This is a genomic window from Salinicola lusitanus (genome assembly GCF_003206045.1).
GTDB classification, from domain to species: domain Bacteria; phylum Pseudomonadota; class Gammaproteobacteria; order Pseudomonadales; family Halomonadaceae; genus Salinicola; species Salinicola lusitanus.
Window position 1 is genome coordinate 399,063 of sequence record NZ_PZJM01000004.1, and the last position, 107,371, is coordinate 506,433.

Consider the following 107,371-nt stretch of genomic DNA (forward strand, 5'->3'; position numbering starts at 1 on the left):
AGGTCGTGGTCAGCGGCTACGTCTTCGACGACTTGAAGGTAAGCTATGGCGTCGGCATATTCTCTCCCATCGCCGAGCTGACCCTGCGTTACCGCCTGATCCAGAATCTGTATCTGCAGGCCGTTTCCGGGGCGGCGCAGGCCGTCGATCTGATCTACACCTTTAGCCTGGGTCGCGCCAACAGCCGCTGACCCGCTCAATCGACAAGTCCGGCGTGCGCCCTCAGCGCACGTCGGCCTCGATCATCCGGAGGCAAGCCATGTTTCAACGACGTTCCGATTCACTGCCGACCGCGGAGACGGCGCTGCCGGGCCGCGACACCCCCCTCGAGATCCGTGGAGAACATCTGCTCACTGGCGTCTCGATGCTGCCGCCTTTCCCGGCCGGCACCGAACAGATCGTGCTGGGACTCGGGTGCTTCTGGGGCGCCGAGCGGCTGTTCTGGGAGTTGGATGGCGTGACCGTCACGGCGGTGGGTTATGCCGGCGGGATCACGCCCAATCCGACCTACGAAGAGACCTGTACCGGGAAGACCGGGCATGCCGAGGTCGTGATGGTCGTCTACGACCCGGCACGGATCACCCTCGAGTCGCTGCTGGGCACGTTCTGGGAAGCCCATGATCCGACCCAGGGGATGCGTCAGGGCAACGATCTCGGCACCCAGTACCGTTCGGCGATCTACACCACCAACGAGTCGCAGCGAGCGACGGCGGAGCAGAGCCGAGACGAGTACCAGGCAGCGCTGCGGTCGCAGGGGCTCGGAACGATCACCACCGAGATCCGCCCGCTGGAGACGTTCTATTATGCCGAGGAGTATCATCAGCAGTATCTGGCCAAGAATCCCAACGGCTATTGTGGCTTGAAGGGAACTGGCGTCACCTGCCCGATCCCGGCTTGACCGGGAGCCGGGCGCCATCCTCCAACAGCCGCCCTCCGGCGCCGCTGTCCACCGGCTCTACGGATGGGGCAGGTGAGAAGGCGTCGCTCGCTCGAGTTGGCGTGGCGCCCACTGTCGCAGCTGTTGCTCGATGCGGCGCGTCAGCCAGGAGCGAAGGCGTCCACCGCGTCGCTCCACGTAACCGACATGCCCGCCATGACGGGCGATCTCGACCCGGACCGATGGCGAGGGTGGCGGCAGCCGCGAGAACAGATCCCCCGGCATGAATGGGTCGTCTGCCGCATGCAGGATCAATGTCGGCAGCTCGATCTCACCCAGCAGCGGGCCAGCCGATGCCCGACGATAGTAGTCGCTCGCGGAACGGAATCCATGCAGCGGGGCGGTAACGTCATTGTCGTAGGCCCAGAAACTGTTCAGCCGACGAATCTGGCCCGCGTTGATCTTGAGCGGCAGCGGCGTCGTCTGTAGCCGGGTCAGCACCTTGTGCTTGAGCTGGCGCAGCAGATAGCGTTGATAGACGCGGGAGATGCCGCGGTTGAGGGTGTCCGCGCTCGCCGCCAGATCCAGCGGCGCATTGATCGCGATGGCCCCCGCCAGCGGCAGGCTGTCGCCCCCCTGTTCGGCAACCAGTTTCAACAACATGTTGGCACCCAGCGAAACGCCGGCGGCCACCATCAGCGCCTGGGGATAGCGCTGTGCCAGTTGCCCCACGATCCAGTACGCATCGGCGGTATCACCTGAATGGTAGGCCCGCGGCAGTCGATTGGGCGTCTGTCCGCAGCCGCGAAAATGCATCAGCACGGCGCGCCATCCCATTGCCGCCGCCGCGTGGAGAAGCTCGCGGGCATAGGGGGAGTCGAAGGATCCCTCCAGGCCGTGAAACAGCAGGAATATCGGCGCATCGGCTCGCGACGGGGCCGGCCGGGCCCAGGCCAGCTCCACGAAATCGCCATCCGGCAGATCGACGATTTCGGTCTCTCGCGCCAGCTTCCGCCCGGGCAGGAGCCGGGGCAGCAGCGTCTGAACGTGGGCGTTGCGCAATCCCGCCGGCGCCCGGAAGTCGGCCGCTACGATCGTGCTTGCCATGGCGAGCTCAGCCCTCGACGACGGATGTGCCCTGGGTCAGGTTGTCGTGACCATCGGTAGTGATGATCACGTTGTCCTCGATACGGATGCCGCCATGATCTTGCAGGCGATCGATGGCCGCCCAGTCGACCGCGTCGCGCTGGGCGCCGTGCCGGAACGGCTCCAGCAGCATCGGGATCACGTAGAGTCCGGGCTCGATGGTCACGACCATGCCGGCATCGAGCGTTCGTGTCAGGCGCAGGGCTGGGTCCTCCGCCGGCGGTGGTAGCGGCGTTCCCCGGTCATCGCGCTGGCGCCCAGCCACGTCGTGAACCTGAATTCCCAGGCTGTGCCCCAGCCCATGGGGGCAGAACGCCCGGGTCAGGCCGCACGCTACCGCGGCCTCGGCGCTGAGCTTAACCAGCCGAGTCTCCACCAGCAGCTCGGCCAGATGGCGGTGCATTTCCCGATGCAGATCGACGAACGACAGGCCCGGGGCGAGGCGGGCAATGAGTCGCTGTTGATAGTCGATGACGCCCTCGAGGAGGCGCTCGAATAGCGGGTCGGCGTGGGCGGATGCCCAGGTACGGGTGATGTCCGCCGCGTAACCGGCATGGGCATGTCCTGCGTCGACCAGCAGCGACCGCGGCACCTCGGGCGCTTCCAGGTCGTAGTGCTGATAGTGAAGGGTACCGGCATGGTGATTGATGCCGATGATGTTCTGGTAGGGAACCTGGAATTCGCGCTGACGGGTCGCGGCGAGGTAGGCGAGCTGGATGTCGAGTTCGCCGGCGCCATCGGCGAAGGCGGCGCGGGCCGCCTCGTGGCCCGCCAGGGCCCACTGGTTGGCGACGAACAGGCAATGACGTTCGTGATCGTCCTTGCGCATGCGGAGTTCGTCCAGTGCCGCCAGCAGCCCCGGTGGGTTGAGTTCGGCGCCCAGAGGCATCGCCGAGGCATCCAGGTCGCCGATCACCGCCAGTCGCCGTGCGGAGATCTGGCGCGGCGGCGGCCAGCCGGTGTCACGCAACGGCTCCAGCGTCATCATCTGCGCCAGCACGCCCGTCGGCGCCGGCGTGGGGAGATGCCAGAAGTCCGCCGGGGCGTAGTAATACCAGCGGGGCATGCTGCCCGGCTGGATCAACAACCAGTCATGCTGGTGGTGGCTCGCACCGGTCCAGTGGACGAAGTGTCCATAGCTCCTGAAAGAGGTCTCCTGATCGTCGGCAAAATGAACGCCGGCATGGCCGCTGTAGATGAGCACGGCGTCGAACCCCTGAGTGGCCAGGATGCTGGCATAGGCAGCCTCCAGGCGTTCCAGATGGGCGCGTTGGCGTGTCTCGGCGCTAGCGGTTTGAGAGCTCATGGCGCGTGTCCTGTCGTTGACGTTGTCGTCGAGCCGGTGGCGAGCTGCTGCAGCAGCCCCGGCAGTGAGGGGTGACGGCTATCGTGACGAAAATAGAGGCGCAGCGACAGCGGCACGTCCCAGCGCTGATCGCCGGCCCGGGTCAGTTCGCCGGCTTCGAGCAGGTGGCGAACGGTGCGCCAGGGTAACCATCCGAGCCCATAGCCCTGCTGCACCAGTTCGCGAATGTTGGATGTCTGGATGTTTTCGTTGAGCGTGGCCAGGTGGACTTCCTGACGGGAACGTCCCCAATGGGCGTGTAGCGCCGCCGCGATCAGGCCACTGGGGTGATAGGCGATGTGCGGCACCGGCTCACGCTTGCTGCCCGGCAGCATGAAGCGCGGTTGACCATCGAGATTGGCCAGGCTGACGGGCACCAGGCGCTCTTCGCCGATCTCGAGATAGCGCACGCCCCCGAGGTCGAGTTCCAGCGCCGTGCGACTCTCCGGCCAGTAGCACAGTGCCAGATCCACCTCGCCGCGTTCGAGCGCCTGAAAATACTCCCCGACCAGCCAGCTCGTGGCTCGCAGGTAGGGCTCCACCTGGGCATGAAGGGCGTGGGCCTCCAGCCAGCCCGGGACGAAATGCGTGACCAGGCTCTGTGGCGCAGCGAGCTTGATGCGGCGGGCGTCTTCATGGCCGAGGTTCTTCAGTCGCTCCCGCGTCACTCGCACCCGCTCGGTGATCTGCTGGCACAGGATCAGGAACTCCTCGCCGGCCGGAGTCAGGCTGAGCGGCAGAGTCTGGCGGTTGATCAGCGTGGTCCCCATCGACTCCTCGAGCAGTTTGATGCGTCGCGAGAAGGTCGGCTGGGTGACGTTCTGCTGATCGGCAGCGCGGGAGAAATGACGCGTTTCGGCCAGGACGATGAAATCCTCTAGCCAACGTAGTTCCATGGCTTTCTCTATCGTGGATCCTGCTGTTGCGAGGCACCGGGCGGCGAGTTGGCGTAGCGTGGCGTCGACCCGGGACAGCCTACCCGATGGGCCCGGGGTCGCCTATTGGTGACTGCCATCAGATGCGTCCCTCCTCGACGGCATGGCAGGCGATCCGATGGCCCTCGGCGAGTGTCCGCGGCGATGGACGCTCGCGCTGACAGCGGCTGTTGGCGTGCGGACAGCGGGCGCGAAACACACAACCGCTCGGCGGCTCGATCGGCATCGAGGTCTCACCGTTCAGGCGCATCGTCTGAACCTGGCCATCCCGCAGCCTGGGGCTCGCCGCCAATAGCGCTCGGGAGTAGGGGTGACGAGGATTGGCGAACAGCGTGTCGGCGTCCGCCAGCTCGCAGATCGTGCCCAGGTACATCACCGCGACTCGGGTGGCAAAGTGTTCGACGACCGCCAGATCGTGGGTGATCAACAGATAGGTCAGGCGACGTTCCGCCTGGGCGTCCATGAGCAGGTTCAGGATCTGGGCCTGCACGGAGACGTCCAGGGCGGAGACGGGCTCGTCGGCAATGATGAACTCCGGGTTCACGCTAAGGGCCCGGGCGATGGCGATACGCTGTCGCTGGCCGCCGGAGAACTCGTGCGCAAAGCGCTCGCTCCAGCCGAGGTCGATCCCCACGTCGGCCATCAGCGCATCGGCGCCGTCGCGCACCCGGGCGCGCGACCAGTCGGTATGGTGAAGGCGAATGGGCTCCTCGAGCGTCTGGCGTACCGTCAGACGAGGATTGAGCGAGGCGAAGGGGTTCTGAAAGATCATCTGCAAGCGCCGACGGTAGGGTCGCCACTGATTCGCCGTCAGATGATCGACACGCTGGCCGTCGTAATGCACTTCGCCGCTGCAGGGGGAGAGCAGTCCCGCGATCAGACGCGCCAGGGTCGACTTGCCACATCCCGATTCGCCCACCACGCAGAGCGCATCGCCACGCTGAATCTCCAGATCGACACCGTTGACCGCATGAATTCGCTGACGCCGCCAGGCGCGGGAGCGCTTGTCGAACCGCCACGGCAACAGGCGTTCCGGATGCAGCGCGAAGCGCTTGCTGAGCCCTTCGACCCTGAGCAGCGGCGTCGGCGCATCGGCGGCACGACCCAGCGTCTGCAGCGAATCGGCCGGCGTCATATCGTCTCCTCCTCGATGGGCAGGGTAGCGATCAGTTCCCGCACCCAGTGGCAGGCGACCTGGCTCTCGCCGGAGACGACGGCCTCGGGGACCCGCTCGCTGCAATCCCGGCGAGGCTGGCCCTGGGGCGTGAGGCGGTAGCGACAGCGTGGATGGAAGGCGCATCCCGCCGGCACCTGGGAGAGACTCGGCATGTTGCCGGGGATCTGGGCCAGCGGCTGCCGTGGCAGTGCCATCTGGGGCAGGGCGTTGATCAAGCCCTGGGTGTAGGGGTGCTGGGCGTCGTTGATGATCGCCCGGGTCGGCCCCTGCTCGACGATGCGGCCCGCGTACATCACCAGCAGCCGCTGTGTCAGCCGGCCGATGACCCCCAGGTCATGGGAGATCACGATCAGACCGACGTTGTGCTTCTCGCACAGGTGCTTGAGCAGGGCGATGATCTCCGCCTGGATGGTGACATCGAGCGCGGTGGTGGGTTCGTCGGCAATGATGATGTCGGGGTCGAGCAGCAGGGCGATGGCGATGACGATCCGCTGGCAGAGGCCACCGGACAGCTGGTGCGGATACTGCGCCAGGCGCTGCTCGGGAGACGACACCTGGACCTGGCGCAGCTTTTGCAGGGCCACGCTCCTGGCGCGGCGGGAGGAGATCCGCCGATGCGCCTTCAGGCTCTCGATCATCTGCTGGCCGATGGTCAGCACCGGATTGAGCGTCGTCAGCGGATCCTGGAAGATCATCGCCACCCGGTTGCCCCGGATCCGGCGCAGCTGGCGATCGGACAGCCGGGTCAGTTCATGCCCCTCGAAGCGAACCCGGCCCCGGGCGATGCGGCCCGGGCGGGAGAGCAGCCTCAGCAGACTGAAGGCGAGCACCGACTTGCCGGCGCCGGATTCGCCCACGATCCCCAGCCGCTCGCCGCGATCCAGCGCGAAGCTCACGTCGCGTACCGCGCGAATCTCGCCGTGCCTCAACGGGAAACGCACATCGAGATGCTCCACTTCCAGCAGCGCCATGCCATTAACCCTTGTAGAGACGGGGATTCATCGTATCGCGCAACCAGTCCCCCAGCAGGTTGACGACCAGCACCAGCAGCACCAGAAACAGACCGGGCAGCAGCGTGATCCACCAGGAGCCTGACTGCAGGTAGTCGAACCCGGACTTGATCAGCGACCCCAATGAGGGCTTGGTCTCGGGCATGCCCAGGCCCAGGAACGACAGCGCCGCTTCGGCCATGATGGCGTTGGCGATCTGGACCGTGGAGAGCACCAGGATCGGCGACAGGGTATTGGGCAGAATGTGCCGCCACATGATGCGGTAGCTGGAGAAGCCTAGGACTCGGGCCGCCTCGACGTACTCCTTGCGCTTCTCCGCCAGCACGCTGGCCCTCACCGTGCGGGCATACTGCGGCCACTCGCTCAGGCCGATGATCGTGATCAGGATCGCGACGCCATAGTCGCCGTAGAATGCGCCGCCGAAGGCCGCCTTGACCACGGCACCGACCACGATGGCCATCATCAGGGTCGAGAACGATAGCTGGATATCGGCCAGCCGCATCAGCAAAGCGTCGACGACGCCTCCTCGATAACCGGCGAGCAGCCCCAGCACCGTCCCCAGCAGGGACTGGACGAGCACCGCCCCGAAGCCGATCGCCAGCGAGACGCGAGCGCCGTACAGCATGGTCGACAGCAGATCCCGCCCCTGGGCATCGGTACCCAGCGGGTGGCCAGGCTCGCTGCCGGCGATCCAGAACGGGGGCAGCTCGGAATCGAGCAGGTTGATCTGGGCCAGGTCGTAGGGATTGCTCGGGGCGATCCACGGGGTCAGCAGCAGTCCGATCATCAGCAACCCGAACAGCAGCAGACAGATCTGGGCACGCCGGTCTCGCTGCAGCCGGTAGAGGAAATAGGAGTCGCGAAAGCGGCGCCATGCGGTGGATGGGGAGCCATTCTCGAAACTCATGCCGCCCTCCCGCTCAGCGTTACCCGTGGATTCAGGCCCCGGTAGAGCAGGTCGACGAGGGTATTGGTCACCACGAATATCAGCCCGACCACCATCAGGTAGGCGACGATCAGCGGCATGTCGGCCCGTTCGATGGCATCGAGGAACATCAGACCGGCGCCGGGCCACTGGAACACGGTCTCCGTCAGCAGGGTATAGGCGACCAGCGTACCGATCTGGACCCCGCCGAGGGTTACCACGGGCAAGAGGGTGTTCTTGAGCGCGTGCAGGAAGTAGATCCGTGACGGTCGCAAGCCTCTGGCCCTGGCGTACTTCACGTAATCCGACTCCAGCACCTCCAGCATCTCGGCATGAATGAGACGGACGAACAGCGGCAGCATGACGAACGCCAGGGAGAGGGCGGGAAGCAGCAGATAGAGAAGGCCCTGCCACGAGGCGAAGTTGGTGTACCAGACACCCCAGACGTGGACGGGGTTGCCACGGCCGTAGGCAGGCATCCCGCCCTGGATGGAGAGCAACTGGTTGAGCCACTGCCCCCAGCCGGTGCCGGTGGGGAACAGCGTCACCTGGATGCCGATCGAGAAGAGCTGGATCAGCACCATGGCGCTCAGGAAGACCGGCACCGAGATACCGATCAGCGATAGCCCCATCAGCCCCCGTGACAGCCAGCTGCGAGGCCGGATCGCGCAGAAGATGCCCACCGGCACCGACAGTAGCAGGGTGATCATCGCACTGGCGGCAACCAGCTCCAGCGTGGCCGGGAGGTAGCGTGCGATGACATCGAGCGCAGGCTCATGGAAGAAATAGGAGTCGCCGAAGTTCAACTTCACGGCGTCGCCGGCGAAATCCAGGTACTGCATCCACAGCGGCCGATCCAGGCCGAGCGAGTGCCGCAGCGCCGTGGACTCGGCATCGGTCGCCGTCGGCCCCAGTAGCTGCCGAACGGGATCTCCCAACCCGTCCTGAATGGCGAATCCGATCACGCTGATGACGAACATCACCGCCACGGCCTGCAACAGCCGACGCATCAGGAAGAATATCATCGGGGCTGGACCACCACGTCACCCAGGTAAGGCATGTTCATCACGTTGAGCACCGGGGCGATCTCGACGCGATCGGCCGCCGCCCAGGCGAGATTCTGCCAGTACAGGGGGATAAACGGGGCGTCGTCATGAATCTCCTGCTCGGCCTGCTGCAGTAGCCGGGCTCGCGCCGCCGGCCGCATGGTGAGGTTTGCCCGCTTCACCAGCGCATCGATCCGTGGATTGCAGTATTCGCTGGCATTGTACTGGCCCGCGCCGGTCTCGGCGTCGGGACAGAAGGTCAGGTACTCGAAAAAGTTGGCGGAGTCGCCGGTATCCGAATACCACCCCATCATCATCATGTCGGCCGCGCGGTTGTCGTACTCGGCCCAGTACTGGTTCTTGGGCAGGGTCTCGAACTCGACGGTGACATTGATCTTGGCCAGCATCGCGGCGATCGCCAGCGCCACCTGGGCGGTCTGGGCATCGTTGACGTAGCGGTTGTTGGGCGCCATCAGGGTAACCGAGAATCCATCGCCATAACCGGCTTCGCGCATCAGCTCGCGAGCCCTGGCGAGATCGTGGCGCGGGATCAGCGTCGGAACATGGCCCTCGTATCCCTGGGGTGACATCTGGGCCGCGGGGGTCGCGAACCCCTTCAGCAGGCGCTCGGCAATGGCGGTCTGGTTGACCGCGTAGGCGAAAGCCAGGCGCACGCGCCGGTCGCGGAAGGCCGCTACCCGCTGCTCGTTGAGCTGCAGCATGGTGATGCGGGTGCCGGGCATGGTGACCAGCTTGACCCCTTCGGCGTGACGAAGCCGCTGGACCGCATTGAACGGGACCGGGGAGATGAAATCGACGTCGCCGGAGAGCAAGGCGGCGACGCGGGTGGCGTTCTCGGCGATGGGCGTCATCACCAGGCGCTCGACATTGCCGGGGGAGTCGGTGTCCCAGTAGTTCGGGAACCGCTCGAACTCGATCCTGGCGCCGGGCTGGCGTTTCACGACCTCGAAGGGACCGGTGCCCGAGAGGTGGCCCGAGGCGAATGAATTGCCGTTCTTGACGATATCGCTCTTGTCGAGACCTCCGCCCGAGGTGCCGGAATAGAACTGGCTGTCCATCGGGAAGATATAGGTCGCAAGGTTGAGCAATAGCGGGTAGGGCTGACGCGTTTCCAGGTCCACGGTGAATGCGTCCACGGCTTCTACCCGGCTTATCGGCGCGAAGATGGCCCGGAAGTCCGGGCTCCGCTGCAGCCGGCGCAGCGTCCAGACGACATCCCTGGCGGTGAACGCATTGCCGCTGTGGAAGGTGACGCCGTGGCGTAGATGGAAGCGCATCGTCGTATCGTCGAGCTGCTCCCAGCGGGTGGCGAGGCGAGGCTCGAAATCGAGCTCGCGATTCCAGCGAACCAGCGGGTCGAAGGCCAGGTGCGACAGCTGAAGCATGCCGATGGAGAGCTGTTCGTGGATGTCCAGCGAAACCGGGTCGGTATCGTAGGCGACCCTGAGCGTGATGGGGCTGTCGTCAGCCAGCGCGGCCCCCGTCGAGAGAGGCATCAGCAGCCCCCCGACCATCAGGCCGAGCAGGAACGTTGTGAGACGCATTGCGGGTTCCGCTATTGTTATTGAACGTCGTTACCGGATCGATCGGGCTGAAGCCGAGCCTGCCGATCACCACCTTACTGATGAATGGTCGGCCAGCCCAATCGAAATGTTGTTACGCGCCATTCACTCGATGAATAGCGGCAGTGAACGCCGCGCCGCGCCGGCCTGACGAGGTGCGGTCAGCCCTGTGCGGGAATGGTCGGCTGGATCCGGATGGTCCCGGTCTGATCGGCACGGGATACGGTGCAACCCAGGTCGTTGACGCGGCCATCCTTGAGCCCGTAGACCCAGCCATGCACCGACAACGGCTGCTCTCGCTCCCACGCCCGCTGGATGATCTTGGTGCGGCACAAGTTGGCGACCTGAAGCCGCACGTTGTGCTCGCACAGACGGTCGACCTGCTCGTCCAGCGAGAGCGGTTCCATCTCCGGCCCGAGCTGCTGGTAGAGTTCGCTGACGCTGTTGAGCCAGTAGTCGACGATACCATGCTCGCCACCGGTGATGGCTGCCTTGACGCCGCCACAGCCGTAATGTCCCACGACCATGATGTGCTTGACCTTGAGCACGTCGACGGCGAACTGGATGACCGACAGCGCATTCATGTCATTGTGATAGATCAGGTTGGCGACATTGCGGTGAACGAACACCTCGCCGGGTGGCAGATCCACGATCTGATTGGCGGGGACTCGGCTGTCGGAGCAACCGATCCAGAGATAGTCGGGATTCTGCTGTTGAGAGAGTCGAGCGAAAAAGTTTGGATCGCGCAGCTGAATCCCGTCGGCCCAGTGGCGGTTCTGCTCGAGAAGAGTCTGGATATCGTTCATGACGGTGACCTGATAGTGGGGGTGGACGAACCACTGGTTCGCGATCGAATCAGCGATTCTAGGCCATCCGTCGCCATTTTCGAAGTCACCCGGTCGACCACGCGAACGCCAGCCCCATGGCACCAAAGCATTTTCTATATCACACCGATAGCCTTGGGCTTTTCCGACGTCGACGCCGGGCTGGTATGATCGCCCCAACATTTTCTCCAGGAGTCTCACAGTGGCGAATTACGATTACGACCTTTTCGTGATAGGAGCCGGGTCGGGGGGCGTCCGCGCTGCGCGTACGGCGGCAGCGACCGGCGCCAGGGTTGCCGTTGCCGAGGACCGCTATCTCGGCGGCACCTGTGTCAACGTGGGTTGCGTACCGAAGAAGCTTTACTCCTACGCTGCGCATTTCCACGACGCCTTCGAGGATAGCCACGGTTTCGGCTGGACGATTCCCGCATCACCGCAGTTCGACTGGGCCACGCTGCGCGACAACAAGATCGAAGAAATCAAGCGTCTCAACGGCATCTACGGCCGCTTGCTGGACGGCGCCGGCGTCAAGCTCATCAACGGTCGCGCCAAGGTCGTCGACACCAACGCCGTCGAGGTCAACGGCGAGCGTATCACCGCCGAGAAGATACTGGTCGCGGTCGGCGGCTGGCCGTGGACACCGGAGTTCGAAGGAAGCGAACTCACCGTCAACTCCAACCAGGTGTTCGATCTCGACAGCTTCCCTCGACGCTTCCTGGTATTGGGCGGTGGCTATATCGCCGTCGAGTTCGCCAGTATCTTCAACGGGCTGGGGGCGGACACCCACCTGATCTATCGCGGCGAGCTGTTCCTGCGGGGATTCGACCAGGAGGTGCGCGAATTCACCCGTGACGAGATGGCGAAAAAAGGCGTCAACCTGCACTTCGAGACCAACATCGAACGCATTCGCCAGGTCGAGGGCGGACTCGAAGTGACATTGACCAACGGCGACCGGCTCGAGGTGGATGCGGTGCTGGCCGCCACGGGTCGCCGTCCGCATCTCGAAGGTCTGGGACTGGAAGCGCTCGGTGTCCAGCTCGACACCGACGGCACGCTCAAGGTCAACGAGCGTTTCGAGTCCTCCGTACCCTCGATCCTCGCGCTGGGAGACGTCACCGGAGGTCCCGAGTTGACGCCCGTCGCGCTGGCAGAAGCGATGCACCTGGTTCAACACCATTTCGGTGACAAGACGCCGCCGCCGCTCGACTACGAGAATATCGCGACAGCGGTGTTCTGCCATCCCAACATCGGTACCGTCGGTCTCTCGGAAGAGGAGGCTCGGGCCCGGTTCGATGCGATTCGCGTCTACAGCGCCGATTTTCGCCCGATGAAGCATACGCTCTCCGGCAGTGACGAGCGTTGCCTGATGAAGCTGGTGGTCGATGACGCCAGCGATCGCGTCGTCGGGGCCCATATGGTTGGCGACGAGGCAGGGGAGACCATTCAAGGTATCGCGATTGCCGTGCGCGCCCGCCTGACCAAGGCAGACTTCGATGTCACGGTGGGTATTCACCCGACCGCGGCGGAGGAGTTCGTCACCATGCGAAGCGTCACGCGACGCTGATCGCCTCGAATCGGCTGCCTTTCAATGACCGCCGCTGAGGCGGTCATTGTCGTTTCACGCCAGGACCGTCTGCCGGTCGCTCCCCCAATGGTGGCACCGGAACCCGCTTTTCCGCACCTCTTCTATCGCTCGCGCTCGTACCGTTCTCAGCGAAGGGCCGTCTTTCGGTCGCGCTTCCAGAGTTTCCCGCTTTGCCACACCTTTTTTTCGCTTCTCGTCTAGACTCAATAGCCAGAAGGCTAGAGCCACCCGTATAAATAATATTTATTGATTCAGCGCTGGAAAATAACCTGCCGTTTGAAGCATCTCCGGCACGCTGTTATCCTTGTTCCCACTTTCGCCATAATGATGATGACGATGACCAATCCCAACCCGGCGTTCACCCCATCGGCAGATCTGGCACGACCGACGGTTGCCGATGCCGTCGTGGGCAAGCCAGACATGCCCCTGTTCATTCGCAAACCCACGACGGAAGACGGGTGGGGAATCTATGAACTGGTGAAGGCTTGCCCGCCACTGGATGTCAATTCCGGATACGCCTATCTGCTGCTCGCGACCCAGTTCCGTGACAGCTGTGCCGTCGCCACGACGGAAGAGGGCGAAATCGTTGGGTTCGTTTCCGGCTACGTCAAGGCTGCCGCACCCGACATCTACTTCCTGTGGCAGGTCGCGGTGGGCGAGAAGGCACGCGGGACCGGCCTGGCGCGGCGCCTCGTCGAAGCCGTGCTGACCCGCCCGGAACTCGCCAGCCTGAATCATCTGGAGACCACGATCACCCCCGACAACCAGGCCTCGTGGGGATTGTTCAGGCGTCTTGCGGACCGCTGGCAGGCGCCGCTCATCAGCCGCGAATATTTTTCGACCGATCAACTGGGCGGCGAGCACGATCCGGAGAATCTCGTCCGAATCGGCCCGTTCGACCCGCAACGCATCTAGGGCGGATCGCGATCCACGCCTTATCACTTATCGCCAACCAGGGAGGTTGTATGCAGACCCAGATTCTCGAACGCATGGAATCCGAAGTCCGGACCTATTCTCGCTCCTTTCCCATCGTCTTCACCAAGGCGCAGGGCGCACGGTTGACCGCGGAAGATGGCCGCGAGTACATCGATTTTCTCGCCGGCGCCGGCACGCTGAACTACGGCCACAACCATCCGAAACTCCAGCAAGCGCTGGTCGAGTACATCACGTCGAATGGCATCGTCCACGGCCTCGACATGTGGACCGCAGCCAAACGCGACTATCTGGAAACCCTGGAAGAGGTGATCTTCAAGCCGCGCGGCCTGGACTACAAGGTCCACCTGCCTGGCCCCACGGGTACCAATGCGGTCGAGGCGGCCATCCGACTGGCTCGTGTCGCCAAGGGTCGTCACAACATCGTCACCTTCACCAACGGCTTCCATGGCGTCACCATGGGAGCGCTGGCAACCACGGGAAATCGCAAGTTCCGCGAAGCGACCGGCGGCATCCCGACTCAGGGCGCCAGCTTCATGCCGTTCGACGGCTATCTCGGTGAAGGCACCGACACGCTCGACTATTTCGAGAAACTGCTGGGCGACAAGTCGGGTGGGCTGGACGTGCCCGCTGGCGTGATCATCGAGACGGTCCAGGGCGAGGGCGGCATCAATCCGGCCGGCCTGGACTGGCTGAAACGCCTCGAGAGCATCTGCCGGGCCCACGATATCCTGCTGATCGTCGATGATATCCAGGCGGGATGCGGCCGTACCGGCAAGTTCTTCAGCTTCGAGCATGCCGGCATCGTGCCCGACATCATCACCAACTCGAAATCGCTGTCCGCCTACGGCCTGCCGTTCGCGCACGTGCTGATGCGCCCGGAACTGGACAAGTGGAAGCCAGGTCAATACAACGGCACCTTCCGTGGCTTCAACATGGCGTTCGTGACGGCTGCCGCGGCGCTGCGCCACTTCTGGAGCGACGACAAGTTCGAGCGTGACGTCCAGCGTAAAGGCCGCATCGTCGAGGAGCGGTTTGCCCGAATCGCCGCCTCATTGACCGAGATGGGCTACCCCGCGAGCGAGCGTGGTCGCGGTCTGATGCGCGGTATCGATGTGGGCGATGGCGACATCGCCGACAAGATCACGGCGAAAGCCTTCGAAAATGGTCTGGTCATCGAGACCGCTGGCCAGGACGGGCAGGTCATCAAGTGCCTCTGCCCGCTGGTCATCACCGACGAGGATCTGTTGGAAGGCCTGGACATCCTGGAGCGCAGTGCCAGAGAAGCTTTCGCCTGAGTCTCGATTATCGACGGTCTCGAGCGGCCTGTGGGCCGCTCTCCCATTTTTTCAGCAGCAGTCACTCACCAAGGAGTTGTTATCGATGATCGTACGTAATCTCGAGGAATGCCGGAAAACCGATCGTTTCGTCAAGGCGGAAAACGGTAACTGGGACAGCACTCGGCTGATGCTGGCCGACGACAATTGCGGTTTCTCGTTCAATATCACTCGTATTCATCCGGGTACGGAAACCCACATTCACTACAAGAATCACATCGAGGCGGTGTTCTGCTACGAAGGTGAGGGTGAGGTGGAAACCATTGCCGATGGCAAGATCCACAAGATCAAGGCCGGCGACATGTACCTGCTGGATCAGCACGACGAGCATTGGCTGCGTGGCAAGGAGAAGGGCATGACCGTGGCTTGCGTCTTCAGCCCGGCACTCACCGGCCGCGAAGTCCATCGCGAAGACGGTTCCTACGCGCCGGCCGACGACTGACATCGACAGCAGGTCGGTGCGCCTGCGCACCCGCAGAAGAAAAAAGACCGCCGAGGCGGTCTTTTTTTTGGCTCGAGACTGCCTCGTCAACGCAAGGCGAACGAAACCAGCGACTCGGTCATCGGCACGCGGCTGTCCACGGACATCATCACGCTAAGGGCCGTCACCACCAGGATCGAGATACCGAACACCTTGCGAGCCCAGGCTCCATCATTGGTGGCGCGATATCCCTTGAGGGTAATGCCGAACCAGTACGCCCCGACGGCGACGGCGACGATGGCGTATGCCCAGCCAGTGTAGCCGGATACCGAAAGCATCACCGACGCGACCACGAACAGTGCCGTATAGATCACGATATGTCGCTTGGCCACGGCGATGCCGCATTTCACCGGCAGAACCGGAATCGACGCCGACGCGTAGTCGTCGAAGCGGAAAATGGCGATCGCATAGGAGTGCGGCATCTGCCACATGCTGAAGATGATCAGCAGCAGCAGGGCGCCCAGATCGAACTGCCCCGTCACTGCGCAATAACCGATCACCGGCGGCGAGGCGCCGGAGAGACTTCCGATCAGGGTGCTATAGACCGAGTGTCGTTTGAGATAGAGGCTATACGCACCGACGTAGATGGCGAACCCGAAGGCAGCGAATCCGGTCGCCAAAGGGGTCGTCATCCATGCCAGCAAGCCGAATCCGGCGAAACCCAGCAAGCCTCCGAGCAGCAGGGCAATCGGTATCGATATCTCGCCGGTCACCATGGCGCGGGACTGCGTCCTGGCCATATGCCCGTCGATATCGCGATCGATCACGTTGTTGAAGACGCAACCCGAAGCGACCACGAGCGATGTGCCAAGCACTGCCGCCAGAAACAGCCACGGTTCGAAACGGCCACCGGCGGCCAGAAAGTAGCCGCCGATGACTGTGACGAGATTGCCGAAGATGATGCCGGGCTTGGTAAGCAGCAAATAGGGCTTCAAGGCCATTTGCAGGCTAGCCCAGCATCATGTTGACGTGGATGTTGTGCATGATCCAAAGCGAACCACCAACGATCAGCGTCAAGATGCCGATGGTGAACACGAAGGAAATCACGTTCCAGCCACCTTCGGCCTTGGTGTTCAGGTGCATGAAGAGAATCAGCTGCACCAGCACCTGGATCACGGCGGTGACCACCACCGTCACCATCATGACCGGAAGGCTGAAGCTGCCGGTCATGACGACACCGAACGCAATCAGCGTCAGCACGATCGAGAGAACCAGCCCAATGGTATAGGACTTGTAGCTGCCGTGACTGGCGCCGTCGTGCGAGGTATGAATGTCGCTCATATCACATGGCTCCCATCAGGTAGACGAACGAGAAGACACAGATCCAGACGATGTCCAGAAAGTGCCAGAACAGGCTGAGGCACAGCATGCGTGGCTTGGTCACGCTGTCCAGACCCTGCCTGGAGATCTGGAAGAACATGATCGCGATCCAGATCAGACCGAACGTCACGTGCAGGCCGTGGGTGCCGACCAGCGTGAAGAAGGCCGACAGGAAGGCGCTGCGATCCGGACCGTGGCCCTGGGCGATGAGGTGATGGAACTCGTACACCTCCATCGCGACGAAGCCGAAGCCGAGCAGGAAAGTGACGGCGAGCCACTTGAGTACGGCACCGCGATCGCCGGCGTTCTGAGCCAGGACTGCCAGACCGAAGGTGAAACTACTGATCAACAGCAGGAAGGTTTCGACCAGCACGAAGGGCAGTTCGAAGATTTCCTGGGACGTGGGGCCGCCGGCGGTGGCCGTGGCCAGCACGCCGAAGGTCGCGAACAGGGTGCCGAAGATCACCAGGTCGCTCATCAGGTAGATCCAGAACCCGAAGACCTTCATTGCACCGGCGTCGTGGTGCTCATGCCCGTCGTGGGCATGAGCGTCGTGCTGCTTGAGTGTGTCGGTTGCCATGATTAAGCCTGCATCTCCAACCGTTTGTGGTATTCACGCTCGGTCTTTTCGACCTCGGCAGCGCTGACGTGGTAGTCGGTATCCTTGTTGAAGATACGGAACATGAACGTCACGAACATGCCGATCGCGCCCAGGCCGACCAGCCACCAGATGTGCCAGATCAGCGCGAAGCCGAAGAATAGGCTGAACAGTGACAGGATCGGACCTTCCGCGGTGTTCTTGGGCATGTGAACGTCCTCGAACTTGGTCGCGAGCTCCCGTTTGAAGCCACCCGGCTGCTGCTTCATCTCCCAGTAGCTGTCGATGGAATCGACCTTGGGCAGATAGGCGAAGTTGTAGTTCGGGGGCGGGGAGGAGGTCGACCACTCCAGCGTGCGACCATCCCACGGGTCACCGGTCAGATCGCGATTTTTCTCACGGTCGCGGATACTGACGATCAGCTGGATCACGATGCAGGCGATACCCATGGCGATGACCACGGCGCCGAACCAGGCAACGATCATCAGCGGCTGCCACTCGGTCTGCTCGTAGGACTGCATGCGACGCATGGCACCGAAGAAGCTCAGCGCGTAGAGCGGCATGAAGGCCAGGTAGAAGCCGACCAGCCAGCACCAGAAGGAGCGCTTGCCCCATTTCTCGCTCAGCGTGAAGCCGAACGCTTTCGGGAACCAGTAGGTGAAGCCGGCCATCATGCCGAAGACCACGCCGCCGATGATGACGTTATGGAAGTGGGCGATGACGAACAGGCTGTTGTGCAGCACGAAGTTCGCACCCGGTACCGCCAGCATGACGCCGGTCATGCCACCCAGGGTAAAGGTGATGATGAAGCCGATCGTCCACAGCACCGGTGTGGTGAACTGGATACGACCACGATACATCGTGAACAGCCAGTTGAAGATCTTCACCCCGGTCGGGATGGCGATGATCATCGTCATGATGCCGAAGAAGGCATTGACGTTGGCGCCAGCGCCCATGGTGAAGAAGTGGTGCAGCCAGACGATGAAAGAGAGCACGGTGATCGCGGCGGTCGCCCAGACCATGGTCTTGTAGCCGAACAGGCGCTTCTTGGTGAAGGTCGCGATGACCTCGGAGAAGACGCCGAAAGCCGGCAGGATCAGGATATAGACTTCCGGATGTCCCCAGGCCCAGATGAGGTTGACGTACATCATCTGGCTACCGCCCATGTCATTGGTAAAGAAGTGCATGCCCAGATAGCGATCCAGGGTCAGCATGGCGATGGTGGCGGTCAGGATAGGGAACGACAGGATGATCAGGACGTTGGTGCAAAGCGCCGTCCAGGTAAAGATCGGCATGCGAAACAGCGTCATGCCCTGGGTGCGCATCTTGAGAATGGTGACGAAGAAGTTGATACCCGTCAGCGTCGTCCCGATCCCCGATAGCTGTAACGCCCATATCCAGTAATCGACGCCGACGTCCGGACTGTATTGCAGCTCCGATAGTGGGGCATACGCCAGCCACCCGGTCTTGGCGAATTCGCCGACGACCAGCGACACGTTGACCAGGATCATGCCCGCCGCGAACAGCCAGAAGCTCAGGTTGTTCATGAACGGGAAGGCGACGTCGCGGGCACCGATCTGCAGCGGCACGACCAGGTTCATCAGGCCGATGACCATGGGCATGGCGACGAAGAAGATCATGATCACACCGTGAGCGGTGAAGATCTGATCATAGTGGTGGGGCGGCAGGAACCCTTCGGCACCGCCGGCCGCGAGGGCTTGCTGGGATCGCATCATGATGGCGTCGGCGAAGCCGCGGATCAGCATCACCAGCGCGACCAGGAAGTACATCACACCGATCTTCTTGTGATCGATGGACGTGACCCACTCGGTCCAGAGATAGCCCCACTTGCGATAGTAGGTAATCAGACCGACGACCAGGGCACCAACGATACCAATGACCGCTGCGGTGACCATGATGATCGGCTCATGGTATGGAATCGAATCTAAACTGAGTTTTCCGAACATGACGTTACTCCGCTGCCTGCGCACTCATGGGCATTGAAGACTCCCGTGCTTCGTTGTGCTCGCCATGGCTATCGGGACCGCCGTGACCAGCTTTATAACTTTTGATCAGATCGCCGTAAAAGTCGGGCGAGACCTGCGAGAAGTACTCCACCGGGTTGGCAATGGAGGGTTTGGCAACCTGCTCGTAGTCTTCCGGAAACATCATGGTGTCAGGAGACTGCTTGACCTTGTCGACCCACGCCTGAAAATCCGCATCCGACGTCACGTGGGCGTCGAAGAGCATCTCCGAGAAACCTTCGCCGCTGTAGTGTGTCGAACGACCACGGAAGGTGCCCACTTCGTTGCCTTCCAGATAGACGTCGTTGTCCATGCCGGCCATGGCGTAGATCTGGCTTCCGAGGTTCGGAATCATGAAAGAGTTCATGACCGTACCCGAGGTGACCCGGAAGTGGATCGGAGTGCCCACCGGAATGGCCAGCTCGTTGATCGTGGCGATACCTTCATCGGGATAGATGAACAGCCATTTCCAGTCGAGCGAGATCGCATCGACGGTCATGGTTTCATCTTCGCTGGCGATGGGCTTGTGTGGGTCGAAGGAGTGCGACGTCTGCCATGTCAGGATGGCGAGGAAGAAGATGATGACGCACGGAATTGCCCAGACAAATACCTCGATGATATTCGAGTGTTCCCAGTTCGGCGTGTATTTGGCCGCGAGATTGGTCCCGCGATACTTCCACGCAAACAGGATGGTCATCACGATGACCGGGATTACCACGATCAACATCAAGCCAAAGGCCGTGATGATCAACGACTTCAGACCCTGGCCGATCTGGCCGGATGGATCCATGAGTGCTGATCCACAACCACTCAACAGCAGTGGCGTGGTTAGCCACGTCATCACGCTCAAATACTTGAGGGAGTTCCTTTTTCTCATCTCACGACCCCAGTGGAGGAAAGCTTTTCGGCGCTGCAACAATCGGTTAGCGGCATGCATCATACGCCGCTAGCCAGGGCTGACAACTCTGACACGACGCGCAATGGCGCACTGAGCATCCGACGTCGCCAACGAAGTAGGGATTTCGCGGTCGGCATTGTACCGAAAATTTGGCTTCTGATCAGAGGAAGGCGGGAAACTCTCCGCCTGTGTGGCGATTTGTCGCAGAGCGTCGCGGTCCGTTTTTGACCATCTCGATCAGCGTAGCCCAACTCGATGGCGATCTCAGAGTTTTCGTCGTGCAAGTGCGCGTCATGGCACATTATCCTTATTCGCATAATATATATTATGTTAAATACCCTATCTCGACATGGCGGCGACGACTGCCAAGGCCCTGCCAGCCGGCCTCCCCGGTGGCTCCCCGCCACGCGAGCGCGTAGAATGTGCTGCTGTCGATGATAACGGGAAATTCGATGCTCGATTCGGATGTGCTGCTGAGACAGGCAGATCAACAGTGTCAGGAACGCGGCGTCCGTTTTACGCCGATTCGCCGCCGCGTACTGGAGATGATATCCAGCACGCCGGGAGGCCTGAAAGCCTACGATCTGCTCGACCGACTATCGGACGAGCACGCTTCCGCGCGCCCACCGACCGTCTATCGGGCGCTGGACTTCCTGATCGAGCAAGGCCTGGTTCATCGAATCGAATCGCTCAATGCCTATATCGCCTGCCCGTGTCCCGAACACGTGCATCGCTTCCAGCTGTTGATCTGCCGGCACTGCGGCCGTGTCGAAGAGCTTCATCAGGAAGTCGTCGGCGAGATGCTGTCGCGGACCGCAAGGGAGCGAGGATTCACGATCCAGCGCCAGACCATCGAGCTGCTCGGTGCTTGCGATGCCTGCCTCGAGAGCGATTCAGCCTCGTCTGACTGACTTTCAACCTACGGTGACACCCATGTCCGGCCTTTTTCACGATCTCGAGCGCTCCTCATCTGGCGCTCGCGTCGCTATCGGCGAGCTACTCACGGCAGCCAGGTGGAACGCCGACGGACTGATGCCCGCCATCGCGCAGCAGCACGATAGCGGCGAGGTCCTGATGATGGCGTGGATGAATCGTGCGGCGCTGGAGGAGACACTGGCTACCGGACGCGTCTGTTACTGGTCCCGCTCCCGGCAGGCGTTCTGGCGCAAGGGCGAGACATCGGGCCAGCAACAGCATCTTGTCGAGGCCCGCCTCGACTGCGATGGCGACACCTTACTGCTGAAGGTGGATCAGTCGGGCCCCGCCTGTCATACCGGTCGACGTCACTGCTTCTATCTGCGCCTGACCCCGGAGTTCGGTGAAGTCGACAGCAATCCCCTGATCTCACCGGAAACGCTCTACGGCCAGAAACGCTGAGGCCCATCGTGATCGCCAAGATAGCCACCTGGCTTGTTATCGGGCTGATTCAACTCTACCGCTATGGCATCAGCCCGCTGATCGGACCACGCTGCCGATTCTGGCCGACCTGCTCGAACTACGCGCTGGAGGCCATCAACCTGCATGGACCCTGGCGCGGGATGTGGCTGGCCATTCGCCGCCTGCTCAAATGCCACCCTTTTCATCCCGGTGGCGTCGACCCGGTGCCCGACCCCCATCACCGGAAATGCCCATGTCACCAGGCTGACCACCAGGAGTAGAAATGGGAGCCGGGCCGCCCGATCAGTGAACCGAGCGGCTGCCCCGAGTCTCGCGGGCAATGGCGTAGATGCTTTCGATCATGGCATGCAGACCATTGCTGCGTGTCGGCGACAGGTGCTTGTCCAGTCCCAGCTCTGCCAGAAATCTGGGTTCCTCGTTCAGAATTTCGTCGGGTTCGCGATTGTCGTAGATCCGCATCAGGATCGCGATCAGCCCGCTGACGATGGCGGCATCCGACGTCGCGCGGAATCGCAACCGCCCCGCTTCTTCCGTGGCGCGCAGCCAGACGTTGGACTGACAGCCTTCGATCTTGTAATTCGCCACCTTGTCTTCTTCCGGATACTCCGGCAACTGGCGTCCCATATCGATGATGTACTGATAGCGATCCATCCAGTTGTCGAAGATCGAGAACTCATCCAGCAGCTCGGCCTGGGCCTGCTCAATACTCATTAGCGTCTCCTAGTCTCTGGTTCGCATTATAGGGGTTGCACAATTCGATCCCCAGCGTCTGATTCCTTTCATTACATACAGATTTTTACGTATACACCTTACGTAAATCGCCTATGCTGGATAACAGGAGCCACCAGAAGCTCCGGAATCATTGGCAACGCAAGGGAACCAGACATGGCACGTAATGGCATCCGCTACGATGACGTCTGTCGCGCGATCGATACACTCCAGCAGCGTGGAGAAGCGATCAGCGTCCAGAAGGTCCGGGAATTTCTCGGTACCGGCAGCTACACCACCATCAGCGACCATCTGCGCGAATGGAGACTGCGCCAGAGCGGAGACTCGGTACAGGCCATTCCGCGCAACCTCGAGCGCCCCGAGGGCCTCGATGCCTGGGTCGCCGATATCTGGGACAAGGCGCAGCAGGCCGCCTACGAGAAATTGGCCGTCTACCGCCAGGAAGCCGACGAGCAGATCCGCGAGGCCGACGACGCCAGCCATCAGGCAAGGCGTCAGTGCGAGGATGCCGAACAGCGACTGCAGGCGCTCAACGAGCACATGCTCCGCGTCCAGGAGCGTCTCGAGAACAAGACCACCGAAGCCGCGCATCTCCAGGCGGAACTGCAGTCGCTGCAATCTGCCCAGAGTCAGCAACAGAAGCGTATCGTCCAGCTCGAGCAGACCTGCCAGCGCCATCAGTCCAGTCTGGAGCAAGCGGAACAGCAGCATCGTGACGCCATGGCCAAGCAGCACCAGGCCAACCAGACCAAGCTCGCCCAGGAAGAGAAACGCCACGAGTCCGCCGAATCGCGGTTGATGGGACTGCTGGAGGATGCTCGTCAGGAGCGCTTGAAGCAGGAAAAGCAGTATGAGCAGCGCCTGGCGTCGCTGGATCAACGCTGCGAACGCCTGCAGCAAGATCTTTCCGAGCAGCGCCGTCAGTACGGCCAGCTCCAGGAGTCCCTGCGCGCCGACAAGGTCCACATGGAGCAGGCCGAAAGCGAGAAACGCGTCAGCGACGACCGAGTCAAGTCCATGCAGCAGGAGCGCCAGCGCCTGGAAAGCGAACTCAAGAATCTCCGTGCCGCCAACCGTGAACTGCACGACAGGCTGTCTCGCGCCGCCCTGCCCCCCACTGCCAGTTGATGTCGCCCGCCGGTCAGTGCTCGGCCGGCAACAGCCCCACCTCTTCGTAGTAACGCCGCGCTCCGGGATGCAGGGGCGCGGTCATTCCCTCGCTGACCATTCTGGCCGGTGCCAACCGTGCCAGTGACGGATGCGACCGACGGAGCGTCTCCAGATGCTCGAACACCGCCTTGACCAGTCGATAGACATCGTCGTCATCGGCGTCCGAACGTGTCATCAAAGTCGCCCTGACGCCAAAGGTCGTCGTGTCATCGGGTGTGTTGGCATAGGTGCCGCCCGGGATGACGGTGACACTGTAATAAGGCGCGGCTTCGATCAGATGGGCGACATCGGGTCCGGAGACGTCGACCAGATGAGCACCGCAACGTCGGGTCGCCTCGTCAATGGCCTGCGAGGGATGGCCGACGACGTAGAAAAACGCGTCCAGCTTGCCACTGCACATGACTCGGGTCATGTCCTCGGGTTTCAGTTCACTGGCCAGGGCGAAGGCCCCTTCCGTCTTGCCTTTGATCGCCAGCAAGGCGTTCAGCGTGGCACGGTGGCCGGATCCGGGGTTACCCACGTTGACACGCTTTCCCAGCAGGTCGTCGAACTCGTGGATGTCGGCTGACTCGGCAACGACCGTGAACGCCTCGGCATGCAACGAGAACAGGGTTCTCAAATCGGGGCTCGGGCCGTTGTCGTAGAACTGGGCGATACCCTCGAAGGCCGCGTACTGAATGTCCGACTGGACGATACCGAAATCCAGATCGCCATTACGAACGCTATTGGTGTTGTAGAACGACCCACCGGTCGGCAGGGCCTGGCAGGTAGCGCCGGTCGCTTGCTGATAGAGCTGGCAGATGACGCGCCCGGTCGGGAGATAGACACCGGATATGCCCCCCGTGCCGATCACGATGGACGAGTTCGCCCATGTCGGGACCGACCAGAGCAGCGAAGCCAAGGCCAGACAACCGAACTGAAACCGCTTCGTGGGCATGGGCGCCTCCGCTCTCGTCACCGCCAAACCTGGCCAGCACGGACAGGCTGCTGTCATCCAGGTTATCGGCTACAGCGATAGAAGCTGAAACCCGGTCGTGACCGACGGCTTGCCGGGCGCTCGCCGGAACGCGAAGAGCGCTCTTCGCGGGAGACCGTGGGTCGCAAGCGTGCCGCCTTGCGAGCTCCGGTCGGCCTCAGTAGTAGGCGTTGGTGGTATCGGTGTGGTCGGTGACGTCGCGAATGCCGGCCAGCTCCGGAATTCGCTCCATCAGCGTCTTCTCGACGCCATCCTTGAGGGTGAGATCGACCGCCGCGCAGCCCTGGCAGCCGCCGCCGAACTGCAGCACCGCGACCTGCTCTTCGGTGAGCTGGATCAGGCGGATCTCGCCACCATGGGACGCCAGACCAGGATTGATCTCGCTATAGAGGATGTAGTTGACGCGATCCTCGAGCGGGCTGTCGGCGTTGACCTTGGGCATCTTGGCATTGGGCGCCTTGATGGTTAGCTGGCCGCCCATGCGGTCCGCGTTGAAATCGACCACGGCCTCTTCCAGGAACGGCACGCTGTTCTTGTCGAGATAGACGCTGAACTTCTCCAGCTCCACCCGCTCGTCGCTGGGCTCCTCCTCGCCAGGGCGACAGTAGGCGAGACAAGTCTCCGCATAGGGGGTGCCGGGCTGGGTAATAAAGACGCGCACGGCGATATCGTCGACGTTCTGTTTGGCCAGCAACTCGGCCAGGTACTCCTGGCCGCTTTCGGTGATCTGAATCGGTTGGCTCATGAGACTGAGGACTCTGCTTGAGATGTACCGTTATGGTAGGAAAAAGCGCGCGCCAAGACAATCCCGAGTGATTTAGTCAGGCTTGTCGCCCAAGTCCCGCCATCCGTGCCTTTCTGATACCATGCGGCCCCTCGGTGTCTCGCGAGGGACGCGACCTGTTTACCTGCTGTTGGAGAGTCACCGCCATGACTGCCATTACCGCCTCTGCCTCGTTCGCCACGCTGAAGAAGACGCTGGACGAGCGTATCGTGATCCTCGACGGCGGTATGGGCACCATGCTTCAGGAGTACCGTCTCGACGAGGCCGACTTCCGTGGCGAGCGCTTTGCCGACTGGCCCAGCGAGCTCAAGGGCAACAACGATCTGCTGACGCTGACGCGAGCGGACATCGTCGAATCGATCCACCGCGCCTACCTGGAGGCCGGCGCCGACATCGTCGAGACCAACACCTTCAACAGTACCCGGCTGTCCCAGTCCGATTACGGCATGGAGTCGCTGACCGTCGAGCTCAATCGCGAAGCGGCCAGACTGGCGCGCGAGGTCTGCGATGCCGTCGCCGCGGAGACCGGCGTTCCACGCTATGTCGCTGGCGTGCTGGGTCCGACGTCGCGCACCGCCTCGCTGTCACCGGACGTCAACGATCCGGCCAGGCGCAACGTCACCTTCGACCAGCTGCGTGACAACTATATCGAGGCCGCCACCGCGCTGATCGATGGCGGTGCCGATATCATCCTGATCGAGACGATCTTCGACACGCTCAATGCCAAGGCCGCCATCTACGCCCTGGAGGCCCTGTTCGAATCCCGCGGCGAGCGTCTGCCGGTGATGATCTCCGGCACCATCACCGACGCTTCCGGCCGCACCCTCTCCGGCCAGACGACGGAAGCGTTCTGGAACGCGGTACGTCACGCCCGGCCGCTCTCCGTCGGCTTGAACTGCGCGCTCGGCGCCCAGGAGCTTCGGCCCTATCTCGAGGAGCTTTCGAACAAGGCCGACACCTTCGTCTCCGCCCATCCCAACGCGGGGCTGCCCAACGAATTCGGCGAGTACGACCAGAGCGCCGAGGAGATGGCCGCGATCGTGCGCGAGTTCGCCGAGAGCGGCATGCTCAACGTCATCGGCGGCTGCTGCGGCACCACGCCCGAGCATATCGCCGCGGTCAAGCGCGTCGTCGACGGCGTTGCGCCCCGCGCCGTTCCCGAGCGCCCCGCCGCCTGCCGGCTCTCCGGCCTCGAACCCTTCAACATCGAAGCCGACTCGCTGTTCGTCAACGTCGGCGAGCGCACCAACGTCACCGGTTCGGCGCGCTTCAAGCGGCTGATACAGGAGGAGGACTACACCACCGCCCTGGAAGTGGCGCTGGAGCAGGTCGAGAACGGCGCCCAGGTGATCGACATCAACATGGACGAGGGCATGCTGGAGTCCGAGGAGGCGATGGTGCGCTTCCTCAACCTGATCGCCGGCGAACCCGATATCGCCCGGGTGCCGATCATGGTCGACTCCTCCAAGTGGGGGATCATCGAAGCCGGTCTCAAGTGCATTCAGGGCAAGGCGATCGTCAATTCGATTTCGCTGAAGGAAGGCGAAGCGTCGTTCCGCCATCAGGCCAACGAGTGTCGGCGCCACGGCGCCGCCATCGTGGTCATGGCGTTCGACGAGCAGGGCCAGGCCGATACCTTCGCCCGCAAGACCGAAATCTGCCAGCGCGCCTACCGTCTGCTGGTGGACGACATCGGCTTCCCCGCCGAGGACATCATCTTCGATCCCAATATCTTCGCCATCGCCACCGGGATCGAGGAGCACAACAACTACGCCGTCGATTTCATCGAGGCCACCCAGTGGATCCACCAGAACCTGCCTCATGCGATGATCTCGGGCGGCGTCTCTAACGTCTCGTTCTCGTTTCGCGGCAACAATCCGGTGCGCGAGGCGATTCACTCGGTGTTTCTCTATCACGCGATCAAGGCCGGCATGTCGATGGGCATCGTCAACGCCGGCCAGCTGGCGGTCTACGACGACCTGCCGAGCGAACTGCGCGAGGCGGTCGAGGACGTGGTGCTCAATCGCCGCGACGACGGCACCGAACGGCTGCTGGAGATCGCCGAGCGCTACCGTCAAGACGGAGGTGGGGACGGCAGCGGCGCGGCGAAGAAAGAAGATCTCGAATGGCGAGGGTGGGAAGTCAACAAGCGGATCGAACACGCCCTGGTCAAGGGCATCACCGCCTACATCGAAGCCGACACCGAGGAGGCCCGGGCAGCCGCCGCGCGCCCCATCGAGGTGATCGAGGGCCCGCTGATGGACGGCATGAATGTGGTCGGCGATCTGTTCGGCGCCGGCAAGATGTTTCTGCCCCAGGTGGTCAAGTCCGCGCGGGTGATGAAGCAGGCCGTCGCCTATCTGATCCCCTACATCGAGGCGGAGAAATCCGGCGATGTGCAGTCCAAGGGCAAGATCGTGATGGCCACGGTCAAGGGCGATGTCCACGACATCGGCAAGAACATCGTCGGCGTGGTGCTCCAGTGCAACAACTACGAGGTGATCGATCTCGGCGTGATGGTGCCGACGGAGAAGATCCTCAAGACCGCACGAGACGAGAACGCCGATATCATCGGTCTCTCCGGCCTGATCACGCCATCGCTGGACGAGATGGTCCACGTCGCCAAGGAGATGCAGCGCCAGGGCTTCCAGCTCCCGCTGCTGATCGGTGGCGCCACCACCTCGAAGGCGCACACGGCGGTCAAGATCGCGCCTCAGTACGCCGAGCCAGTGATCTACGTCAGCGATGCCTCCCGCGCCGTCGGCGTCGCCAGCCGGCTGCTCTCGCCGACCCAGAAACCCACCTACTTCGCCGAGATCCGGCAGGAGTACGACCAGGTCCGTGAGCGCAACGCCAAGCGTCGCCCCAAGGCTTCCGATCTGCCCTACAGCTCGGCTCGAGAGCGGCGCTTCAAGGTGGACTGGAACCATTTCGAACCGGTCAAACCGATCCAGCCGGGGATCACCGTGTTCGACGACTACGATCTCGACGAGCTCGTCGAATTCATCGACTGGACGCCCTTCTTCATGACCTGGCAGCTCTCGGGCAAGTATCCGCGGATACTTGAGGACGAGGTGGTCGGCGAAGCGGCGCGCAATCTGTTTCGCGATGCCCAGGCCATGCTGCGCAAGCTGATCGACGAAAAGCATCTGTGCGCCCGCGGCGTGATCGGGCTGTGGCCGGCCAACAGCGTCGACGACGACGTCATCGAGGTCTACGCTGACGACAGTCGCGAAACGGTGATCGAGCGGCTCCATCATATTCGTCAGCAGAGCACCAAGGGCCGCGACGGCATCTGCCACAGCCTGGCCGACTTCATTGCGCCGCGTTATCGAGAGAACGGAGCGTCCAGCGGCAAGCTCGACTGGATCGGCGGTTTCGCCGTCACCACCGGCCATGGCGCGGATGAGCTGGCCAAGCGCTACGAGGCGGCCGGCGACGACTACAACGCCATCCTGGTTCAGGCGCTGGCCGACCGCCTCGCCGAGGCCTTCGCCGAGCGCCTCCACGAGCGCGTACGCAAGGAGTTCTGGGGTTACGTGCCGGAGGAGACGCTGGACAACGACGCCCTGATCGCCGAAAAATATCAGGGGATCCGCCCGGCTCCCGGCTACCCGGCCTGCCCCGATCACACCGAGAAGGCCACTCTGTTCCGGCTGCTTGAGGCCACCGCACGCACCGGCATCTCGCTGACCGACAGCTTTGCCATGTGGCCGGCGGCGGCGGTCTCCGGCTGGTATTTCGCCCACCCTTCAGCGAAATATTTCTCCACCGGCAAGATCGGCCGGGACCAGGTCGAGGCGCTGGCCCGGCGCAAGGCGATGCCGCTGGCGGAACTGGAGCGCTGGTTGTCGCCCGTGCTCTCCTACGACCCGGAGTCGCCGGCGGCCACTGACGGCGAGCGCGACGCCGGCTCCGCGCTGGCCTCATGACGGCGCGGTCGTAATAACGATAAGGCAAGAAATTATGAGTATTTATTCTTTTGTAGAATAAAGCGCACGCGGTAAGGTGCTCTCATTGGCAATCCATGACTAGCAGGATCAGGCCCGATGTATCGCTACGACTCTTATGACCAGACGCTCGTCGACGAGCGCGTTGCGCAGTTTCGCGACCAGATGGATCGCTATCTCGCCGGCAAGCTCGGTGAAGAGGAGTTTCGTCCGGTCAGACTCCAGAATGGCCTCTATATCCAGCGCCATGCGCCGATGCTGCGCATCGCCATCCCCTACGGCATGCTGAGCAGTGACCAGCTGCGCGCGCTGGCAACCATCACCCGGCGCTACGACCGCGGCTACGGCCACTTCACCACCCGCCAGAACCTCCAGCTCAACTGGCCGGCGCAGGAGGACGTGCCCGACATCCTGGCCGACCTGGCCAAGGTCCAGATGCACGCCATCCAGACCAGCGGCAACTGCATTCGCAACACCACCAGCGATCAGTTCGCAGGCATCGCCAAGGATGAAGTGGTCGACCCGCGCCCCTGGTGCGAGCTGATTCGCCAGTGGTCCACCCTGCATCCGGAGTTCGCCTACCTGCCGCGCAAGTTCAAGATCGCTGTCACCGGTGCCACCGAGGATCGCGCCGCGATCCACGTCCATGACATCGGCCTGCGGCTGTTCTTGAACGACGCCGGCGAACTGCGCTTCCGCGTTCTCGCGGGCGGCGGCATGGGGCGTACGCCGATGATCGGCGAGGTGGTGCGCGCGGATCTGCCCTGGCAGCATCTGCTGACCTATCTCGAAGCCATCGTCCGGGTCTACAACCAGTTCGGTCGCCGCGACAACAAGTTCAAGGCCCGGATCAAGATCCTGGTCAAGGCGCTGGGCGTCGAGGAGTTCGCCCGTCGCGTCGAGGCCGAGTGGGCCCATCTCAAGGATGGCCCGCAGACCTTGAACGAAGGGGCGGTGGACGAAGCCAAGACGCACTTCCCGGAGCCGGCGCGTCGCCCGGTCGCCGAATCCGCGATCGTCGCCTACGAGACACTTCGTCAGGAAAATCGCGCCTTTGCCCGGTTCGTGACCAACAATGTCATGGATCACAAGGTGCCTGGCTACAAGGCGGTCACGCTGTCGTTGAAACGTCGCGAGGCGGCCCCGGGCGATATCACCGCCGATCAGATGGACGCGGTGGCGGATCTCGCGGAGACCTTCGGCTTCGGCGAGCTACGCGTTACCCACGAGCAGAACCTGGTGCTGTCGGACGTGCCCGTCGACGAGATCGAGGCGCTGTGGCGGCAGCTCGATGCGCTGGGCATGGCCAACCCCACGGTGGGCACCTTGAACGACATCATCTGCTGCCCGGGCGGTGATTTCTGCTCGCTGGCCAACGCGGTCTCGATCCCGATCGCCCAGGCGATTCAGGAGCGCTTCGAGGACCTCGATTTCCTGTATGACCTGGGTCCGATCGATCTCAATATTTCCGGCTGCATGAACGCCTGCGGGCATCACCATGTCGGCAATATTGGCATCCTCGGCGTCGACAAGAAAGGCGAGGAGTACTATCAGATCTCGCTGGGCGGCAACGCCGACGACGACGTGTCGTTGGGCAAGATCCTAGGCCCCTCCTTCTATCGCGAGGATGTCCCGGACGTCATCGACAAGGTTCTGCAGGTCTACGTCGAAAAGCGCCTCGACGATGAGCGCTTCCTCGACACCTATCGTCGTGTCGGTCACCAGGCTTTCAAGGAGCGGGTCTATGCAGCCTGAACAGGAGTTTCAAGAAGCGCCGGAAGCCGTGGCCGCCACGAGCACGCTGATCAAGCTCGGCAAACCGGTCACCGATACCTGGGGGCTCTCCCGCGACGAGGAGAGCCTGCCCGTGAGCCGTCCTGCCATCGTGCCGCTCGCCTTGTGGCAACGGCACTCGGATCGGGATGATCTGGCGCCCTGGCTACCCAGCGACACCGAGTTGACTCCGGAACTGGCGGCGACACTGGAGAAGGCCGCGTTGGTGGCGATCGACTTCCCTGCCTTCACCGATGGCCGCGGCTACACGCTGGCGCGATTGCTGCGGGAACGTTTCGGTTATGCCGGCGAAGTGCGGGCGATCGGCGATGTCCTGATCGATCAGCTCTACTACATGACGCGCTGCGGCTTCGACGCCCTGGCACTACGCGAGGATCAGGAGCTCGAGTCGGCCCTCAAGGCGCTCGCCGCCTTCACCGTCAGCTACCAGCCCGCCGTGGACCTGAACGAACCGCTGTTCGCCCGCCGCCTGCGGGAGCGCTGATATCGGTTCGGAGCCGGTTTTCCAAGCATTGACCCCAGCCCTGGCTGGGGTCAATGCGTTGGGCCAACGATCTCCAAGGTTTATGTATCCGGCACCAAACGGTCACTTAGCCGCGCCGCTTCTGCTGCCGCTCCCGATTGTGCGATCTGGCGCGCTCCGACTTGCGCAACATCACGAAAGTCGCCCCGATTCCCCCTTGCTGGGCCGGCGCCGAACTGAAGGCCTGGACCTGCTCGAACTGCCGAAGCCAGTGGTCGAGATAGGAGCGCACGACGTTGGGGTGGCCGTCGTCCTCGCGCGAGCGGCCGTGGACGACGAGCACACTGCGCAGGTCGTGTTCATAGGCGTCGCGGAGAAAGCCGAACAGGGCGCGGCGACATTCGATGACCGGCATGCGCATGATGTGCAGCCGCGCCTCGGCGGGATAGCCGCCATGGCGCAACCGTTCGAGCACGCCGACCTGAATGCCGTCGCGACGAAATTCGATCGGATCGTGGGCACCGACCAGGTCGACGAATTGGTCGGACAGGAAGTCCCGTTCGTCGTCGCGGGCCTGCTGGGCACTCTCGCGACGGGCGAGCTGGGCATCGGAGGGTGATCTCTGGGGCCGGGTGACCGCGGCCTTGTCCCGGCCCTTGCCGATCGGCCGTACATCGGGACCCAAGGCTTCGCGGAATGCCTGGAAGTCGTTGGCGGCGTGACTCATGATGGCGCTCCTCCGTCGCTGACATCGTTGACGCTTCGACTTCGAATGCTAGCACGGGGTTCAGGAGACGCCTCAATGGCCTCTGCGGAACCGTGTCTGCATGCGACGTCCGCGCCTGAGGTAAGCTGACAGGCATGTTCCTCGAAATCCATTACGCAGAGCAAGGTTGTCAATGATGCGACGATTCGCCAAGTGGCTGTCGATTCTGCTGGTCGCCGCGGCGATCCTCGCCGGCGGCGGCTTCTGGTACATCTTCATGAGCCCTTATGGTTATCATCCCGCCGAGCCCGCCATCATCGATGAGCGAATTGCCGAGCAGGACGTGTTCGTCTACGGGACACTGCGTCACGACGGCTTGCGCTGGATCATCATGGGGACTCCGGTCGCGACGCGGGAAGGGACGCTGAAGGGCTATCGGAAACAGGATCTCGACATTCACCCGCAGCCGGATGGTGAGGTGCACGGCGAGGTGCTGACCGTCGGCCCTGCCGCACTCAGGGCGCTGGATCGCTACGAGCGACTGGGCGTTCGCTACACGCGGGAGAGCGTCAAGCTGGAAGACGGCACGACGGCCTGGGTCTACAAGCGGCTGCCGGAATAGAGTCGGCGGCGCTTGTCGTCGGCGGCGACGATTGAGGCCTCCGCTGATCAGCCGCTACAATATCGCTTCCGCCCCGTTGCGCCGTCCCGCGTCGATCGACGGCCAGCAAGACCCCGCGCCGCACTGTCATAGAAGGTTCCGCCGCACCGATGTCAACGCTCACGCTCTACCACAATCCGCGCTGCTCCAAGTCACGGGAGGCCCTGGCGCTGCTGGCGTCTCGAGGCATCGAGTTCATCGAACGCCGCTATCTCGATGATCCGCTGTCTCGCGAGCAGCTGGAAGGCCTCGCCAGGCGACTGGGCGACGACGCCGATCAGATGCTGCGCCGCGACGAGCAGGAATGGCGGGCGCGCGGCATCGATGACCCGACCCCGGAGCAGATCATCGACGCCATCGTCGAGCATCCCCGCCTGATGCAGAGACCGATCGCCGACGACGGCGAGTACGCGGTCATTGGGCGCCCGCCGCAGGCCGTCCTGCAACTGATCTGAGCCTTGTACGAAAACCGCCTGCGCGAGGCCATACGGTGTTGAACCCGCTCAACGTACTCTTTTACACCCCGTGAACTGGTACGCCAGTCCGGCCCGGTTGCGCTGACTTTTGCCTTGTCTGGTCATCGCTCGCCCACTTTTTCGTCCAACCCCTGACGAGCGCGCTTGATGCAAGCCGTCCCCTCGAGGAGAAGTCATGACCGATCATACGGCCTCCAGCGGCCCGACCCTGCCCTATGTCCTGGTGCTCTACTACTCGCGCCAGGGGGCAACGAAAACACTGGCTGAACAGCTGGCCAGCGGCGTCGAGAGCGTCTCCGGCGTCGAGGCGCGACTGCGTACCGTGCCGGCGGTCTCGCCGGTATCCGAGGCAACCGCCCCCGAGATCCCCGACCAAGGGGCGATCTATGTCGAGGAAGCGGACCTGCGCCACTGTTCGGGCCTGGCGCTGGGCAGCCCGACCCGGTTCGGCAACATGGCCGCGCCGCTCAAGTATTTCCTCGATACCACCAGCGGGCTCTGGATGAACGGCGCGCTCGTCGACCGGCCGGCTACCGCGTTCACCTCCACGGCCAGCCTGCACGGCGGCCAGGAGAGCACCCTGCTGACCATGCTGATTCCGTTGCTGCATCACGGCATGGTCTATGCGGGCGTGCCCTACAGCGAGACGACGCTGCTGAGCACCCAGAGCGGTGGAACGCCCTATGGCACCAGCCATCTGGCCGGCCCCAACGCCGACCGCGAAGTCGACGCCGACGAGCGCAGACTGGCGGTCGCCCAGGGGCGCCGCCTGGCCGAGCTCGCCCTGGCACTCGCCGCGATGCGGAGCGGGCGGCCATGAACGAACGTCCTTCGCCACGGCAGAACACGGAAGCGCTCGACACTGCCCGGCGCGGCGTGTGGATCGCCTATTCGGCGCTGCTGGCGCTGCTGGTGGTGAGCGGTATCTGGCATTACCTCCAGCAGCACGCGCAGGTCGCTGCGCTACTGGTGAGGATCCTGCCGCTGGTGCTGTTCCTGCCGACACTACTGATGCGACGCCGGCGCGGCCACATCTGGCTGACGGCGCTGGGCGTGCTCTACGTCGTCCAGGGCATCATGATCGTGACCAAGGGTGGCGGTTCGGTGCTGGTCGGCGCCGAGATCCTGGCAGCCGGTGCTCTGGCCTTCACGGCCTATCGCTACGTTCGCCTGCGCGGTCGACTCGACTCACCGGCGGCATGAGACCTTCCAGCGTCCTGATTCTGGCCATGCTGGCTCTCAGTGTGGCCTGCAACCTGTTTGGCTGGCCGATCTGGCCCGCCGCGATACTGGCCTGGCTGGCGACGTTGCGGCTGTTCCGCACCCTGCCCCGCACCTCCCGCCGCCAGGCAGGAACGCTGTTCGCGGCCGGTTCGTTGCTGTGGGCGGCAGCGCTGGTGCGCGGCACGCCCTATTCGCCGTTGAACGCGCTGACCATCAACCAGTCGTTGCTGATGATGTTTGCCGGCGTCAGCTTCCTGACCATGGCCACGCCGCAGGCCAGAGCGGACCATCAGCAGTCGGGCAGTATGCTCGGGACCATGCTGGGGGCGCATCTGTTCGGCGCCGCCATCAATCTCTCCGTGGTCTTCCTGTTCGGCGAGCGAATGCAGCACGAGGGGAGACTCACCCGCTCCCAGGCACTCATCGTCGGCCGGGGATTCACCGCCGCCGCGGCCTGGTCGCCATTCTTCGTCGCGATGGGTGTGGCCCTGACCTACGCGCCGGGCCTCGACTATCTCGGCCTGCTGCCCTGGGGTCTGCTGGCGGCGGCTGCGCTGCTGGCGCTCAACTGGCTCGACATCCGACGGCTGAACGCGCCCTTCGTCGGTTACCCCATCGAAAAGAGCGCGCTGCTGATGCCCTGCACACTGGCGATCGTGGTGATCGGGCTGCACCTGCTCTATCCCGGTCTCTCGATTCCGCTGATCATCGCCATCGTCGCGCCCCTATTCTCCTTTCTGCTGATGCCTCGAGACAACCGGCGCGAGCGCATGCACCACCAGTTCACCCAGGGCCTGCAGCGCCTGGCTCCCCAGTTCGCCCTGTTTCTGGGGGCCGGCGTCATCTCGACGGGGCTGGCGGCGCTACTGGCCAGCCTGCCGGACGGGCTCGACCTGCCCATCGATCACTTCGGTCACTGGCAGGCGTGGTTCGCCCTTGGCATCATCGTGGTCGTCTCCTTCACCGGCATTCACCCCCTGATCGGTATCGCCACGCTGGCACCATTGATCGCGCCGCTCCACCCCGACCCGACCCTGCTCGGCATGCTGTTTCTCATGAGCTGGGCGCTGGGGACCGGCAGCAGCCCGCTCTCCGGCAGCAACCTGGCGATCTGCGTTCGCTATCAGATTGCCGTGCGCGACATGCTGCGCTGGAATCTCCCCTATGCCATTCTCGGCTGGGGCTGCTGCGGCCTGGTGCTGGCGCTTCACGCGGGTGCGGTCTAACCCGGTTCCGTGCCGGGCGCCGGCGAACGTTCAGCGCGCCCCGGCGAGAGCTGGACGCCCATAGGCTAATGACTGAGAGAGGGTTGGCCACCGCACCGGCTTGGCGCGCTACAATGATGGCCATTCATCGCATTCGCATGGAGAACAACTGATGAGCGATCTCGCCGGTATGCGACGGGACTACGAAGGTGACGCCCTGGCGCCCGAGAACACGCCCGACTCGCCACTTCCGCTGTTCGAGGGCTGGCTGGAAAAGGCGATCGAGACCGAGGGACTGGATGCCAACGCCATGACGCTGGCGACGGTCGACAGCGCGGGCCACCCCCACGCCCGCATCGTCCTGCTGAAAGGGTTCGATCAGAGTGGCTTCCGCTTCTATACCAACTACCAGAGCCAGAAAGGCAATGAGCTCGCCCACGTTCCCAACGCCGCCGTGGTGTTCTGGTGGCCGGCGCTGCAGCGCCAGATTCGCGTCGAGGGGAGCGTCTCGAAGGTGGACTCCCGACAGTCCGACGACTACTTTGCCAGCCGACCACGCCAGAGCCAGCTAGCGGCATGGGTCTCCCAGCAGAGCGTCGAGATTCCCAATCGTGACTGGATGAAAGAGCGACTGTCGCGCTTCGAGCAGGTCTATTCGGATCAGGATGTCGAACGGCCGCCGCACTGGGGCGGCTATCTTCTGGCGCCGCTGGCGGTGGAGTTCTGGCAGGGACAACGCAGCCGATTGCACGATCGCGTCCGCTACACCCGCCGCGACGAACACGCCCAGGAGTGGCATCGCACCCGGCTGGCGCCTTGAACAGTCACATCGGCTATTCGCCAGCGGGGTTTTCTCCCATCCAATGCAAAGCGCCCGGTCATTTGACCGGGCGCTTCGCCATGAACCCCAATGAATGTCGTTACTGGGCCGTGCCGTCGGTCCATTCGGCGACGACATCAGGATTCTCCTCGACCCACTTCTTGGCGTTCTCGTACGGATCCGAACCCTCTTCCTGGTTCATGAGCATGACCTCACCCATCTGGTCCGGCGTCCAGTGGAAGTTGTCCAGGATAGCGTACGCCTGCGGCATCTTCTCTTTCAGACCCTTGTGAACGACGGTGTCGATGTGCTCGGCATCACCGTAGGCTTTCTTCGGATCGTCGAGATACTTGAGATCCCAGCGTGCGAACATCCAGTGCGGCGTCCAGCCGGTGACCACGATGTCCGCCTTGTCATCGATGGCACTCGCCAGTGCCGACGTCATGGCAGGACCGCTGCTCGACTGCAGCTGCATGTTGTCGAGGCCGTACTCGTCGATGGCATCTTCGGTCTGTGCCATCAGGCCGGCGCCGGGGTCGATACCCACGATCTTGTCGTCGAACAGGTCGGCGTTAGCGTTGAGATCGGCGATCGAGGAGACCTTCTCGTAGGTATAGACGGGGACGACCAGCCCCAGCTTGGTACCGTTGAGATTGGGCCCGAGGTCCTCGACCTGATCCTTCACCTTGGCCATGTAGTCGCCATGTGTGGTCGGCAGCCAGGCGGCGACCATGGCATCGGCATCACCGGTACCCACCGCCTGCCACATCACCGCGGCGCCCAGCGATTCCATCTCGACGTCGTAGCCCTGCTGCTCGAGCACGGCGCGCACCACGTTGGTGGAGGCGACTTCCGAGGCCCACTCGACATAGGCCAGCTTGACGGTGCCCTTGCTGTCCTGTGCCTGGGCCACGCCGGCGGTCATGCTGAGGCCGGCGGCCATCATCAAGGCACCATAGCGAACGGCTTGCGACATTGCGTTGCGTGTCATCGACTTTCCCCTTCTTGTGGTTTACGTACCGCGAGTCCGGCTGTCGGCGAGAAATTCGACGACAGCGGGCTCCACCCTGCTTCACTTTGTTTTCTTGCTGCCGCTGAGTGACTGTGTCAGGCGGTCGAGCAGCATCGCCATGATGACCACCGCAATGCCGGCCTCGAAGCCCTCGCCGGGACGCAGGCGTTGAATGGCCCGCCAGACCTCGCTGCCCAGGCCGTTGGCACCGATCATCGCCGCGATGACGACCATCGACAGGGCCAGCATGATGGTCTGGTTGATCCCGCCCATCAGGGTCGGCAGCGACAGTGGCAGCTGGACCTTGATCAGCTTCTGACTGCGGGTCGAGCCGTAGGCATCCGCCGCCTCGATCAGATCCTTCGGCACCTGCCGGATGCCCAGCGTGGTGAAGCGGATGGCCGGCGGCATCGAGAAGATCACGGTGGCGAAAATGCCGGAGACCGAGCCGATGCCGAAAAACGGGATTGCCGGGATCAGGTAGACGAACGCCGGCATCGTCTGCATGAAGTCGAGTACCGGCATGATCACCCGATAGAACCGGTCGGATACCGCAGCCAGAATGCCCAGTGGCAACGCGATCACGATCGCTACCAGTGTCGCGATGACCACCAGCGTCAGGGTCTGGATCATCGGATTCCACAGGCCCAGATTCCAGATCAGCGCCAGGCCGGCCAGGCCGCCGATGGCCAGACGCCGGCCGCTGAGCTTCCAGCACAGCAGCACGACCAGCGCAATCAGCGCCCATTCAGGCAACCACATCAACCCGTCGTTGAGCAAATTGATGCCGCTTTGCGTCCCTCGCGAGATCGCTCGGGTGACGCCGGAAAACTCGGTGGTCAGGAAATCGAGCCCGCTCTCGATCCAGTTGCCCAGCGGGATTCTCGGAATATCGAAATCCATTATTGTTCTCCCGTCTGAGCCAGTTGTTCGAGTACGGCACCCTTGACGATCACGCCCAGCAGGCGCTGCTGGTCATCGATGACTGCCACCGGATAACTCTTGCCCTGAAACATGGGATAGAGCGTCGCCAGCGGCTCATCGGGTCCGATGTGGGGAAAGTCCGTGATCAGCAGCTCTTGTATCGAATCCTTGCCGGCCCTCGCCGCCTCATCGACATCATCGACCTCGACGATGCCCAGCAGCTTGCGTTCGCGGTCGACGACGTAGATGGAGTCCAGCGCATTCTCGCTCATCTTGCGCAGTGCGGTTCGCGGGCCGTCGTCGTGATGGGCGGTGGCGCGCACCGGACGCATCACCCGGCGGGAGGTGACGACCCGGGAGCGGTCCACCCCCTCGGTGAAACGGGCGACGTAGTCATCCGCGGGCTGCGTCAATACCTCTTCAGGGGTGCCGATCTGCACGATCTCGCCGTCACGGAGCAGAATGATGCGGTCGCCGATGTGGAGGGCTTCATCGAGATCGTGGGTGATGAAGATCGTGGTCTTTTTCATCCGGTGCTGCAGTTCGATCAACTCCTGCTGCATGTCCCGTCGGATCAGCGGATCGAGGGCGGAGAACGCCTCGTCCATCAGCAGTACGCTGGCGTCGTTGGCCAGCGCGCGAGCCAGCCCGACCCGCTGCTGCATGCCCCCGGAAAGCTGATTGGGATAGGCATGCTCCCACCCCTCCAGCCCGACCTGCTTGAGCGCGTTCTTGGCTTTCTCGGCTCGCTCGGCCTTGTCGACGCCGCGAATCTCGAGACCGTACTCGGCATTCATCTGCACGGTCCGGTGCGGAAACAGCGCGAAGTTCTGGAACACCATCGAGAAGTGTCGGCGCCGGCACTGCAACAACGCCTTGTCACTGAGCTGGGGGATGTTCTCGCCGCCGATGATGATGTCGCCTTCGGTGGGCTCGATCAGGCGGTTGAGGCAGCGGATCAGCGTCGACTTGCCCGAGCCGGAGAGCCCCATGATGACGAGAAGCTCGCCCTCCCGGACATCGAAATTGATGTTGGAGAGACCGAGCGTCTGCCCGGTCTTTTCGAGGATCTGGGCACGATTGAGACCCTCGTCGCGTAGTTTGAGTGCTTTCTTGGCGTCGTCGCCGAACACCTTGCTCAAGTTCCGCACTTGAATCTTGGTTTGCTGTGTGTCGGTCATGTCAGGCCTAGGTTGGCAAAGCAGAAAATGTCCTTCACGCCGTTGTCAGGATGCGTGTCGAACGGTATCTGTTGGTGTTGTTAGGTTTCGTATCATACGGTTTTATCAATATCCCTTCAAACGACAATATCTTATAATTGAATGAGCGTTCAAACGGCTCCAGCCCCCCTCCTTCGTTGGTCAATCCATCGCCGCATCGAGACGATGACGTTGCCAGTCGCTCTGCGGCTCATTCAGTTTCAGCGTGGCTTCAACGGTGCCCTCCTCGACGTTGGTGCGCAGTTCGAACCCGAGCGAGGTCAGCAGCCGGCGCATCGGCAGGTTGTCGCTGAGGATCGTGCCCTCCATGACCAGCGTCCCCACCTGCCGACTGTAGTCGATCATCTTCCGCATCAATCGGCGCCCCAGGCCGCTGCCGTGGAGGTCGTCCCGAACGATGATCGAGAATTCGGTGCGGATGTTGTCGGAGTCGTTCCATACCCTCACTACCCCAAGCATCTCTTCCGAAGGTGAAGCAGTGCCAGCTGCCCCGCTCTGCTGCCCGCCAGCCTGCTCGACGCGCCGGACCGCAATGAACGCCATCTGGCGGTCATAGTTGATCTGGCTCAGCTGTGACAGCTCCCGGGGTGACAGTACGGCCTTGTGGTGGAAGTAGCGGTAACGGATGCTCTGCTCGGATAGGAAGGTATGGAAATGGGTGATCAGCGGGGCATCCTCGCCGCGGATCGGCCGGATCTCGATCTCCATGCCGTTCAATGTCACGGTTTCCCGCAACTGCTCCGGGTAAGGCATGATCGCCTGGGTCGACGCCGGCCCCAGGTCGAGCGCGAAGTCGACCGCCATCATCCCCTCGTGATTGAGCAGCAGCGGGTTGATCTCTAGCCCCTTGAGGCGCGGCAGATCCGAAGCCATCTGGGACAGCTTGACCAGCAGCCGGGCGACCCAGCCGACGGCGCTGTCCGGGTCCTCGCTGTGCTCCCGGATCAGGCGGCCCGCCCGGGTACGGTCCATCAGCTCCTCCGCCAGGCGCATGTTGAGCGGTGGCAGCGCCGTCTGGCGGTCGGCCATGACGTCGACCTTGTAGCCGCCCATGCCGAACACGATGACCGGGCCGAACTCCGCATCCCGCGTGATGCCAGCACAGAGCTGCAGCGACCCCTTGCCGCGCTGCATGGTCTGGAGGCAGTAGCTGTAGATGGGGCTGTTGGGCAGCGCCTCGCCAACACGCGCCTCCAGTCGTACGACGGCGTCCACGACGCTGCCCGGCTGCTCCAGATCCTGGACCAGCGAGGTGGCCTGCCGCCGCGACTCGCCCCAGTAACGAAACGGCTCGCAGTTGTCGCGGTGGACGATCTTGACGGCCCAAGGGCCCTGCAGTCGCTCGGTGGCCCGCTCCGCCTGCTCGAGATCGAACACGTACTCGCTGGGCGCACATTCGATGCCGTAGGCGGCCAGTACCTCACCGGTCTCCTGGTGCGTCAGCCGGTCTCGCCGGCGGTTCAGGGCGTCGTCGATAAGCGCATGGCAACGCTGCCGGCTTCCAGTACTGGAGTCGAACGGCAGCGAGGGAGGCGTCTCCTGCAGTAGATGCTGGACCTGGCGATAGCGCACCAGGTGGAGGAAGGCCCTGACGGCCTTTTCCGGCGACACGTAGCTGGGAATGCCGGCACGATTGCAGGCCGCACGGGCCTCTAGCGCCTCCTTCAGACCCATCCAGCTCACCAGCAGGCGGTGGCGGAAGCGCTGGCGCGCCTCGATCAGCATGTTGGCCGTGGCCAGCGATGGCGCCAGCCGCGTCGGCGCGTGAAGCACCAGAACCGCGTCGACATTGGGATCGCGGGCCACGATCTCCAGTGCACTCAGATAGTCTTCCGGGGTCGCCCTGCCGCCCAGGTCAACCGGGTTGCGCCCCGGTCTGCTGACATCCAGCCGGCGCTCCTTCAAGGCGTCGGCGGCCGTCTCACCGAGCTCTGCCAGCCGGCCCCCGCCATCGATCAACCTGTCGATCGCCAGCAGCGCCGGGCCCACGCCGTTCGAAACGATCGCCAGACGGTCGCCTTTCGGCGGCTTGAGCCGCGACAGCGTCTCCAGGGCATCGAACAGTTCGTCGGAATCACCGACCCGCACCACCCCGGCCCGGGCCAGCGCGGCATCGACGATGGCGTCTCGGCGATCGACCCCCGCAGTCGGCGACACCGGCCTGAGCGTCGCCTCGGCGGTACACCCGCTCTTGATCGCCAGCACCAGCCGGTTGCGCGACGATTCCCGCAGCGCCGTCATGAAGTGCCGTGCATTGCCGAAGGCTTCCAGGTGCAGCAGTAGCGCCCGGCAGCGACCGGACTGGTTCAGATAGTCGATGAGGTCGGGCAACTGCACGTCGAGGCTGTCGCCCAGCGTGACAAGATGGGAAAAACCCACCTCGCGACCGGCGGCCCAGTCGATCATCGCGTTCCCCAGCATCCCCGACTGGCCGAGGTAGGCGACGCTGCCATCGCCTATCGGCTGGCTGGCGTAGGTGGCATTGAGCTTCATGGAAGGCACGGCGACGCCCAGGCACTCCGGTCCGAGCACGCGCATGCCGGAGCGCAATGTCGCCCGTTCCAGTCGCGCGCGCAACGCCTTGCCGTCGCGGGAATCGTCTTCCAGCGACGCGCCACCCGAGACGATCAGCGCGGCCCTGACCTGCCGGCGTCCCAGCCGCTCCAGCACCGCCGGGACCCCGCTCAGCGGAGAGCAGACGATGGCGAGATCGGGGATCTCGGGAAGATCGGCGATGCGCCGGAAGCAGGTCACGCCATGAACCTCCTGGTATCCCCGGGGATTGATCGCCCATACCGGCCCCGCAAAGCCGGCCTGCAGCAGATTCTGCAGGACGATTCCCCCCATCGATTCCGGTTTGGGGGAGGCGCCGATCACCACCAGTGATCTCGGCGCGAAAAAACGGCGCAGGAATTGCGTGGCCACCGTGAACCTCACGACGTCGACAAGGATGCGTTCAACCCTACACGGTCACGTCATCGAGGTTCAGACCCTAGACCAAAGTCGAAGCGAGACAATGTGACTTGTTGCGCCGGCCTCGCCCAGAATGGAGCTACCTCGAACCGGCCGGCGAGTCTCAATGATCACCTCCTATCTCACCCACCCCGATATCGCGCTGCACGACATGGGCTCCCATCACCCGGAGTCTCCCATGCGGCTCGAGGCCATCCGCGCCAGGCTCATGCTCAGCGGGGTTCTGCAGCAGACGATGCAGTCGGAACCCGGCCCGGTATCGACGCTCCAGCTCGAGAGGGTGCACGCCCCAGATTACCTCAGCGCGCTCGATGTCCAGCAACCGCAAAGCGGCCTCCAGCAACTCGATAGCGACACCCGCATGGGGCCTTACTCGCTGGCTGCGGCATCGCTCGCGGCGGGCGCGGCGGTCCGCGGTGTCGATCTGGTCTGCGGCAACCGCGCCGACAACGTGTTCTGTGCCGTTCGGCCACCTGGCCATCACGCCGAGCGCGCGCTGGCGATGGGGTTCTGCTTCTACAACAACGTCGCCGTGGCGGCCGCCCATGCCAGGGCCGCCCATGGCATCGAGCGAATCGCCATCCTCGATTTCGATGTCCATCAGGGCAACGGTACGCTGGATATCTTTCACGACGATCCCGCGATACTGGTCTGCAGCAGTTACCAGGAAGCGTTCTACCCGTGGCGCTATCTGACCGGAGCGTGGCCCAACATCGTCAATACTCCCTTGCCTGCCGGTACCGGCAGCCTGGGGTTCAGGACCGCCGTCGAGCGGAACTGGCTGCCGGCGCTGGAGCGTCACCGGCCTCAACTGGTGCTTCTCTCCAGCGGCTTCGATGCTCACCGTGACGACCCGCTGGGCCAGTTGGCCCTCGGTCACGAGGATTTTCACTGGGTGACCACGCTCGCCATGGATGTCGCTCGCCGTCACGCCGGCGGCAAGCTGGTCTCGGTGCTGGAGGGTGGTTATCACCTCAAGACCTTGCCACTGAGCGTCGAGGCGCACCTGATCGCGCTGCTGGGTCACGCCTATTCGGTCTGAGGTAGCGGAGAGGTCGTTCTCGGCGCAGAGCCGCCGCCTCACGCTGTGATATTCTTGCACTCCGACACGAGACAACGACTCGACACTCCACGCTCCCGACAGAGAGTTTCATGGCCGCCAGTAACGATCAGGATGCCGCACTGCGAATCGCCGCCGGTCGCAAAGCCTTCGTCGAGCCCCTGCGTCTGGGCGAACGGCTCAAGGAGATACGGCTCTCGAACCAGTGGACATTGGGCGACGTCAGCACGCGTACCGGCCTGGCCCGATCGACGCTATCCAAGATCGAGAACGATCAGATCTCGCCGACGTTCACCGCGGTCCAGAAGCTGATTACCGGCTTGGGCATCGATCTCCCCCAACTACTCAAGCCGACCAAACCCAGGCGCCAGTCCAGCGGCCGACGCGATCTCACCCCGCGTGGCGACGGCAAGCGCCACCCCACTCCCACTTATGAGCACGAGCTGCTCTCATGCCAGTTGGCGCAGAAGCGCATGATCCCGTTCAAGACCATCGTGCGAGCGCGTCACTTCGAGGAGTTCCAGGAGTGGGTCCGCCACGACGGCGAAGAGTTTCTGATGATTCTCGAAGGGGAGATTCTGATCTATTCGGAACTCTACGAACCCTTGGCGATGGCAGCCGGCGATTCGCTCTATTTCGACAGCGACATGGGCCACGCCCTGGTCTCCACCAGTCCGAACGATGCCGTGGTGCTCTCGGTCTGCACGCCCGGCGATAACGACTGACCGAGACGGCACGAACGTCCGACCCTGACTGCCACTCATCCTCCACGACAGGAGCTCCTGCTATGCACCACCTCGATGAGCAGACCCGCACCGAACTGGAAGCGGCCGCCTTTCGTCGGCTGCTTCGCCATCTGGACGCGAACAAGGACGTCCAGAACATCGACCTGATGATCCTGGCGGATTTCTGCCGCAACTGTCTCTCCAAGTGGCTGGTCAGCGCGGCCGAGACGCGGGGCGCCGAGCTGGATTATGAAACGGCGCGCGAGTACGTCTATGGCATGCCCTACGCCGAATGGAAGGCGCATCATCAGGCACCGGCGACCGACGAGCAGCTCGCCGCGCTGGAAGCACGTCAGGCACGCAAGGCCGGCGCCGACGGCAGTCGGGAGGAAGCATGAGCGACTCGGCCATGATTCCGCTGTCGATCGCGGTACTGACGATATCGGACACCCGGGACGAAGCCAGCGATCGCTCCGGGCAGACCCTCGTCGGCCGCCTCGAAGCGGCAGGCCATCGCCTTGCCGAGAAACGCATCGTACCTGACGACGTCTATCGGATTCGGGCCGTGGTCGCGGGCTGGATCGCCGATGATGGCGTGCAGGTCGTGCTGACGACCGGCGGCACCGGCTTCACCGGCCGGGACTCCACGCCCGAGGCCGTCGCCCCGCTGCTCGACAAGCGCATCGAAGGCTTCGGTGAGCTGTTCCGGCAGCTCTCGTTCGAGGAGATCGGCAGCTCGACCGTACAGAGCCGCTGCCTGGGCGGGCTATCCAACGCGACCGTGATCTTCTGCCTGCCGGGGTCGACCGGTGCCTGCCGCACCGGCTGGGATCGGATTCTCCAGGAGCAGTTGGATAGCCGTCACCGACCCTGCAACTTCGCCAATCTGGTGATCCCGGGAAGAGGCACGCAGGATCATGGCTGACAGAAATCAGGGTGAACTCCAGAGCGTCGAACGTGCCCTAGAAGCGCTGCTCGAGGGCGTCTCGCGGCTCGAGGGCGAGCGCATCGCCTGCCCGGACGCCGACGGCCGGGTGCTGGTGGACGATGTGCGGGCCGCCATCGATGTACCGCCGGCAGATAACAGTGCCATGGATGGATTCGCGCTGGCCAGCGCGGACAGTGGCAGGCAACTGCCGATCTCCCAACGCATTCCCGCCGGCCAGCCAGCGCAGCCGCTGACGCCCGGCACCTGCGCGCGGATCTTCACCGGCAGCGAGATACCGACCGGGGCCGACTGCGTGGCGATCCAGGAAAATGTCGAAGTGGTCGGGGATACCGCGATCGTTCCGGTGACCCAGGCTGGACAAAACGTGAGACGTCGTGGGCTGGACGTGACCATGGGGCAGCCGCTGCTCGGCGCCGGCACGCGCCTGGGCGCGGCCGCGCTGGGGCTGCTCGCTGGCCAGGGTTGCACGACGGTCGATGTGGTCAGGCGGCCGAGAGTGGCACTGCTGCTCACCGGCGACGAGATCGTCGAGCCCGGCCAGCCCCTGTCACGCGGACAGATCTACAATAGCAACGGCCCGATGCTGGCCACGCTGATCCGACGCTTCGGTGGCGAGCTGGTCAGCCAGGTCCGGGTTGCCGACGATTCCGGCACCACCCTGGCACGCCTGGAGGAAGCCGCGGCCGTTGCCGATGTCATCGTGACCACGGGCGGTGTCAGCGTCGGCGAGGAAGATCACGTCAAGCCGGCGCTGGAACGTCTCGGAACGCTCTCGCTGTGGCGACTGGCGATGCGACCGGGCAAGCCACTGGCGCTGGGGACGATCGGCTCCACGCGCCTTGTAGGGCTGCCCGGCAACCCGGTATCGAGCTATGTCGGCGCCTGGCTCTACCTGCGGCCACTGCTGGGCAGACTCCAGGGCTGCTCCGACCAGGAGTCGCTTCCGGTGATCAGCGCCGAGGCCCAGTTCGAGACCCGTACCCAGGGTCGACGTCACTACATGCGCGCCAATCTCGAGTTTCACGGTGAGCGCATCCTTGCCACGCCCTACCCCGAACAGAGCTCGGCGGTCCTGACCTCCTGCGCCGAGACGAATGCCTTTGCCGTCATCCCGGCCGACAGCCATATTCGTCCCGGTGATCGGGTCGACTGTCTGTGGCTGCAGGGCTAGGGCCGGGTTAATCGCGGAAGCGCTGCTGCATGTCGGGCCAGAGCGCGACGAAAGCGGCCTCGAGACTGGCGTACTCGTCGCGCAACCAGGGCGTCAACGCGGCGAGTTGATTGGGACCGCGCAGCCGCTGGCCGATGCCGGCGATGGCACGGCAAGTGAAGTCGAAGTCGGCGTAGCGCTGCAGCCAGTTGCCATCGATCATCGCCGGCACCAGGCCCTCGAGCCGCGAGGGCGCCGGCCGTGCTCCGAGCACCCGATAGCAGCGCTCGACCAGCCTGGCGTCCGGGTGACGGCTGGCCAGGAAGTGGTCCCAGACCAGGTCCAGCGCAATTCCGGCAAAACGCCGCTGGGCCTGCGGCGCCATTCGCAGCAGGTGCAGTACCTCCGCATGACGATCGATGGCGGCATCCACCTGGCGATGGTGACGGATGCCCGCGGCCACGGCCGGCGGCCATGACGCCAGATGCGCGCCCTTGATCCCGTCGGCAACCAGGTTGCCATAGAGGAAGTCGTCGCTGCCTTGACGTGAGAGCCAGGCGTGGGCAAGAAAGTTCATGGCGGGAATCGTTGGTGATCCTAGAGGCAGTTGGTCGGCTTGGGCAGCCCGGCCAGGCGGGCACCGACCTTGGCCGGGCTGTCGGGGAACAGCCGCATCAGATAGATCGAGTTGCCCTTCTCTTCACCCAGGGCCTGTTTCACCGCCTTGACCAGCGGGCGCATGGCTGGCGCCGCCTCGAAGCGCTGGTAGAAATCACGCAGCACTCCGATGATCTCCCAATGGGCGGGCGTCAGCTCGCGTCCCTCGTCCGCGGCCAACGCTTCGGCGACGCGTTCCGACCAGTCGTCGAGCGAGACCAGGTAGCCCTCGGGATCGAGAGCGACGGGATGCCCCTCCACCATCAAGGTTCTTGCCGTCCTGGTCGCCATCAGAACCAGCTCACGCAGCGTTCGTGGGTCTCCGTCAGCGCCAGGAAGCCGTTCATGTCGACGATTTCGACGGAAGGATCGACCCGCTCGGCCAGCCCTCGGGCAACCAGATCCTCCTGGAGCACGGATACCCGCCCGCCAAAGGGTTCGAGCGCAGCGCCGGCCGAAGGCTGCGCCGCGTAGCAGGCATCCTCGATCAGCAGCAGGTGGTCGTCCGCGCCGAAAGCTTCGCTCAAATCCTGGTAGGTGGCGGTCGATCGAGGGGAGCGGTTGAGCAGATGCAGCATCATGAGCGTCGTTCCGAGCCTAGAAAATCAGGGTATGGGGGTGGCACTGAAGGAGTTCCACCATGGCGCTGGCTTCCAAGGGTACCACCGGCAACATCAGGTCGTCCGTCGAGAGACCGCGCTCGCGCAGCCCCCTGGCGCTGACCCACAGCGTATCGATGTCGTACATCTCCAGCATGGCGAGCTGCGGATGGGTGCCCTTCTGGCCCAGGGCGCCGGCCTGTTGCCCCTTCAACAGCGCGTAGATGCCATCTCCCTGGAACAGCAGACCGACGCGCTGGCCGAACGCCGCCGCAACCAGCGCCACATCCAGACCTTCGCGCAGCCATTGGGTGCCGTGGGGTGGGTGGCGCAGCACCACCAGCAGATCCTGCGGCACGGGGCGGGAGCCAGAAACGTCGATCATGGCGCGAAGGTGATCATTCGATCACTGGTCAGCATGGCATCGACCAGTTGGCCGACCCCCGTCAACTCGAAGGGCGCTTCGAGGCTATGCGACATCGCACCATGGCGGCTGGCTTCGCCGACGTCCAGCAGCCCGCGGCGCAATCCGGCTGCCACGCAGACCAGCAGTTCCGTGCCATGCTCGCGGTGAAGCCGTTTCCAGCCATCGGCCAGGTGGACCTCGTCCTGCGGTGGCGCCATCAGGGCCGAAGCGTTATGGACGCCATCGTGATAGAAAAAGACCGTTTTCATTCGGTGACCGTTCGCCACGACGGTATCGGCGAAGCGTAACGCCGACAACGCCGCCTGATGACTGTAAGGCGCGGCATGTAGCAGTAATGCGTAATTGAGCATGACGACCGATGATTCCGTGCAAGCTGCCGGGAGAAGTCTGGCATGCTCATGGTATCAAACGGCGAGGCCCCACCGTAGTGGGGCCTCGTTTGCGTCGATACCACGCCAAGGAGATCAGTCGCGAGACATGACACCCAGGATCGACAGCAGACTGATGAATAGATTGTAGATCGAGACGTAGAGCGTGACGGTTGCCAGGATATAGTTGGTCTCCCCGGCGCGATTCACGATCTCGCTGGTCTGGTACAGAATCGCCGCCGACGAGAACAGCACGAAACCGGCGGAGACTGCCAGCGCCAGGCCCGGGATGTTGAAGATCAGCGCAGCGACCATGGCCAGTACCAGCACGATGGCGCCCGCCATCATGAAGTTACCCAGGAAGCTGAAGTCCTTGCGCGTGATCAGCGCCACGGCCGACAGCCCCAGGAAGGTGGCCGCGGTCATGCCCAGCGCCGTCATCACCAGCTGCGCGCCGTTGGGAATCGACAGGTAGAGGTCGATGATCGGCCCCAGCGTGAAACCCATGAAACCGGTGAAGGCGAAGATCGCCGCGATGCCGGCACCGGAGTTGGCGGTCTTGTGGACCAGGAACATCAGGCCATAGGCACCGATGAAGAACACGAAGATGTTGAGCTGCGTGACGCCCATCGCCATGGCGACGCCGGCGGTCACGGCGGAGAATAGCAGTGTCATGGCCAGCAACATGTAGGTGTTGCGCAACACCTTGTTGGTGCTGACCGCACTCGATCGGCGATCGGTGATGTCGTGCGACGTTCGATAATCCATTTGTCGTCCCCTCAGTTCTGTTGAAACTCACCCGTAGACCAGAATGCCCTTGCAAAGTTCCCCTGACAAGCGTTATACGCTCACCGCAAAGCGAAATAACTCCTTGAAAGCTAAAGAACCTATTGACGCGCCCCAATAAGCTGGTAGTATTCCCCGCCGTAAGCCGGAGGGATGGCAGAGCGGTTGAATGCACCGGTCTTGAAAACCGGCGTAGGTTAATAGCCTACCCAGGGTTCGAATCCCTGTCCCTCCGCCACCTTACATTCGAAAGCCCCGACAGCCTCATCGCTGCGGGGCTTTTTCGTTTCTGACCGTGTCAAATCGCCCTCTTCTTCCTCCCAATCAGAGACTCGATAGCATGCACCGGTCTTTCGGTGTGACTGGATTGTGATTGGAGTTTGGCGACTGCGTCCCTGGCTCGATGCGGCGCAAGGTGAGCGTACTTCTCGGTCATCGTAATCGTTGAGTGCCCCAGTACGTCCTTCACATCTGCCAACGGCACGCCCTCCGATACCATCCATGATGCCGCGGTGTGTCGTAGATCATGAATCCGGAAATCTCTGATCGGCACCGCCCGGCATGCGGCCTGGAAGATGTTTCGGGGATTCATGTACCGGCTGCCATCTCGCTTACTGAATACCCATGGCGTACCCGGGCAGTGCCTGGCGATCCACGAAGCTCTCCGCTTCAGGCACCTCACGGCGACGTCGTTAAGCGGCACGGTTCGTCGTTTCGCCGACTTGTTGTCCTCTGATTCCAGTGTGATCAGATTGTGATTGAAGTCGACCCGGCGCCACTCCAGCTTGAGCAGCTCGTTCTTCCGGCATCCGGTGTTCAGTGAGAGTTCGATGAAGTCGCGCAAGCGATCTCCCTCCCTCATCTCTACCGCCTTCTGCATCAACCTTGCCGCCTCGGCGCGCGTGATCCAGCGAACGCGCCCTTCTGGCTCCCGAAGCATCCGCCCCCGTACTGGATTGGGCAGCTTCCATTCCAGATGGACAATCGCGTGATTGATCATAGCGGCGAGAATCGACAGCTCGCGGTTGATCGTCGAGTCAGTCACACCGTGGCCGCGCCGCCAGTCGATGAAGCCGCGAACGTCCTTGCCGCAGAGACCATTCATTGAGAAGCCCCCGAAATGGTCATAGAGCTTCCCGACTCGCAGCTTGATGTCCGGAAGCGACCGCTTGTTGGCCGAGGCCAGCAGAAACTCTGCCGCGACCTCCTCAAACGGATGCTCCGGTTCTTCTCCCCATGCAGATTGTCTAAAGAGCTGCGCACGCCACTGCCCTTCCAGGGCGTCGGCCTCGCGCTTATCTACCGTCCGAGTAGAACGTCTAATCGGTTTCCCCCCTGCTGGAGGGGTGATGCTGACCCACCAGTAAGGCGATCCCGGTCGTTTGTATGGCATGTCATCCTTCTCCCTTCTGACACGCCGGGCGCACCGGTATGTTGTGATTCCGGTGCATCGGCGTCAATCTGCTCCCGTAGCTGTCCCAGATGAACCATCCGGCGCGATCCCAGCCATACCCAGGGAATTGATCCGTCATCCATTCGCCGGCTCACTGTGCTTCGATCACAGCCGAGCAGCTTTGCCGCCTGGGTAGCGCTTGCGAGCCATTGCTCCATTTAATCCTCCAGGCACAAAAAAACCGGCAAGCGCCGGCAGGTTGAATATTCAAAGGTGGGTCGTGTTTACTCTCTACTGATCCAAGCTTGTAAGGCCCGCTTCCCATGCGAATCCCGTATCTCTTGCTACTCCCAATCGCGCTTGGCGCATGCTCCGCACAACAGGAAGAGCCCAAGGCAGGAATGCCAAACCCTGCGTCGGCCTACTGTGAAAAACAGGGCGGATCGCTTGAGATTCAGCAGACGGCAGACGGCGCAATCGGCATGTGCACGCTGCCGGATGGCACCCAGGTCGAGGAGTGGGATCTGTACCGACGAGCCCATGCGGGATAAGCCTCACTCCTTCCGCGGTCGCCCGCGCGGCCCAATCGGCTTCTCGGTAGCGATGCGTATCGCGTCGTCGCGGCTATGGCCGGCTTTTTGGAGTAGGTGAACACGGCTCTTGAGCGTGCCCAGCGCCATGCCGTGTCGGTGAGCAATAGCCCGCAGGCTGTTCGGGTTTTGCTCATGGTGCTTCCGGCCGACTGGCCGGTCGTATTTACCGATCTTCATTGCTCCCTCCCCAGCTCTGCCTCCGCCTGGCGCCACGCCTCTTGCACTGCGTGGAAAGCGTCGGCACTTCCGCCGCGATCCGGGTGGGTCTCGCGCAGCTTTCGGCGATACGCTGCCTGCACTTTTGTCAGGTGCTGGCTGTCGGTGTCGAGAACCGTGCGCCAGTGCGGTCGCCCCATCGCCTCCGGGCTTGCCAACTGCGCGAACCCGGTAAACGCCGCGCGCATCAGGCCAGCGTCGTGTCGCTCGATGGTGCGCAGCGACTCGATCACGTCTGCGATGGCCGCCAGGTTGTCGGCGATCCTGGTATAGACGTCGCAAGGGATGCACTGCTGCTGGCCGTCCAGTTCAAAATAGACCGCGGCGCCCGGGTCTTTCGGCTCACGCTGGCCAGAGCGCGGCAATCCGTCATTCCGAAGCGCCAAGTCTGAGCTGATAATGATAGTGTCCGGCGGCACCCGGTAGGGATGGCCTGCCCGGGTGTATCGATCCAGGGCAGAAAGCACGCGGGTTCGGCCCTCGGCCAGTGTCAGCTCCTTGAGGCCCCAGCCGTTCGAATTACGCTTTCCAAAGCGGCCGGGCTTGCGGTCGCTCGGTAGCGTTCGAGGCTTGCCCGGCGGCCAGCAGAGCGGCGAGGCGGTGATGGTCATGAATTGCCTCCCAAGCTATTCAGGATTCGGTCGACTTCTCCAACGGCTATCTGGGCCGCGGCATAGTCAGCAGCGATTGCCTTGTGCATTCCTCCTTCTATCGACCGATTCGCCTTCTGATACAGCCCGGCGTGGCGCATGCAGCCATCGAACAGTTCACCTCTCGATTTACGGAACAGGGCCGCCGAGCTGTCTTCCAACACGCAAACGCCGGCGATGGCCGGCGCGAATTGGTTGGTGTAGGTGGTCGTGGTGGTCATGCGGTCACCTCGCTCGGCTCGGCTACGCGGAACTCGACGACCCAGGCCCAGGGGTTGGCAGCCCAACTGCCGGTGCCGTTGATGGATTCCCAAAGCTCCTTGAATGCGTGGCGAGGGTCTGAGTATCTGACTTGAGCGTCAGGGGCGGAGCGGTATGCCATGTCGTCGAGATAGAATTCAGACACTCGCCAGTCATAGCGCTCTGCGAATAGACCCTCGCGACAAGCATCAACTTTGCTGATCTCCTGCAGCCGTTCGACGCGGACGGTGCTGACATCGAGCAAGATGCGCGATGCATGTCGAGGCATGAACAGTGAGGGGCGTTTGTGCCAAGCTGGCGATACTCCGAACCGAGTGCCGATCGGTACGGGCTGCTTGAACTGGTAGCTCTTGCCGCATTCCAGCGTCATATCGATGAAGTGCCAAGCGTCACGCCCTTTCTTCGCGTCGAATTGGGTTTCCCAGCGCCCCCATGCCCAGTGTGATTCTTTGACGTAGAGCCGGTCGCCGGGCTGGCCGTAGGGGCACGCCATCGCAGCGTTCGGGTCTTCGATGTGCCATTGTTTTCCCGCGCGTTGCACGCGGCCGGCGGCGTTTATCTTCACCGCCCGCCGCGTCTGCGTCTTCCTCCCCTCGAGCAAGGCTCGGACCATATCGCCGCTGAATAGAATCGGTCGTTCTTTCATGGCGTCATCTCCGTCGATGCGTGCGGCTCGGCCTCGCCACCCAGCCACTCGATCAGCATGGCGACCATCTTCGACATTGCGTCACTCCACAGCGCGAAGTCCGTTTCGAGCCGGATGGCGGGATCGTCGCCGTCATCCGCCTGGCTGGCTTCATCCAGCAGCGCGTCGTCGAACTGCAGTCCTTTGATGCTCAGATCGTCGTGAAGCTGGAACCGGGCCAGCCCCTCGATGCCGATGCCCATCTTTGCCGCCAGGCGACCGTTCTCGAGCAGCGACTGCATTTCCTCGCTGTCGAGATCGACCGACTTGGCTCGCAGTACGCCGTCGTCCTCCGCGGCGCGCAGCTCCACCTGATCGCCCAGTAGCAGACTGACCGGCCGGCTGCCCGGATCACTCAGCCATTGCGTCATGCCGCGCGAGGGCGGCGTCTTGGTTGCCAACGGCGTCACTTTCAGCGAGCCCAGCGACTGACGCAGCAGATCCAGGGCTTCTTCTGCCGCTTGCCGGCTGCCGGCATTGATACCGATGATGCGGTTTGCGGTGTTCCACCAGACGTCGATACGCTTGGTGCGGGTGAAGGCCTGGGGTAGCAGCTCTTCCAGCACCTGCTCTTTGAGCAACTGGCGCTCGCGGCGGGACAAGGGCTGGCCCTCGGCGGCTTCACGGGCTTCCGCTCGCTCGGCGACCTCCTCATTGATCACCGCCGCGGGCAGTAGGCGCTCCTGCTTGAGCATCGTGATAAGGATGTGCCGCTGGATCTCATGGGAAAGCGCTTCGCTCCGTTTGCCGGCCGGCGGTGCCCAGCCGACTCGGCGGGCTTCTCGTGGCGACACAGAGCGGAACCGGAATTCGGCGAGTGTCTCATCGAAAGCGACGGTGTCGGGGGTATCCTGGCCGCTGACGAGGTAGAGGTAAAAAGCTTTGGGGAACATGGCAAAACTCCGATCGTTGAAGATGTCGCCATCTCATTGGCGGTTTATGTTGCGGGTCCGTAATATGCGGATATGGAACTAGGAGGACTGTGATGAAGGGCATGGGAAAAAAATTGGTAATAGCTGTCTTTGCCTTAACGGCGTCGAGCTCATCGGTTTTTGCAGCCGGGATGGAATGCAATCGAGCGAATATGGATAAGCAAATAAACGAAAGCTCCGACCTGATAGTCGCCTACATGGAAAATTCTCCAGACGAATATGAAGTCAGGCAGGACATAAAGGCGCTAATGCGGGCCTACGAAGATAGAGATGGCTATGTGGACACGACCGACGAGTTCACTAAATTGCTTGACGATCCCGAGCGGCAGCCCACCCAACTGGCATGTGATCAAGTTGAAGATGTCTACGAGATTTACCAGCAATACATCAAGGCAGAAGGCCAAACTCGTGATATCGAAAAGCTCTTCGAGGGTGATAGTTAAAGACGGCGGTTAAGCGCTTGCAAACATGTTGCGCTGTCGCTGCGCTCTCACAACACGCGGCGAGAGCCAGAGGCATTCGGTTCGACTAACGTTGCCACGCTGGCCAGAAGCTGACACCTCTTTTTGAACCAGCGACCAGCCGGTGAGTATGTCGCGGTAGATCTCGCTGTCGTAGCCGGACAGCATCACGAAACCGCCGAGCATCTGAAGGGTGGCGAGCAGCTCCTTGTGGGCGGTCTCACCCATCTCGTGTCGGTAGACCATCCGATGGCCCTTCTGGCGGGTCGACGTAATGCAGCGCACGGTGCCGGTCATGGTGTCGCATCACGTTTAGCGCCGGACGGTTCTCGATCACTACCCCTACAGTCTGTCGATGTAGTTGGCGATGACTCGGGGAAAGTCGATCCAAGTGCCAGCGATTCAACCCTTGGGCCCATCCTCGCCGGTGTAGGTTCGAAATCCGTTTGAACCTGCAGCCGCCGATGCCGACCCGAACCCGGCGGAGGCTCTGAATAGCGTGCGGCGGGGCGTTCCGCTGGCTCCGCAGTGGGCTGATAGGCCAGCTCGAACTTGGCCCAGGCATAGGGTGTCAGCCGGCAGGCCTTAGCGAGCTGCTGCGCGTGCCAGGAATCTCGCAGCACGCTGAAAACGTTCCCCACGTCCTCGTCGATGTCATTATAAACCTCGTGCTTTGACGCCGGCATTTGCAGCAGCACCCCGGCGACCCGCCGTAGACCTCGAACTCGGGTGCCGGCGGGAACTGCGACATGATCCAGCGCACCATCATCCACTTGCCGCCGTGTTAGCGCATGACTGATGCGTCCATGACATCCGTCCTATTTAATACTAACGATAGGGATACGGCTCAGTTGAGGATGCTGATTCCTAACCTCACCTGAAGTTTGCTTGACTATGAGGGCCAAAAAGACCCATCACTGCTTTATAGTGTTGCTTGGTACAATACCTTCTCGCGAGGTATGATGATAATCTGGCTTTTCTGGTCAGGTTTGTTTTTTAGGAAGCGAGCGGATGAGATTATTAGGTTTTGATTGGACGATTTCAGACATGATTCAGGCCGTTTCAGCGGTTTTGTCTCTTATAACGCTGCTGGCTATTTTTATATCTCTCCGCATAGCCAATGATCAGGCAAAACAGTCTGTTATGCCTCTGCTGTTGCCAGTCAAGCAAAGCTTTACATTGTTTTACTCCAAGAAGTTTCACCCATACATTGGGGTAATGCCATTTGTCGATCGTGAGCCAGATTTCGAAGAAGGGCAAATGCTCCATTTGAGTATGGGGCTTAGTAACTTGGGGGTCGGGGCAGCAACGTCGATTAAGATAGAGTGGGAAAGTCCTGGGTTTCAACTAAAAGAAGCGGCGCAACACTTAAGTAGCGGAGCCGGTTATACAATTGAAGCTGGAAGTACTTTTTTAAGCTTGGAAGGCTTGGGTGGTAATAGATCAGTTTTCCTGTCTCGAACAGGGAGAGAGTACGTGGATGAGTTGACTCCGCAGAATCACTCTGCTTCGCAAGAGCAAAGACATATCAATGTACCTGCCGAGATATTGTTGGTGGCGTTGAGTGATTTTCAGAAAATGCTTGGTGATGAAATTCGAGTTCACAACATACAACCCAGGCGTTATCGCCTCAATATAAGCTGCAAGGATTTGTCAAGCAGGTCTGTTAAAAAACGCTATTTTGTTACGCCAAAGTTTTCTACAGCAAGTCTTAGCTCCGAGAAGAGCATCTTTTGCGGAAGTCTAGAAGTAGAGCCAGCGACAGCTCTATCTCATATTCGTCATTTCATTTCAAAAATTAAGCTGCGCCTTCGTCTCGCTATGCGAACGTAGTTGACACCCGCTTATACGGGCGGTATTTCGTCGTTGCGGGCATGTTACATTTCGCCGGACTGACCCAGTTCCACACTACACCTTTTGTTTGCCCCGTTCACTACGCCACGATCCCCCACGGGCCTAGTGTTGGTGTGTCAGATGCTGCGGGTGTTACACGCCACCGCCCGCTGGGCGTCGATGAATCAGGCGGCGGCGAGCTTGCGGCGGCGCTGCACGCGCTCACCGACGGCGACTCGCATGCGCGTGCCGTTGCGGCGGGCGCGCTCGCGGATGTTGTGGGGCATGGCCGCGATGCGGCGGTAGATCACCGACTTGTGGACGGGGTGTCCAAGCGCGGTGAGCTTTTCGGCTATCTGGCGTGGCGTCATCAACTCGCACTCGAGCATGTCGACGATCTTGCGATCCAGCTTTGACCAGTCTGGCGATCGCCAATGTCGGCGGCACGACGAGACGCCAATTCGCTGTGCGGCGCCTCGGACGCTCTTCACGCTTCTTCCCAGCTCGGCGGCGATGCTGGCGTACTGCCGGTTGTCACGCATGATCGCGACCTCAACCAGGTCGTACTCCGCCCGCGTCCACGGGCGGTAGTTCTCGCGGGGCTTGGCCATGTCACTCTCCCGAGTCGAAAGCGACATGGCGGACAGTGCCGTCGAAGATCGCCTGAACCGCAGTTTCGGCCGACTGCCAATCGAGCCCGGCATCGATGAGATCTGCGCGAGCGGCTTCCCAGTTCGACTGGCTGCCACTCGCCGCCGTGGCAGCCCATTCCTCTTCGTCAGCCCAGGATGTTTCGGCCCCTGTCCGTTCGTCCTGACCGATGGCGGGTTCTTGAGGCCAGGGTGCAGTTGGAGTCGGCTCGGGCGTAGAGTCAGGCTCCTTGCGCGAGGCCTGTGCTTCCCGCTCGGCCTTGAAGCGGCGCAGCTCTTCCAGCTCGGCGCGTTCTGCCTCTTGGCGTGCTTCCGCCTCGCGCAGCCGGCGACGTTCGGCGTCGACGGCAGCCTGCTCGGCGGCGAGCTGCTCGCGCTGCACCGCGGCATCATGCATGGCGCTGATCGCGTCGATGACCCGGGCTCGCTCGTCTTCCGCCTCCTGAGTCACGTCGAAATAGTCGCCGGTGTCGATACCCTGCGCCTGGTCGTAAAGCTCTGCCAGGGCGGAAGAGTCCAGCCCTTGGGCGGTGTCGAGATAGCTGGTGATCTCTCGCGCGATTCGAGCGCGTAGCCGAGCAATGCGCTCTTCCTTCTTGCGCTGCTCGGCTTCGTCGACAGTCTGCTTCGCGTCGCGGTGCGGCTGCTCGAGCTTCTCGATCTCAGCGATGAGCGATTTACCGTAGCTATTCACACGCTCGATGAATTCGCGGTGCGGCTTCGTGATCGCCAGCCGCGCCTTGTCGGTACCAGTGCGGTAGCCGGTCAGCTCCTTGATCGAGGCCTTGCCGGCTTTGTAGCCCTCGGCGGTCGTGTAATCCGGCACGTTGCCATGCTTGGCACGCAGCTCGGCAAGTGCCTTGTCCACGCGCGTCAGCTCGATCAACTCGTTGCCATAGGGCTCCTGCTGTTCCATTTTTTCGGCGGTATCAGCCATGGTTGCTCTCCTGTGGTTGCTGTTCTGTCTGCGCCTGCCTTTCTGCCTGCTTGGCGCTTGTCACGCGCTCGATGCCCTGTTGCATAGCGTCCTGAAGCTGCTTGCGGGCAACGCTGGTGGTCGCATCGTCCAGCCGCGCAATACTGGCCCGGTCGGATAACTGGTTGAGCGCCTTGTCGCCGGCGAGCTGGATGCTGCGGGGGTGCGGCAACTGGTGCTGGAGCATCTTTCGCTGACTCTCGAGCCAGCCCTTGAACTCCTGGCGGAGACGATCAAGCTCGGCGTCGAGGTTGTCGGACTTCGCCAGTCGCTCTTCGGTGCGCCTAGCGGCGACGTAACCCTGGTCGTCGTAGAGGCCGCTGAAGATGTCGGCAGAAAAGCCGAGCAGCGATAGGCACTTCTTCATGGCGTCTGACGTGGATTTCTTCGGCGCTTCGCCGTCAGTCATCCACGTGCCCTTGTTGGTGCGGTAGACGGCGCGGGTGTGGCCATACTGCTCGACCTCGCCGCGCTCGCCGCTGAGCTTGTACCAGAGCTTCATGCGGATCGTGTGCGTCAGCTCATGGCCGATTACCGCGCCCTGCGTGTCGGTGACGGGGGCGCCCTGGTCGAACCTCTCTTCGTCGATGCTGTAGCCCCAGCCGATCCCCATTGGCCCGAATTCCTTCGTGGCCATCTGGATCATGTGGATGGTGTCGATCGACGTGATCTTCTGCCCGCCGACAGTCGCTTCTTTAGTCGCCGACTCGGGCGTCGTCTTCACGCGCTCCCACAGCGCCATGTGGTCGGCGCCTCGCTCGTTGGTATGCGTCACGCTGCTTCCTCCCCGCCGCGTTCAATGACACGCCTGGCATGCTCCCGGCACATCTCAACAATCTCGTCGTACGCCAGCCGCTTGAGTCGGCCGACGAGGCGCTCTTGCTCTTCCCGCTCGAAGTCGTTGCCAACCTCGAGCAGACCGAGGTCGACAACGGCGTAGATCAGCTCCTCAGCGTCTCGCATCCGGCTAGCCGCCTCGCCGCGGTTGCAGTTCATGAATCCGTCGCCGCTGCGCAGCATGTCGATCAGGTCATCTGTCTGCCGGCCTAACGCAAGGTCATACCGCGCTCGGTCGTCCACGCGGCGCTCGTAGTCCGTCAGGTCTCGTTCGACTGTGCTCATGACACCCTCCAAATTTCGAGTAGTGGCTGTTCACCAAAACGTTTGCGCTGCAGGCGGCGCTTGAATCGCGTGAGCCGAGACTCTGGGGCGCGATCTGATAGGCCCAGCCGACGCCGGGCAATGTCTGCGGTTCTGGTCATAGCTGGACCTCTGGAATAAAAAAGCCCGACGGATGCCGGGCAAGGGAGCCGCTGGATCGCGGCACGCAGGGGATTGACGCGGTGACAGACCAACGTTTTATTGGCACCACAGTAATGAGATGGGAAGTTAGAAAACGCCCGGAGAGGCGTTACAACATCACTACGCAGGGGAACAAACATGAAGAAACTATTGCTCGCCATGCTCACCAGCATGGTCATGGCGGTGACGGCTTATGCCGCCGCCCCCGCCGTCGAGACTCAGGAAGCGCGGACATTCACCCAAGAGGTTGCGTTCGAGGGGGAGTGCCCGGCGGTGACCCCTAAGTTTTCAGCGCTGACCGCAGAAGACGGCCAATTGCTGGCCCAGGGATGCTGCAAGGTCTGCCGCAAGGGTAAAGCCTGCGGCAATAGCTGCATCAGCCGGAACTATACGTGCCATCAGCCCGAGGGCTGCGCATGTGACGGATGACCCATCACCCGAGACGGCTCTCTAGGCGATAGCCGTTTCGGGTGCCGCTGTATTCCGGCCCAGCGGCAGGCACTTAGCCGCACTACGCAGCGGACTCTTCTTGCTCATTGCCGAGACTGGAGATGTAGGACATCTTGTCCTCGTAGGTGCCTCCATGAAGAACGACTCGGCCTTCTGGATCGCGTATTATTCGGATGTTCCCGTTTACTGAACGCCTGGGCTTTCTCTCAATCGAATAGCCGAGACGATCCCAATGCCAGTTGGGACTACCTGGTTTTGCTTCCACCGCGTTCTCCTCGCTGCAGCTGTCATTCGTGAAGGGTGGCCGGTACTGAACTCTTCCGGCATAGCTGGCTGTGACCTCCCCAGCTCACGGTATCCACGGCGTGCACACCGCTTCGTTTCCTCCGCTGCGCATCAGCCTGCGCATTCACCCTTCCGAATGCCCACTCATCGAATGGGCAAGCTACCGGTATTTCGACAGCCCCGGTCGGCGTACTCCCCTCGGCCCTCGCGCTCTCCACGCTACGTGCTGTTGGGGCTACCTGGTTTTTAAAGAGCGGGGCCGTCCGGGCCGGTGCTGCTGGTCGCTGTCCGTTGCGTCCATATCTAGGTACATCTCCGTACCTCTTGGAACCTATTAAAGTACCTTTTAGGTACATCGTCAACCGTAAAGAAGAACTTTTTTGGTACATTTTAAACCGAAGATGACTAAGTCCCTGAATGGGCTATCGATTCACCTCGAAAAAACCCACCCAGGGCGGATCGGTAGGAGGGATCAGGGGGCTTGACAAAGAAAAACCCACCGGGTGGCGGGCTTAGTGATGATTGGCTCTGGCTATGCGTTGCCTGTGGCCTGAAGGATGGGAGCCAAATACTGCTGAACCATCCACCACGCGGCACCCACCACAGTACCAATGACTCCGAGAAGACCAAGCGTGATGACAGTCAGTCCTATGAAAGCGGACTTCCAAGTGACGAACGTGTCGAGCTTCGCATCTATCACGTCGAAGCGACTCTCGATGCGAGCCAGCGTTACTTTGATTTCGCTTACATCGCTCTCAAGGTTACCAACACGTCGCTCGATGTCACTCATGGGCGGTTCGCCTCCGGTGCTGGAGCCGCTGCCTGCCGATGAAGATCCATTACCAGCTGTGCCACGGCCCGAAAACTGCAATACATTACTCATTGTTGGCCTCTTTGCGAAGCTTTTCAACCCAACGTATCACCATGTCACCCTGGAACATCCATATATATGAACACCTTGGGCAGCTCGCAGAGAAGAACGCCTTGGACGTTCCGCGCAGATCCGCAGGCGCTAGCGTTGGCATGCTGGAAAGGTGAGCCGCGCCATCTGCTGAGTCAGCCGCCATAACAGGAGGGTCGTCGTAACCGCATATTGGGCAGCGGACATTGAGAACGTGGCTGAGAAAAAATTTACCCAGCTCGCCGCCCGTCACATCGACCTGTGACGAATCCTGTAGTTCGCGTTTGTTAGATTCGACCATGCTTGATCAATTTCTCCCCTACACCGCCCCGCCGCGCCACACGACGTGGCCGACGATCATCCCGCCTTTGGCGTCCGCATCCACATGGTGGCGACCACCACGCCGATGATCTGGCAGTTGCCGTTGATCTTGACCCACTGCTCCGGCCAGCTCGGGTTGCGGGCCTTGAGCATCTTGCCGCCGCCCGGCTCCTCGACGTACTGCTTGAACGTCGCCTCGTTCGACTCGGTCAGCACTGCCACAACGTCATCGCCATCGAAAGGAACCACCTCGGGGTCGACGTAGATTATCAGGTTGGGCTCGTAGCGCGGGGCCATCGACTGCCCTTTAACGCGCAGCGCGAAAGTCCGGTCGGAGCACCCCGGCGGCCGCGGCACCATCTCGTCACTGACAGCCTCGACGTTACAGACTTCAGTCCACGCCCCCGCCTGTACCCAAGAGATGACCGGCACATACCCATCCATGCGCGGCGCGGGCGCAACATTCGACTCAAACTGCGCAGGGTGATGAGCAACGTTCGAGTCGCCGCGGCCGGAATGATCGGTGTCTAGCCAGCCTTTCGGCTTATCGAAGCATTCCTCAATGTGCCTGGCCAGCCGGTCCCCGATGTTCTTGGTCGGGTTTCTGCCCATGAACCGCGATGCCTGGGTCGGCTCACGGTCGATGCGCGAGGCAAAACTACCAGTTCCGCCAACTTGATCAGCTAACGTTCTGGCGTTCTCAAGGCGAATTTCTGAGATCTCTTTCATGAGCTCTATTTGAGCCCACTTGTACTTATTAGGTACAGAACCTTGACGGTACATTTGGAGTGGATGACAATGTACCTCGGAGGTACCTAACGATGCCTGAATCAATGAACGACTCCCTTAAGCAGTACTGGCAATCCATGTCGCCCGAAAAGCGCGACGTAGTGGCGGCCAAGGCCGAAACCACTACTGCCTACCTGCGGCAAGTCTTGGCCTGTGGACGCACACCTGGCGCAGCCATGGCCAAGAGCATCGAGGTTGCTACGGATGGCGAGGTTTCCCGGCGAATGCTGCGCCCGGATCTGTATGCCGACCTGCAGCCCGCCGCCTAACCACGAATCCAGATTACCCAAAGGTCTACACCATGCCCATGTCTGACCTGAGACACCCCAGCCGTGACGCCTTGTTGCGTGATGCCCTGGGCCAACTTCGCGAACAGCGCGGCGTAAGCGTCGAGAAGTTTGCTCGCACGCTGAACGCCATAGCCCATGCCACCTGCCCGGCGAAGACGGCTGACCTGCCATGTCTCGACTCGTTCACGACCATCGACGAGCAGTACGACCACGCGGTCATGAGCTGGAACAAGCGCGTTCAGCGCTGGGCTACCGGCGCCGTCGAGTTCCCTGCGTGGCTTGAGGAGCCATGGGCGACAGCGCTTGAAGAATTGGGTGACGAGGAGACCCGAATCGCCCTTGCCCGCCGCCACGGATTCATGGGCGTCCGCCGCCCAGCCGTTGGCGATGCCCCTGCCTGCGCATTCGCTGCGCTGGGATCGGTAGGCCGAGAGACCGGCGATGTCATGGGCATTGTGAGCGAGATGCTGCAGGACGGCGTGCTTGACGAGCGAGATCGTAAGTACGGCGAGCAGGCGTTGACGGATATCGACGATGCCGTGGCGGCACTGATGAGCATGCGCGCTCTGATCGAGCAGAACGTGATGCGGAAGAAGCCCGACCTGAAAGCGGTCAGTCAATAACGAAAAAGCCCCGGGAGGCGACCAACCAACCCCGGGGCTTTCTTACAACCAGTGGGGATATTATGGCTAGCGAATATGGATTTGTCTACGTGCTCTACAGCCCCTCGATGCCCGGGGTTTACAAGGTAGGCATGACAACGCGCTCTCCGAACCAGAGAGCGCAAGAACTTTCTCGCGCGACTGGCGTGCCTGAAGACTACGAGGTCGTGTTTTATGCAGAGTTCGCCCGCCCCTCTGAGCATGAGTCGCGAGTTCATTGCTCTCTTGGGCAGTATCGAGTCAATCAAGTGCGCGAATTCTTCCGATGCCCATTGAACCTGATCATGCGGGCTATCGAAGGAGACGGTGAGTTCTTGTCGAGCTACGACAGCGATCTAGCAATTGAAGCACGAAACCCTGGAAGCATCTTCCCGCATAGCCCGCTTTCCTTCGAATCCTGTTTGCACTCAGAAGGCCCTGGGAGGTGGATCCAGTGAGCAATCTGGCCCGAATTTCAGACCACGATCGCTTTGAGGCTCGGCCAATACCCGAACTTGAGAGCAAGGGGGCGCAGTTGGAAGACGGATATGTCCGTACTGCCAACGCTATCGTCGAGGCGCTTTGCAAGGCACCCCTGACGAGCAGAGAGGCCCGCATCGTTCGAGCAGTAGAACGAGCCACCTTTGGATGGGATCGCCCTTCTGCGCGCCTCTCTCAAAGCGTACTGGCGAAGATGACCGGCCTGACACCCAAGCGTTGCAGCGAATCAGTGAACGCTCTGCTGGCGAAGAAAGTCCTTCGCCGTGAAGGTGGATCTCAGGTGCCGATTGGTATTAATACCCGTGTCTCGGAGTGGAACTTTGAAGCCCAAAAAGGCCGGGTGTCCCCAAAACGGAATCAAGAGCCAACTTGGGGACGCCGACCCCAAAATGGGGACGAAAAACGTCCCCAAGTTGGGGACACAAATACAGACAGTACAGACAACTTAGAATCTAAAGATTCTAAGAAATCGTCGAAAAAGTCATCCCCGAAAAAATGGGGCGAAGAGGTCGACCACGAACTGGCCGAGCTGATGTTCGCCCGCACTACCGAAGACCTGACCAACCCCAAGCGTCCGAACATGAACGTCTGGGCCAACGATATTCGCCTGCTGCGCACGAAAGACCAGCGCACCGTCGAGCAGATTCGCTACCTGATCAATTGGGTCGCTGACGATAGCTTCTGGAGCTCGAACGTCATGTGCCCGGCCAAGCTGCGCGAAAAATGGGACGCGCTCGAGAAGAAGGTTCGCGCCTACAAGGAGGCTCGCAATGCAAACCGCCAAGGATTTGACCAGCAGCGCAACGAGCGGGATCGCATCGCGCAGCGACTCGCAGACCCGAACGACTCAGGGTGGATCGACGGCCTCTTCGATGAAGAAGAGCCAGTTGGAGGCGCTGGTGAACCGGATCTTCACCCGGCTCGAGGCGATCTTCCCCAGGACATGGCGGACGGCGTTCAGCACGGAAAACATGCTGACTTTGGCGAAGCGCGAGGTTGCTACATCGATGGCGAAGTGGTCGGTACTTCCGACCAATCAGGCCGCGGACATGGCGGTCGAGCGCATCAAGGCCCAGGGCGGCGAGTGGCCCCCGAGCGTGGCGAGCCTCGTCAAGAGCCTGCAGCCGAGACCGGAGGATTTTGGAATGCCTGAGTCCGACGTCGCGTTCATCGAAGCGATCCAGCATGCCCAGCAGCCGGGGCAGCATGAATGGTCACATCCGGCCGTCCGCGTTGCTGGTGCCGCTGCTGGCTGGTTCGACTTGGCCAACGCCACGGGAGAGCGCGCCATCAACGTCATCCGGTCTCGCTTCAGCAAGGAATACCTGGCGATCGTCAACCGCGTGATGGCCGGCGGTGAGGTTGAGCCGCGCACGCTGATTGCACATGACGGGCAACTGACACCGGCGGAGCTGGCCGAGCGCAATGGGCGAGAGCAGATGGCTGCCGAAGCGGCAAAGGAGTTCGGCCGCAGCATGACCGCCGAACAAGGCGTCTCCGCGCTGCGCAACCTACTGGGGAGGAAGAGCGCATGACCATCCTGACATTCCCACAGCACAACCGCGTCGACCTGATGCAGCTAACCCTGGGTGTGCTCGGCAACGGCCCGTCCAGCGCGGAAGACATCAGCGAGATCCTCGCGAAGAAGGGTTACCACGGTTTCAGTGCCGAGGGCGTCGAACAGGCCGTCGATGGTCTGCGCCGGAACGGCTACCCGATCGAGAGCGATGGCCAAGTCTACTGGCTGGGTGACGGAGGTGCGGCGGCATGAGCAAGCAGCACGTCTACACCATCGCAACTATCCGCGATCTGCACGGCGCCATGGCGATGATCACGAACATGGCCGGGCGTGGGCTTGAGGGCGGCACGATTGAGATCGCCATCCGTCGCCCCGGCAAGTCGCGAATCCAAGAGGCCAAGTACCACGCCATGATCGCCGACATTCATCGCCAGTGCTTCCGGGGCTATTCGGTCGATGGCGTCAAAGCCGTGCTGGTCAATCAGTTCGCGCTAGAGCTTGAGGAGCAAGGCACCCCGCTGGCGAACCCTGGGCAAAAGGTGTGGGACTGGAAGAGCCAGGAGGCCGTCTACGTTCGCCCCACCACGACCAAGTTCCGCAAGGCCGAGGCGGCAGCATTCATGGAGTTCCTTTACGCCACCGGTGCGGAGCTCGGGGTGGCCTGGAGCGAGCCAGCGCTCAAGGCCTACAGCGAATTCAAGGAGGCGGCGTAGATGCGCAGATCCGAATTGAAACGGAAAACGCCGCTCGCCACCCGTAAGCCGATGCACCGACAGTCGCCGCGCCGCCGCGAGGCCAGCCCAAAGCCGTGTAAGCCAGACACGCGGTTCCGGTCGCCAGCATACCTGCGCTGGGTGCGATCTATGCCCTGCTGCGTCTGCCTGTGCGACGCCACCGACGCCCACCACGTGATAGGCCTCGGCTGGGGGCTTTCCGGAATGGGCATGAAGGCGCCAGACAGCTATTGCATTCCATGCTGCAGGGAGTGCCACGGCGACATCCATCGCGACCCCGAGCTGCAGCGCCACCAGCCGGATTGGCTGCTGCAGATCATCGACTATGGCCTGCGCGAGTTCCCGCTGGGCGATATTCACACCGCGCTGATCGAAGCGAGGACGTTCGTTTTGAGCAAACGCGAGGGTTCGCAATGATCTTAGGAATAGACCCAGGCCAGAAAGGCGGCGTGGCCAGCATCTCGCCAAGCGGCGATGCGTTCGGGCAGCCGATGCCGCTGGCTGGCAAGGAGATCGACGGCCATGCCGTGGCCACGCTCCTGCGTGCCCAATGGCCATCGCTGGTGATTATCGAGAAGGTCCACTCGATGCCGGCCCAGGGCGTGGCGAGCACCTTCAAATTCGGCATGGGATATGGGCTGGTGATTGGCATCTGTGACGCGCTGGGTCTGCCCTACCGCCTCGTAACGCCGCAGGCGTGGAAGAAGGCGGTCCTGTCCGGTACCGCCAAGGACAAAAGCGCGGCAATCAATTTCGTCCGCCGGGCCTATCCGGGCCTCGAACTATCGCCTGGGCGCCTGCGCGCCCCGCACGACGGCATTGCCGATGCCGTATGCCTGGCGGAGTACGGGCGACGACTGCTTGCCCAGGGTGCGACATGACCTACGGCGTCCGCCCGCCTGGCATGCCGGCCGCGGAGTGGACGCTGGAATGCCAAGCCCGAATGGTCGTGCGCGAGATGCGCGCTGAGCGGGACCGAACAAGACGTGAAGCCGTCTTCAACCGATGGCAAAAGCTGCCCGGCGTGACGCGCGAGCGGGTGCAAAGGATCTGGAAAGACAGGAGCGAGCAATGACGAAGATGATCGACAGCAATCCGCGCGTGGCTTGGGCCCAGGCACTCGAAACCGGCGTCAGGACGCAGGCGATGGTCAGTATGCTCGAGGCGCAGACAGGCGCGCACACGCGCAAGAGCGGCCGGCGCCACACGTATTCTGACATCGCATTGAATGACCGAGGCGAAAATGTCGTGCTGAATTACACCCGGGACCAGGTGTCAGCGGCCGAGACAACCAGCCGCCGCGGTGGCGCAGGTGCTGCCTACGGCGAAGATTCCTTCCCGGTATGGCAGGCGATCCGCGCACTCGAGGAACGCAGTCCGGCGCTGGCTGCAGTCGGGCATTGGCTGTCGCTCAACGATACGGGTGCGGCTAACCAGCATCTCGACGACGTTGCCGACACCGTGCTGGTGCGCTTTCAGATCGCGATCGGCATGGAAGCATGGGCGGGGTATCGCCGCGCGCGTCGCGAGCGCATCGAGGCACTGATCAAGGCCAGAATGATGCAGGACCGCGACAACGTAGACGGCACCAGACCGCCGCTACAGCCACGGGCCATCTGTCAGTCCATCTACGGGCTGTGGGGTGTTCGCATCGTCTCAGACAACTGGCACCGCGACGGCTGGGAGCAGACATGGGAATTGCTCGGCGACGTGATTTCACGGCTCGAATCGGAAGCGATGGACCCCATCATGACAGCAACGCGCGATGCCAATCGAGCAATGCGCAATTTTCTTGCGTCGGCCGCTTGACGAAATGAAGGGCAAAATGTAGCCTTCTCGCTAAGCTGTTCGAGCTACGCGCTTAGCAGCTCCCAAACTTCAAAGGTCGCCCTCGGGCGGCCTTTTTGCGTTCGGCCCGTCAGAACACATTTCGGCTATCCCATTTCGCCTACCGCTGACCGGGCCAACCTATTCGAGCGTCCTGATCCCATCGTTCGATCCTTGCCGCCTCCCCTTCGGCGGCCTTTTATTCTGGAGCACCGCATGCCTCGCATCACCGCAGACAGAGCCGGTGGCGTGAACGTGTGCGCCATGCTCGACACCCTGGCCTTTTCGGAGATCGGCCCCGAGATGCTCGCCGATAGCGACGACGGCTACGACGTCCTGGTCGGCTCCCTCCCAGGCGACGTCAACCGCTTCACCGACTACCACCAGCATCCACTGCCGCCCTCACACGCCATCGAATATCGCCCTGGTATTTGGTCCACGGCAGCCGGCCGCTATCAGATCCTCTCGCGATATTGGCCGCACTACCGCGATCAGTTGGGCCTGCAGGACTTTGGCCCGATCAGCCAGGACCTATATGCGATCCAGCAGTTGCGCGAGCAGCGCGCCCTGCCGCTGATTCAGGCCGGCCGATTCATCGACGCCGTAGCGGCTATCCGCAACATCTGGGCCTCGCTCCCCGGCGCCGGCTACGGCCAGCACGAGCACGAGATCGACGCCCTCGCACGTGCCTACGAAGTCGCGGGCGGCAGATTCTCAGGCAAGAGCCGGGATTGGTACAACGAGGTGGAGAAGCGCCTATGACCACCGAGCTCACACTCGCCACGCTTCAGATCGCCCTGTCCGCTATAGCCGCCGTGCTGTACGGCAGGCAGTTCAAGCGACATGGGCCGGTACCGCTCAGCCGTGAAAGGCTGAAGGAGTGGCTGCGCAGCATCACCTGGTTGTCGATCGCCGCCGTTTCTTGCGGCATGGCCGCCTGGCGAGTCGCCGCGCTGAATCTCGACATACCGCTGGAGTACAGGGCGGCCGGCGGAACGGTCGCCCAGATGCTTTACCAGATCATCGTTCTGATCGCTTACGGCGTACTCAAGGACCCGCGCGACACCGAAAAATAGGGGTCGCCCATGTCCGATCTACTCGCCCAGTTGTGGGCGCTGACGACGATGCCGTTTTCCGATCCGCGCATCGCTGCCGCGGTGCCGGCGTTCATCATCTCGTGGCTCATCGGCAACCGTAACACCGCCCTGGTCTGCGCGATCATCGCTTTCTGCACGATCAAGCTTGTCATCTGGGCGTCTGGCATTCCGCTCGACGGCCAATACCAGATCCCTGTCGAGGGCGCGGCCGGCATCGGTGCCGGCATGGCGTTGATGGGCGTCCACGGTATGCAGGCTCGCGTCCGGCAGGTCGACGTCCCAACGGTCATCAAGGCCATCATCAAAGCGATCAAGGGGAAGCCATGAAGCGCTTGTTTCGAAGCTACCCCGTGCCTATCTGGGTGGTCGCCGTGCTGGTCGCGATCGCTGGGGCGGGATGGGCCGGATGGTCGAGCGAATTAAACAACGCCGATCGGATGGCGAAGATCGCAACGGGATCCATGGCGGCCGTGGCCATCTCGATGCAGGGGCGCCAGTACGAAGCGGCAAAGGCTGGACAGCTCGAGGCGAAGGTCGATGAAGCCAACGGCCGTCTCGGCCCCATGCAGCGAAAGATCAACGACCTGCAGGAGGACTATGACCGCCTGCGGACGAACTGGACGAGTGAGTTGGGGGTAGAGCCATGAACTGGGAAGCGATCGGGAATGCCGTCGCCGGAGCTGCACCCACCCTTGGCTCTATGCTCGCCGGCAAGGGTGGCGAGATCGCCGGCAAGTTCGTCGCCGCTGCCCTGGGCGTCAGCTCAACGCCGGAAGCGGTAAATCAGGCGCTGCAGAGCGATCCCGAATCGCTGGCCAAGGTCCGAGCGGCCGAGTTGAGCCTGGAGCAGGCCCGCGTCGAAGCCGAGACCCGTCGGCAGGAGACGGTCAACGAGACGATGCGCGACGAGCTGCAGGCAGACGGATGGTTCAAGAGCGGCTGGCGCCCCGCTGTCGGATGGGTAATGGCACTGTCGTTCGGCGGCCTAGCCTTCTCTCTCTGCGCCGCGATCCTGCGAGATCCCAGCCAGTTGCCCTCGCTCATGGATGCCGTCATCACCCTGGTGGTGGCGATGGGTACGGTAGTGGGCGTGAACATCAACGCCCGCTCGAACGACAAGCACGTTGCTATCACTGGTCAACGTAAGACATCGCTGATGCGCGAGATCGTCACTAAGGCCAATCCGTGACAGATGGAGCGAAGCTAGGAGATAAATTTTACGGGAGCAGGCCCCTTAGCCAGCTCGGCATAGCCCTAGCTTGCTGCCAAATATCTACACATCGAAGACGGAGCGCCTGCCAGATATTCATTCGCTTTGTCTGAGTCAGCCTTCTCGCTGCTCGCGCCTTCTCAATGTATCGGAAGCAGTAGCTCACATATGCGATGACCAGAACACTGGAAATCAGCACTGCTAAAGCAGAACCGAGTTTGTCCAGTAGGCTCAAGGAGTCAAGGTCACCATATATCCACCGTACTCCAGGGCCTATCAGTAGGAACCAACTCAACGTAGCCAGTACGTAGATGATAATAAGTAATGCCTCCGTCCCCTCGAGTTTCCAGCGTGGCCGTTTATGCCGTATGAAACCGGGATCTTCTCCTACCTTGACCTCCTTGTGGGCCAACACCAACTGTTCGATCGCCTCAGGGTCAGGGTGATCACGCAGCGCAGCCCATACCAAACGCCCTTCTACGGTTTGGCCGGAATAGAGATAGAAGAGGTGCCTCAACTGCTTGTTAGGCGCTTCGTCTAGCGCAGCCCGATCCTGGTGGAGCTGCCAGAAATCGAAGATCCTCAATCTAAGGTTCGTTTTGTTGGTGCTCTGAGTCAGCCGGTGGCTCCGGAGGTGCGTGAAAAACGTCACCGCTGCACCTGTAAGTGGCAGAGTTGAGACAAGTCCTTTGACAATGTCTTCGCCCATGTAGCCCCCTTTTTTGAAATTGAAATCGCTCCCTCTCACACGAGAGCCTCTGGAAAGGAAACGAATATGAAGACTGCCCGCGAGGCTGTCGAGCTGACAGCCCGGCAGTCCTGTTTCGTCGATGAGTACCTCGTTGACATGAATGCCACCCAGGCCGCTATCCGCGCAGGGTTCGCCAAATCGACGGCAGACAAGAAAGCGCCGCTCTGGGTAGGGAAAAGTAGGGATTCCTGCCCGGAGGGCATGAGGCACGTGTGGGACGCTGTGAATGCCGCGCTCAAGGAACGCTCGGCGCGCACCAGGATCACCGCCGACATGGTGCTGGACCGCTGGTGGAGTATCGCCACTGCCGATCCTGGCTCCCTGACCCAGCTTCGCCGCGGCTGCTGCCGCTACTGCCATGGCGATGACCATCTCTTCCAGTGGAAGGACGAGGCAGAGTTCAGCCGAGCGATGGACAACGCCGACGAGGGAAAGGAGCCCAGCGACGAGGGTGGCTACGGCTTTCGCCCGTTCCACACGCCCCACCCTTCCTGCCCGGAGTGCGGCGGCGAGGGCCTGCCTCGCGTCTATGCCGAGGACACCCGCAACCTAGGGCCTGAGGCGAAGATGCTGTTCGCCGGCGTGAAGCAGACCAAGGAAGGCCTCGAGGTCAAGATGCAGGACCAGGCCAAGGCACTGGAGAACGTCGCGCGGCATCTCGGCATGTTCACCGATCGCGTCGATCACGTTTCGAGCGACGGCAGCATGACCCCGAAACCCACGATAATCGAGCTGGTGGCGCCTCATGACGACAGCGAGGATCCAGCTACCACCTAAGCTCATCCCGGTATTCAGCGGAACGGCTCGCTACCGAGGCGCCTACGGCGGCCGAGGCTCGGCCAAGACTCGCTCGTTTGCGCTGATGACAGCCGTCAGAGCCTACATGTTCGCCGAGGCTGGTCAGTCGGGCGTCGTGTTGTGCGGCCGCGAGTACATGAACTCGCTCGAAGACTCGAGCATGGAGGAGGTCAAGCAAGCGATCCGCTCGGTGGACTGGCTGGACGCTTACTTCGACATCGGCGAGAAGTACATCCGCACCCGCAATCGGCGGGTCTGGTACACCTTCGCCGGCATGCGCCACAACCTAGACAGCATCAAGTCCAAGGCACGCATCCTGATCGCCTGGGTGGATGAAGCCGAGACGGTCAGCGAGATCGCCTGGCAGAAGCTGCTGCCCACGGTGCGCGAGCAGAATTCCGAGGTGTGGGTCACATGGAACCCGGAACTCGACGGCAGCCCCACCGATACTCGGTTTCGGAAGAACGCGCCGGCCAACGCCAAGATCGTCGAGCTGAACTACACGGATAACCCGTGGTTCCCGGCTGTTCTCGATGAAGAGCGCCTCAACGACCGCGAAGCGCTCGACGACCAAACCTACGCGTGGATCTGGGACGGCGCCTACCGCGAGAACAGCGAGGCGCAGATCCTGTCCGGCAAGTACCGCGTCGCGGAGTTCGAGCCTGGGCGCGGTTGGGATGGCCCCTACTTCGGTATCGACTGGGGCTTCTCCCAAGACCCGACCGCTGGCATCAAGTGCTGGGTCTATGACCGACGGCTCTGGATCGAATACGAGGCCGGCAAGGTGGCGCTCGAGAACGACGACATCGCCAAGTTCATGATCGCTCGGCTGCCTGGCGTTGAGCGGCACAAGGTCCGCGCCGACTCAGCCCGCCCCGAAACGATCAGCCACGTGAAGTCGAACGGCAACGGCCAGCGCGACAACCTGCCCAGTATCGAGGGCGTGACGAAGTGGCCCGGCAGTGTCGAGGATGGCATCGCGCACCTGCGCAGCTACGCCGAGATCATCATTCACCCGCGCTGCCCCGCAACGCTCAAGGAAGCGCGGCTCTACAGCTACAAGGTGGATCGCCTGAGCCGCGACGTGCTGACCGACATCGTCGATAAGCACAACCACTACATCGACGCTACACGGTACGCCCTGGCGCCGCTGATCAAGCACAAGTCGGGTGGGCTCGTACTCTCCCGGCACCAACGACGATAGAGGTCCCCTATGGGCTTTGTGCCATACCAAAATATGCGCCGGGGCCCCCTATTCGGCGGCGCCTTGCCGACGATGAGCAACGACGCCAAGCGCGCTACGGCGTGGGCAGACTACGGCTACCCCGAGGTCCTGGAGTTCGACAACTTCTACTCGATATTCAAGCGCAACGGCATCGCCCGGGCGGGCGTCATGCGCCACGTCGAGAAGACATGGGAGACGAATCCCTGGATCGTCGAGGGCATGGAGGGCGACAAGCCGCACAAGGAGACAAAGCGCGAGCGTGAAATCGCCCGCGTACTCAAGCAGCTATCGTTCTGGAACCGGATGCAGGCGGCCGACTGGCGCGGCCGCGTCGGCCGCTACTCGGCGCTGTATCTCGTGTTCGATGACGGCGTTCAACCGAGCAAGCCAGTCACGCGACCGGTCATGCTGCTCAAGATGCAGCCGTTGTTTGAAGCGCAACTCGAGCCGCTGGAATTCGAACAGGACCCGGCGTCGCCGGAGTACGGCAACCCGATCAGCTACCAGTTCAATCCCCAGGCGGTTCATGCCGGCTGCGACGAACGCCAGAGCCTCACCATCCACGCCGACCGCGTGCACATCATCGCCGAGGGCGCGGACGACGACACGATCTACGGCATCCCGGCGAACGAAGCCGGCTTCAATGACCTGCTGACCATCGAAAAGATCGTCGGCGCCGGCGGCGAGGGTTTTTGGAAAACGGCGCGAGGGGCTCTTTCCTTGCACTCCACAGGGAGCGAGGGAGTCGATGTCCAGAGTCTGGCGCAGATGTATGGCGTAGATGTTGATCATGTGGCCGACAAGCTAAATGAGACTGCAGCCGACTATGCGGCCGGGCTGGACAAGATGCTGATGACCGGCAACCTAGAGGCAAAGGTTATGGCCTACCAGCTTCCACAACCTGAGCAGTTCGTCGCCGTGGCCATGCAGTCCTACGCCGCCGGCGTCTCGTGCCCAATGCCGGTGCTGCTGGGCCAGCAGATCAGCCAGCGCTCCAGCGACGAGAACAGCCGCGAATGGGCGCAGACGAACATGACTCGGCGCCGCCGGTTCGCGATCCCCGCTGTCGAGAAGCTCGTCTCGAAACTCATGCGGTTCGGCGCCCTGCCGTCGTTCGAGTTCTACATCGGATGGGACGACCTGACCGACGCGACGTTCGAAGAGAAGCTCGGCAACGCGAAGACGATGAGCGAGGTCAACAAGGCGGCCCTGGGCACAGGCGAGCCGCCGGCGTTCACTGTCGAAGAGATCCGCGACGTGGCCGGATACGAAGGATCGCCGGACACCGACGACCTGGACGACGACGATGTGCCGGAGGGAAACGACGATGGCGAGGCAGCCGGCGCTACCGCGCAATCAAGCGAGCCCGACTCAGACGGGGCGGCAGCGGCGTAGAGCGTTCAAGCAGATCCAGACGGCGCTCGCCGGAATCCAGCGCGGCGTGCTGCAGCGGTTCGAGCAGATCGGCTATCGCGAGGTGGCGGCCAATGCCCAGGGCGACGACCGTACCTACGAGTACCTGCTCGACCAGTTCGTGCTCGATGACGTGAACGCCTACATCGCCGAGCTGATCAACGAGTGGATCATACGAGCTATCAACGGCGAGCCGATCGTCGTTGGCCAGGCCGAGTTGGCCTACCAGCAGAGCACCGCGGCTTCCGTGGTCAGCCTGGCAGCCCAGACAGAGGCATTCCGGCGGACGGTCGAAGAGACGCTCATCTCGGCGCCCTACCGCACGCGAATCGCCCTGCTGCGCGCCCGCATCTTCGAGGAGATGCGAGGCTTCAGTGATCAGCTACGCACTGAGCTTGCCCGAACTCTGGCCGACGGCATGGCCCGGGGCCAGTCGCCTCGGGTGATCGCTAGGACGATCAAGGCTCGCATCGGCGTGCGGGCTCTGGATGACGGCAGCACCACCGGCGCGCGGGCCAGAGCTGAGCGCATCGCCCGCACCGAGATCAACGTCGCCCACCGTCGGGCTATCTGGGAGGAAGACGCCCAGACCAACGCAGAAGGCATCCGCACGCGCCTGCTCTGGGTATCGGCGCTATCGGCCACCACCCGCCCTACTCACGCCAGCCGACACGGTCACACCTACACGCGGGCAGAGGTCCAGGAGTTCTACGCCCGGGACGGCAACGCCATCAACTGCAAGTGCACCCAGGTGGCGATCCTGGTCGACGAGAAAGGCAAGCCGCTATCCGACGCGCTGCCCGGCAAGCTACAGTTGCAGGGTCGCCAATTCTTCAAGGCCGCCGCGTGACCGAGCAGACCCACATGATCGTCCTGGTGCAGAGCCAGTTCGAGTACCGTCGCATCGCCGAGTATCGGCTGATGGCGGATGAGTGTGGGCGGCTGCAGAATCGTCCGGTGCCAGAGCTTGAGCCCGGCGAAGTGTTGTCGGTTGTGCCCGGGCAGGCGATGTATCGGATCGTGAAACACAACTCTTGATCCGGTGGCCGCGACAGCAGATATTTTCTGATGTACACAATAAATAAGGGGCTGAAATGCGACTAAGAGTGAAGGACCTGATTGCAGAGCTGAAGAAGTCTGATCCCGACGACATGATCATGATTAAGAGTGAGGACGGCTCGGGGTTCGACTTTGTGACCGGGGTAAATCAATTCAAAGCGGTAGCATTGGAAAACGGCATGAGCGAAGGGGGTAGAATCTTACCCGAATCCGATTACTCAGAAAGCACTCATGGCGGTATTGAGGCCCGTTTGGTCGGCCTTACTTTCACCCGATAAAGCCGCTAAGTTCTCAAGCAAGCCCAGCCCCGAGCTGGGCTTTTTCGTTCCTGGCCCTGCCCTAACCGGCGGGGCTTTCTCGTTTCTGGAGGACGCATGAGCACGACCAAACATGCCCACATCGTGACGCGTGTGAATGCGTCTCAGATCAAGAAAGAAACCATCAACGGCGAGGACCACTACCGGATCCCGTCGGCCACCCTGCCCGATGACTGCGTGATGAATGGCGGCCTCTACAGCGCCGCCGAGATCGAGGCCAGCTACAAGGGCCTCGAGGGTACGCCGGCGCCGCTCGGTCACCCCAAGGTCGGCAATCAGTTTGTGCCCGCCCGCTCACCTCACGCCATCAACAAGCACTGGATCGGTGCCTGGAACGAGAACGTCCGGCGCGAAGGCGGCCGCGTGCTGCTCGACAAGGTGGTGAACATCCGCGTCGCCAACCAAACCGCCGAGGGTCGGGAGCTGATCCAGGCCATCGAGAAGCAGCAGCCCATCCACACCAGCACCGGCCTCGAGCTTGAGATCAAGGTGGCGAACGGTGAGAGCAAGGGCAAGCGCTACACCTGGTCGGCTCACAACATGCAGTTCGATCACGACGCGATCCTGATCGGCGAGCCCGGGGCGGCAACGCCGGCGGAAGGGGTTGGCATGTTCGTCAACGCCGCCGGAGACGAGGCCGAGGTGCTGCAGGCAAACGTCGAGTTCAGCGACGACGCCGAATACGAGATCACCGCCGCAGCCGAGCACATCATCCGCATCGCTGATCGCGCCGAGCAGCGCGAGCAGAACAAGGGCCGCGTCGAGCGCTTCGTCGAGGCCATCAAGAGCGCCATCGGGGGCGCGCAATCGCAAAGCTCCCAGACCACCACCACCGCAAATGCGAATGCCCCGGAGGGCGATATGTCACTGACGAAAGAACAGCTCGAGGCAGCACTGGCGCCGATCACCCAGGCCCTGAACACCCAGGGCGAGCAGATCAAGACGCTGGCCACCAACCAGCAGGCCGACAGCGAAGCCCTCAAGGCCCTGAAGGCAAACGCCGATGCGGCTGCCAAGGCCGAGAGTGCCAAGCTCGACGAGAAGCTGAAGGCCAACGGCTGGACCGACGAAGAGCTGTCCGGCATGACTGCCAACGCGAAGCAGAAGGTCGTGAACAGCCTGCAGCCGCGCAACGGCTTCCACCTCAACAGCGCTTTCGCCGGCAGTGAAGGCGAAGACACCAACACCCTGCCGGAGTAATCCATGAGCAACTACACCCAATACGGCAAGAACGTCATCTTCTGCGCGCCGGCGCAGATGCTTGACCAGCCGCTGCGCAAGGAGTCGCCGGTTGCTGCCGAGACCCTGCCCGGCACCGTCGTTCACCTGGACGCCAACGGCAAGTTCGCAGCCGGCCCCGGAAACGTCAGCTATGTGCTGGATCGCGATCACCTCGGCCAGGCGCCGGTGGACGTGGCCTATACGGCGGACGATCTGGCGACCGCGTTCTACTGTGGTCCCGGCCTGATCCTGAACGTGCTGGCCGATGGCAGCCAGGACATCGTCGAGGATGCGCCGCTCTTCGCGACCTCCGGCGGCACGCTGACGGCCACCGACCCGGAGGACGGCTCGACCTCAATCGGTAACGCCGCCGAAACCATCACCACCGGTACCAGCTCCGAGCTGGTCGCGGTCAAGTTCATCTAAGGGGTCACGATGACTACCTACGTTTTCGACAAGAAGAGCGTGGCAGCAAATCGGAGCCTGCGGGGGCAGTACGAATACCTCCAGGCCCACCGCGCGCTGCACGCGAACACCGAGCGCGGCTTCGCCGGCATCCCGATGCCCGGGATGGTCGGCAACGCCGCGGCACCCGTGCCCTACCCGGTCTATGCCGAGATGGATGCGCAGACCAAGGCGATCATGCTGGATCCGAACGTCGAGGTACTGCTCAACGACCTGATGCCGCTGGCACGGCCGCTGAACATCGGCAAGATGATCCACCAGTACCGCCAGGCCGGTTCCGGCGGCGCGGCCACTTCCAGCATGTCCGGACTCGAGCCGATTCCGAACGATCAGACCTCGTACAAGTACGATGGCGCGATCGTTCCGGTTCACCAGTCCGGCTACTACCGCGAATGGCGGGAGCTGGCTGGCCAGCAGTCCGAGGGCTGGAACGATCTGCTCGACGACCAGGCCGGTTCTACCCGAACCGTGCGCGAGCGCATGGCTGGCTCATGCCTGGACGGCGTGGTAGATGCCAACGGCAATCCGCTCGAGTTCAAGGGCGTGAAGTCCTACGGCATTCGCAACAGCGCCAACACGGCCAAGGCCACGATCGGTATCGATCTGACCAGCACCGCCACCGCGCCGGACGCTGTGCGCAACGAGTTCATTCGCCTGCGCGACATCGTCCGCCGCGACAATCGCGTCGTCGCCGACCTGACGGTCTACGCCTCGCCGGAGATCTCCGCGACGATGGATCGCTACTACGTGCTCGAAGGCAACATCACGGCCACGCGTACGCTTCGCCAGGAGCTCGAAAGCCTCGCCGGTATCGGAGCGATCAAAGAGCTGTCCGGGCTCGAGGGCAACGAGCTGATCATGGGCGCCCTGTCTCAGGAGTACATCGCGCCTCTGCTGGGCCAGGGTGTGTCGAACCTCGCTCTGCCGCGCCAGACGCCGTTCGCTCGCCACCAGTTCATCGTGTGGTCTGCGATGGGCCTGGAGATCCGCGCGGACGTCAACGGCCGCACAGCCTGGCTCTACGCCGCGTCCGAGTGATCCACGGGGAGCTTCGGCTCCCCTTCTTCTTTCTGATGACAGGAACCCGCTATGAAACTGCGAGTGACGAGACCGAACCTGTATGACACCCAGGGGCGCCGCAAGAGCGTTGGCGACATCATCACTGTCGAGGGCAAGACCATTCCGCGCGTCTACGCCGGTAAGGTCGAAGTGGTCAATGAGACCGGTCTCACTACCGACAAGGATGCCGGCAGCGATCTGACAGCCCTGCAGACCGAGAACGCCGAACTCCGTGAGGAGAACACCGATCTGAAGGCGCGCAACGAGGCGCTGGAGACCGAGAACGCCGAACTCAAGGCCAGCGTGACCGCCACGGTCGATAGTCGCCCCGACGACGCCGAGCCTGGCGCCCAGGCCGAGGCGAAGAAGCAGCCAGCCCAGGACACCAGCGCCGAGGCTGACGCGAAGCGCAGGGCCTGGCTGACCGACGAGATCGAGAAGCTGACCGGCGAGCGCCCGGGCCCGAACAGCAAGCTCGACACGCTGGAAGCGAAGTTCGAGAAAGCCAAGCTCTCCGAGAAGGACTGACCCATGGCCGCCACGATCACCACCGATGACGTCAGGGGTTACGGCATCACTGGCGCCGACGCGATGCTCCGCGACTTCATTGCGGTGGTCGATGGCGCCGATGTCTGCCTCGACAAGAACCGGGTGCCCGAGACAACCCAGCGGATCCTCAAGATCAACGCTGTCGGGCACCTTGCCACCCTTGCCGCCGGCGGACAGATTCGAAGCCAGTCGGCACCTTCTGGCGCGTCGCGTTCATTCGCCACGCCCAGTGGCGCGGGCATCGACTCCACCAACTGGGGCTCTGCGTTGCGCTCGCTAGACACGGCTGGATGCGTTACCCGTCTATTGCAGTCCGACAAGGCGCGGCCATTCATTGCCGTGGCCGGACCTGGGCGGCGCCGGGGGTGCGCATGAGCGCAACGGCGCGCTGGACCTACACGAATCGGGCCACCCTCTGGCTACAGACCGGCGAGCGCGATCCGTACACGCGCGAACCGATCTACGACGGCCCGCATGTCATCGCCTGCACGTTCGAGAACATGGGCGAAACGCAGACTGACGACAACGGCCAGCAGTTCGTGCCGCGCGACACCGTGTGGCATGAGAACCCCATGAAGATCAAAGCCGGCGACCGGATTGTGATTGGCGCCGCGATCGAGGATGAGGCGCCGCCGGCCACCGCCAAAACGATCAAAAAGGTCGGCGGCTGGGACATGTCTTTCTTCGGCGAGGATCCGGACTTCGTGCTCTTCACCTGATCCATACCTTCAACAAGCTGCACCCGACGCCCCGGCACATGCTGGGGCGTTTTCGTATGCGCCTCGCACGGCGCGAATCCAGAGTCCTCAGCAGGATGGGTCCGGTGAGCGCGGTTAGCTCTGGGGCCGCTGTCTCTGTGCGACGGGCTCATCCTACTGAGGTATCCGCAATGAGCAACATCATCCCCTTTCCCTACCAAGGTCAGGCGGTCTGCTTCACCCATGACGGCTGGATCAACGCAACCGACATCGCTAAGCGATTCGGCAAGAGGCCGGTGGACTGGCTGCGCCTTCCTGACACTGCCGACTATCTCGAAGCGCTGGCCGAGGCCATCGGGGAAAGCAAAGTGGGAAAATCTCACTTTGGCCTGGTGCGCACCAGCCGCGGCGGCCGAGCGCCTGGCACGTGGTTGCACCCGAGACTGGCTGTCCAGTTCGCTCGCTGGCTAGACGCACGATTCGCTGTCTGGTGCGACATGCAGATCGAGGCGCTGATCCATGGAGAGCCCGATGCCTGGCGTCACCTGCAGGTCGCCCAGGAGCGACTCGAAGAGCAGAACGAGAGAGGCAGCACCGCCGGCCGGGAGCTCGCCCGCCACCGGTGGAAAAAGCCGCCGCTCGAAGCTGAGGTGCAGCACTGGCGCGATCAGCTCCAAATGGTCCTATCGATCGACGCAGCGTGAGGTGATCTATGCCGATCCGAGGCGGCCGGGACGTCCGGCGCAACTTCTCTCGCACCGTCGGCCGCATCGCCGGCCCGCTGACCGAGCGGGTCGTCACCGAGATCCTGATCATCGGCGAAGGCTATGCGGTCAACCTGACGCCGGTCGATACGTCCAACCTGATCAACAGCCGCTATCGCCAGGTCATCAGCACGACCACCGGCACAAAGGGAATGGTCGCCTACACCGCCGCCTACGCCGCGGCGGTTCACGACGGCGGATCGAAGAACTGGCAGAAGGCCGCTGCAGAGGATGAGTTCCTGAAAAAGGGATTCGAGCGTGACGGCCGCGCCGATATCGAGGCCCACATCAAGCGGAGCTATCGCCGATGAACGCACTGCGCGTGCTCCACGAACATCTCGCCGCGGGCGAGCAACTGACCGGCCTGGCGCCGGTTTTTTTTCGCCTGTACCCGGAGAACACCGAGGCCGGCGCCGCCGACTCGATCCTGTTCCGTCCGGACGGCGGCGCTGCTCCTGACGAGCTGATGCAGCAGCCTGGCGTCACGATGGCGCTCTGCACCGACCGCCCCGATACCGGTTACGAGCGGGCCGTGGCCATCCGCGACTACCTGCTGGCCAACCACACCGCCGCCGGCGTGTGCAATTTCCAGATCCTGGCCGACGTTGTCGGCCCCTCCACGCTCGAATCCGGGCGATCACTCTACGAACTCAACGTCCGCGTTTGGACCTGAAGGAGCCGACACCATGGCACTGCAACCGATTCAGAAATACATGGGCCGCGAAGCGCTGGTCGAGATCGCACTGACCGACCCCGAAGCCAGCACCAATCCGGGCGAGTGGCTCACGCTGGGCGCGATGCGTGGCAAGGAATGGGGTGCCGAGTGGCAGACCACTGACGCCACGACCGACGACAGCCCGAATATGACCCAGGAGAACCTGGTCACCTACAAGCAATCCGACATCAGCTTCGACGGCTTGGCCACCAAGGACACCACGAAGAACGTCGACGCGCTCGAGGACTTCGTGAACGACCCTGCCGGCAACGGTAGCGCCACCGGCTACCCGACCATCTGGCTGCGCATCAGCGTGCCGCGCGGCGATAGCCAGCTGCGTACCTACACCGGCACCGCTCTGCTGACCAGCTTCCGCAATAACGCGCCGCACGACGACGTGGCTAGCTGGACGATGGAAGGCAACAGCTTTGCCTACACCATCGCCACCGAGAGCGCGGGCGCGTAATGGCCAACGTCCACTCGGGCGAGATCGGCATTACCTGGGGCGAGCGGAGCTATCTGTTCCGCCCTTCCCTCGCCGCCATCGGCTCGCTCGGCGACCCTGCCGCCCTGGGCCGACTTCTGGCACGCGTGCAGCGCGAGGGCATGGACGGCTATGTCTGCGCCATGGCCGTCCTGTCGGCATGCTACGTGGGGCAACCCGCCGATCTCGACCGCCTCATCGGCTACTACCGTGAGCACCGGGGCCGGCTGCGCTACGTCTTGGGCAGCATGCCACCGGCAGAGATCCACATTCTGGGCGTGCGGCTGGCCGTCAGCGGCATCGTCGGCGAGCCGCGGCGCAGGGCGAAGGCCAACGGGAAGGCCTCGGCTGAGTTCTCGCCGGCGGAGTTCGTCGGCGCCGCCCAGGCGCATCTCGGCGTCTCGGCTCCCGAGGCCTGGGCCATGACCATGATCGAGTTCCAGCGCGCGATGGATGCCAAGTACCCGCCCAAGGAAGACGAGCACGAGCCGTTGACTGCAGATGAAGCCGAGGCGCTCTATTCGAAGGTGACCAGCATCCGATCACGGGTAAAAGCGGCCACCTCCAGGCCTTCCCAGGCAACCCTTGCGCCAATCTAGCTCCACAAGCAGTCCTTGATGAAAGGCCACCTTACGATTAACATTCGTATCGCTCATAAATGAGCGATAGGCCAGCTAGGCCGAAGGAGGTCAATCATGTTTAGCGAAGAAAAATCAGCCCAGGTAGCGGCATACCTGCTGCAGAAGCGCGGCGGGCAAATGTCGTATTTGAAACTCATCAAGCTGATGTACCTTGCTGATCGTGAATCGATGGCCGAATTCGGTTACCCGATCAGCGATGATTCGTGGTTCTCCATGAAACATGGACCGGTTCTTTCAAATGTCCTCGACCTCATTCAGGGCGCTAGTCGCACGGGCGAGTGGGAGCGCTGGGTAACTGGGGCGCCCTCTTTTGAGGTTGCTCTGGCCAACCATGATGTCACTCGAGATGACTACGACGAGCTCAGTGAGGCCGACATCGACGTTCTCGACCGTGTTTGGGAAGAGCATGGAGCGAAGACTCGTTGGCAGCTTGTGGAATATACGCACGACTCGTGCGAAGAGTGGCATGACCCGTTCGGCTCGGCGCGCCCCATCAGTCCGCAGGACATGCTTAAAGCTCTTGGCTGGACCCCAGAGTCTGCCGAGGCGCAGACGCGAGAAATCTTTCGCCAGCGTCACATCCATTCAGTAATGGCTGAGATGCGATGACCAATTACAGGCCCCTGAGAAGAGGAACGTTAGTCTTTTTATCGGGGCCTGTGCCGCACCTTCATATTGTCATCAACGATCCTGTTGTTAATCCGATTACTAAGCTCCCATCCGTTGTGCTGGTCAACATATCTTCGATTCGTGATGGCGTTCGTTACGACGAAGCATGTGTTCTGACTCCCGATAACTGCGCGCACTCATTCGTGAATCGACCTAGTTATGTGCTCTATGCCAGGTCATACGTCAAAGCCGTTGATGACATCATTCAAAGGGTAGAGATCGGCGAATTTGAGACTCGTGATCCTCTTCCTGAGGATGCTTTCGAAATGGTTGTGCAAGGTTTTAGGGTATCTCGCAGCGTGCCTCCAAAAGTGCAGCGTTTTCTAAAGCACTGTTTCTGAAAGATCGATCTGTTCGATGGTCTATCGTCCACCACCAGACCTACCAACGCGCAGCTATAGCCGATACCCTGCTGTGACAGCCGCCTCAGAGCGGCGTCTACTATGTGAGGGATCAGTATGAAGAAGTGGATAGCAGTCGGCGTGATCTCCCTGTTGGGTACGACAGCTGCACAGGCAGCACCTACCCCATACCAGTTTGGCTTTGCTCTTCAGGCGGCCGCTCAGTGTGACAGCTTGCAACTGAGAATAGATACCGAGGGAAAGGTGAACGCCGCCCGGGAAACCCCCATTCGCAAAAGTGATGGCTTTCGTGAAGGGCTATTCTACGTAGCCGATCATGACTCGGCATCCACGTGCAGGGAGGCCTGGGAGAAATATGGCTGCAGCGGCAGCGAGGTTCCCGGTCTGATCCAAGAAAGCCCTTTCGACGCGTCTAACCCGAAGCTGTGCGAATATCGAGGTTGAGCTGCAAGCCACGCAACGTGTTAGGGAGTGGCGATGTTCTGGAATCTGTTTAAGCGATGGTCTTCGAGATCAGTTGCAAATGGTGAACCTGCCTCCGAAGGTTACACCATCACGTTTGAAGAGATACGACGCGCCCAGGGCATGAATCCTGAGGTGAACGGCATCTCGAACTACCACTACGCTCAGACTCACAAGCATGACCTCGAGACGATGCTGGCATGCTGCCAATCAGAAGAAAACGTGTATTGGGCTCAGTCAGGATCCAAGCTTTCTCCAGCGCCCTTCTACTTTGAGCGAGCAGCCATTCTTTGCAAAAAGGCGAAGGACTACTCTGGGGAGGTGGCAATCTGCGAGCGGTGGATTGCCATGGAGGAAGACTTCATGAACTACGCCAGAACGGCGCCGCACCCAACGATCGATATATCTGCTGGCCCCAGGGCATCGAAGATCAGGCACCGGCTCACAAAGGCTATCCAAAACAGAGATAGAGGAAATGGCTAGTGGAGATATAGGCATGACGGAATCACAGCGCTGGATCGACCGTGAAGCCGTGCGCGCGCTGGCCGAGAGAAACTCTGCCGAGCTTGCAGCGGGAGCCGAGAGAGGCGATGACCTTGAGGTTATCTCCCGGCGCCATCAGGACGAGATTTACTCGACTCACCTGACCGGCATGTCGGTAAGCGAGCAGACCGATTTCCTCACCATTTACGCCGATGAGCTCAACGCCATTACCACTCGGACTAATGCCGAGACAGAGAGGGTCTTGAGCGAGCAGGCAAAGACGGAAAGAGCCGGCCAGGCTCTGGGCAAGGTTATCGCCTTCTTCGTCATCGCCGGCTTTGTGTGGTTGATGCTGCAAAAACTCTGACGCCCCACCCTTAACCACTCAGAACCCCGCCTCGGCGGGGTTTTTTTATTGCCTGGAGAAAATGAATGGACGGATCGGTCGGCACCATCTGGTATGAAGTGGATGGGCGCACCGAGGGGCTGCTGCGCGCCCAGCGCGACGTTGACAGCTCCTCCAAGCGAATCGAGCGCTCCCTGGGACGGGGCGATAAGGCCAGCCGCCGCTTGGGTGCCAGCTTCGATGCCACCGCTACCTCCGGCTTTCGCCTTAAAGGCATCGTCAGCGCTATCACGGCCGCTCTCTCGGTGCGCCAGATCATCAGCTATGCCGACGCCTGGACGCGCACGCAGAACCAACTGCGCCAGGTGACCAGTGGCACGCGCGAGCTGACTGCCGTCAACCGCGAACTGCTGGCCGTGGCCAATCGCTCGGCGATCAACATCGAGGATACCGCCGAGCTCTACACCAAGGTGGCGCGGGCCACTCGCGGGCTCGGCTATGAGCAGGAAAACCTGACTCGCTTCGTCGATCTGACGTCTAAGAGCTTGCGCGCCAATGGTGCCAGCGCCCAGGGCGCCTCAGCGCTGATCCTGCAACTCTCGCAATCGTTCAACGCCGGCATCCTGCAGGGGCAGGAGTTCAACACGATCATGGATCAGGCGCCGCTGTTGCTGGATGCGCTGCGCGTCTCGACCGGCAAGAGCACCATCGAACTGAAGAAGCTGGGCGCCGAGGGCAAGCTCTCGACCAACCAACTGATCAAAGCGGTTCTCTCCTACTCGAAGACCATCGACAAAGAGGCGGGCCAGGCCACCAACTCGTTCTCCGACAGCCTGACCATCGCACGCAACAACATGATCAGCTTCATGGGCTCGTCGGAGAGCGCCCAGGGCGTGATCGGCAATCTGGGGCAGAGTGTTGTCACCCTCTCCAATCACGTTGATGGGCTGGCGGCATCGGCGGTAGCGATCGCTGGCGTGATCGCCGGGCGCTACGCTAATGCCCTGGGTGCCGGGGCCATTGCCCATCTAGCACTCGCCGGCGCCGCGGTGCGTCAGGCTGCTGCTGACCGTGATTCAGCGCAGGCCTCGCTCCAGGCGACTCGAGCACATCATCAAAAGGCTATTGCTGCCAGTAACGCCGCTCGCTCAACCATTGCGGAGATCGAAGCAGATCGCGCTTACTACGCCGCCGCGCTAGCCAGTGCTAAGACCACCGGGCAGAAAGTGGCTATCAGGCGGCAATTGGTCGAGGTCAATAACGCATTGACCGCTGCGGAAGGACGGCTCGCGGCAGCCAATAGCACGACGGCAGCATCCGGGGCGGCCGTCGCATCTCAGCAGGCCAAAACCAACGCCGTCATGAAATCTACCGGTGTCGTCGCCAAGGGAGCGGCGGTGGCGGTTGGTGGTCTGCGAACCGCCCTTGCACTGCTGGGCGGCCCGGTGGGCATTCTGATCGCCGTTGGCTCGGCCCTGGTGCTGTTCCGCGACGATATTGAGAAGCTGCACGCCCCCACTCAGCGCGCCAAGACTGCTGTCGAGGGTCTCACCGAAGCTTTCGACAAGAACAGCCGCGCTGCTCTGCAGAACGGCCTGAGCCAGATGCAGACCAAGATGATCGGCCTGCAGCAGGCGGCTCGCGACGCTCGTGACGAGATCGATAGCATCAACGACCGGTACAACGTGCCGGGGCCTCTACGCAATTCGAGCTCTGCCGATGATGCTGCTGGGAAGGCAAGGAAGTCCCAGTTTCAGAAGCTGCGGGGCATCAACGAAGAAACCGAGATCACTCAGCGTGCCATCGATCAGCTCCAGGAGAGCCTGAAGGCCCTGGGGGAGGATGACGACTCGGGCGGTGGCGGGGTTGGCACGGGCGGTGACGGCGGCGCAGCCGACAAGAGCTTCCAGCGGATCAAGCAGCAACTCGAAAGTGAGCGCGAGACTATCGAGCGCGAGTACGCCGAGCGCAACAAGATCATCCAGGAGCACACCTCAAAGGGCAGCGCGCAGCAGCAAAGCCTGCTGAAGCGCAGCGGTGACCTGCGCGCCCGGGAGATGCAGTCGCTGAACGACCGTCTCGCCGGCATCAACGCCACCGGCATCCAGCAGATCAACCAGCAGTACGACGAACAGCATCGCGAGATCCTGGACATCACCGAAGCCGGCAGCGACGAGCAGATGCAGGCGCTGATCAAGAACCAGTCTGCGCGCCAGAAGGCCCTGAAGGAGTACCACGACCAGGAGTTGGGAGATCTGCGCAGCGCCACCTCGCGGGTCGAGGCCGAGTACGCCAAGCGGCGCCAGAAAGTCATCGACAACACGCGCATGGGTGGCCAGGAGCAGCGCGACATGCTGCTGAAGGTCGAGCAGCAGAAACAGGTCGACATGCTGAATGCCCAGGCTCAGGAGTTGGCCTCGGTCCAGAACCACCAGCAGGCGATGAAAGACGCCGAGCTGGCGTATCAGACCGCCCGCATCCAGCAGCTCACCGGATTCACCCAGCAGGTCTCGGCGAAGCTGGCCGAGTTCCAGCAGAACGCAGCCCAGCCGATGAAGTTCCTGGGCGACTCGCTAGCCGAGTCGTTCGTCAACCTGGATGACACTGTCAGCTCGACCTTCGTCAACGCCATGAGCCGCGGCGAGGGGTTGAACGACATCCTTGCCGAGATCGGGCGAACAGTAGTGGCCAGCCTGCTGCAGTCGTTTATCAAATTGGGCGTGCAGATGGCCATCAATGCAGCGATGGGTAGCGCCTACCAGTCCGCGGCGGCAGCTACGGCCGCTGCCACCGGGGCGACCATCGCCGCCTCCTACGCGCCGGCGGCGGCGATGGTCTCTCTGGCCACCATGGGCAGCAACGCCATACCGGCTGCGGCCGCCCTCTCGTCGACGACCGCCCTCGCCTCCGGCCTTGCTGTCGCCGGCGGCCGGCAGTATGGCGGCGGCGTGAACGCAGGAAGCATGTACCGGGTCACCGAAGACGGTAAGCCGGAGATGTACAGCGACGGCACACGCTCCTATCTGCTGCCCGGGCGCAACGGCACCGTGACGTCCAACCGCGACATGCAGTCAGGTGGCGGCGGCGTTCCGGGCGTCACCGTGCAGCTCTACGGCCAGGGTGCAGAAAACGCCCGCGTCAGTCAGTCGGAAGGGCCGAACCGCGAGCAGATCATCCAGATCATGCTCGAGGACGCCTACGAGAACGGGCCCGTTCGCCGGGCCTACGGAGTCTAAGCATGGCAACAATCGACTGGCCCGCCGAGTTGGCCCCGCAGTCCAGCGAGTTCGGCGTGGCCTACAACGACATGGCGTTCACCAGCATCTTCTCGAACGCTCAGCAGATCGTCAGCTTCCCGGGCGATTACTGGCAGCTTTCGATGACACTGCCGCCGCTGGGCCGCGACAAGGAGCGGCTTCTGGCCGCTACGTTGGGTCGGCTGCGCGGGCGTACCGGGTGGTTCCGCTTCCGCGACCGCCGCTACCGGCACACGCTCGGCGATGTCGGCAATCCGATCGTGGACGGAGCCAATCAGACGGGCATTAGGCTTCAGACGCGCCTCTGGAAGGCGTCCAGCCTGGTGCTGCGCGCCGGCGACTACATCACCGTCGCCGACCAGATGTTCCAGATGCCAGAGGACGTGGAGAGCGATGCCAACGGCAACGCCCTGCTACCGCTCAACATGTGGATCCGGGAAGCGCCGGCCAGCGCCGCGCCGATTGAATATGCCTCGCCGTACTGTGTCATGCGGCTGGCGAGCAGCGGCAACCCAATCCGCCGCCAGGTCGGCCAAGCCGGCATCACCCTGCAAGCCCGCGAGGCATTCTGATGGACGCGTTCCCCTACTCCGAATCCATGATCGAGATGATGGCCAGGCCGCAGGTGCGCCTCCTCTACGCCGCCGAGCTCGAGTTCAAGGACGGCCCGGCGCGGGCGCACACCGGCACCGGGCTGCTGGTCATCAACGGCCAGACGTATACCGGCATCGGGACGCTGGGCAAAGTCGGAGAGGTGGCAGACCAGGGCGGCTCGTCAACTGCAGGCAGTGTGACCCTCACCCTCTCCGGCTGGGACAACGATGTCGCCAAGGACACGCTCCAGGACCGATGCAGGGACCGTCCCGGGCGTCTCTACTTGGTTGCCCTAGGCGAAGACGGCGAGCTGGTCGCCGACGTGCTGTTCGACGGCCTGATGGACGCCGCCGACCTGTCCTACGGCGGCAACGCCGACGAGAACGCCATCAGCGTGAAGCTGACCGACCAGATGGTGCTCTGGCAACGCAAAGGCACCGAGGTCTGGTCCGACAACAGCCATCGCGCGCGGCACGGCGGCGACCGGCTGCTTTATGCCGTCGCCCAGCTCGCCAACTGGGCCATCTACTGGGGCGCCAAGAAGGATTCGCCCGGTTTCAGCTATCCGAGGTAGCGATGCGATACAACGACTGGCCCACGCGGCTACAGCAGACCATCAAGGGCGCCTCCGGGCGCCCTTTTTCGTGGGGCGAGCTGGACTGCTGCCTGTTCGTCTCTGACTGCTGCATCGCCGTGTGCGGCGTGGATCCTTCCGGCCCGTACCGCGGCAAGTACCGCTCGCGCCGAGGCGCCTTCGCCGCCGTAAAGCGTGGCCACGGCAGCATCGAGGCCGCGCTGGATAGCCACTTCGACCGCATCGAGCCCGCGCTCGCCGGACGCGGCGACGTCTGCCTGTTCGAGTCGCCCGACGGCCTGTGCGTCGGCGTGCTTTTCGCCGGCGAGATCTGGGCCATGACGCCCGACGGCGTCTCCATCACCCGCGCCCGCCCCACCGCTTACTGGAGAGTCGACGATGTCAAAAGCGGTTGATGCCGTCTCGAAGGTGTTCTCGGCCGTCTTCAAGCCGATTAGTAAGATCCTGGCCCCGGGCATCGACAAGCCCAAGGCGGCGAGCGACACCGGCAACACGAAACAGACGATCCGCAGCGGCAAAGAGCCCGCACACTTCATCTACGGGCGTACCGCCACCGGCGGGCTGCTGTTCTGGGCTCAGGAGGAGCCGGGCGACGGCGCCAAGCGCGAGAAGCTGCACCTCGCCTACCTGCTCGCCGAGGGTGAAATCGATTCCCTCGAGCAGATTTACGTCAACCAGCAGCCGGTGAGCGAGTATGGCGATCTCGCCGACTGGGAGCTCCACGTCAATCGCTCGACGCCAGATCCATTCATGCTGGCCAACTGCCCGGACTGGAAGGAGAGTCAGGTGGGCCGAGGTGTGTCTTGGGTCCGTGGCACCCTCACGTTCGACAAAGACAAGTTCGCCACCGGAATTCCCGATCTGCTGTTCGTCGTGCGCGGCAACCGCAACATCTACGACCCGCGCACCGGCCAGACCGGCTACAGCGACAACGCCGTGCTGTGCACCCTCGACTATGTCCGCAACCGTCTGGGCGTCGCTGATCAGTTCATCGTGTGGGATGCCTGGTCAGCAGCGGCCAACATCGCCGACGAGAGCGTCGCCGATCCGGACGGCGTCTTTCGCAAGCGCTACGCCATCGGCGGCGTCTACAAAGCCGATCAGCGCAAGGACGAGACCCTCGCAAGCCTGGAAGAGAACTTCGGCGGCACCACCCGGCGTGTCGGCGGTTACTGGGGCGTCGAGGTCGGCGCCTACTACGGGCCGGCCGTGGCCACTATCACTCAGGGCATGGTTGTCGGCAGCATTACCGGTCGCCCGGAGGTCAGTCGGCGCGACGCGATCAACAGCGTCGCCGGTAAATGGAACTCCCCCACCGATCTATGGGAAGAAACCAGCTACCCCACCGTGACCGTGGATGAGTGGGTGGCCGAGGACGGCGGCGAGAACACTGACACCCTCGATACGCCCTTTTCGCCCAGCACCCACCAGAGCCAGCGCCTGGCCAACATCAAGCTGCGCCGGCAGCGCGCCGGCGGTCAGCTCGAGATCCCGCTCAACTATGCCGGCTACCAGTTTCGCCCCGGACGAGTGATCAACGTGGATCTCCCGACGATCAACGTTAGCGGCGAATTCAAGGTGCTGGAGTGGAGATTCTCCGCGAAGGAAGGCGTGCGTGTCGTCGTGCGACAGGAATTGCCCGAGTTCTACGACGATGCCGTGGGCGAGCCCTTCGACTATCTGTCGATCATCCAGACGCCGACCGGCGGCATCGGCTCTCCGACGAACCTGCGCTATACCGTCGAGACTATCGGCGAAGTCGTCCAGGGCCGGATGACCTGGGACCCGGTCAATGCCGCGATCGACTACAACGTCGTGGTCCTGCTTGGCACCGAAGTGATCCAGGCCGCCAAGACGCCCAGCGGCGCCACGACCTGCACCCTGTCCGGACTTGGCGCCGGCGACTACACGGCAAACGTCACTGCGCGCGGCCTGCAGTCAACGTCCGGCCCGGCGACGATCGCATTCAGCGTGCTCAATCCTCCGCAGCCCGCTCGGGTTATCACCCAGGTCGACCGCACAAACGTGCTGCTGGTGCCGGTGCTCGCCGACGGCGACAGCCTGGGCGGCGGCACTTGGGAATATCGTTGGGGCGTCACGGAGGTATTCGGCGACGCCGAATACCTCGGCCGTGGCGATACGATCACCCACACCGGGCGCTCGCCTGGCCAGGAGCTTTACTACTGGGTCCGGGGCATCAACGCCTATGGTGCCAGTGATTGGTTCGCCGTCTCAGTGACGACCAGCGAGAACTTCGATGACGTCATCTCGGCGGTCAACGATGACATCTACCGCCCCGGCGGTCTGGCCGACCAGTTCCAGAACGGCCTGGACGAGAACTACGAGGCGATCCAGGACGCACAGGCGGCGTTCGATGAGGCGCTGAATCAGGCCGACTCGAGGATCGATCAGGCCAACACCGATATCGCGACATTGCGCGAGCAGGTCGACGGCCTGGACCCGGAAGAGCAAGGGGTTCGGATTGCGAAGCTGGAGCGCAAAACTGAGGAGCTCGATAAGCTGCAGGCGGTTCGATACCTCGCCCTCCAAGCGCGGAACGCCGGCGCTGCGGCGCTGATCGATGTTGTTCAGACGACGCAGGTCACCGACAAGCAGGCGCTCACGCAACTGATCACCCAGCAGACCAGCAGGATCAACGATGCGGTCGCCGAGCTGCTGGAGATCAACACCACGTTGGCCACGCTGGATGAATCGACAACCGAGAGGATCGAGCAGGCGCAGTCCAGCATCGCCGCAAACGTCGCGGCGCTGGAGGAGATCAGCACGACGATTGCCAACCAGGAATCGGCTGCCGTATTCAGAAAGCTGGCGCTTCAGGCGCAGGCGCTCGGCAACACGGCGCAGCAGGATGTCGACCGCATCGTGTCAGCCGATGGTCGTAGCGCGCTGTCCCAGCGCCTCGAGACGCTCTCTGCGGACTATCAGGGCAACAAGTCGTCGGTGAGCAGCACGCTGACGGCGTTGTCGCAGAAAGATGCCGCGCTGGCGCAGAGCCTTGAAAAATACCGTGTTGAGTCAGGGAATCAGATCGGCGAGGTCAGCCAGCAGCTCTCCGCTGCGATCGATCCCAAAACCGGCGTAGTGACGAGAGCTGTGACTACGGTCAACGCCAACGGTCGGTTGGGAATGCTGGGCATTCAGGTCGACGGAAAGCTGGCAGAGATCATTGGCATTGCCGATCAGTTCGCGATTCTCAACCCGGTATCGGGCGAGCTGGTCACTGCCTTTGTCGTGACCGATGGCCGCGTGATCATACCGGAAGCGCTGATCGACTCACTGGTCGTGACCAAGCTGCGTTCAACGAACGGCAACCTGGTGTTCGATGGCGACAAGCTGAAAGCCGACTACATCGACGCCAATAGCCTCAAGGTCAAGTGGGCTAACGTTCAGGATATCATTATCAAGTGGGCTGATATTCAGGACGTCAAGATCAAGAGTACCGATATTGAAGATGCTTCAATAGGAACGCTGAAGCTGGCTGATCAGGCTGTCACGATTAATGCCTCAGCATTTTCCGGTTCCACAGTTGAACTAGATACTGGATGGAAAACAGTCGCCCAGGTAGAAATGGACCCCCAGGGGCAGCCTATCGATATAGTTCTATCATTTAGCTACGAAGTTAACGCCCAGCTGCAGCAGGGGGTTGACTATTCAAGGTACTCAATTTACGGCCGGATCGTTGCAGGGGGCTTTACTTACGATTTTGAATCCTCTTATGGATACCTCGTTGACGAGAGGCAGTACGAAGAAGGGACCTTTAGGCGACGCTCTATGGTGACGGTGCCGAGGCGATCAGCAGGTTGGTCTGGCAACAGGACAGTAAGCATGCAATTGAAGGGTGATTCCAGTGGAAGCACAATACCCTCAGGAATACTGTCGACGTGGCAGCATTACATAAAGCTCTCAGTGACGAAGCGATAGAACCGATAACTATTTCAGGCCGCCAATCTAGGCGGCTTTTTTTATGCCTGGAGAAAATCGATGGCGTCAAATCAAGATCAGTACAATGAGAAGAACGCGCAGCTCATTGCGGCGTTCGAAGATCTGCTGAAGCAGAAGTTCGCAGCGCTCAATCTCAACGGGGCCGGCGTAGGCGCAGCGGCCGGCGCGGACTCGCTTGATGAGATTGCGGTGGGTGACGCGGCAGCAGTTCGTGATGCGATCGGTTTCGTAGGGGCTGCTCTTGTCGAGCTTCAGAAGTTCGGCGCTGGCAACACGGGAGCACAGCCCACTTGGTATGCTGGCGCGAATCTAGACCAAGCGGATATGGATGCCGATCCGACTAACCTGCCGTCGGGCTGCTACCGAGCAACATCCAACACCGCCAATCGGCCGGGCGGATCGGGAACCATCTATATCAGCGGATACAACGGTGGGGTCGCGAACGTCCTGTACCTCGAGAACGATGATGACGACCCTCGGGCATGGACGCGCAGCTACATTAATGCTCAGTGGTCCCCCTGGAAACTCATCGCGCCGCCGAAGGTTTACAGCAATTCCAATGGGTGGGTATTGCGCTTTCCCAATAAAATCCAGATTTGCCTCTCGAGGGAACTGAAGCTCACTTTCAGCAATACGGGGCGTCTTACGGCAACCTGGAGTTTTCCTGCGGCATTCACGGGTTTCACGTTGGTCGTGCCTATTGCTAATTGGGGGACACAGGGCAACGTGTATAACACCTCCTCTCCCAAAGGCGATTTTCTATTAAACGGAGGCACTAGCGGGATCGTTGGTGTCTGGGCAACAGGGAGCTATTCGTTTTCAAGCAATAGCGTCTATGAAATCTTCTATGCCATAGCGATTGGAACCTACTCATGAATATTACGCTAACGCCGTGCGTCGCTGACTTTGAAGTTATCTATACTTTTGATGGTGAAAAAGTAACTGCCAAGATTGGAGAGCAGTCTGACACAGTCGATTTTTCGGAAATGGGAGAAGGGCACTGCCACTCATATCAGATCGACACCTCACTACCGCACAACGTTTTTCACGGTGCCGTTCGAGACGGCTCCGAGGGTCTCACTGTGAAACTGCTATCACCATACCCTGACCGGATTCATCGCGAAGACGACGAGAGCGACTCGGATTACCAGGCGAGAAAAGCCGAGTGGGAAAGCAAGCAAGTTGAACGAACGGAGACCGTGTAATGGGGACGATCACATCATGGGACGCGGCGCCGACCCACGCCGAAAAGCTCGAGGAAGGTAAGGCGGCTGCTTTGGTTGCCCTCAATTCCGGCTATGACGCTGCAGCAAAGCCCTTACTGCGCGAGTACCCCGCGATAGAGCGCCTGAGCTGGTCTCAGCAGCAGGCGGAGGCTACGGCATATCAGACTTGGCTCGACAACGGTAGCGATGGCGAGCCGCCCGCGACGCCAGCACTCTCGGCGATTCTGAAGGGTCGCAATGGAGCCGATGGCACCGAGACCCTGGGGGATCTCGTCGCCGCCGTGCTGCGCAACGCTGAGGCATTCATCCAGTGGCAGGAATACACCGGCCTGCGGCAGCGGGGCGAATGGATGATCCAAGGCGCAGCGACCGTCGAGGAAGCCAAAGCGGTGACGTGGGAGGGGCTGACATCAGGCTGAATGCATCCGCGTCTCGCCGGTGACTAGGTCCATCCTCCGCGGGCCCACTCAGCTTCTATCGCAGCTGGGCGCCAAAATAGATCACGGATCTGCGCCCGGCCTGGGTCGATCAGCAAGTGGGAATGCGTGCCGATCGACAGCATAGCGCCCACCTCTCAAGCGCCGTTCGATAGTTCATTGTGCTGAAATCCGGTCTATTCTTCTGAGATGTGCGGACGATTCGCTTTCTACTCGCTCGACCTCTCAGCGCTCTCCGAGGCAGTCCATCAGCACGACCTGCTGTTCGTTGACGCCGAGCCTCGCTACAACGTGCCGCCAGGCACGCTGATCAGCGTTGCGCGCCGTGTTGCGGCCGAGGCGCCAGTAACGATCGAACAGCTTTGGTGGGGGTACCAGCCCTACTGGGCGGATGCCAAAGCCCCGCAGCCGATCAATGCCAAAGCCGAAACCATTGCCACCAGCCATTACTTCGCGCCGGCCTTCAAGCGTCACCGCTGCCTGATCCCGGCCGATGGCTGGTATGAGTGGCTCAACGTGGACGGGCGCAAGCAGCCGCACTACCTGACGCGGGTGGATAAACAGACGCTATACCTTGCCGGGGTCTGGACCGAGCGGGGTGACGACAAGCCGCCCGGGGTGGCGATCATTACCGAGCCAGCACGCAGTTCCGCGAAAGAGGTGCACGACCGGATGCCGCTGGCGCTGGATAACGATTCGCTCGAGCCCTGGCTCGATCCGCATTTCACGGAGCGCGAAGCGATCCGTGGTGTCACTCGGCATATCGACGCCAGCCTGATCCGGCACTGGCCGGTCAGTACCGCCGTCAATAAGCCTGGCAACGATGCTACAGCGGCGCTGATCAATCCGCTGTAAGCGATCGCGGACACAACGCAGCGGCAATGTCTCACTCAAGCGAGGCGGCGGGGCGCCGATAATCTCTGTGCCAGAAGCGACTCTTTCCGCACCTGGCGATGTTAGGTGGAATGATGCCTCGGCCTCCCGTGGGGCCGGGTTTTTCTATGGCGGGAATCGAGTTCGTGAGCCACATTGAATTCGGCGCCAGGGACCGGCGCCGAGTCCCCGATCCGGTGAATCGGGACGCTGGGCAAGGATGCCTTGGATCATCGGCGTGGATTGGCCCGGCTGGAGACAGCCGGCTTTCTTGTACGCACGGTTACAAATCCCCTTCGAAACTTAATCTGTATCAGTATCGCTAATGATTCTTTGGGCGTAGCCTGTGCTCGTCCACGGATGGATGCTCGCTAGGAACCCGGAAATGGATTTCCCTGTGCCAAGGACGTACGGATGCGAGGGCCGTGATAGCAGCACCTATCGGCAGTGCTGACCGGGGGCCCTCGCGCTTGCGCTTCGGCCCTCTTTTTTCCTACAGTTTGGCCACCGGCAGTTCATCCCACCGCGTTGTGTAGCGCTGTGTCAGCAGCTCCGCTTTCAACTTCCAGTCCGCTTTTCCCCTGGTTCCGCCTAGCCGCACGGTACCGCGCCCCATGCGCCGGTTCAGCTCGTCCATCACCGCCGACGCCTTTGCCAATCGCTCACGCTCGGCGTCGCTCTCTGGAGAGTCGAAGATATCGTGCTGCTGGGTAGCCTGGTCGACGAGATCCAGCATCATCACGCCGGCTTTCATGTACCGATATCCGCCGCGGTAGATGCGCTTCAGCGCCGCCTGGGCGGTACCGACGATCACGCGGGTGTCGTTACTCGGGTGGGGAAGCTGCACGACCAGGGCGGGGTGATACTGCGCCAAGTCTTCCCTGTGCTTGTTCGTCTTCAGGTGCACCTGGATTGCCCGGGCCACGCTGCCTTGCTTACGCAGCTTCTCGGCGCCACGGGCAGCGTGCGCGCGGATCGCCTGGGCGACTTCATGGCGGTCGCTCGTCAGCCGCCCAAACGACCGGCTGGTCATGATGTTCTTCTTCGGCTCGCCGTAGTCATCGGTATCGATGCAGTCGATGCCCCGGAGCTCGTAGACCAGTCGTTCTTGGACGACAGAGAACCGGGCGCGGATCCGCTTTGGGTCTGCCTCTCGCAGCTGCCAGGCGGTGACGATGTCCATCTGACTCAGGCGCTGGCCCAGCCGGCCAGAGACGCCCCAGAGATCCGTGACCGGCATGTCCTCCAGGATCTGGCGCGTGATATCGCTGTCTGGCTCTAGCAGGCACACGCCCTCATATACTGGGATCTTCTTCGCCAGCTTGTTGGCGACCTTGGCCAACGTCCGAGATGTCGACAGCCCGACGCTGACCGGGATGCCCGTGTTCCGCCTGACGACGTAGCGAAGCCGCTGGCAGTGATCCTCGAGGTGATCCATTGGGAAACCATCGAACCCGAGAAACGACTCATCGATGGAGTAGATCTCGACGTCCGGTGTGAACTCGCGGAGCGTCGCCGTCACGCGCCGGCTCATGTCGCCATAGAGCGTGTAATTCGACGAGACCAGAATAAGCTCGCGCCGCGCCGCCGGCGGAATCTTGAACGTCGGTGCGCCCATCTCGACAAGCTCCTTCGCCTCGTTGCTCCTCGCGATCACACAGCCGTCGTTGTTCGACAGCACTGCGACCGGCCGGCCTTCCCAGTCCGGGCGGAATACTCGCTCACAGCTCGCGTAGAAGTTGTTGCAGTCGACCAGCCCGATCACGCTTTGCCACTCCGATGCGAGTGGACGTTGTGCGTAACGACGCCCCACACATGGCACTCGGCGTTCGCCAGCGGGATGGGTTTGTAGTTCTCGTTGCCGGCCAGTAGGTAGGGGCGCTGGCCGATTTTGCCGAGCCGCTTACACGTGATCTCGCCGTCGACGGCGATCACGACGATGTCACCGTCGACCGGCTCGAGCGAGCGGTCGACAACGAGAATGTCGCCGCTGAATATCCCGTGGCGCTCCATCGAGTCTCCCGCGGCGCGAACGTAGAACGTCGCGCTAGGCCGCTGCACGATGTGCGCGATCAGGTCGAGTTCGGCCTCGATATAGTCGTCGGCGGGCGAAGGGAAACCGGCGCGGGCCTCGCCAGCGGCGAGTGGGATCATCACCGGCTGCGCGCCCTGATCGAGCTGGCCCAGATACTGGACGGGGATAGTCATGACAGCGTGCTCCTAAGAATACTGTATGCACGTACAGTACCTGCCAATTTGTGCGATGGGCAAGATGGAAGATCAGAGGCAGCGGCCGGAATCGTGACAATTCGAGACGGGGCAGGAAGTTAGGGCACCATGAAAAATTCACATGAATGCAAGACATCGGAATGAATGGCCGGTAGATTGCCCCGGCGAAGCCATTCAGTTGCTGGAACCCGCATGACTCGATCGACGAAAATCATCTGCTTCATCGCCGCTCTCGCCCTGCCCTCTACCGCACCGGCCGATATTACTATCGGTAGTTGGAACCTCAAGCATCTAGGCTGGAAGAACGGAAAGCGGCTCGACGCCGTGGCAGACGTCGCCAAAGGCGCAGATCTATGGGCATTGCAGGAAGTGATGGGGGCGGACGCGGTTACGGAGCTCGAGCATGAGCTCGAAAAGCAGACCGGCGAAGAATGGTCTTCGATGTCATCGCATGAGGTGGGACGCAGCTCCTACCGTGAGAGCTATGCGTTTCTGTGGCGGGATAGTGCTGTTGAGTACACCCAGGGCGCTGTTGTCTATCTCGACCCCGGCGATCTGTTCGCCCGCGAGCCGTATCTTGCCGAGTTCCGCGATCTCGACAACGGCGACTCGGTTGCAATGGCCACCGTGCATATCGTCTATGGAGACAGTCGCTCAGACCGTACGCCAGAGGTTCGCGAGCTGGGCAGTATTTGGGATTGGATGAGCGAGGTCTATCCTGGCAGCTCTCGAATCATCGCCGGCGACTACAACCTGGCGCCTAGCGATCGGGCATGGCAGCCGCTGCGAGATGCTGGCGCCCTCCCCGCGATTATCTCCGGTGCGACAACGCTCAGTGAGACCGACGGCCAGTATGCCAACCTCTATGACAATTTCTGGTACGCGCCAGATGAGCTCGATGTGACACATGCCGGCATCGTGCGATACCCGGAAGCACTTGGCATCGATCACAAGACGGCACGCAGTATAGTTTCGGACCACGCCCCGATTTACGTGACAACCGGCAATGCCCGGCAAGGGTTCGATGCCGCAACTGAGTTGGACGGAGTCGAAAGCACGGCACCCAAATCCAGTAGCCACTGCATCGACCTGAACAGCGCATCGGTCAGCGACCTAGACGCCCTACCCAACATCGGTCCGGCGCGGGCGAGCGATATCATTGGCGGAAGGCCTTGGGACAGCGTTGCGGATCTACGTCGGGTCAGCGGGATCGGACCGGCGACTATTCAGGGTATCCAGCAGAGCGGCATGGTGTGCGGCTCTTAATGGAGATGCATAGCAATGCCATTCCGATCGATATCAACCCTGGAATTCTTTCTCGCATTTGTTGCACCTGTAATTCTTAAAGGCTTTGTCGACCTGCTCGCCCACCTTATTGCCCACATAGGCGCCAGTACCGGCGCCGACCAATCCGCCAACGATGCCTCCAGCGATGCCACCAATGAAAGTACCCACCAGAGGAACAAAAGAACCAATGGCCGCACCGGCTGCAGCACCGGATGTGGCGCCTGTATAACCGGTCACAGCTCCCGCCCCGGCACCGATTGTGGTGCCTGCTTTTTCAACAGTGTTCTTCAGATAGACATGATCAGCGGTGTCGCAAGTGGGACACTTCGGTTTTTCTGATGGCATCACAATGAGCTCAAGTTGAATGGTTACTCAATGATCGGCATCAATCTGACTAGCTTTAGCCCGCAGGCTCAAGAACACCACGTGCCAAGCCTTGGCTGGCTTGGCGCGTGATACTCGTGTGATTCGATTGTGACATCGTCTTGAACCGGCTTGCGCGTCAATCACACTATGCCCCGCTGTTCGTTTCCAATCACAGTGCGCCCGGCGTGATTAGCAAATGAAAACAGACACTTATAGCGACTTATTGTATGGCTGTCCGGTCTTGAAAACCGGCGTAGGTTAATAGCCTACCCAGGGTTCGAATCCCTGTCCCTCCGCCACCTTACATTCGAAAGCCCCGACAGCCTCATCGCTGCGGGGCTTTTTCGTTTCTGACCCCGTCAAACCGCTCCAGACCCGTCATCTTGGAAAGGCCGGATCACGTGCGCGCTCCCCGCTTGAACCTCATACCGTATAACGGCGCAGGATCAGCCCGCCCTCTCCGAGCCGAGGCAGAGGCATCGGCGCCTATTCACCTCGATCGTAAGCCGCTACTCTCGTGACTCACAGGGTCGCATCGGCAGGGAGGGAGTGGATGAAACCCGTGTTGGCTGCACTTGCGCTCGCCGCCCTGGCCGGATGTTCGAGCCCGGACCGGGACGCATCGATCGCCTCGACGGACGCCTGTGACAAGGTGGCACGCTACGAGACGCCGGCGCAGCGATTTGACGAGACAGTACAGCAGCTGGCGCATGCTACCGGCTGTTTCGTGAAGACCGACTTGACCAGGACGGCTGGCATTCGGGTCAATGGCATTCGCGGGACGATGCCCATCCGCGAGGCGCTTGAAACGGCTATTCGAGGTACCAACCTGGGAATCGCCGACAGCGAACCGAACACTATCCATGTCGTGATAATGCCCTAGTTTCTGGGAGCGCCCCCTCGCCCGCCCCCATCTCGGGAACGCGTGGAGACCGCGAGCCAGCTGGATCAGCGAAGGAGACAGATCATCTGATGAGGAATATCGCCTTGGACCAAACTGTGAAATTCGCCTTTGCGGGACTACTGGTCATGGCCGCCATGCCACTGCATGCGATGGCCGCACCGCTGGAGTGTTCGTCGGATAGCTTGATGAAGCATGTCAGCGCGCAGACCCGGGAGATCGACGCCTATATATCGAACAGCGATAACCCGCAGCAGACGCAACAGGCGCTGACGAGCATGGCCAGAGGGTTGCGCGAGAGCGGCCAGGTCTCCAACCACGACGATGAGATGAAGCAGCTGGCGAGTGGCGTGGAATTCCAGCCCTCCCAGTCATTCTGCGACGACATGCAGACCACCATGGCTGCGATTCGGTCGTACATGGAGAGTCATCCGCAATAGACCTGGAGGCGCTCACGGGATTCTTCTTGCGGCCCGATAGCGGTTGTGTTGACGCCCTCTGTCGCGGATACTGTATGCATGAACAGTTATTGCGGAGCGATCGATGATCATCCCCTTCCCGACGCCCGAGAGACGGCTCGTCCGGCGTATCGAGCAGTTGATTTCGCGAGCGCAAGCCAACCACTTCCACCAGGTCACGATTAGCCGTGGCACACACGAACCCATCCACGAATGGGAGCGTCTCGTCGAACAGTTCGACGATAGTGATCAGGTTCGGGTCATTCATATCACCCATCACGACATTCTGCTGAGCTGGCGCCTCCCCACGACCGGACTGGCTTCATGAACCAAGGCGGACAGTCTTGATCGAGGCGCTCGGCGAAATTTTCATCAGGGGGGCGGATGAGTTCGTAAACAGTGCTACTCTGCATCTAGCTTTCAGTGATGTCGACAATGCACCGAGCGTTAATCTCCTTCGTCGTCCCCCTCGTCTTGGCTGGCTGTGTGTCGGCGACGCCACGACTGACGGCGACGAACTTTCTGCGAGACAGCAACACCTGCGAACGTCAGACGCATCAGATCGCCGGTGAGCCGGAGTATCAGTTGTGCATGGCGCGTCTGGGATGGCCGGACCCACAGACGCAGGCGTCACTGGAGCAGGCCGATGATGGCCGCGACAATCAGAATGCGGGCTTCATTGATGAAGCGATCAATGGCCTTCAGTTCGGTCTGCAGTGGGACCTGGACCCGGACTGACCTTTTTCGCGACGAACAAGCCCCATCCACTTGCCGTACCACGTCGGCACCACAGCCAACCCGATAGCCGATGCATCTTCAGGAGGATTCGATCATGGCAGAGCCATTCGTCGAGATAAGAAAGACGCACAAGCCCGGCAAGCCCGAGCAGGTATGCTACGAGGTCTATGATGGCGATACGGGAGGCAGCCTGGGCCATTTCGCGGAAGCCGCGGAGGCGAAAAAGCGAGCCGACAGCATGAACAGTATGACCTCCCGCGAAACCGGCAAACGGCTGGACAATCCCACCGATGATGCCGACGTCGAGTGACGCCGGCCGTCGGTCTCAGTGGTAGAGGCGCAACCCCACCCGCGTCACACGATTACCCTCCATCTCACTGACTACCCAGTGAAAACCGTGCCAGTCGACGTCATCCCCGACGACGGGATGACCGCCGACACGCAGCGCCACGAACTCTCCCAGCGTCATCTCCTGCTCCCCCGGGCTCAGGGTCAAACCGTAGGCGCTGGCGACTTCCTGCATGAGCGCTTCGCCGTCCAGGGTAAAGGTACCGAAGAAGGCACGCTCGCGCTTGAGCTTCGCCTCCCCATTGAACAGGCGGTTGAGAGACGGCAGGTCACCGGTGCGCCCGATCAGGCAGATGACGTCTCCCAACCGCAAACGAGTGCTGCCCTTGGGATGCAACATGGCATGCTGGCGGAAGATCGCCGAGATCAGGGTCCCCGAGGGCAGACGCAGCAGGCGGATCGGCACGTCATCCAGCGATTCGTTCTCGACCTTGTAGACGAACATCTCGTAGTCGTTCTCCGGGAGCACGCCCAACTGACCCCGACGATCGGGCGTCGTGGTCTCCGGTAGTACCACACGCATCCAGCGAGCGACCCGAGCCAGGGTGGAGCCTTGCAGCAACAGGGAGATCAAGACCACGAAGAACGCCACGTTGAAATAGAGCGTCGCATTCTCGACACCGCTTATCATGGGGAAGATGGCCAGCACGATGGGGACCGCACCCCGCAACCCGACCCAGGAGATGAAGCAGACCTCTCGCCAGCGAAAGCTGAAGAACGGAACCAGCGAGACGACGACGGCGACCGGACGCGCCAGCACGATCAGGGCGATGCCCAGGATCGCGCTGGGCACTGCGTAATCGATCATTTCCGATGGCGTGACCAGCATACCGAGCACCAGAAACAGCCCTATCTGGCTCAACCACGCCAGTCCATCGTGCACGGGAAGAATATGGTTGAGGTGGCGTCCCGGCTGGTTGCCGATCATCAGGCCGGTGAGGTAGATGGCCAGGAAGCCGCTGCCGCCCGCGGCACTGGTCGCCCCGAAGATGAAGAACCCCAGCGCCAGTGCCAGCAGCGAGTAGAGCCCGGGAGCCAGATCCAGCCAGCGCAGCAGTTTGGCGGAAATCCAGCCGCCTCCCAGGCCGACGGCAAGCCCCAGCCCGAACTGTAGGGCGAACCGCATCAATGTCTCCCCGATGCCCCCCACCGCGCCCGTCAGCAGCTCGGCGAGCGTGATGGTCAGAAAGATCGCCATCGGGTCGTTGGTACCGGATTCGATCTCGAGCGTCGCGCCCACTCGCTCGTTGAGGTTGACGCCCTGCCCCTTGAGCATCGAGAACACCGCCGCGGCGTCGGTGGAGCCGACGATCGCACCGACCAGAAGGCCCTCCGTGAGCGACAGGTCGAGCAGCCACATGGCCAGCAGTCCCATGATGCCACTGGTCAGAAACACACCGACGGTCGCCAGCGACAACGCCGGCTTCAGGCCCACGCGGAAGGTTCGCAACCGCGTCCGAAGCCCGCCATCGAGCAAGATCATCGCCAACGCCAGGTGGCCGATCAGGAAAGCCTGGGAGTAGTCGTCGAACTTGAGCCCCAGCACGCCCTCTTCGCCGGCGAGCATGCCAAGGCCCAAGAACAGCACGAGCAGAGGCACGCCAATCCGCGATGACACGCGACTGGCCAGAATACTCAGGGCTATCAGTGCCCCGCAGACAAGAAACAGGCTATTGATCGAATCCAAGCATCAACCATCGGTTATCAATTGGAGATACCTTAGTATGCCATGCACGGATGCGGTTGCGTGGCGAAAAAGGACTGCAAATTTAATCTTTTAGCCAGCATGGATGATGGAGGGTTCGGGTCGTTGCCCGCTCGCCATGGAGTGCCAGCAGCAGTGCCAGGGAACGCATGCCGGGACGATAGCCAGAAAGATCCGGTATGGCGTGATCACGCCGGTAGGCCGCCACGAACGCATTGCGCTGGGCGCGACTCTCCAGCACCAGCTCGAGCAGGCAGAGATCCCACTCCAGTGGCGCCCAGACCAGCGCCTCCCAGTCGCTCCAGCGCCACTCCTGCACGCCGGCGAGAAACTGGTCGCTGCGCAGATCCGGCAGCGACCAGACGGCTTTCGACGGCAAGGGCCACGACGGCAGTTCGGCCAGCCAGCCGCGATTGGGGTGCGTCTCCACGAATTGCCGGGCCCGCCGGGGCCAGCTCGTCAGCGGGAAGACGTCGCCCGCGGGATGCCCGAAGCCGGGCAGCGCTTGCCGATGCAGTCGTGCCAGTTGCGCCCCGAGCCGTGCGGCCAACGCCTCATTCATCGGCGGCGGCGTGGCGGAGCACCAGGGCAGACTCCAGAGCGGCGCGTTGCCCAGCCGACCGATGAAGGTCATCGGCAATGGCGACAGCGGCAGGCGGGACGGCAGCGTCGATGGGAGCCGGGCCAATGCCTCGGGCGTTCTCCAGCGATCGAAACCGAAGAGTTGCTGGATCCCCCACCAGAAGCCATCGCTCGCCGGCGCTCTCCTGGCCAGCTTGAGCAACTGCGGTGACGCCTCTTCGCTCCGCCAGAGCCAGTTGGCGCTATCCTGCCAGCGCAACGGCAGGGGCATCAGCGACCTTCCGGTCAACTGAGAGACTCGGCGAGTCAGCTCGGAATCCGCCTGGAGCGGGGCATCATCGGTCCGCAATGAACGTCATCCTCTTGTCGGTGAGCCCCGCGCCGGTGGGCAGGCGGGGCTGGTCGGCGTACAATCCACTGCACTGGATAGGGGTGCCCGGTCAACGGGCTGAGAGTGCCATGCACAACCCTGGAACCTGAACCGGCTAATACCGGCGGAGGAAATGCCAGCAGTTCTCGCATGACTCCGCCCGCGCCCACAGGGAGCTGTCATGCCACCGCCCGGACTCATCGTCCGCGATGCCTCGCTGACTTTCGGCGACCGCCCGCTGTTTCAAGCCCTCCAGGCACGATTCGACGCTGGCAGTTGGACCTGCCTGCTGGGCCGCAGCGGCAGCGGCAAGAGTTCGCTGCTGCGAATGATCGCCAGCCTGAGACTGCCAGACAACCACCATCTCGTTCTCGATACCAGCGATGGTGCCCCGCTGAGGGGTCGGCTAGCCTGGATGGCTCAGCAGGATCTTCTCGTTCCCTGGCACCGGGTGATCGGCAACGTCATGCTCAGCGCCCACTGGCGCGGCCGCCCCACCGCTCGGGATCGGCAGCGCGCCGAGCGACTGCTGGCCCAGGTCGGATTGGTCGACAAGGCCAGCCATTGGCCTGATGAACTCTCCGGCGGCCAGCGCCAGCGAGTCGCCCTCGCCCGAACCCTGTTCGAGGATGCCAGCGTGGTGCTGATGGACGAGCCGTTCTCCGCCGTCGATGCCATCACCCGACTGGAACTCCATGACCTTGCCAGCAGACTTCTGGACGGGCGCACCGTGATCATGGTGACGCACGACCCGCTCGAAGCGCTCCGCCTGGCCGACCGAATCCTGATCCTGCAGGGAGAGCCCGCGCGACTGGTATCGATGCCGGTGCCGGAAGGCCCCCGCCCCCGCCCGCTCGACAACAGCGAACTGCCGCAGCGCCAGGCCCAACTGGTGGCCGAACTGCGGGAGGAGGCGCATGCCTGATCGAGCGCTCTGGAGACGGTTGGGACGTCCGCTGCTGGCACTCGCCACGCTCGCGGCAATCTGGCAACTGGTACTGACCCTGACCGGGGTACCACGCTACATCCTGCCCTCGCCGGCGGCTGTCGCCAATGCGCTGTTCGAACACCGCGGGCTGCTGGCTCATCATGCCGCCATCACCGCCATCGAGATCGTGGCAGGGCTGATCGGCGGCATCCTGCTGGGTCTGACAACGGCACTGGCACTGGCCCGGTTCCGTGCCCTTCGTCGAACGCTGCTACCGCTGCTGTTGATCAGTCAGGCCATTCCGCTGTTCGCGCTGGCCCCTATTCTGATGCTGTGGCTGGGTTACGGCCTGGGCCCGAAGATACTGATGGCGATGGTGATCATCTATTTCCCGGTCGCCTCCACCGGCTACGACGGCCTGCGTCAGACGCCCCAGGGCTGGCTCGACCTGGCCCGCACCTTCGGCCTGAGCCGGCGGCAACAGCTGCTGAAGGTCCAGTTGCCGGCCGCCCTGCCGGCACTCGCTTCTGGCCTGCGCATGGCGGCAAGCGCGGCGCCGATCGGCGCGGTGATCGGCGAGTGGGTAGGCGCCAGCCAGGGGCTGGGCTACCTGATGCTCAACGCCAACGCGCGGCTGCAGATCGACCTGATGTTCGCGGCGCTGGTGGTACTCGTCACCTTCGCCGTACTGCTCTATTTCGGCGTCGATGCGGCCTTGAGGGTGGCGATGCCCTGGCAGCGGGATCGCACGACCCCCGACCAGTGAGACGTGAACGCCGCCGACCGCCACGCGCCGAAACGGCTGAAGAAACAGCAATGGATAAAAAGGAACAGGCAATGACAAAGACGTTTTCCCATCTATGGCGCCGCAGTCTGGCGACGGGCCTGGCCCTGATCGCCCTGGCCTCCGCCCTGCCCGCACTGGCGCAGGAGACCGGCGACGATCTTGCACCACCACAGATGATCCCGCTGAGCGTGATGCTCGACTGGTACGTCAATCCCGTCCATGCGCCGATCATCATCGCCCAGCAGCGCGGGTTATTCGAGAAACGTGGCCTGGATGTGGACATTCAGGCCCCGGCCGACCCCAGCGTTCCACCCAAGCTGGTCGCCGCCGGGCGGATCGATCTCGCCGTCAGCTATCAGCCCCAGCTCCATCTCCAGGTCGACCAAGGGCTCCCCGTCGTCCGTGTCGGCACCTTGATCGCGACGCCGCTGAACGCGTTGCTGGTGCGTGCGGACAGCGGCGTCGACGACATCTCCCAGCTCAAGGGGAAAAAGATCGGATACTCGGTCGGTGGCGTCGAGGAGGTGCTGCTCGCGGCCATGCTGGAGCACAACGGCCTGAGCCTGGATGACGTCGAGATGGTCAACGTCAATTTTTCGCTGACGCCGGCGCTGATCAGCGAAAAGGTCGATGCCGTGACCGGGGCATTCCGCAACTTCGAACCGGCCCAGATGAAACAGGAGGGTGTCGAGAGCAAGGCGTTCTATATCGAGGAGCAGGGTGTCCCCGACTACGACGAACTGATCTTCGTGGCCAACCGTGAAACCCTCGACCAGCACCGCGATGCGGACCGGCGGTTCATGGAAGCCATTGGCGAGGCGACATCCTGGATCATCAATCATCCGGATCAGGCCTGGCAGAGCTTCATCGGCTACGATCCGGCGCTGGACACCCCCTTGAATGCCGCTGCCTGGAAGGCGACCCTGCCCCGTTTCGCGCTGCGCCCTGCCGCGCTGGACGCCAAGCGCTATCGCGATTTCGAGGCGTTTCTGCTGGAGCGGGCCCAGATCAAGGCGCAGAGCCCAGTTTCTCGCCTGGCGGTGGATCTCAACGCGCCGTAGCGAAAAATCGGCTAGATTGTTGATATGACTTCAAGATCATCAGCTTACGAGCCGCTACTCTACGATCCGCGGCAGGATCCGAGCCGCACCCTGCCCAGCACGACCCTTCAGGACCTGGGCGCGTTACCCGCGCGCCCGGGCGTCTACGTCTTCTTCGGCAGCAATGAGCTGCCGCTCTACGTCGGCAAGAGCGTCGACATCCGCAGCCGCGTCCGTAGCCATGTCCAGCAGCCGGTATCCAGAAGACACGCCCAGATGGTAGCGCAGGCTCAGCGTGTCGCCTGGCTACGCACCAGCGGCGACCTCGGGGCCCAACTCCTGGAAGCGGACCTGATCAAGCGCTGGATACCGCTCTACAACCGGCAACTTCGCAAGCGGACACGCATGGTGAGCTGGAACTGGCCCCAGGGCGAAGCGC

General features: G+C 62.2%; 129 protein-coding genes, 1 tRNA gene, 1 pseudogene and 1 riboswitch (2 of these 132 only partly in view). Of the genes and pseudogenes, 85 read left to right on the forward strand and 46 right to left on the reverse strand.

Annotated elements, in window-relative coordinates; genetic code table 11:
- Both tamB and msrA read left to right on the forward strand, forming a co-directional pair.
- Positions 1-191, forward strand: partial view of an autotransporter assembly complex protein TamB gene (gene tamB, locus DOM45_RS09040; protein WP_240612343.1) — the 3' portion only. Its footprint begins 3,988 nt before the window's first position; 191 of the gene's 4,179 nt are visible here — the last part of the coding sequence; its start codon lies beyond the left edge, outside the window; the stop codon is at positions 189-191.
- A gap of 68 nt (positions 192-259) precedes the next feature.
- Positions 260-898, forward strand: a complete 639-nt coding sequence (msrA, locus tag DOM45_RS09045; RefSeq protein WP_110599654.1) for a peptide-methionine (S)-S-oxide reductase MsrA — start codon at positions 260-262, stop codon at positions 896-898.
- Positions 899-955: 57 nt separating this feature from the next.
- Here msrA and DOM45_RS09050 read toward each other — a convergent pair whose 3' ends face one another.
- The 9 genes from DOM45_RS09050 to DOM45_RS09090 form a co-directional block, all read right to left on the reverse strand.
- Positions 956-1,984: a hydrolase gene (locus DOM45_RS09050; protein ID WP_110599656.1), complete on the reverse strand. Its 1,029-nt coding sequence runs from the start codon at positions 1,982-1,984 to the stop codon at positions 956-958.
- Between the two features lie 7 nt (positions 1,985-1,991).
- Complete coding sequence (gene pepQ, locus DOM45_RS09055) at positions 1,992-3,329, reverse strand: Xaa-Pro dipeptidase (protein ID WP_110599658.1); 1,338 nt, start codon at positions 3,327-3,329, stop codon at positions 1,992-1,994.
- On the reverse strand, positions 3,326-4,264 hold the full coding sequence (locus DOM45_RS09060) for a LysR family transcriptional regulator (protein WP_110599660.1): 939 nt from the start codon (positions 4,262-4,264) through the stop codon (positions 3,326-3,328). Before DOM45_RS09060 ends, pepQ begins: the two co-directional genes overlap by 4 nt.
- Positions 4,265-4,382: 118 nt before the next feature.
- Positions 4,383-5,438, reverse strand: a complete 1,056-nt coding sequence (locus DOM45_RS09065; RefSeq protein ID WP_110599662.1) for an ABC transporter ATP-binding protein — start codon at positions 5,436-5,438, stop codon at positions 4,383-4,385.
- Positions 5,435-6,451, reverse strand: a complete 1,017-nt coding sequence (locus tag DOM45_RS09070) for an ABC transporter ATP-binding protein (RefSeq protein ID WP_110599664.1) — start codon at positions 6,449-6,451, stop codon at positions 5,435-5,437. Before DOM45_RS09070 ends, DOM45_RS09065 begins: the two co-directional genes overlap by 4 nt.
- Before the next feature lie 4 nt (positions 6,452-6,455).
- Entirely contained in the window at positions 6,456-7,397 is a 942-nt protein-coding gene (locus DOM45_RS09075; RefSeq protein WP_110599666.1) for an ABC transporter permease, read from the reverse strand.
- Positions 7,394-8,440 carry an ABC transporter permease gene (locus tag DOM45_RS09080; RefSeq protein WP_110599668.1) on the reverse strand — a complete coding sequence of 349 codons (1,047 nt, stop codon included), beginning with the start codon at positions 8,438-8,440 and terminating at the stop codon, positions 7,394-7,396. The genes DOM45_RS09075 and DOM45_RS09080 overlap by 4 nt, the downstream gene beginning before the upstream one ends.
- Complete coding sequence (locus tag DOM45_RS09085; RefSeq protein ID WP_110599670.1) at positions 8,437-10,026, reverse strand: ABC transporter substrate-binding protein; 1,590 nt, start codon at positions 10,024-10,026, stop codon at positions 8,437-8,439. Before DOM45_RS09085 ends, DOM45_RS09080 begins: the two co-directional genes overlap by 4 nt.
- A 179-nt stretch (positions 10,027-10,205) precedes the next feature.
- Positions 10,206-10,850, reverse strand: coding sequence for a carbonic anhydrase (locus tag DOM45_RS09090; RefSeq protein WP_110600451.1), 645 nt, complete (start codon positions 10,848-10,850; stop codon positions 10,206-10,208).
- A 220-nt stretch (positions 10,851-11,070) separates the two neighbouring features.
- Between DOM45_RS09090 and gorA the strand changes: the two genes are divergently transcribed.
- From gorA to DOM45_RS09110, 4 genes are all read left to right on the forward strand, one after another.
- Complete coding sequence (gene gorA / locus DOM45_RS09095) at positions 11,071-12,432, forward strand: glutathione-disulfide reductase (protein WP_110599672.1); 1,362 nt, start codon at positions 11,071-11,073, stop codon at positions 12,430-12,432.
- A 357-nt stretch (positions 12,433-12,789) separates the two neighbouring features.
- Positions 12,790-13,368 carry a diaminobutyrate acetyltransferase gene (gene ectA / locus DOM45_RS09100; RefSeq protein ID WP_110599674.1) on the forward strand — a complete coding sequence of 193 codons (579 nt, stop codon included), beginning with the start codon at positions 12,790-12,792 and terminating at the stop codon, positions 13,366-13,368.
- Positions 13,369-13,418: 50 nt separating this feature from the next.
- On the forward strand, positions 13,419-14,684 hold the full coding sequence (gene ectB / locus DOM45_RS09105; RefSeq protein WP_110599676.1) for a diaminobutyrate--2-oxoglutarate transaminase: 1,266 nt from the start codon (positions 13,419-13,421) through the stop codon (positions 14,682-14,684).
- Positions 14,685-14,769: 85 nt separating this feature from the next.
- Complete coding sequence (locus DOM45_RS09110) at positions 14,770-15,165, forward strand: ectoine synthase (RefSeq protein WP_110599678.1); 396 nt, start codon at positions 14,770-14,772, stop codon at positions 15,163-15,165.
- An 86-nt stretch (positions 15,166-15,251) separates the two neighbouring features.
- On the opposite strand, the gene cyoE is transcribed toward DOM45_RS09110, so the two are convergent.
- The 5 genes from cyoE to cyoA are packed head-to-tail and all read right to left on the reverse strand — an operon-like array spanning position 15,252 to position 20,083.
- A complete protein-coding gene (cyoE, locus tag DOM45_RS09115) occupies positions 15,252-16,145 on the reverse strand; it encodes a heme o synthase (RefSeq protein WP_110599680.1) in 894 nt (297 codons plus the stop codon).
- 7 nt (positions 16,146-16,152) lie between these two features.
- Positions 16,153-16,485 carry a cytochrome o ubiquinol oxidase subunit IV gene (gene cyoD, locus DOM45_RS09120; protein ID WP_110599682.1) on the reverse strand — a complete coding sequence of 111 codons (333 nt, stop codon included), beginning with the start codon at positions 16,483-16,485 and terminating at the stop codon, positions 16,153-16,155.
- 1 nt (position 16,486) lies between these two features.
- Entirely contained in the window at positions 16,487-17,104 is a 618-nt protein-coding gene (cyoC, locus tag DOM45_RS09125) for a cytochrome o ubiquinol oxidase subunit III (RefSeq protein WP_110599684.1), read from the reverse strand.
- A gap of 2 nt (positions 17,105-17,106) precedes the next feature.
- Positions 17,107-19,089, reverse strand: coding sequence for a cytochrome o ubiquinol oxidase subunit I (gene cyoB / locus DOM45_RS09130; protein ID WP_110599686.1), 1,983 nt, complete (start codon positions 19,087-19,089; stop codon positions 17,107-17,109).
- Between the two features lie 4 nt (positions 19,090-19,093).
- Entirely contained in the window at positions 19,094-20,083 is a 990-nt protein-coding gene (gene cyoA / locus DOM45_RS09135; RefSeq protein ID WP_342588719.1) for a ubiquinol oxidase subunit II, read from the reverse strand.
- A 413-nt stretch (positions 20,084-20,496) separates the two neighbouring features.
- On the opposite strand from cyoA, the gene DOM45_RS09140 reads away from it, so the two are divergent.
- Genes DOM45_RS09140 through yidD form a run of 3 tightly spaced genes read left to right on the forward strand, consistent with a single transcriptional unit; the run spans position 20,497 to position 21,702 of the window.
- A complete protein-coding gene (locus DOM45_RS09140; protein WP_110599690.1) occupies positions 20,497-20,955 on the forward strand; it encodes a transcriptional repressor in 459 nt (152 codons plus the stop codon).
- Positions 20,956-20,977: 22 nt separating this feature from the next.
- Positions 20,978-21,421: a phosphoribosyl-AMP cyclohydrolase gene (gene hisI / locus DOM45_RS09145; protein WP_110599692.1), complete on the forward strand. Its 444-nt coding sequence runs from the start codon at positions 20,978-20,980 to the stop codon at positions 21,419-21,421.
- A gap of 8 nt (positions 21,422-21,429) precedes the next feature.
- Positions 21,430-21,702: a membrane protein insertion efficiency factor YidD gene (gene yidD / locus DOM45_RS09150; protein ID WP_425353330.1), complete on the forward strand. Its 273-nt coding sequence runs from the start codon at positions 21,430-21,432 to the stop codon at positions 21,700-21,702.
- 22 nt (positions 21,703-21,724) lie between these two features.
- Here yidD and DOM45_RS09155 read toward each other — a convergent pair whose 3' ends face one another.
- Positions 21,725-22,153, reverse strand: coding sequence for a SufE family protein (locus DOM45_RS09155; RefSeq protein WP_110599694.1), 429 nt, complete (start codon positions 22,151-22,153; stop codon positions 21,725-21,727).
- A 174-nt stretch (positions 22,154-22,327) separates the two neighbouring features.
- Between DOM45_RS09155 and DOM45_RS09160 the strand changes: the two genes are divergently transcribed.
- Positions 22,328-23,299 carry a DNA-binding protein gene (locus tag DOM45_RS09160; RefSeq protein WP_110599696.1) on the forward strand — a complete coding sequence of 324 codons (972 nt, stop codon included), beginning with the start codon at positions 22,328-22,330 and terminating at the stop codon, positions 23,297-23,299.
- 13 nt (positions 23,300-23,312) lie between these two features.
- Here DOM45_RS09160 and DOM45_RS09165 read toward each other — a convergent pair whose 3' ends face one another.
- Both DOM45_RS09165 and nfuA read right to left on the reverse strand, forming a co-directional pair.
- Positions 23,313-24,278 carry a TAXI family TRAP transporter solute-binding subunit gene (locus tag DOM45_RS09165; RefSeq protein WP_157958379.1) on the reverse strand — a complete coding sequence of 322 codons (966 nt, stop codon included), beginning with the start codon at positions 24,276-24,278 and terminating at the stop codon, positions 23,313-23,315.
- Between the two features lie 196 nt (positions 24,279-24,474).
- A complete protein-coding gene (gene nfuA, locus DOM45_RS09170) occupies positions 24,475-25,062 on the reverse strand; it encodes a Fe-S biogenesis protein NfuA (protein WP_110599700.1) in 588 nt (195 codons plus the stop codon).
- 185 nt (positions 25,063-25,247) lie between these two features.
- On the opposite strand from nfuA, the gene metH reads away from it, so the two are divergent.
- The 3 genes from metH (at position 25,248) to DOM45_RS09185 (ending at position 31,329) form a co-directional block, all read left to right on the forward strand.
- Positions 25,248-29,033: a methionine synthase gene (metH, locus tag DOM45_RS09175; RefSeq protein ID WP_110599702.1), complete on the forward strand. Its 3,786-nt coding sequence runs from the start codon at positions 25,248-25,250 to the stop codon at positions 29,031-29,033.
- 117 nt (positions 29,034-29,150) lie between these two features.
- Positions 29,151-30,806, forward strand: a complete 1,656-nt coding sequence (locus DOM45_RS09180; RefSeq protein ID WP_110599704.1) for a nitrite/sulfite reductase — start codon at positions 29,151-29,153, stop codon at positions 30,804-30,806.
- Complete coding sequence (locus DOM45_RS09185; RefSeq protein WP_110599706.1) at positions 30,796-31,329, forward strand: DUF934 domain-containing protein; 534 nt, start codon at positions 30,796-30,798, stop codon at positions 31,327-31,329. The genes DOM45_RS09180 and DOM45_RS09185 overlap by 11 nt, the downstream gene beginning before the upstream one ends.
- Before the next feature lie 106 nt (positions 31,330-31,435).
- Here DOM45_RS09185 and smrA read toward each other — a convergent pair whose 3' ends face one another.
- Positions 31,436-32,035, reverse strand: coding sequence for a DNA endonuclease SmrA (smrA, locus tag DOM45_RS09190; protein WP_110599708.1), 600 nt, complete (start codon positions 32,033-32,035; stop codon positions 31,436-31,438).
- A 172-nt stretch (positions 32,036-32,207) separates the two neighbouring features.
- Between smrA and DOM45_RS09195 the strand changes: the two genes are divergently transcribed.
- The 6 genes from DOM45_RS09195 to pdxH all read left to right on the forward strand — a co-directional run bounded on the left by DOM45_RS09195 (position 32,208) and on the right by pdxH (position 36,400).
- On the forward strand, positions 32,208-32,636 hold the full coding sequence (locus tag DOM45_RS09195) for a gamma-glutamylcyclotransferase family protein (protein ID WP_110599710.1): 429 nt from the start codon (positions 32,208-32,210) through the stop codon (positions 32,634-32,636).
- Between the two features lie 149 nt (positions 32,637-32,785).
- Entirely contained in the window at positions 32,786-33,130 is a 345-nt protein-coding gene (locus tag DOM45_RS09200) for an arsenate reductase family protein (protein ID WP_110599712.1), read from the forward strand.
- A gap of 196 nt (positions 33,131-33,326) precedes the next feature.
- A complete protein-coding gene (wrbA, locus tag DOM45_RS09205; protein ID WP_110599714.1) occupies positions 33,327-33,971 on the forward strand; it encodes an NAD(P)H:quinone oxidoreductase in 645 nt (214 codons plus the stop codon).
- Positions 33,968-34,354 carry a DUF2069 domain-containing protein gene (locus DOM45_RS09210; RefSeq protein ID WP_110599716.1) on the forward strand — a complete coding sequence of 129 codons (387 nt, stop codon included), beginning with the start codon at positions 33,968-33,970 and terminating at the stop codon, positions 34,352-34,354. Before wrbA ends, DOM45_RS09210 begins: the two co-directional genes overlap by 4 nt.
- Positions 34,351-35,601, forward strand: coding sequence for a hypothetical protein (locus DOM45_RS09215; RefSeq protein WP_240612345.1), 1,251 nt, complete (start codon positions 34,351-34,353; stop codon positions 35,599-35,601). Before DOM45_RS09210 ends, DOM45_RS09215 begins: the two co-directional genes overlap by 4 nt.
- A 148-nt stretch (positions 35,602-35,749) precedes the next feature.
- Positions 35,750-36,400 (forward strand): pyridoxamine 5'-phosphate oxidase, encoded by a 651-nt coding sequence (gene pdxH, locus DOM45_RS09220; RefSeq protein WP_110600457.1) that lies wholly within the window; start codon positions 35,750-35,752, stop codon positions 36,398-36,400.
- Between the two features lie 100 nt (positions 36,401-36,500).
- Here the strand turns inward: pdxH and DOM45_RS09225 are convergent, their stop codons facing one another.
- From DOM45_RS09225 to DOM45_RS09240, 4 genes are all read right to left on the reverse strand, one after another.
- Positions 36,501-37,391 (reverse strand): glycine betaine ABC transporter substrate-binding protein, encoded by an 891-nt coding sequence (locus DOM45_RS09225; protein WP_110599718.1) that lies wholly within the window; start codon positions 37,389-37,391, stop codon positions 36,501-36,503.
- A gap of 81 nt (positions 37,392-37,472) precedes the next feature.
- The gene (locus tag DOM45_RS09230; RefSeq protein WP_110599720.1) at positions 37,473-38,315 is read right to left on the reverse strand and encodes an ABC transporter permease; all 843 of its coding nucleotides are present in this window, start codon (positions 38,313-38,315) and stop codon (positions 37,473-37,475) included.
- A complete protein-coding gene (locus tag DOM45_RS09235) occupies positions 38,315-39,517 on the reverse strand; it encodes a quaternary amine ABC transporter ATP-binding protein (protein ID WP_110599722.1) in 1,203 nt (400 codons plus the stop codon). The genes DOM45_RS09230 and DOM45_RS09235 overlap by 1 nt, the downstream gene beginning before the upstream one ends.
- A 180-nt stretch (positions 39,518-39,697) precedes the next feature.
- Positions 39,698-42,481 (reverse strand): bifunctional acetate--CoA ligase family protein/GNAT family N-acetyltransferase, encoded by a 2,784-nt coding sequence (locus DOM45_RS09240; RefSeq protein WP_110599724.1) that lies wholly within the window; start codon positions 42,479-42,481, stop codon positions 39,698-39,700.
- Between the two features lie 154 nt (positions 42,482-42,635).
- Between DOM45_RS09240 and DOM45_RS09245 the strand changes: the two genes are divergently transcribed.
- From DOM45_RS09245 to DOM45_RS09265, 5 genes are all read left to right on the forward strand, one after another.
- Positions 42,636-43,571, forward strand: a complete 936-nt coding sequence (locus DOM45_RS09245; protein ID WP_110599726.1) for a histone deacetylase family protein — start codon at positions 42,636-42,638, stop codon at positions 43,569-43,571.
- Between the two features lie 110 nt (positions 43,572-43,681).
- Positions 43,682-44,314 (forward strand): helix-turn-helix domain-containing protein, encoded by a 633-nt coding sequence (locus DOM45_RS09250; RefSeq protein ID WP_110599728.1) that lies wholly within the window; start codon positions 43,682-43,684, stop codon positions 44,312-44,314.
- 62 nt (positions 44,315-44,376) lie between these two features.
- Positions 44,377-44,712, forward strand: a complete 336-nt coding sequence (locus tag DOM45_RS09255; protein WP_110599730.1) for a DUF1244 domain-containing protein — start codon at positions 44,377-44,379, stop codon at positions 44,710-44,712.
- Positions 44,709-45,239 carry a molybdenum cofactor biosynthesis protein B gene (gene moaB / locus DOM45_RS09260; protein ID WP_110599732.1) on the forward strand — a complete coding sequence of 177 codons (531 nt, stop codon included), beginning with the start codon at positions 44,709-44,711 and terminating at the stop codon, positions 45,237-45,239. Before DOM45_RS09255 ends, moaB begins: the two co-directional genes overlap by 4 nt.
- On the forward strand, positions 45,232-46,434 hold the full coding sequence (locus DOM45_RS09265; RefSeq protein WP_110599734.1) for a molybdopterin molybdotransferase MoeA: 1,203 nt from the start codon (positions 45,232-45,234) through the stop codon (positions 46,432-46,434). The genes moaB and DOM45_RS09265 overlap by 8 nt, the downstream gene beginning before the upstream one ends.
- 7 nt (positions 46,435-46,441) lie before the next feature.
- On the opposite strand, the gene DOM45_RS09270 is transcribed toward DOM45_RS09265, so the two are convergent.
- The 6 genes from DOM45_RS09270 to DOM45_RS09295 form a co-directional block, all read right to left on the reverse strand.
- Positions 46,442-46,990 (reverse strand): acyl carrier protein phosphodiesterase, encoded by a 549-nt coding sequence (locus DOM45_RS09270; RefSeq protein ID WP_110599736.1) that lies wholly within the window; start codon positions 46,988-46,990, stop codon positions 46,442-46,444.
- Positions 46,991-47,010: 20 nt separating this feature from the next.
- Positions 47,011-47,361, reverse strand: a complete 351-nt coding sequence (locus tag DOM45_RS09275; RefSeq protein WP_110599739.1) for a TusE/DsrC/DsvC family sulfur relay protein — start codon at positions 47,359-47,361, stop codon at positions 47,011-47,013.
- Positions 47,361-47,651: a sulfurtransferase complex subunit TusB gene (gene tusB / locus DOM45_RS09280; RefSeq protein ID WP_110599741.1), complete on the reverse strand. Its 291-nt coding sequence runs from the start codon at positions 47,649-47,651 to the stop codon at positions 47,361-47,363. The genes DOM45_RS09275 and tusB overlap by 1 nt, the downstream gene beginning before the upstream one ends.
- 16 nt (positions 47,652-47,667) lie before the next feature.
- Positions 47,668-48,054 carry a sulfurtransferase complex subunit TusC gene (gene tusC / locus DOM45_RS09285; RefSeq protein ID WP_110599743.1) on the reverse strand — a complete coding sequence of 129 codons (387 nt, stop codon included), beginning with the start codon at positions 48,052-48,054 and terminating at the stop codon, positions 47,668-47,670.
- Positions 48,051-48,446, reverse strand: a complete 396-nt coding sequence (gene tusD / locus DOM45_RS09290; protein ID WP_110599745.1) for a sulfurtransferase complex subunit TusD — start codon at positions 48,444-48,446, stop codon at positions 48,051-48,053. The genes tusC and tusD overlap by 4 nt, the downstream gene beginning before the upstream one ends.
- 114 nt (positions 48,447-48,560) lie before the next feature.
- Positions 48,561-49,232, reverse strand: a complete 672-nt coding sequence (locus DOM45_RS09295) for a Bax inhibitor-1/YccA family protein (RefSeq protein WP_110599747.1) — start codon at positions 49,230-49,232, stop codon at positions 48,561-48,563.
- Between the two features lie 165 nt (positions 49,233-49,397).
- On the opposite strand from DOM45_RS09295, the gene DOM45_RS09300 reads away from it, so the two are divergent.
- A tRNA-Ser gene (locus DOM45_RS09300) sits at positions 49,398-49,488 on the forward strand.
- 60 nt (positions 49,489-49,548) lie between these two features.
- Here DOM45_RS09300 and DOM45_RS09305 read toward each other — a convergent pair.
- Positions 49,549-50,643: a tyrosine-type recombinase/integrase gene (locus tag DOM45_RS09305; protein WP_110599749.1), complete on the reverse strand. Its 1,095-nt coding sequence runs from the start codon at positions 50,641-50,643 to the stop codon at positions 49,549-49,551.
- A 401-nt stretch (positions 50,644-51,044) separates the two neighbouring features.
- On the opposite strand from DOM45_RS09305, the gene DOM45_RS20485 reads away from it, so the two are divergent.
- Positions 51,045-51,194: a putative hemolysin gene (locus DOM45_RS20485; protein WP_205909425.1), complete on the forward strand. Its 150-nt coding sequence runs from the start codon at positions 51,045-51,047 to the stop codon at positions 51,192-51,194.
- A gap of 3 nt (positions 51,195-51,197) precedes the next feature.
- On the opposite strand, the gene DOM45_RS09315 is transcribed toward DOM45_RS20485, so the two are convergent.
- Genes DOM45_RS09315 through DOM45_RS09335 form a run of 5 tightly spaced genes read right to left on the reverse strand, consistent with a single transcriptional unit; the run spans position 51,198 to position 53,941 of the window.
- Positions 51,198-51,413, reverse strand: a complete 216-nt coding sequence (locus tag DOM45_RS09315; RefSeq protein WP_110599753.1) for a hypothetical protein — start codon at positions 51,411-51,413, stop codon at positions 51,198-51,200.
- The gene (locus DOM45_RS09320; protein ID WP_110599755.1) at positions 51,410-52,063 is read right to left on the reverse strand and encodes a J domain-containing protein; all 654 of its coding nucleotides are present in this window, start codon (positions 52,061-52,063) and stop codon (positions 51,410-51,412) included. Before DOM45_RS09320 ends, DOM45_RS09315 begins: the two co-directional genes overlap by 4 nt.
- Positions 52,060-52,323 (reverse strand): hypothetical protein, encoded by a 264-nt coding sequence (locus tag DOM45_RS09325; RefSeq protein WP_110599757.1) that lies wholly within the window; start codon positions 52,321-52,323, stop codon positions 52,060-52,062. Before DOM45_RS09325 ends, DOM45_RS09320 begins: the two co-directional genes overlap by 4 nt.
- On the reverse strand, positions 52,320-53,009 hold the full coding sequence (locus DOM45_RS09330; protein WP_110599759.1) for a hypothetical protein: 690 nt from the start codon (positions 53,007-53,009) through the stop codon (positions 52,320-52,322). Before DOM45_RS09330 ends, DOM45_RS09325 begins: the two co-directional genes overlap by 4 nt.
- Positions 53,006-53,941 (reverse strand): recombination-associated protein RdgC, encoded by a 936-nt coding sequence (locus DOM45_RS09335; RefSeq protein ID WP_110599761.1) that lies wholly within the window; start codon positions 53,939-53,941, stop codon positions 53,006-53,008. Before DOM45_RS09335 ends, DOM45_RS09330 begins: the two co-directional genes overlap by 4 nt.
- Positions 53,942-54,033: 92 nt before the next feature.
- Here DOM45_RS09335 and DOM45_RS09340 point away from each other — a divergent pair, with 92 nt between their 5' ends.
- Positions 54,034-54,423 (forward strand): hypothetical protein, encoded by a 390-nt coding sequence (locus tag DOM45_RS09340; RefSeq protein ID WP_110599763.1) that lies wholly within the window; start codon positions 54,034-54,036, stop codon positions 54,421-54,423.
- 9 nt (positions 54,424-54,432) lie between these two features.
- Here the strand turns inward: DOM45_RS09340 and DOM45_RS09345 are convergent, their stop codons facing one another.
- Positions 54,433-54,738 carry a hypothetical protein gene (locus tag DOM45_RS09345; RefSeq protein ID WP_110599765.1) on the reverse strand — a complete coding sequence of 102 codons (306 nt, stop codon included), beginning with the start codon at positions 54,736-54,738 and terminating at the stop codon, positions 54,433-54,435.
- Between the two features lie 714 nt (positions 54,739-55,452).
- Here DOM45_RS09345 and DOM45_RS20000 point away from each other — a divergent pair.
- The gene (locus tag DOM45_RS20000) at positions 55,453-56,274 is read left to right on the forward strand and encodes a hypothetical protein (RefSeq protein ID WP_157958381.1); all 822 of its coding nucleotides are present in this window, start codon (positions 55,453-55,455) and stop codon (positions 56,272-56,274) included.
- Between the two features lie 185 nt (positions 56,275-56,459).
- Here DOM45_RS20000 and DOM45_RS09350 read toward each other — a convergent pair whose 3' ends face one another.
- From DOM45_RS09350 to DOM45_RS09365, 4 genes are read right to left on the reverse strand one after another with little or no spacing between them, the layout of a single operon-like run.
- Positions 56,460-56,885 carry a hypothetical protein gene (locus tag DOM45_RS09350; protein ID WP_110599767.1) on the reverse strand — a complete coding sequence of 142 codons (426 nt, stop codon included), beginning with the start codon at positions 56,883-56,885 and terminating at the stop codon, positions 56,460-56,462.
- 1 nt (position 56,886) lies between these two features.
- Complete coding sequence (locus tag DOM45_RS09355) at positions 56,887-57,861, reverse strand: hypothetical protein (protein WP_110599769.1); 975 nt, start codon at positions 57,859-57,861, stop codon at positions 56,887-56,889.
- Positions 57,854-58,675 (reverse strand): Rad52/Rad22 family DNA repair protein, encoded by an 822-nt coding sequence (locus DOM45_RS09360; RefSeq protein WP_110599771.1) that lies wholly within the window; start codon positions 58,673-58,675, stop codon positions 57,854-57,856. Before DOM45_RS09360 ends, DOM45_RS09355 begins: the two co-directional genes overlap by 8 nt.
- Complete coding sequence (locus DOM45_RS09365) at positions 58,672-59,022, reverse strand: hypothetical protein (RefSeq protein ID WP_110599773.1); 351 nt, start codon at positions 59,020-59,022, stop codon at positions 58,672-58,674. Before DOM45_RS09365 ends, DOM45_RS09360 begins: the two co-directional genes overlap by 4 nt.
- A gap of 318 nt (positions 59,023-59,340) precedes the next feature.
- Between DOM45_RS09365 and DOM45_RS09370 the strand changes: the two genes are divergently transcribed.
- The gene (locus DOM45_RS09370) at positions 59,341-59,631 is read left to right on the forward strand and encodes a hypothetical protein (RefSeq protein WP_110599775.1); all 291 of its coding nucleotides are present in this window, start codon (positions 59,341-59,343) and stop codon (positions 59,629-59,631) included.
- 838 nt (positions 59,632-60,469) lie between these two features.
- Here DOM45_RS09370 and DOM45_RS09375 read toward each other — a convergent pair.
- Positions 60,470-60,727: a hypothetical protein gene (locus DOM45_RS09375; protein ID WP_110599777.1), complete on the reverse strand. Its 258-nt coding sequence runs from the start codon at positions 60,725-60,727 to the stop codon at positions 60,470-60,472.
- Between the two features lie 468 nt (positions 60,728-61,195).
- Complete coding sequence (locus tag DOM45_RS20295) at positions 61,196-61,888, reverse strand: LexA family protein (RefSeq protein ID WP_110599779.1); 693 nt, start codon at positions 61,886-61,888, stop codon at positions 61,196-61,198.
- 104 nt (positions 61,889-61,992) lie between these two features.
- Here DOM45_RS20295 and DOM45_RS09385 point away from each other — a divergent pair, with 104 nt between their 5' ends.
- The 46 genes and pseudogenes from DOM45_RS09385 (at position 61,993) to DOM45_RS09610 (ending at position 95,175) form a co-directional block, all read left to right on the forward strand.
- Entirely contained in the window at positions 61,993-62,217 is a 225-nt protein-coding gene (locus DOM45_RS09385; protein WP_157958200.1) for a helix-turn-helix domain-containing protein, read from the forward strand.
- 32 nt (positions 62,218-62,249) lie between these two features.
- A complete protein-coding gene (locus tag DOM45_RS09390) occupies positions 62,250-62,861 on the forward strand; it encodes a phage regulatory CII family protein (RefSeq protein WP_162302611.1) in 612 nt (203 codons plus the stop codon).
- 62 nt (positions 62,862-62,923) lie between these two features.
- The gene (locus DOM45_RS20490) at positions 62,924-63,337 is read left to right on the forward strand and encodes a GIY-YIG nuclease family protein (protein WP_110599785.1); all 414 of its coding nucleotides are present in this window, start codon (positions 62,924-62,926) and stop codon (positions 63,335-63,337) included.
- Positions 63,334-63,684, forward strand: a pseudogene (locus DOM45_RS20300) (replication protein); the annotation flags it as partial. The gene DOM45_RS20490 and the pseudogene DOM45_RS20300, both read left to right, overlap by 4 nt.
- A gap of 568 nt (positions 63,685-64,252) precedes the next feature.
- A complete protein-coding gene (locus DOM45_RS20305; protein WP_240612346.1) occupies positions 64,253-64,915 on the forward strand; it encodes a replication protein P in 663 nt (220 codons plus the stop codon).
- Positions 64,912-65,151, forward strand: a complete 240-nt coding sequence (locus tag DOM45_RS09410) for a helix-turn-helix domain-containing protein (RefSeq protein WP_110599791.1) — start codon at positions 64,912-64,914, stop codon at positions 65,149-65,151. The genes DOM45_RS20305 and DOM45_RS09410 overlap by 4 nt, the downstream gene beginning before the upstream one ends.
- Positions 65,148-65,612 carry a hypothetical protein gene (locus DOM45_RS09415; protein ID WP_110599793.1) on the forward strand — a complete coding sequence of 155 codons (465 nt, stop codon included), beginning with the start codon at positions 65,148-65,150 and terminating at the stop codon, positions 65,610-65,612. The genes DOM45_RS09410 and DOM45_RS09415 overlap by 4 nt, the downstream gene beginning before the upstream one ends.
- Positions 65,613-66,050 (forward strand): DUF968 domain-containing protein, encoded by a 438-nt coding sequence (locus DOM45_RS09420; RefSeq protein ID WP_110599795.1) that lies wholly within the window; start codon positions 65,613-65,615, stop codon positions 66,048-66,050.
- On the forward strand, positions 66,047-66,514 hold the full coding sequence (locus DOM45_RS09425) for a RuvC family protein (protein ID WP_205909426.1): 468 nt from the start codon (positions 66,047-66,049) through the stop codon (positions 66,512-66,514). The genes DOM45_RS09420 and DOM45_RS09425 overlap by 4 nt, the downstream gene beginning before the upstream one ends.
- 190 nt (positions 66,515-66,704) lie before the next feature.
- On the forward strand, positions 66,705-67,442 hold the full coding sequence (locus tag DOM45_RS09435; RefSeq protein ID WP_110599799.1) for a hypothetical protein: 738 nt from the start codon (positions 66,705-66,707) through the stop codon (positions 67,440-67,442).
- Positions 67,443-67,676: 234 nt separating this feature from the next.
- Positions 67,677-68,222, forward strand: a complete 546-nt coding sequence (locus tag DOM45_RS09440) for a glycoside hydrolase family 24 protein (RefSeq protein WP_110599801.1) — start codon at positions 67,677-67,679, stop codon at positions 68,220-68,222.
- A complete protein-coding gene (locus DOM45_RS09445; RefSeq protein ID WP_110599803.1) occupies positions 68,219-68,536 on the forward strand; it encodes a hypothetical protein in 318 nt (105 codons plus the stop codon). Before DOM45_RS09440 ends, DOM45_RS09445 begins: the two co-directional genes overlap by 4 nt.
- Before the next feature lie 9 nt (positions 68,537-68,545).
- Positions 68,546-68,884, forward strand: coding sequence for a hypothetical protein (locus DOM45_RS09450; protein ID WP_110599805.1), 339 nt, complete (start codon positions 68,546-68,548; stop codon positions 68,882-68,884).
- Positions 68,881-69,204 (forward strand): hypothetical protein, encoded by a 324-nt coding sequence (locus tag DOM45_RS09455; protein ID WP_110599807.1) that lies wholly within the window; start codon positions 68,881-68,883, stop codon positions 69,202-69,204. The genes DOM45_RS09450 and DOM45_RS09455 overlap by 4 nt, the downstream gene beginning before the upstream one ends.
- Positions 69,201-69,746, forward strand: coding sequence for a 3TM-type holin (locus DOM45_RS09460; RefSeq protein WP_110599809.1), 546 nt, complete (start codon positions 69,201-69,203; stop codon positions 69,744-69,746). Before DOM45_RS09455 ends, DOM45_RS09460 begins: the two co-directional genes overlap by 4 nt.
- A gap of 796 nt (positions 69,747-70,542) precedes the next feature.
- Complete coding sequence (locus DOM45_RS09470; RefSeq protein ID WP_110599813.1) at positions 70,543-71,295, forward strand: terminase small subunit; 753 nt, start codon at positions 70,543-70,545, stop codon at positions 71,293-71,295.
- Positions 71,264-72,520 carry a PBSX family phage terminase large subunit gene (locus DOM45_RS09475; RefSeq protein WP_110599815.1) on the forward strand — a complete coding sequence of 419 codons (1,257 nt, stop codon included), beginning with the start codon at positions 71,264-71,266 and terminating at the stop codon, positions 72,518-72,520. Before DOM45_RS09470 ends, DOM45_RS09475 begins: the two co-directional genes overlap by 32 nt.
- A 72-nt stretch (positions 72,521-72,592) precedes the next feature.
- Positions 72,593-73,936, forward strand: coding sequence for an anti-CBASS protein Acb1 family protein (locus DOM45_RS09480; RefSeq protein ID WP_157958383.1), 1,344 nt, complete (start codon positions 72,593-72,595; stop codon positions 73,934-73,936).
- The gene (locus DOM45_RS09485) at positions 73,869-74,804 is read left to right on the forward strand and encodes a phage minor head protein (RefSeq protein ID WP_157958384.1); all 936 of its coding nucleotides are present in this window, start codon (positions 73,869-73,871) and stop codon (positions 74,802-74,804) included. The genes DOM45_RS09480 and DOM45_RS09485 overlap by 68 nt, the downstream gene beginning before the upstream one ends.
- On the forward strand, positions 74,801-74,992 hold the full coding sequence (locus DOM45_RS20015; RefSeq protein ID WP_157958385.1) for a hypothetical protein: 192 nt from the start codon (positions 74,801-74,803) through the stop codon (positions 74,990-74,992). Before DOM45_RS09485 ends, DOM45_RS20015 begins: the two co-directional genes overlap by 4 nt.
- Before the next feature lie 68 nt (positions 74,993-75,060).
- Positions 75,061-75,291, forward strand: a complete 231-nt coding sequence (locus tag DOM45_RS09490; protein WP_157958386.1) for a hypothetical protein — start codon at positions 75,061-75,063, stop codon at positions 75,289-75,291.
- Between the two features lie 219 nt (positions 75,292-75,510).
- Entirely contained in the window at positions 75,511-76,530 is a 1,020-nt protein-coding gene (locus tag DOM45_RS09495; protein WP_157958387.1) for a DUF2213 domain-containing protein, read from the forward strand.
- Between the two features lie 3 nt (positions 76,531-76,533).
- Entirely contained in the window at positions 76,534-76,977 is a 444-nt protein-coding gene (locus DOM45_RS09500; protein ID WP_110599825.1) for a hypothetical protein, read from the forward strand.
- A 9-nt stretch (positions 76,978-76,986) separates the two neighbouring features.
- Entirely contained in the window at positions 76,987-78,054 is a 1,068-nt protein-coding gene (locus tag DOM45_RS09505; protein WP_110599827.1) for a major capsid protein, read from the forward strand.
- A 51-nt stretch (positions 78,055-78,105) separates the two neighbouring features.
- Entirely contained in the window at positions 78,106-78,603 is a 498-nt protein-coding gene (locus DOM45_RS09510) for a hypothetical protein (RefSeq protein ID WP_110599829.1), read from the forward strand.
- Between the two features lie 3 nt (positions 78,604-78,606).
- Entirely contained in the window at positions 78,607-78,999 is a 393-nt protein-coding gene (locus DOM45_RS09515; protein ID WP_110599831.1) for a DUF7370 family protein, read from the forward strand.
- Positions 78,996-79,343 (forward strand): hypothetical protein, encoded by a 348-nt coding sequence (locus DOM45_RS09520; RefSeq protein WP_110599833.1) that lies wholly within the window; start codon positions 78,996-78,998, stop codon positions 79,341-79,343. Before DOM45_RS09515 ends, DOM45_RS09520 begins: the two co-directional genes overlap by 4 nt.
- 170 nt (positions 79,344-79,513) lie before the next feature.
- On the forward strand, positions 79,514-80,026 hold the full coding sequence (locus DOM45_RS09525; protein WP_110599835.1) for a KilA-N domain-containing protein: 513 nt from the start codon (positions 79,514-79,516) through the stop codon (positions 80,024-80,026).
- Between the two features lie 8 nt (positions 80,027-80,034).
- On the forward strand, positions 80,035-80,397 hold the full coding sequence (locus tag DOM45_RS09530; protein WP_110599837.1) for a hypothetical protein: 363 nt from the start codon (positions 80,035-80,037) through the stop codon (positions 80,395-80,397).
- The gene (locus DOM45_RS09535) at positions 80,394-80,759 is read left to right on the forward strand and encodes a phage tail termination protein (RefSeq protein WP_110599839.1); all 366 of its coding nucleotides are present in this window, start codon (positions 80,394-80,396) and stop codon (positions 80,757-80,759) included. Before DOM45_RS09530 ends, DOM45_RS09535 begins: the two co-directional genes overlap by 4 nt.
- A 13-nt stretch (positions 80,760-80,772) precedes the next feature.
- Positions 80,773-81,267, forward strand: a complete 495-nt coding sequence (locus DOM45_RS09540) for a phage tail tube protein (protein ID WP_110599841.1) — start codon at positions 80,773-80,775, stop codon at positions 81,265-81,267.
- Positions 81,267-81,884, forward strand: coding sequence for a DUF6246 family protein (locus tag DOM45_RS09545; RefSeq protein ID WP_110599843.1), 618 nt, complete (start codon positions 81,267-81,269; stop codon positions 81,882-81,884). The genes DOM45_RS09540 and DOM45_RS09545 overlap by 1 nt, the downstream gene beginning before the upstream one ends.
- Positions 81,885-81,980: 96 nt before the next feature.
- Positions 81,981-82,535 carry a Panacea domain-containing protein gene (locus DOM45_RS09550; protein ID WP_110599845.1) on the forward strand — a complete coding sequence of 185 codons (555 nt, stop codon included), beginning with the start codon at positions 81,981-81,983 and terminating at the stop codon, positions 82,533-82,535.
- On the forward strand, positions 82,532-82,936 hold the full coding sequence (locus DOM45_RS20020) for a hypothetical protein (RefSeq protein ID WP_157958388.1): 405 nt from the start codon (positions 82,532-82,534) through the stop codon (positions 82,934-82,936). Before DOM45_RS09550 ends, DOM45_RS20020 begins: the two co-directional genes overlap by 4 nt.
- Positions 82,937-83,053: 117 nt before the next feature.
- Positions 83,054-83,401 (forward strand): hypothetical protein, encoded by a 348-nt coding sequence (locus tag DOM45_RS09555; RefSeq protein ID WP_110599847.1) that lies wholly within the window; start codon positions 83,054-83,056, stop codon positions 83,399-83,401.
- Between the two features lie 33 nt (positions 83,402-83,434).
- Positions 83,435-83,902 carry a hypothetical protein gene (locus tag DOM45_RS09560; protein WP_110599849.1) on the forward strand — a complete coding sequence of 156 codons (468 nt, stop codon included), beginning with the start codon at positions 83,435-83,437 and terminating at the stop codon, positions 83,900-83,902.
- Between the two features lie 13 nt (positions 83,903-83,915).
- On the forward strand, positions 83,916-84,269 hold the full coding sequence (locus DOM45_RS09565; RefSeq protein WP_110599851.1) for a hypothetical protein: 354 nt from the start codon (positions 83,916-83,918) through the stop codon (positions 84,267-84,269).
- 65 nt (positions 84,270-84,334) lie between these two features.
- Positions 84,335-87,484 (forward strand): tape measure protein, encoded by a 3,150-nt coding sequence (locus tag DOM45_RS09570; protein ID WP_110599853.1) that lies wholly within the window; start codon positions 84,335-84,337, stop codon positions 87,482-87,484.
- 2 nt (positions 87,485-87,486) lie between these two features.
- Positions 87,487-88,077, forward strand: coding sequence for a hypothetical protein (locus DOM45_RS09575; protein WP_110599855.1), 591 nt, complete (start codon positions 87,487-87,489; stop codon positions 88,075-88,077).
- On the forward strand, positions 88,077-88,673 hold the full coding sequence (locus DOM45_RS09580; RefSeq protein ID WP_110599857.1) for a hypothetical protein: 597 nt from the start codon (positions 88,077-88,079) through the stop codon (positions 88,671-88,673). The genes DOM45_RS09575 and DOM45_RS09580 overlap by 1 nt, the downstream gene beginning before the upstream one ends.
- Before the next feature lie 2 nt (positions 88,674-88,675).
- Positions 88,676-89,089, forward strand: coding sequence for a DUF6950 family protein (locus DOM45_RS09585; protein ID WP_110599859.1), 414 nt, complete (start codon positions 88,676-88,678; stop codon positions 89,087-89,089).
- Positions 89,073-92,636 (forward strand): phage tail tip protein J-related protein, encoded by a 3,564-nt coding sequence (locus DOM45_RS09590; RefSeq protein WP_110599861.1) that lies wholly within the window; start codon positions 89,073-89,075, stop codon positions 92,634-92,636. The genes DOM45_RS09585 and DOM45_RS09590 overlap by 17 nt, the downstream gene beginning before the upstream one ends.
- A gap of 60 nt (positions 92,637-92,696) precedes the next feature.
- On the forward strand, positions 92,697-93,533 hold the full coding sequence (locus DOM45_RS09595; RefSeq protein ID WP_110599863.1) for a hypothetical protein: 837 nt from the start codon (positions 92,697-92,699) through the stop codon (positions 93,531-93,533).
- Complete coding sequence (locus tag DOM45_RS09600; RefSeq protein ID WP_110599865.1) at positions 93,530-93,862, forward strand: hypothetical protein; 333 nt, start codon at positions 93,530-93,532, stop codon at positions 93,860-93,862. Before DOM45_RS09595 ends, DOM45_RS09600 begins: the two co-directional genes overlap by 4 nt.
- Positions 93,862-94,302 carry a hypothetical protein gene (locus DOM45_RS09605; protein WP_110599867.1) on the forward strand — a complete coding sequence of 147 codons (441 nt, stop codon included), beginning with the start codon at positions 93,862-93,864 and terminating at the stop codon, positions 94,300-94,302. Before DOM45_RS09600 ends, DOM45_RS09605 begins: the two co-directional genes overlap by 1 nt.
- A 207-nt stretch (positions 94,303-94,509) precedes the next feature.
- Positions 94,510-95,175: an SOS response-associated peptidase gene (locus DOM45_RS09610; RefSeq protein WP_110599868.1), complete on the forward strand. Its 666-nt coding sequence runs from the start codon at positions 94,510-94,512 to the stop codon at positions 95,173-95,175.
- 511 nt (positions 95,176-95,686) lie between these two features.
- Here the strand turns inward: DOM45_RS09610 and DOM45_RS09615 are convergent.
- Both DOM45_RS09615 and DOM45_RS09620 read right to left on the reverse strand, forming a co-directional pair.
- A complete protein-coding gene (locus DOM45_RS09615; RefSeq protein WP_110599871.1) occupies positions 95,687-96,958 on the reverse strand; it encodes a Y-family DNA polymerase in 1,272 nt (423 codons plus the stop codon).
- Positions 96,955-97,401, reverse strand: a complete 447-nt coding sequence (locus DOM45_RS09620; RefSeq protein WP_110599873.1) for a LexA family protein — start codon at positions 97,399-97,401, stop codon at positions 96,955-96,957. The genes DOM45_RS09615 and DOM45_RS09620 overlap by 4 nt, the downstream gene beginning before the upstream one ends.
- 213 nt (positions 97,402-97,614) lie before the next feature.
- Between DOM45_RS09620 and DOM45_RS09625 the strand changes: the two genes are divergently transcribed.
- On the forward strand, positions 97,615-98,688 hold the full coding sequence (locus DOM45_RS09625) for a helix-hairpin-helix domain-containing protein (RefSeq protein WP_167404620.1): 1,074 nt from the start codon (positions 97,615-97,617) through the stop codon (positions 98,686-98,688).
- 33 nt (positions 98,689-98,721) lie between these two features.
- Here the strand turns inward: DOM45_RS09625 and DOM45_RS09630 are convergent, their stop codons facing one another.
- Complete coding sequence (locus DOM45_RS09630; protein WP_110599875.1) at positions 98,722-99,054, reverse strand: hypothetical protein; 333 nt, start codon at positions 99,052-99,054, stop codon at positions 98,722-98,724.
- Positions 99,055-99,628: 574 nt separating this feature from the next.
- Between DOM45_RS09630 and DOM45_RS09635 the strand changes: the two genes are divergently transcribed.
- The 5 genes from DOM45_RS09635 to DOM45_RS09655 all read left to right on the forward strand — a co-directional run bounded on the left by DOM45_RS09635 (position 99,629) and on the right by DOM45_RS09655 (position 101,482).
- Positions 99,629-99,958, forward strand: a complete 330-nt coding sequence (locus DOM45_RS09635; RefSeq protein WP_110599877.1) for an STN domain-containing protein — start codon at positions 99,629-99,631, stop codon at positions 99,956-99,958.
- Between the two features lie 116 nt (positions 99,959-100,074).
- A complete protein-coding gene (locus tag DOM45_RS09640; RefSeq protein ID WP_157958389.1) occupies positions 100,075-100,416 on the forward strand; it encodes a hypothetical protein in 342 nt (113 codons plus the stop codon).
- Positions 100,417-100,519: 103 nt separating this feature from the next.
- Positions 100,520-100,762: a DUF1654 domain-containing protein gene (locus DOM45_RS09645; RefSeq protein WP_110599881.1), complete on the forward strand. Its 243-nt coding sequence runs from the start codon at positions 100,520-100,522 to the stop codon at positions 100,760-100,762.
- 107 nt (positions 100,763-100,869) lie between these two features.
- Entirely contained in the window at positions 100,870-101,172 is a 303-nt protein-coding gene (locus tag DOM45_RS09650; RefSeq protein ID WP_157958390.1) for a hypothetical protein, read from the forward strand.
- 94 nt (positions 101,173-101,266) lie between these two features.
- Positions 101,267-101,482: a hypothetical protein gene (locus tag DOM45_RS09655; RefSeq protein WP_157958391.1), complete on the forward strand. Its 216-nt coding sequence runs from the start codon at positions 101,267-101,269 to the stop codon at positions 101,480-101,482.
- A gap of 15 nt (positions 101,483-101,497) precedes the next feature.
- On the opposite strand, the gene DOM45_RS09660 is transcribed toward DOM45_RS09655, so the two are convergent.
- On the reverse strand, positions 101,498-103,207 hold the full coding sequence (locus DOM45_RS09660; protein WP_110599887.1) for a potassium/proton antiporter: 1,710 nt from the start codon (positions 103,205-103,207) through the stop codon (positions 101,498-101,500).
- An 82-nt stretch (positions 103,208-103,289) separates the two neighbouring features.
- Complete coding sequence (locus tag DOM45_RS09665; protein WP_157958392.1) at positions 103,290-104,078, reverse strand: phosphotransferase family protein; 789 nt, start codon at positions 104,076-104,078, stop codon at positions 103,290-103,292.
- Between the two features lie 147 nt (positions 104,079-104,225).
- Positions 104,226-104,327, forward strand: a riboswitch (TPP riboswitch).
- A gap of 31 nt (positions 104,328-104,358) precedes the next feature.
- Between DOM45_RS09665 and DOM45_RS09670 the strand changes: the two genes are divergently transcribed.
- The 4 genes from DOM45_RS09670 to DOM45_RS09685 form a co-directional block, all read left to right on the forward strand.
- Positions 104,359-105,102, forward strand: coding sequence for an ABC transporter ATP-binding protein (locus DOM45_RS09670; RefSeq protein ID WP_110599891.1), 744 nt, complete (start codon positions 104,359-104,361; stop codon positions 105,100-105,102).
- Positions 105,095-105,871, forward strand: a complete 777-nt coding sequence (locus tag DOM45_RS09675; protein ID WP_110599893.1) for an ABC transporter permease — start codon at positions 105,095-105,097, stop codon at positions 105,869-105,871. Before DOM45_RS09670 ends, DOM45_RS09675 begins: the two co-directional genes overlap by 8 nt.
- 71 nt (positions 105,872-105,942) lie before the next feature.
- A complete protein-coding gene (locus tag DOM45_RS09680) occupies positions 105,943-106,953 on the forward strand; it encodes an ABC transporter substrate-binding protein (protein WP_205909427.1) in 1,011 nt (336 codons plus the stop codon).
- Between the two features lie 24 nt (positions 106,954-106,977).
- Positions 106,978-107,371: the 5' end (the start) of a hypothetical protein gene (locus tag DOM45_RS09685; RefSeq protein WP_110599897.1), read on the forward strand. It continues 506 nt past the right edge of the window; only the first 394 of its 900 coding nucleotides appear in the window; its start codon is at positions 106,978-106,980; its stop codon lies beyond the right edge, outside the window.

What these genes read in the sequence shown, in the direction of transcription:
- msrA (WP_110599654.1), top strand. Translation starts at nt 260, where the DNA reads ATGTTTCAACGACGTTCCGATTCACTGCCGACCGCGGAGACGGCGCTG.
- DOM45_RS09050 (WP_110599656.1), bottom strand. Translation starts at nt 1,984, where the DNA reads ATGGCAAGCACGATCGTAGCGGCCGACTTCCGGGCGCCGGCGGGATTG.
- pepQ (WP_110599658.1), bottom strand. Translation starts at nt 3,329, where the DNA reads ATGAGCTCTCAAACCGCTAGCGCCGAGACACGCCAACGCGCCCATCTG.
- DOM45_RS09060 (WP_110599660.1), bottom strand. Translation starts at nt 4,264, where the DNA reads ATGGAACTACGTTGGCTAGAGGATTTCATCGTCCTGGCCGAAACGCGT.
- DOM45_RS09065 (WP_110599662.1), bottom strand. Translation starts at nt 5,438, where the DNA reads ATGACGCCGGCCGATTCGCTGCAGACGCTGGGTCGTGCCGCCGATGCG.
- DOM45_RS09070 (WP_110599664.1), bottom strand. Translation starts at nt 6,451, where the DNA reads ATGGCGCTGCTGGAAGTGGAGCATCTCGATGTGCGTTTCCCGTTGAGG.
- DOM45_RS09075 (WP_110599666.1), bottom strand. Translation starts at nt 7,397, where the DNA reads ATGAGTTTCGAGAATGGCTCCCCATCCACCGCATGGCGCCGCTTTCGC.
- DOM45_RS09080 (WP_110599668.1), bottom strand. Translation starts at nt 8,440, where the DNA reads ATGATATTCTTCCTGATGCGTCGGCTGTTGCAGGCCGTGGCGGTGATG.
- DOM45_RS09085 (WP_110599670.1), bottom strand. Translation starts at nt 10,026, where the DNA reads ATGCGTCTCACAACGTTCCTGCTCGGCCTGATGGTCGGGGGGCTGCTG.
- DOM45_RS09090 (WP_110600451.1), bottom strand. Translation starts at nt 10,850, where the DNA reads ATGAACGATATCCAGACTCTTCTCGAGCAGAACCGCCACTGGGCCGAC.
- ectA (WP_110599674.1), top strand. Translation starts at nt 12,790, where the DNA reads ATGACCAATCCCAACCCGGCGTTCACCCCATCGGCAGATCTGGCACGA.
- ectB (WP_110599676.1), top strand. Translation starts at nt 13,419, where the DNA reads ATGCAGACCCAGATTCTCGAACGCATGGAATCCGAAGTCCGGACCTAT.
- DOM45_RS09110 (WP_110599678.1), top strand. Translation starts at nt 14,770, where the DNA reads ATGATCGTACGTAATCTCGAGGAATGCCGGAAAACCGATCGTTTCGTC.
- cyoE (WP_110599680.1), bottom strand. Translation starts at nt 16,145, where the DNA reads ATGGCCTTGAAGCCCTATTTGCTGCTTACCAAGCCCGGCATCATCTTC.
- cyoD (WP_110599682.1), bottom strand. Translation starts at nt 16,485, where the DNA reads ATGAGCGACATTCATACCTCGCACGACGGCGCCAGTCACGGCAGCTAC.
- cyoC (WP_110599684.1), bottom strand. Translation starts at nt 17,104, where the DNA reads ATGGCAACCGACACACTCAAGCAGCACGACGCTCATGCCCACGACGGG.
- cyoB (WP_110599686.1), bottom strand. Translation starts at nt 19,089, where the DNA reads ATGTTCGGAAAACTCAGTTTAGATTCGATTCCATACCATGAGCCGATC.
- cyoA (WP_342588719.1), bottom strand. Translation starts at nt 20,083, where the DNA reads ATGCATGCCGCTAACCGATTGTTGCAGCGCCGAAAAGCTTTCCTCCAC.
- DOM45_RS09140 (WP_110599690.1), top strand. Translation starts at nt 20,497, where the DNA reads ATGCTCGATTCGGATGTGCTGCTGAGACAGGCAGATCAACAGTGTCAG.
- hisI (WP_110599692.1), top strand. Translation starts at nt 20,978, where the DNA reads ATGTCCGGCCTTTTTCACGATCTCGAGCGCTCCTCATCTGGCGCTCGC.
- DOM45_RS09155 (WP_110599694.1), bottom strand. Translation starts at nt 22,153, where the DNA reads ATGAGTATTGAGCAGGCCCAGGCCGAGCTGCTGGATGAGTTCTCGATC.
- DOM45_RS09160 (WP_110599696.1), top strand. Translation starts at nt 22,328, where the DNA reads ATGGCACGTAATGGCATCCGCTACGATGACGTCTGTCGCGCGATCGAT.
- DOM45_RS09165 (WP_157958379.1), bottom strand. Translation starts at nt 24,278, where the DNA reads ATGCCCACGAAGCGGTTTCAGTTCGGTTGTCTGGCCTTGGCTTCGCTG.
- nfuA (WP_110599700.1), bottom strand. Translation starts at nt 25,062, where the DNA reads ATGAGCCAACCGATTCAGATCACCGAAAGCGGCCAGGAGTACCTGGCC.
- metH (WP_110599702.1), top strand. Translation starts at nt 25,248, where the DNA reads ATGACTGCCATTACCGCCTCTGCCTCGTTCGCCACGCTGAAGAAGACG.
- DOM45_RS09180 (WP_110599704.1), top strand. Translation starts at nt 29,151, where the DNA reads ATGTATCGCTACGACTCTTATGACCAGACGCTCGTCGACGAGCGCGTT.
- DOM45_RS09185 (WP_110599706.1), top strand. Translation starts at nt 30,796, where the DNA reads ATGCAGCCTGAACAGGAGTTTCAAGAAGCGCCGGAAGCCGTGGCCGCC.
- smrA (WP_110599708.1), bottom strand. Translation starts at nt 32,035, where the DNA reads ATGAGTCACGCCGCCAACGACTTCCAGGCATTCCGCGAAGCCTTGGGT.
- DOM45_RS09195 (WP_110599710.1), top strand. Translation starts at nt 32,208, where the DNA reads ATGATGCGACGATTCGCCAAGTGGCTGTCGATTCTGCTGGTCGCCGCG.
- DOM45_RS09200 (WP_110599712.1), top strand. Translation starts at nt 32,786, where the DNA reads ATGTCAACGCTCACGCTCTACCACAATCCGCGCTGCTCCAAGTCACGG.
- wrbA (WP_110599714.1), top strand. Translation starts at nt 33,327, where the DNA reads ATGACCGATCATACGGCCTCCAGCGGCCCGACCCTGCCCTATGTCCTG.
- DOM45_RS09210 (WP_110599716.1), top strand. Translation starts at nt 33,968, where the DNA reads ATGAACGAACGTCCTTCGCCACGGCAGAACACGGAAGCGCTCGACACT.
- DOM45_RS09215 (WP_240612345.1), top strand. Translation starts at nt 34,351, where the DNA reads ATGAGACCTTCCAGCGTCCTGATTCTGGCCATGCTGGCTCTCAGTGTG.
- DOM45_RS09225 (WP_110599718.1), bottom strand. Translation starts at nt 37,391, where the DNA reads ATGACACGCAACGCAATGTCGCAAGCCGTTCGCTATGGTGCCTTGATG.
- DOM45_RS09230 (WP_110599720.1), bottom strand. Translation starts at nt 38,315, where the DNA reads ATGGATTTCGATATTCCGAGAATCCCGCTGGGCAACTGGATCGAGAGC.
- DOM45_RS09235 (WP_110599722.1), bottom strand. Translation starts at nt 39,517, where the DNA reads ATGACCGACACACAGCAAACCAAGATTCAAGTGCGGAACTTGAGCAAG.
- DOM45_RS09245 (WP_110599726.1), top strand. Translation starts at nt 42,636, where the DNA reads ATGATCACCTCCTATCTCACCCACCCCGATATCGCGCTGCACGACATG.
- DOM45_RS09250 (WP_110599728.1), top strand. Translation starts at nt 43,682, where the DNA reads ATGGCCGCCAGTAACGATCAGGATGCCGCACTGCGAATCGCCGCCGGT.
- DOM45_RS09255 (WP_110599730.1), top strand. Translation starts at nt 44,377, where the DNA reads ATGCACCACCTCGATGAGCAGACCCGCACCGAACTGGAAGCGGCCGCC.
- moaB (WP_110599732.1), top strand. Translation starts at nt 44,709, where the DNA reads ATGAGCGACTCGGCCATGATTCCGCTGTCGATCGCGGTACTGACGATA.
- DOM45_RS09265 (WP_110599734.1), top strand. Translation starts at nt 45,232, where the DNA reads ATGGCTGACAGAAATCAGGGTGAACTCCAGAGCGTCGAACGTGCCCTA.
- DOM45_RS09270 (WP_110599736.1), bottom strand. Translation starts at nt 46,990, where the DNA reads ATGAACTTTCTTGCCCACGCCTGGCTCTCACGTCAAGGCAGCGACGAC.
- DOM45_RS09275 (WP_110599739.1), bottom strand. Translation starts at nt 47,361, where the DNA reads ATGGCGACCAGGACGGCAAGAACCTTGATGGTGGAGGGGCATCCCGTC.
- tusB (WP_110599741.1), bottom strand. Translation starts at nt 47,651, where the DNA reads ATGATGCTGCATCTGCTCAACCGCTCCCCTCGATCGACCGCCACCTAC.
- tusC (WP_110599743.1), bottom strand. Translation starts at nt 48,054, where the DNA reads ATGATCGACGTTTCTGGCTCCCGCCCCGTGCCGCAGGATCTGCTGGTG.
- tusD (WP_110599745.1), bottom strand. Translation starts at nt 48,446, where the DNA reads ATGCTCAATTACGCATTACTGCTACATGCCGCGCCTTACAGTCATCAG.
- DOM45_RS09295 (WP_110599747.1), bottom strand. Translation starts at nt 49,232, where the DNA reads ATGGATTATCGAACGTCGCACGACATCACCGATCGCCGATCGAGTGCG.
- DOM45_RS09305 (WP_110599749.1), bottom strand. Translation starts at nt 50,643, where the DNA reads ATGCCATACAAACGACCGGGATCGCCTTACTGGTGGGTCAGCATCACC.
- DOM45_RS20485 (WP_205909425.1), top strand. Translation starts at nt 51,045, where the DNA reads ATGCCAAACCCTGCGTCGGCCTACTGTGAAAAACAGGGCGGATCGCTT.
- DOM45_RS09315 (WP_110599753.1), bottom strand. Translation starts at nt 51,413, where the DNA reads ATGAAGATCGGTAAATACGACCGGCCAGTCGGCCGGAAGCACCATGAG.
- DOM45_RS09320 (WP_110599755.1), bottom strand. Translation starts at nt 52,063, where the DNA reads ATGACCATCACCGCCTCGCCGCTCTGCTGGCCGCCGGGCAAGCCTCGA.
- DOM45_RS09325 (WP_110599757.1), bottom strand. Translation starts at nt 52,323, where the DNA reads ATGACCACCACGACCACCTACACCAACCAATTCGCGCCGGCCATCGCC.
- DOM45_RS09330 (WP_110599759.1), bottom strand. Translation starts at nt 53,009, where the DNA reads ATGAAAGAACGACCGATTCTATTCAGCGGCGATATGGTCCGAGCCTTG.
- DOM45_RS09335 (WP_110599761.1), bottom strand. Translation starts at nt 53,941, where the DNA reads ATGTTCCCCAAAGCTTTTTACCTCTACCTCGTCAGCGGCCAGGATACC.
- DOM45_RS09340 (WP_110599763.1), top strand. Translation starts at nt 54,034, where the DNA reads ATGAAGGGCATGGGAAAAAAATTGGTAATAGCTGTCTTTGCCTTAACG.
- DOM45_RS09345 (WP_110599765.1), bottom strand. Translation starts at nt 54,738, where the DNA reads ATGACCGGCACCGTGCGCTGCATTACGTCGACCCGCCAGAAGGGCCAT.
- DOM45_RS20000 (WP_157958381.1), top strand. Translation starts at nt 55,453, where the DNA reads ATGAGATTATTAGGTTTTGATTGGACGATTTCAGACATGATTCAGGCC.
- DOM45_RS09350 (WP_110599767.1), bottom strand. Translation starts at nt 56,885, where the DNA reads ATGGCCAAGCCCCGCGAGAACTACCGCCCGTGGACGCGGGCGGAGTAC.
- DOM45_RS09355 (WP_110599769.1), bottom strand. Translation starts at nt 57,861, where the DNA reads ATGGCTGATACCGCCGAAAAAATGGAACAGCAGGAGCCCTATGGCAAC.
- DOM45_RS09365 (WP_110599773.1), bottom strand. Translation starts at nt 59,022, where the DNA reads ATGAGCACAGTCGAACGAGACCTGACGGACTACGAGCGCCGCGTGGAC.
- DOM45_RS09370 (WP_110599775.1), top strand. Translation starts at nt 59,341, where the DNA reads ATGAAGAAACTATTGCTCGCCATGCTCACCAGCATGGTCATGGCGGTG.
- DOM45_RS09375 (WP_110599777.1), bottom strand. Translation starts at nt 60,727, where the DNA reads ATGAGTGACATCGAGCGACGTGTTGGTAACCTTGAGAGCGATGTAAGC.
- DOM45_RS20295 (WP_110599779.1), bottom strand. Translation starts at nt 61,888, where the DNA reads ATGAAAGAGATCTCAGAAATTCGCCTTGAGAACGCCAGAACGTTAGCT.
- DOM45_RS09385 (WP_157958200.1), top strand. Translation starts at nt 61,993, where the DNA reads ATGAACGACTCCCTTAAGCAGTACTGGCAATCCATGTCGCCCGAAAAG.
- DOM45_RS09390 (WP_162302611.1), top strand. Translation starts at nt 62,250, where the DNA reads ATGCCCATGTCTGACCTGAGACACCCCAGCCGTGACGCCTTGTTGCGT.
- DOM45_RS20490 (WP_110599785.1), top strand. Translation starts at nt 62,924, where the DNA reads ATGGCTAGCGAATATGGATTTGTCTACGTGCTCTACAGCCCCTCGATG.
- DOM45_RS20305 (WP_240612346.1), top strand. Translation starts at nt 64,253, where the DNA reads ATGAAGAAGAGCCAGTTGGAGGCGCTGGTGAACCGGATCTTCACCCGG.
- DOM45_RS09410 (WP_110599791.1), top strand. Translation starts at nt 64,912, where the DNA reads ATGACCATCCTGACATTCCCACAGCACAACCGCGTCGACCTGATGCAG.
- DOM45_RS09415 (WP_110599793.1), top strand. Translation starts at nt 65,148, where the DNA reads ATGAGCAAGCAGCACGTCTACACCATCGCAACTATCCGCGATCTGCAC.
- DOM45_RS09420 (WP_110599795.1), top strand. Translation starts at nt 65,613, where the DNA reads ATGCGCAGATCCGAATTGAAACGGAAAACGCCGCTCGCCACCCGTAAG.
- DOM45_RS09425 (WP_205909426.1), top strand. Translation starts at nt 66,047, where the DNA reads ATGATCTTAGGAATAGACCCAGGCCAGAAAGGCGGCGTGGCCAGCATC.
- DOM45_RS09435 (WP_110599799.1), top strand. Translation starts at nt 66,705, where the DNA reads ATGACGAAGATGATCGACAGCAATCCGCGCGTGGCTTGGGCCCAGGCA.
- DOM45_RS09440 (WP_110599801.1), top strand. Translation starts at nt 67,677, where the DNA reads ATGCCTCGCATCACCGCAGACAGAGCCGGTGGCGTGAACGTGTGCGCC.
- DOM45_RS09445 (WP_110599803.1), top strand. Translation starts at nt 68,219, where the DNA reads ATGACCACCGAGCTCACACTCGCCACGCTTCAGATCGCCCTGTCCGCT.
- DOM45_RS09450 (WP_110599805.1), top strand. Translation starts at nt 68,546, where the DNA reads ATGTCCGATCTACTCGCCCAGTTGTGGGCGCTGACGACGATGCCGTTT.
- DOM45_RS09455 (WP_110599807.1), top strand. Translation starts at nt 68,881, where the DNA reads ATGAAGCGCTTGTTTCGAAGCTACCCCGTGCCTATCTGGGTGGTCGCC.
- DOM45_RS09460 (WP_110599809.1), top strand. Translation starts at nt 69,201, where the DNA reads ATGAACTGGGAAGCGATCGGGAATGCCGTCGCCGGAGCTGCACCCACC.
- DOM45_RS09470 (WP_110599813.1), top strand. Translation starts at nt 70,543, where the DNA reads ATGAAGACTGCCCGCGAGGCTGTCGAGCTGACAGCCCGGCAGTCCTGT.
- DOM45_RS09475 (WP_110599815.1), top strand. Translation starts at nt 71,264, where the DNA reads ATGACGACAGCGAGGATCCAGCTACCACCTAAGCTCATCCCGGTATTC.
- DOM45_RS09480 (WP_157958383.1), top strand. Translation starts at nt 72,593, where the DNA reads ATGAGCAACGACGCCAAGCGCGCTACGGCGTGGGCAGACTACGGCTAC.
- DOM45_RS09485 (WP_157958384.1), top strand. Translation starts at nt 73,869, where the DNA reads ATGGCGAGGCAGCCGGCGCTACCGCGCAATCAAGCGAGCCCGACTCAG.
- DOM45_RS09495 (WP_157958387.1), top strand. Translation starts at nt 75,511, where the DNA reads ATGAATGGCGGCCTCTACAGCGCCGCCGAGATCGAGGCCAGCTACAAG.
- DOM45_RS09500 (WP_110599825.1), top strand. Translation starts at nt 76,534, where the DNA reads ATGAGCAACTACACCCAATACGGCAAGAACGTCATCTTCTGCGCGCCG.
- DOM45_RS09505 (WP_110599827.1), top strand. Translation starts at nt 76,987, where the DNA reads ATGACTACCTACGTTTTCGACAAGAAGAGCGTGGCAGCAAATCGGAGC.
- DOM45_RS09510 (WP_110599829.1), top strand. Translation starts at nt 78,106, where the DNA reads ATGAAACTGCGAGTGACGAGACCGAACCTGTATGACACCCAGGGGCGC.
- DOM45_RS09515 (WP_110599831.1), top strand. Translation starts at nt 78,607, where the DNA reads ATGGCCGCCACGATCACCACCGATGACGTCAGGGGTTACGGCATCACT.
- DOM45_RS09520 (WP_110599833.1), top strand. Translation starts at nt 78,996, where the DNA reads ATGAGCGCAACGGCGCGCTGGACCTACACGAATCGGGCCACCCTCTGG.
- DOM45_RS09525 (WP_110599835.1), top strand. Translation starts at nt 79,514, where the DNA reads ATGAGCAACATCATCCCCTTTCCCTACCAAGGTCAGGCGGTCTGCTTC.
- DOM45_RS09530 (WP_110599837.1), top strand. Translation starts at nt 80,035, where the DNA reads ATGCCGATCCGAGGCGGCCGGGACGTCCGGCGCAACTTCTCTCGCACC.
- DOM45_RS09535 (WP_110599839.1), top strand. Translation starts at nt 80,394, where the DNA reads ATGAACGCACTGCGCGTGCTCCACGAACATCTCGCCGCGGGCGAGCAA.
- DOM45_RS09540 (WP_110599841.1), top strand. Translation starts at nt 80,773, where the DNA reads ATGGCACTGCAACCGATTCAGAAATACATGGGCCGCGAAGCGCTGGTC.
- DOM45_RS09545 (WP_110599843.1), top strand. Translation starts at nt 81,267, where the DNA reads ATGGCCAACGTCCACTCGGGCGAGATCGGCATTACCTGGGGCGAGCGG.
- DOM45_RS09550 (WP_110599845.1), top strand. Translation starts at nt 81,981, where the DNA reads ATGTTTAGCGAAGAAAAATCAGCCCAGGTAGCGGCATACCTGCTGCAG.
- DOM45_RS20020 (WP_157958388.1), top strand. Translation starts at nt 82,532, where the DNA reads ATGACCAATTACAGGCCCCTGAGAAGAGGAACGTTAGTCTTTTTATCG.
- DOM45_RS09555 (WP_110599847.1), top strand. Translation starts at nt 83,054, where the DNA reads ATGAAGAAGTGGATAGCAGTCGGCGTGATCTCCCTGTTGGGTACGACA.
- DOM45_RS09560 (WP_110599849.1), top strand. Translation starts at nt 83,435, where the DNA reads ATGTTCTGGAATCTGTTTAAGCGATGGTCTTCGAGATCAGTTGCAAAT.
- DOM45_RS09565 (WP_110599851.1), top strand. Translation starts at nt 83,916, where the DNA reads ATGACGGAATCACAGCGCTGGATCGACCGTGAAGCCGTGCGCGCGCTG.
- DOM45_RS09570 (WP_110599853.1), top strand. Translation starts at nt 84,335, where the DNA reads ATGGACGGATCGGTCGGCACCATCTGGTATGAAGTGGATGGGCGCACC.
- DOM45_RS09575 (WP_110599855.1), top strand. Translation starts at nt 87,487, where the DNA reads ATGGCAACAATCGACTGGCCCGCCGAGTTGGCCCCGCAGTCCAGCGAG.
- DOM45_RS09580 (WP_110599857.1), top strand. Translation starts at nt 88,077, where the DNA reads ATGGACGCGTTCCCCTACTCCGAATCCATGATCGAGATGATGGCCAGG.
- DOM45_RS09585 (WP_110599859.1), top strand. Translation starts at nt 88,676, where the DNA reads ATGCGATACAACGACTGGCCCACGCGGCTACAGCAGACCATCAAGGGC.
- DOM45_RS09590 (WP_110599861.1), top strand. Translation starts at nt 89,073, where the DNA reads ATGTCAAAAGCGGTTGATGCCGTCTCGAAGGTGTTCTCGGCCGTCTTC.
- DOM45_RS09595 (WP_110599863.1), top strand. Translation starts at nt 92,697, where the DNA reads ATGGCGTCAAATCAAGATCAGTACAATGAGAAGAACGCGCAGCTCATT.
- DOM45_RS09600 (WP_110599865.1), top strand. Translation starts at nt 93,530, where the DNA reads ATGAATATTACGCTAACGCCGTGCGTCGCTGACTTTGAAGTTATCTAT.
- DOM45_RS09605 (WP_110599867.1), top strand. Translation starts at nt 93,862, where the DNA reads ATGGGGACGATCACATCATGGGACGCGGCGCCGACCCACGCCGAAAAG.
- DOM45_RS09610 (WP_110599868.1), top strand. Translation starts at nt 94,510, where the DNA reads ATGTGCGGACGATTCGCTTTCTACTCGCTCGACCTCTCAGCGCTCTCC.
- DOM45_RS09620 (WP_110599873.1), bottom strand. Translation starts at nt 97,401, where the DNA reads ATGACTATCCCCGTCCAGTATCTGGGCCAGCTCGATCAGGGCGCGCAG.
- DOM45_RS09625 (WP_167404620.1), top strand. Translation starts at nt 97,615, where the DNA reads ATGACTCGATCGACGAAAATCATCTGCTTCATCGCCGCTCTCGCCCTG.
- DOM45_RS09630 (WP_110599875.1), bottom strand. Translation starts at nt 99,054, where the DNA reads ATGCCATCAGAAAAACCGAAGTGTCCCACTTGCGACACCGCTGATCAT.
- DOM45_RS09635 (WP_110599877.1), top strand. Translation starts at nt 99,629, where the DNA reads ATGAAACCCGTGTTGGCTGCACTTGCGCTCGCCGCCCTGGCCGGATGT.
- DOM45_RS09645 (WP_110599881.1), top strand. Translation starts at nt 100,520, where the DNA reads ATGATCATCCCCTTCCCGACGCCCGAGAGACGGCTCGTCCGGCGTATC.
- DOM45_RS09650 (WP_157958390.1), top strand. Translation starts at nt 100,870, where the DNA reads ATGCACCGAGCGTTAATCTCCTTCGTCGTCCCCCTCGTCTTGGCTGGC.
- DOM45_RS09655 (WP_157958391.1), top strand. Translation starts at nt 101,267, where the DNA reads ATGGCAGAGCCATTCGTCGAGATAAGAAAGACGCACAAGCCCGGCAAG.
- DOM45_RS09665 (WP_157958392.1), bottom strand. Translation starts at nt 104,078, where the DNA reads ATGCCCCTGCCGTTGCGCTGGCAGGATAGCGCCAACTGGCTCTGGCGG.
- DOM45_RS09670 (WP_110599891.1), top strand. Translation starts at nt 104,359, where the DNA reads ATGCCACCGCCCGGACTCATCGTCCGCGATGCCTCGCTGACTTTCGGC.
- DOM45_RS09675 (WP_110599893.1), top strand. Translation starts at nt 105,095, where the DNA reads ATGCCTGATCGAGCGCTCTGGAGACGGTTGGGACGTCCGCTGCTGGCA.
- DOM45_RS09680 (WP_205909427.1), top strand. Translation starts at nt 105,943, where the DNA reads ATGACAAAGACGTTTTCCCATCTATGGCGCCGCAGTCTGGCGACGGGC.